General features: G+C 74.1%; 76 protein-coding genes and 3 pseudogenes. 36 read left to right on the top strand and 43 right to left on the bottom strand.

Going from position 1 to position 85941, the window contains the following annotated elements:
- Nucleotides 1–165: 165 nt before the first annotated feature.
- The 3 genes from ACIGAN_RS08465 to ACIGAN_RS08455 all read left to right on the top strand — a co-directional run bounded on the left by ACIGAN_RS08465 (nt 166) and on the right by ACIGAN_RS08455 (nt 2482).
- Nucleotides 166–1032 carry an ANTAR domain-containing protein gene (locus tag ACIGAN_RS08465; protein WP_399856109.1) on the top strand — a complete coding sequence of 289 codons (867 nt, stop codon included), beginning with the start codon at nt 166–168 and terminating at the stop codon, nt 1030–1032.
- Nucleotides 1033–1182: 150 nt separating this feature from the next.
- Complete coding sequence (locus tag ACIGAN_RS08460; RefSeq protein ID WP_399856106.1) at nt 1183–2019, top strand: DUF1206 domain-containing protein; 837 nt, start codon at nt 1183–1185, stop codon at nt 2017–2019.
- 28 nt (nt 2020–2047) lie between these two features.
- Nucleotides 2048–2482 (top strand): hypothetical protein, encoded by a 435-nt coding sequence (locus ACIGAN_RS08455; protein WP_365094241.1) that lies wholly within the window; start codon nt 2048–2050, stop codon nt 2480–2482.
- A gap of 30 nt (nt 2483–2512) precedes the next feature.
- On the opposite strand, the gene ACIGAN_RS08450 is transcribed toward ACIGAN_RS08455, so the two are convergent.
- The 9 genes and pseudogenes from ACIGAN_RS08450 to ACIGAN_RS08410 form a co-directional block, all read right to left on the bottom strand.
- On the bottom strand, nt 2513–4753 hold the full coding sequence (locus ACIGAN_RS08450; protein WP_399856103.1) for an FUSC family protein: 2241 nt from the start codon (nt 4751–4753) through the stop codon (nt 2513–2515).
- Nucleotides 4754–4841: 88 nt separating this feature from the next.
- Nucleotides 4842–6212, bottom strand: a complete 1371-nt coding sequence (locus ACIGAN_RS08445) for an NAD(P)/FAD-dependent oxidoreductase (RefSeq protein ID WP_365741724.1) — start codon at nt 6210–6212, stop codon at nt 4842–4844.
- Between the two features lie 216 nt (nt 6213–6428).
- On the bottom strand, nt 6429–8153 hold the full coding sequence (locus tag ACIGAN_RS08440; protein ID WP_399856100.1) for a PP2C family protein-serine/threonine phosphatase: 1725 nt from the start codon (nt 8151–8153) through the stop codon (nt 6429–6431).
- A pseudogene (locus ACIGAN_RS08435) lies at nt 8150–8875 on the bottom strand (PP2C family protein-serine/threonine phosphatase); the annotation flags it as partial. The pseudogene ACIGAN_RS08435 and the gene ACIGAN_RS08440, both read right to left, overlap by 4 nt.
- A 441-nt stretch (nt 8876–9316) precedes the next feature.
- Nucleotides 9317–9655: pseudogene (locus ACIGAN_RS08430) on the bottom strand (ATP-binding protein); the annotation flags it as partial.
- Entirely contained in the window at nt 9655–10095 is a 441-nt protein-coding gene (locus ACIGAN_RS08425; RefSeq protein WP_365094292.1) for an anti-sigma regulatory factor, read from the bottom strand. The gene ACIGAN_RS08425 and the pseudogene ACIGAN_RS08430, both read right to left, overlap by 1 nt.
- Nucleotides 10095–10514, bottom strand: coding sequence for an STAS domain-containing protein (locus ACIGAN_RS08420; RefSeq protein ID WP_399856096.1), 420 nt, complete (start codon nt 10512–10514; stop codon nt 10095–10097). The genes ACIGAN_RS08425 and ACIGAN_RS08420 overlap by 1 nt, the downstream gene beginning before the upstream one ends.
- A complete protein-coding gene (locus tag ACIGAN_RS08415; protein ID WP_365741719.1) occupies nt 10511–11398 on the bottom strand; it encodes an STAS domain-containing protein in 888 nt (295 codons plus the stop codon). The genes ACIGAN_RS08420 and ACIGAN_RS08415 overlap by 4 nt, the downstream gene beginning before the upstream one ends.
- Nucleotides 11399–11659: 261 nt before the next feature.
- Nucleotides 11660–12055: an STAS domain-containing protein gene (locus ACIGAN_RS08410; RefSeq protein ID WP_365094258.1), complete on the bottom strand. Its 396-nt coding sequence runs from the start codon at nt 12053–12055 to the stop codon at nt 11660–11662.
- A 340-nt stretch (nt 12056–12395) separates the two neighbouring features.
- On the opposite strand from ACIGAN_RS08410, the gene ACIGAN_RS08405 reads away from it, so the two are divergent.
- The gene (locus tag ACIGAN_RS08405; protein WP_399856093.1) at nt 12396–12767 is read left to right on the top strand and encodes a PRC-barrel domain containing protein; all 372 of its coding nucleotides are present in this window, start codon (nt 12396–12398) and stop codon (nt 12765–12767) included.
- A gap of 66 nt (nt 12768–12833) precedes the next feature.
- Here ACIGAN_RS08405 and ACIGAN_RS08400 read toward each other — a convergent pair whose 3' ends face one another.
- Nucleotides 12834–13268: an ATP-binding protein gene (locus ACIGAN_RS08400; protein ID WP_351367353.1), complete on the bottom strand. Its 435-nt coding sequence runs from the start codon at nt 13266–13268 to the stop codon at nt 12834–12836.
- Between the two features lie 116 nt (nt 13269–13384).
- Nucleotides 13385–15283, bottom strand: a complete 1899-nt coding sequence (locus ACIGAN_RS08395; RefSeq protein WP_399856089.1) for an AMP-dependent synthetase/ligase — start codon at nt 15281–15283, stop codon at nt 13385–13387.
- A 151-nt stretch (nt 15284–15434) separates the two neighbouring features.
- Here ACIGAN_RS08395 and ACIGAN_RS08390 point away from each other — a divergent pair, with 151 nt between their 5' ends.
- The gene (locus ACIGAN_RS08390; RefSeq protein ID WP_365094266.1) at nt 15435–15668 is read left to right on the top strand and encodes a DUF6480 family protein; all 234 of its coding nucleotides are present in this window, start codon (nt 15435–15437) and stop codon (nt 15666–15668) included.
- Between the two features lie 25 nt (nt 15669–15693).
- Here ACIGAN_RS08390 and ACIGAN_RS08385 read toward each other — a convergent pair whose 3' ends face one another.
- The 6 genes from ACIGAN_RS08385 to ACIGAN_RS08360 form a co-directional block, all read right to left on the bottom strand.
- Nucleotides 15694–16782: a glutamate--cysteine ligase 2 gene (locus ACIGAN_RS08385; RefSeq protein WP_365743610.1), complete on the bottom strand. Its 1089-nt coding sequence runs from the start codon at nt 16780–16782 to the stop codon at nt 15694–15696.
- A 110-nt stretch (nt 16783–16892) separates the two neighbouring features.
- Nucleotides 16893–19100: a 1,4-alpha-glucan branching protein GlgB gene (glgB, locus tag ACIGAN_RS08380; protein ID WP_399856085.1), complete on the bottom strand. Its 2208-nt coding sequence runs from the start codon at nt 19098–19100 to the stop codon at nt 16893–16895.
- 3 nt (nt 19101–19103) lie between these two features.
- Nucleotides 19104–20474, bottom strand: a complete 1371-nt coding sequence (locus ACIGAN_RS08375; RefSeq protein WP_365743614.1) for a maltokinase N-terminal cap-like domain-containing protein — start codon at nt 20472–20474, stop codon at nt 19104–19106.
- A gap of 28 nt (nt 20475–20502) precedes the next feature.
- Nucleotides 20503–22221, bottom strand: a complete 1719-nt coding sequence (gene treS / locus ACIGAN_RS08370) for a maltose alpha-D-glucosyltransferase (RefSeq protein WP_399856082.1) — start codon at nt 22219–22221, stop codon at nt 20503–20505.
- The gene (locus ACIGAN_RS08365; protein WP_399856079.1) at nt 22218–24215 is read right to left on the bottom strand and encodes an alpha-1,4-glucan--maltose-1-phosphate maltosyltransferase; all 1998 of its coding nucleotides are present in this window, start codon (nt 24213–24215) and stop codon (nt 22218–22220) included. Before ACIGAN_RS08365 ends, treS begins: the two co-directional genes overlap by 4 nt.
- Before the next feature lie 69 nt (nt 24216–24284).
- Nucleotides 24285–24605 carry a DUF5133 domain-containing protein gene (locus ACIGAN_RS08360; protein WP_365743620.1) on the bottom strand — a complete coding sequence of 107 codons (321 nt, stop codon included), beginning with the start codon at nt 24603–24605 and terminating at the stop codon, nt 24285–24287.
- A gap of 363 nt (nt 24606–24968) precedes the next feature.
- Between ACIGAN_RS08360 and ACIGAN_RS08355 the strand changes: the two genes are divergently transcribed.
- Together ACIGAN_RS08355 and glgX are read left to right on the top strand one after the other, a co-directional pair.
- Nucleotides 24969–25481 (top strand): pep a2, encoded by a 513-nt coding sequence (locus ACIGAN_RS08355; RefSeq protein WP_365096178.1) that lies wholly within the window; start codon nt 24969–24971, stop codon nt 25479–25481.
- Nucleotides 25478–27634, top strand: coding sequence for a glycogen debranching protein GlgX (gene glgX / locus ACIGAN_RS08350; RefSeq protein ID WP_399856074.1), 2157 nt, complete (start codon nt 25478–25480; stop codon nt 27632–27634). Before ACIGAN_RS08355 ends, glgX begins: the two co-directional genes overlap by 4 nt.
- 61 nt (nt 27635–27695) lie before the next feature.
- Here the strand turns inward: glgX and ACIGAN_RS08345 are convergent, their stop codons facing one another.
- Nucleotides 27696–28499 (bottom strand): VOC family protein, encoded by an 804-nt coding sequence (locus ACIGAN_RS08345; RefSeq protein ID WP_365096183.1) that lies wholly within the window; start codon nt 28497–28499, stop codon nt 27696–27698.
- A 251-nt stretch (nt 28500–28750) separates the two neighbouring features.
- Here ACIGAN_RS08345 and ACIGAN_RS08340 point away from each other — a divergent pair, with 251 nt between their 5' ends.
- Complete coding sequence (locus ACIGAN_RS08340; protein ID WP_365743624.1) at nt 28751–29071, top strand: ANTAR domain-containing protein; 321 nt, start codon at nt 28751–28753, stop codon at nt 29069–29071.
- Nucleotides 29072–29110: 39 nt separating this feature from the next.
- Here ACIGAN_RS08340 and ACIGAN_RS08335 read toward each other — a convergent pair whose 3' ends face one another.
- Entirely contained in the window at nt 29111–29902 is a 792-nt protein-coding gene (locus ACIGAN_RS08335) for an RNA polymerase sigma factor SigF (protein WP_365096187.1), read from the bottom strand.
- Between the two features lie 458 nt (nt 29903–30360).
- On the opposite strand from ACIGAN_RS08335, the gene ACIGAN_RS08330 reads away from it, so the two are divergent.
- Nucleotides 30361–30882, top strand: a complete 522-nt coding sequence (locus tag ACIGAN_RS08330) for a hypothetical protein (RefSeq protein WP_365096190.1) — start codon at nt 30361–30363, stop codon at nt 30880–30882.
- Nucleotides 30883–30912: 30 nt separating this feature from the next.
- Here ACIGAN_RS08330 and hemC read toward each other — a convergent pair whose 3' ends face one another.
- From hemC to ligD, 4 genes are all read right to left on the bottom strand, one after another.
- Nucleotides 30913–31848, bottom strand: a complete 936-nt coding sequence (gene hemC, locus ACIGAN_RS08325; RefSeq protein WP_365096193.1) for a hydroxymethylbilane synthase — start codon at nt 31846–31848, stop codon at nt 30913–30915.
- Nucleotides 31849–31916: 68 nt separating this feature from the next.
- The gene (locus ACIGAN_RS08320) at nt 31917–32936 is read right to left on the bottom strand and encodes a questin oxidase family protein (RefSeq protein ID WP_399856069.1); all 1020 of its coding nucleotides are present in this window, start codon (nt 32934–32936) and stop codon (nt 31917–31919) included.
- A gap of 98 nt (nt 32937–33034) precedes the next feature.
- A complete protein-coding gene (locus ACIGAN_RS08315; RefSeq protein WP_365096198.1) occupies nt 33035–33808 on the bottom strand; it encodes an NPP1 family protein in 774 nt (257 codons plus the stop codon).
- A 140-nt stretch (nt 33809–33948) separates the two neighbouring features.
- The gene (ligD, locus tag ACIGAN_RS08310) at nt 33949–34929 is read right to left on the bottom strand and encodes a non-homologous end-joining DNA ligase (protein WP_399856066.1); all 981 of its coding nucleotides are present in this window, start codon (nt 34927–34929) and stop codon (nt 33949–33951) included.
- 136 nt (nt 34930–35065) lie between these two features.
- Between ligD and ACIGAN_RS08305 the strand changes: the two genes are divergently transcribed.
- On the top strand, nt 35066–35584 hold the full coding sequence (locus ACIGAN_RS08305; RefSeq protein ID WP_365743634.1) for a MarR family winged helix-turn-helix transcriptional regulator: 519 nt from the start codon (nt 35066–35068) through the stop codon (nt 35582–35584).
- Between the two features lie 125 nt (nt 35585–35709).
- Here the strand turns inward: ACIGAN_RS08305 and ACIGAN_RS08300 are convergent, their stop codons facing one another.
- The gene (locus ACIGAN_RS08300) at nt 35710–36867 is read right to left on the bottom strand and encodes an MFS transporter (protein WP_399856253.1); all 1158 of its coding nucleotides are present in this window, start codon (nt 36865–36867) and stop codon (nt 35710–35712) included.
- A 126-nt stretch (nt 36868–36993) separates the two neighbouring features.
- Between ACIGAN_RS08300 and ACIGAN_RS08295 the strand changes: the two genes are divergently transcribed.
- The 4 genes from ACIGAN_RS08295 to ACIGAN_RS08280 all read left to right on the top strand — a co-directional run bounded on the left by ACIGAN_RS08295 (nt 36994) and on the right by ACIGAN_RS08280 (nt 41091).
- Nucleotides 36994–37755 carry an AraC family transcriptional regulator gene (locus ACIGAN_RS08295; protein WP_399856063.1) on the top strand — a complete coding sequence of 254 codons (762 nt, stop codon included), beginning with the start codon at nt 36994–36996 and terminating at the stop codon, nt 37753–37755.
- Nucleotides 37756–37805: 50 nt separating this feature from the next.
- A complete protein-coding gene (locus ACIGAN_RS08290; RefSeq protein ID WP_399856060.1) occupies nt 37806–38186 on the top strand; it encodes a DoxX family protein in 381 nt (126 codons plus the stop codon).
- Nucleotides 38183–38650, top strand: coding sequence for a peroxiredoxin (locus tag ACIGAN_RS08285; protein ID WP_365096209.1), 468 nt, complete (start codon nt 38183–38185; stop codon nt 38648–38650). The genes ACIGAN_RS08290 and ACIGAN_RS08285 overlap by 4 nt, the downstream gene beginning before the upstream one ends.
- Nucleotides 38651–38748: 98 nt before the next feature.
- A complete protein-coding gene (locus tag ACIGAN_RS08280; protein WP_399856056.1) occupies nt 38749–41091 on the top strand; it encodes a SpoIIE family protein phosphatase in 2343 nt (780 codons plus the stop codon).
- Between the two features lie 25 nt (nt 41092–41116).
- Here ACIGAN_RS08280 and ACIGAN_RS08275 read toward each other — a convergent pair.
- A pseudogene (locus ACIGAN_RS08275) lies at nt 41117–41419 on the bottom strand (3'-phosphoesterase); the annotation flags it as partial.
- A gap of 1 nt (nt 41420) precedes the next feature.
- The gene (locus tag ACIGAN_RS08270; RefSeq protein WP_399856053.1) at nt 41421–42251 is read right to left on the bottom strand and encodes an aldo/keto reductase; all 831 of its coding nucleotides are present in this window, start codon (nt 42249–42251) and stop codon (nt 41421–41423) included.
- A 96-nt stretch (nt 42252–42347) separates the two neighbouring features.
- Between ACIGAN_RS08270 and ACIGAN_RS08265 the strand changes: the two genes are divergently transcribed.
- Nucleotides 42348–43412: a LacI family DNA-binding transcriptional regulator gene (locus ACIGAN_RS08265; protein ID WP_399856050.1), complete on the top strand. Its 1065-nt coding sequence runs from the start codon at nt 42348–42350 to the stop codon at nt 43410–43412.
- Here ACIGAN_RS08265 and ACIGAN_RS08260 read toward each other — a convergent pair.
- Genes ACIGAN_RS08260 through ACIGAN_RS08245 form a run of 4 tightly spaced genes read right to left on the bottom strand, consistent with a single transcriptional unit; the run spans nt 43375 to nt 47985 of the window.
- Nucleotides 43375–44754: a glycoside hydrolase family 32 protein gene (locus ACIGAN_RS08260; RefSeq protein WP_399856047.1), complete on the bottom strand. Its 1380-nt coding sequence runs from the start codon at nt 44752–44754 to the stop codon at nt 43375–43377. The genes ACIGAN_RS08265 and ACIGAN_RS08260 overlap by 38 nt on opposite strands.
- Nucleotides 44751–45605 carry a carbohydrate ABC transporter permease gene (locus ACIGAN_RS08255; protein WP_365743644.1) on the bottom strand — a complete coding sequence of 285 codons (855 nt, stop codon included), beginning with the start codon at nt 45603–45605 and terminating at the stop codon, nt 44751–44753. Before ACIGAN_RS08255 ends, ACIGAN_RS08260 begins: the two co-directional genes overlap by 4 nt.
- Before the next feature lie 17 nt (nt 45606–45622).
- Complete coding sequence (locus ACIGAN_RS08250) at nt 45623–46579, bottom strand: carbohydrate ABC transporter permease (protein WP_399856045.1); 957 nt, start codon at nt 46577–46579, stop codon at nt 45623–45625.
- On the bottom strand, nt 46576–47985 hold the full coding sequence (locus ACIGAN_RS08245) for an extracellular solute-binding protein (protein ID WP_365743648.1): 1410 nt from the start codon (nt 47983–47985) through the stop codon (nt 46576–46578). Before ACIGAN_RS08245 ends, ACIGAN_RS08250 begins: the two co-directional genes overlap by 4 nt.
- Nucleotides 47986–48148: 163 nt before the next feature.
- On the opposite strand from ACIGAN_RS08245, the gene ACIGAN_RS08240 reads away from it, so the two are divergent.
- The gene (locus tag ACIGAN_RS08240; protein ID WP_399856042.1) at nt 48149–49690 is read left to right on the top strand and encodes a glycoside hydrolase family 32 protein; all 1542 of its coding nucleotides are present in this window, start codon (nt 48149–48151) and stop codon (nt 49688–49690) included.
- Between the two features lie 83 nt (nt 49691–49773).
- Entirely contained in the window at nt 49774–50748 is a 975-nt protein-coding gene (locus ACIGAN_RS08235) for a TauD/TfdA dioxygenase family protein (protein ID WP_399856040.1), read from the top strand.
- Between the two features lie 4 nt (nt 50749–50752).
- Here the strand turns inward: ACIGAN_RS08235 and ACIGAN_RS08230 are convergent, their stop codons facing one another.
- From ACIGAN_RS08230 to ACIGAN_RS08215, 4 genes are all read right to left on the bottom strand, one after another.
- Nucleotides 50753–51781, bottom strand: a complete 1029-nt coding sequence (locus ACIGAN_RS08230) for an LLM class flavin-dependent oxidoreductase (RefSeq protein ID WP_399856038.1) — start codon at nt 51779–51781, stop codon at nt 50753–50755.
- A gap of 80 nt (nt 51782–51861) precedes the next feature.
- Nucleotides 51862–53367, bottom strand: coding sequence for a metallophosphoesterase family protein (locus ACIGAN_RS08225; RefSeq protein WP_399856036.1), 1506 nt, complete (start codon nt 53365–53367; stop codon nt 51862–51864).
- 308 nt (nt 53368–53675) lie between these two features.
- Complete coding sequence (locus ACIGAN_RS08220) at nt 53676–54431, bottom strand: dienelactone hydrolase family protein (RefSeq protein ID WP_399856033.1); 756 nt, start codon at nt 54429–54431, stop codon at nt 53676–53678.
- A gap of 142 nt (nt 54432–54573) precedes the next feature.
- Nucleotides 54574–55194 (bottom strand): L-threonylcarbamoyladenylate synthase, encoded by a 621-nt coding sequence (locus tag ACIGAN_RS08215; protein WP_365096244.1) that lies wholly within the window; start codon nt 55192–55194, stop codon nt 54574–54576.
- A gap of 139 nt (nt 55195–55333) precedes the next feature.
- Here ACIGAN_RS08215 and ACIGAN_RS08210 point away from each other — a divergent pair, with 139 nt between their 5' ends.
- Together ACIGAN_RS08210 and ACIGAN_RS08205 are read left to right on the top strand one after the other, a co-directional pair.
- Nucleotides 55334–56827 (top strand): helix-turn-helix domain-containing protein, encoded by a 1494-nt coding sequence (locus ACIGAN_RS08210; protein WP_399856031.1) that lies wholly within the window; start codon nt 55334–55336, stop codon nt 56825–56827.
- A gap of 606 nt (nt 56828–57433) precedes the next feature.
- Nucleotides 57434–57670 (top strand): hypothetical protein, encoded by a 237-nt coding sequence (locus ACIGAN_RS08205; RefSeq protein ID WP_365743661.1) that lies wholly within the window; start codon nt 57434–57436, stop codon nt 57668–57670.
- Between the two features lie 62 nt (nt 57671–57732).
- On the opposite strand, the gene ACIGAN_RS08200 is transcribed toward ACIGAN_RS08205, so the two are convergent.
- The gene (locus ACIGAN_RS08200) at nt 57733–58182 is read right to left on the bottom strand and encodes a hypothetical protein (protein WP_399856029.1); all 450 of its coding nucleotides are present in this window, start codon (nt 58180–58182) and stop codon (nt 57733–57735) included.
- 105 nt (nt 58183–58287) lie between these two features.
- The gene (locus ACIGAN_RS08195) at nt 58288–58902 is read right to left on the bottom strand and encodes a hypothetical protein (RefSeq protein ID WP_399856028.1); all 615 of its coding nucleotides are present in this window, start codon (nt 58900–58902) and stop codon (nt 58288–58290) included.
- Nucleotides 58903–59009: 107 nt separating this feature from the next.
- Between ACIGAN_RS08195 and ACIGAN_RS08190 the strand changes: the two genes are divergently transcribed.
- On the top strand, nt 59010–60344 hold the full coding sequence (locus tag ACIGAN_RS08190) for a hypothetical protein (protein WP_399856026.1): 1335 nt from the start codon (nt 59010–59012) through the stop codon (nt 60342–60344).
- Nucleotides 60345–60680: 336 nt separating this feature from the next.
- Nucleotides 60681–62339, top strand: coding sequence for a catalase (locus ACIGAN_RS08185; protein WP_399856024.1), 1659 nt, complete (start codon nt 60681–60683; stop codon nt 62337–62339).
- Between the two features lie 4 nt (nt 62340–62343).
- On the opposite strand, the gene ACIGAN_RS08180 is transcribed toward ACIGAN_RS08185, so the two are convergent.
- Nucleotides 62344–63198, bottom strand: a complete 855-nt coding sequence (locus ACIGAN_RS08180; RefSeq protein ID WP_399856022.1) for a fructosamine kinase family protein — start codon at nt 63196–63198, stop codon at nt 62344–62346.
- 142 nt (nt 63199–63340) lie between these two features.
- On the opposite strand from ACIGAN_RS08180, the gene ACIGAN_RS08175 reads away from it, so the two are divergent.
- On the top strand, nt 63341–63664 hold the full coding sequence (locus tag ACIGAN_RS08175) for a hypothetical protein (RefSeq protein WP_365096264.1): 324 nt from the start codon (nt 63341–63343) through the stop codon (nt 63662–63664).
- Between the two features lie 87 nt (nt 63665–63751).
- On the opposite strand, the gene ACIGAN_RS08170 is transcribed toward ACIGAN_RS08175, so the two are convergent.
- Nucleotides 63752–64417: a hypothetical protein gene (locus ACIGAN_RS08170; protein WP_399856019.1), complete on the bottom strand. Its 666-nt coding sequence runs from the start codon at nt 64415–64417 to the stop codon at nt 63752–63754.
- A 294-nt stretch (nt 64418–64711) separates the two neighbouring features.
- On the opposite strand from ACIGAN_RS08170, the gene ACIGAN_RS08165 reads away from it, so the two are divergent.
- The 9 genes from ACIGAN_RS08165 (at nt 64712) to rfaE2 (ending at nt 75221) form a co-directional block, all read left to right on the top strand.
- Nucleotides 64712–65242 (top strand): hypothetical protein, encoded by a 531-nt coding sequence (locus ACIGAN_RS08165; protein ID WP_399856018.1) that lies wholly within the window; start codon nt 64712–64714, stop codon nt 65240–65242.
- A gap of 205 nt (nt 65243–65447) precedes the next feature.
- Complete coding sequence (locus ACIGAN_RS08160; RefSeq protein WP_399856016.1) at nt 65448–66413, top strand: NAD-dependent epimerase/dehydratase family protein; 966 nt, start codon at nt 65448–65450, stop codon at nt 66411–66413.
- A gap of 67 nt (nt 66414–66480) precedes the next feature.
- Entirely contained in the window at nt 66481–68169 is a 1689-nt protein-coding gene (locus ACIGAN_RS08155) for a carbamoyltransferase (protein WP_399856014.1), read from the top strand.
- Nucleotides 68166–69239, top strand: coding sequence for a glycosyltransferase family 2 protein (locus tag ACIGAN_RS08150; protein WP_399856013.1), 1074 nt, complete (start codon nt 68166–68168; stop codon nt 69237–69239). Before ACIGAN_RS08155 ends, ACIGAN_RS08150 begins: the two co-directional genes overlap by 4 nt.
- 49 nt (nt 69240–69288) lie before the next feature.
- Complete coding sequence (locus ACIGAN_RS08145) at nt 69289–70467, top strand: glycosyltransferase family 9 protein (protein WP_399856010.1); 1179 nt, start codon at nt 69289–69291, stop codon at nt 70465–70467.
- Nucleotides 70464–71429, top strand: coding sequence for a glycosyltransferase (locus ACIGAN_RS08140; RefSeq protein WP_365096283.1), 966 nt, complete (start codon nt 70464–70466; stop codon nt 71427–71429). Before ACIGAN_RS08145 ends, ACIGAN_RS08140 begins: the two co-directional genes overlap by 4 nt.
- On the top strand, nt 71426–72703 hold the full coding sequence (locus ACIGAN_RS08135) for a glycosyltransferase (RefSeq protein ID WP_399856007.1): 1278 nt from the start codon (nt 71426–71428) through the stop codon (nt 72701–72703). Before ACIGAN_RS08140 ends, ACIGAN_RS08135 begins: the two co-directional genes overlap by 4 nt.
- A gap of 479 nt (nt 72704–73182) precedes the next feature.
- Complete coding sequence (locus tag ACIGAN_RS08130; RefSeq protein WP_365096289.1) at nt 73183–73818, top strand: D-sedoheptulose-7-phosphate isomerase; 636 nt, start codon at nt 73183–73185, stop codon at nt 73816–73818.
- On the top strand, nt 73815–75221 hold the full coding sequence (gene rfaE2 / locus ACIGAN_RS08125; protein ID WP_399856004.1) for a D-glycero-beta-D-manno-heptose 1-phosphate adenylyltransferase: 1407 nt from the start codon (nt 73815–73817) through the stop codon (nt 75219–75221). Before ACIGAN_RS08130 ends, rfaE2 begins: the two co-directional genes overlap by 4 nt.
- 217 nt (nt 75222–75438) lie before the next feature.
- Here rfaE2 and ACIGAN_RS08120 read toward each other — a convergent pair whose 3' ends face one another.
- The 3 genes from ACIGAN_RS08120 to ACIGAN_RS08110 all read right to left on the bottom strand — a co-directional run bounded on the left by ACIGAN_RS08120 (nt 75439) and on the right by ACIGAN_RS08110 (nt 78284).
- Nucleotides 75439–76680, bottom strand: a complete 1242-nt coding sequence (locus ACIGAN_RS08120) for an MFS transporter (RefSeq protein WP_399856001.1) — start codon at nt 76678–76680, stop codon at nt 75439–75441.
- A gap of 431 nt (nt 76681–77111) precedes the next feature.
- Complete coding sequence (locus tag ACIGAN_RS08115) at nt 77112–77675, bottom strand: hemerythrin domain-containing protein (protein WP_399855999.1); 564 nt, start codon at nt 77673–77675, stop codon at nt 77112–77114.
- A 75-nt stretch (nt 77676–77750) separates the two neighbouring features.
- Nucleotides 77751–78284: a DoxX family protein gene (locus ACIGAN_RS08110; RefSeq protein WP_365096301.1), complete on the bottom strand. Its 534-nt coding sequence runs from the start codon at nt 78282–78284 to the stop codon at nt 77751–77753.
- A 275-nt stretch (nt 78285–78559) separates the two neighbouring features.
- On the opposite strand from ACIGAN_RS08110, the gene ACIGAN_RS08105 reads away from it, so the two are divergent.
- From ACIGAN_RS08105 to ACIGAN_RS08085, 5 genes are read left to right on the top strand one after another with little or no spacing between them, the layout of a single operon-like run.
- A complete protein-coding gene (locus ACIGAN_RS08105) occupies nt 78560–78748 on the top strand; it encodes a hypothetical protein (protein ID WP_365096303.1) in 189 nt (62 codons plus the stop codon).
- 19 nt (nt 78749–78767) lie between these two features.
- Nucleotides 78768–79472, top strand: coding sequence for a hypothetical protein (locus tag ACIGAN_RS08100; protein WP_399855997.1), 705 nt, complete (start codon nt 78768–78770; stop codon nt 79470–79472).
- Nucleotides 79469–80377, top strand: a complete 909-nt coding sequence (locus tag ACIGAN_RS08095; RefSeq protein ID WP_399855995.1) for a DUF6895 family protein — start codon at nt 79469–79471, stop codon at nt 80375–80377. Before ACIGAN_RS08100 ends, ACIGAN_RS08095 begins: the two co-directional genes overlap by 4 nt.
- On the top strand, nt 80374–81291 hold the full coding sequence (locus ACIGAN_RS08090) for a DUF6895 family protein (RefSeq protein WP_365096311.1): 918 nt from the start codon (nt 80374–80376) through the stop codon (nt 81289–81291). The genes ACIGAN_RS08095 and ACIGAN_RS08090 overlap by 4 nt, the downstream gene beginning before the upstream one ends.
- Nucleotides 81288–82460 (top strand): serine hydrolase domain-containing protein, encoded by a 1173-nt coding sequence (locus ACIGAN_RS08085; RefSeq protein WP_399855992.1) that lies wholly within the window; start codon nt 81288–81290, stop codon nt 82458–82460. The genes ACIGAN_RS08090 and ACIGAN_RS08085 overlap by 4 nt, the downstream gene beginning before the upstream one ends.
- 7 nt (nt 82461–82467) lie before the next feature.
- Here the strand turns inward: ACIGAN_RS08085 and ACIGAN_RS08080 are convergent, their stop codons facing one another.
- On the bottom strand, nt 82468–83835 hold the full coding sequence (locus tag ACIGAN_RS08080) for an alpha-lytic protease prodomain-containing protein (RefSeq protein WP_399855990.1): 1368 nt from the start codon (nt 83833–83835) through the stop codon (nt 82468–82470).
- Nucleotides 83836–83993: 158 nt separating this feature from the next.
- Nucleotides 83994–85658, bottom strand: coding sequence for an alkaline phosphatase D family protein (locus ACIGAN_RS08075; protein ID WP_399855988.1), 1665 nt, complete (start codon nt 85656–85658; stop codon nt 83994–83996).
- Nucleotides 85659–85941: the final 283 nt, after the last annotated feature.

Below are 85941 nucleotides of genomic sequence, written 5' to 3'. Positions count from 1 at the left end.
CCCCGCGCCCCCGGGGGCGGGGGGGGGCCCCCCCACCCGCACCGCCCCGCGCCCCCCGGGGGCGGGGTGGGGGGGGGCGCGCCCGGGGGGGGCGGGGGGGGGGGGGCCCCCCCCGCCCCGGACCCTCGCGTCCCCCCACACGCACGGAAGACACAAGGGAGCCCCATGTCCACGGCGGGGCGGCCGGCGGCCGCAGGCGACGACGATGACGACGAACTGGAGCGGCTGCGCGCCGAAGTGCGCCACCTGCGCGCCCGGGCGCGCGTGCGCCCCCTGATATCCCAGGCCCAGGGCATGCTGCAGGAGCGGTACGCGCTCGCCGACGGGGAGAGCGCCTTCGCGCTGATGCAACAGGCCTCCCAGCGCTACAACGTCAAACTGCGCACGCTGGCCGACGTCCTGGTCACCGCACCGCGCCCCGGCGACGGCGAGCCGCTGTGGTTCCCGCGCCGCGTCCGCCTGCCCCCGCCCGACCTGACCTTCACCACCGTCCCCGCGTCCGGGGCCCCCAGCCGCAGCGCCGTGCTGCGGGCCGTCCTGAACCACACGCTCACGGTGACGGACACCGGCATGGGCAACGTGCAGCTGCCCGACCGGGCCCGCGGCGGGCTGCGCATCGAGGAGCACACCGGGCTCACGCCGGACTTCGTCGACTTCTTCGCCCACGTCGGGGAGGACGGCACCTCCTGCGCACGGGCCGCCCGGGACGTCGCCCAGATCACCGTGCGGGACGTGGAGAGCGACCCGGTGTTCACCGGCCCGGCCCGGCGCGCCATCCTCGCGGCGGGCAGCAGGGCCTGCCACAGCGTCCCGCTGACGACCCCGTCCGGGCTGTGCGTCGGCATGGTCTCGGCCCACATGGACCGGCCCCTGCGCGGCCTGACGACGGCCCAGACCAAGGCCCTCGACGCCATGGGCGCCCAGGCGGGCCGCTGGCTGGCCTGGCACGACCGGACGGTGGTCCTGGACGCCCTGGAGCATCTGCACGCCCTCGGCCGGGCCCGCCGGGGCGCTCGGCTGCGCCGCTCCTGAGCGCGGAGCACGAGGGGCCCCCGCGCCGCCGGCCGCCGGGGCACGAGACACGGGCCGCAGGGCACGTGCGCACAACCGGAATCCCCTGGTCCAGGGGTGCTCCGGGTGTGCGACCGCCGACCCGGGGAATCCGCAGTCCGGGAGGTCGACATGAACACGAGTGCGATGGCACGGAGCGGTCGTTTCCGGGCCCGGCGGGCGGCGCGGGGCTCGGTGACCGAGGGGGCGGCCCGGGCCGGCTTCACCGCCCGGGGCGTGATCTATCTGCTCGTCGGGGCCCTGGCCCTGCAGATCGCCTTCGGCGGCACCGGCCGGCAGGCCGACCGCGGGGGAGCACTGCAGGAACTGGCGCACCAGCCCTTCGGCGCGGTGCTGCTGTGGGCCCTGGGCGTCGGGCTCGTCGGCATGGCCCTGTGGCGGCTGTCCGAGGTGGTCTTCGGCTCGGTCGGCAAGGACGGCCGCAGCCCGCGCAAGCGCCTCATGGCGGCGGCCCGCTGCGCCTTCTACGTCTTCGTCGCCTACTCGGTGCTGTCGTTCGCGGCCAGCCGCCACCAGAGCGGCGGCTCCAGCGACCAGCAGTCCCGCGACGCCACCGCCCGGGTCCTGGAGATCCCCGCCGGGCAGTGGCTGGTCGGCGCCGCCGGGCTCGCGATCGTCGGGGCCGGCGGCTGGATCGCCGTACGGGCGGTCCTGCGCAAGTACCACAACAAGCTCCGGCTCGGGGAGATGAGCCCGCGCACCCGGCGGCTGGTCGACGTCACCGGCATGGCCGGAGGCGCGGCCCGCGGACTGGTCTTCGCCGTCGCCGGTGTCTTCGCCGTGCGCGCCGCGATCGACTACGAACCCGACCGTGCCAAGGGCCTGGACGACACCCTGCGCAGCTTCGCCGAGACCCCGCTCGGCCCCTGGCTGCTGGCCTGCGTGGCGGCCGGACTCGTCCTGTTCGGAGTGTTCTCCTTCGCCATGGCCCGGTGGCGGCGCGTCTGAGCCGCCGCTGACGGGGAACACGGGACGGATGAGCGATCCCGAGATTCCGCATGGCGACGGCCGGCCCGTGGACATGTACCTGGACCTCCTGCGCATCCGGATGGAGACGGAGGACTACCGCCTCCTGATGCGCGTGGTGGAACCGGTCCTCGAGGCCATCGACGAGGAACGCCTGTCCAGCCTCGACTTCGCGCTCGACTCCGATGCCAACGCACACCTGCCGCAGGAGGTCCGTGACGAGGTCGCCCTCGTCATCGCCACGGCCGTCACGGGCCGCCTGGACAACGAGGTGATCGAACTCGATGTCGACGAGACCGGCCCGGTCCGGATCGTCACCGACGCGACCACCGCGTCCGACCCCGTCCGGCTCGGCGAGATAGCCGACTACATCAAGGAACGGCACCGGCAGACCGAGGAACTGCGGGGCATCGCCGAGGTGAGCGGACTGCCCACCGACTTCTGACCGGCCGCCCCGCCGGCCGCGGACGCCGCGTCAGCCCCGGGGCGTCGCCACCGGCACGCCCAGCGGCCGGGCGAGACCGACCACGGCCTCGTCCAGCCGCTCCAGGTGCCGCAGCACGCGATCGGTGACGCGGCCGTAGCGCGGTGTGCCGTCGGAACCCAGCAGGGAGGCGATGCTGGGGCCGGTCTCCACCCGCGCCTCGGCGTGCTCGTCGGCGACCCGGGCCGCGATGGCCTGGATGTTGCCCACGGTGCGCGCGGCCGCCCCGCGCAGCCGCGGATCGGCCGCGATCGACGGATGCGTGGGCAGCAGCTCGGCCGTGGCCGCCAGCGTCCGCGCGTGGTACGCGCACGTCTCCAGCAGCGCCACCACGTACCGGGCCGTGTCCCGCCGGGCCCGCAGCGGCGTGACCGGATGCGTCAGCGGCTGGGTGGCGGCCCGCAGATCGGCCAGCGCCTGGTCCAGGTCGCGCGCCTTGTCCAGCAGGTCGTCGGCGGGCCCGCCGCTGAGCTGGCCCACCGCGGCCTCGGCGACGCCGGCCAGCCGCTCCAGCACGGTTTCGAGCAGCTCGTTCGTCCGCCGGTCCGTCCGCACGGGCAGCACCAGCGCCGCCGCGACGACCCCGCAGACGGCGCCGATCGCCGTCTCCTCGATCCGCAGCACCAGCACGTCCAGGCTGTAGGTGTGCAGCAGCGTGTAGAGCAGCCCCAGCATCGCCGTGACGAAGAACGACATCAGCGTGTACGACAGCGGCGCCACGTAGAACATCGCGAAGATCAGCACCAGGACGAGCGCGAACGCCGTCACCGTGTGCTGCCCGACCAGCCCCGCCAGCACGATGCCGGCCACCACGCCGAAGACCGTGCCCAGCAGCCGCCGGTAGCCCTTGACCAGGATCTCGCCCGTCGAGGAGGTGTTGATGAAGACGATCCAGCACGTCAGCACCGCCCAGTACCAGCGCTGCGTGGACAGCAGCTCCCCGCCCGCGATGGCCAGGGAGGAACCGACCGCGACCTGCACGGCCGCGCGCGTGGTGGGGCGCCGCAGGCCGGTCCGCTCGTCCGGCGCCGGTTCCTCGGCGCTCCCGTCGAGCGCGGCCTCCTCGGCGTCCAGCTCCTCGCGGGAGCGGGACGTGGCGGGGGAGTCGTCCGACTCGTCCTGCGGGCCGTCCAGGGCGATCCGCAGCCCCAGCACCGCGCGGGCGGCCTCACCGATGCCCCGGAAGACGTCCTGGACGGCGGCGGAGGCGGGCGGCAGGTTCTCCTCGTCCCGGTAGCCGAGGAGACGGTTGCGCACATGCGCCAGCGCGGTGCCCGAGTCACCCTCGCCGGCCCGCAGCACCAGCGTGTGCAGCGCCCGCAGATCGCGCCGCAGCGTCGCGGTGGACTCGTCGGGCACGGCCGGCACCGCCACCGACGGGGCGGGCGCACCCGGCAGGTGCAGGGTGAGCGTGTCCGCCCGTTCGGCGCTGCGGGCCGACAGCAGCAGCAGGCCGAGCCGCTCGGCGGCGATCTCGGCGTCCGCGATGCGGCGCTGCACCAGCCGCGCCGCCGACTCGTCCCGGGTCCCCTCCTCCAGCCGCCCCTGGATCATCATCGCGGTCTCGTGCAGCCGCGCCGTGCCCTCGCGCACGGCCTCCAGCGCCTTGTCCATGTCGTCCTCGCCCGCGTCGAGGAGATCGAGCTGCGCGGAGACCAGCTGGGCCAGCCGGGCCCGGAAGGCCAGCCGCAGCCGCACCAGGATGCCCGCGGGCGTCGCCGGCACCACCGCGAAGCGCAGCACGGCACTGGAGCCGAAGGCCAGGGCGATCGCGCCGTACAGCGCGGGCAGCGCGGAGACGGTGGCACCGACGAACAGGGACAGGAAGTAGACCTGGAAGGCGATCAGCCCGAGCGCGGTGCCCCGCTCGCCGAACCGGCGGCCGTAGACCGCGCAGAAGATCAGCACGACGAAGAACGCGTCACCGACGACGCGGCGCTCGCCGAGCACCGCGCTCAGGCTGACGGAGGCCAGCGCCACCGGCAGTCCCAGGGCCAGCGTCACGGCCTGGGCGCCCGGTTGCTTCTCCCGGATGGCGAAGGTGGCGACCATGGCCGCCATGGCCCCCGCCACCAGGTGGGGGACGCCCGTGCCGAGCAGGGAGAGCACGGCCAGGGTGAGGGCGATCGCACCGACCGTCCGCAGCCCTGCCGTCAGCCGCAGCAGCCCCGGGTCGGACGCCGCGATCCGGTCCCGCAGCCGTGTCCGCACCGAGTGTCCCGCTGCCCTCACGCCGCCGCACTCTCTCCCGACTCACCCACCAAGATCCGCACCTCAGCATGTCATGCCGGGCGCGCCGGGCCCCGCCCGGGCCGGGGCGCTACTCCTGCCGTCCGGTGCCCTCCACGTGCGCCCGCACCTGGTCCGGCGTCAGATAGGCGTCGGTGTACTCGAAGTCCTTCAGCCGCGCCGGCTTGCGCGCCTGGAACCCGGTCCGCACGAAGTCGTCACCGGCGACCGCGTTGAGCAGCCAGTTCGTCATCACCCGCGTCTTGGCGACGTTGGTGCGCAGCGCCGACCAGTGGTAGCCGCGCGCGACGGCCTGCGCGGGCAGGCCGCGCAGCTCCACGCCCAGCGGCTTGGACACCGCGTCCGTACCGCCGAGGTCGACGACCAGCCCCAGGTCCTTGTGCACGTACGGCGTCATCGACTGCCCCCGCAGCGACGCGATGACGTTGTCGGCGACATGCCTGCCCTGGCGCAGCGCGTGCTGCGCGGTGGGCGGGCACATGGCCCCGTCGCCCTTGGCCAGGTCGGGCACGGCGGCCGAGTCGCCGAGCGCGAACACCCCGTCGCTGCCCGGCAGGTTCATCTCGGGGGCCACCGCGAGACGGCCCTTGACCGTCTCGGCGCCGAGCGTGGCGATCAGCGGGCTCGCGACGACACCGGCGGTCCAGATGAGCGTGCGGGTCGGGATCACCCGCCCGTCGGTGAAGGTGACCTCCTCGGGACCGGCCTTCGCGATGGAGGTGCCCAGGGAGATCTCGATGCCGCGCCGCTGCAGGATCTCCTGCGCGCTGCGGCCGAGCTTCTCGCCCAGCTCCGGCATGAGCTTCGGCGCGATGTCGATCAGGTGCCACTTGATCAGGCCCGGGTCCAGCCGCGGGTAGCGCTTGACGGCGGCGTGCGTCAGACGCTGCAGGCAGGCCGCGGTCTCGGTGCCCGCGTAGCCGCCGCCGACCACCACGAACTGCAGCCGTGAGGCCCGCTCCTGGGGGTCCTGGCTCGCGTCGGCCAGGTCCAGCTGGGAGATGACGTGGTCCCGGATGTACGCGGCCTCGGCGAGCGTCTTCATCCCGAACGCGTGGTCCGTCAGGCCCGGGATGTCGAAGGTGCGGGTGATGCTGCCGGGTGCCAGCACGATGTAGTCGTACGGCTCGTCGACGATCTCGTCGGTGATGGTGCGGATGACGCAGACCTTCGCCTTCAGGTCGACGCCGATGGCGCCGCCCGGGATGATCCGCGTGCGGTACTTCTTGCTGCGGCGCAGGGAGACGGCGATCGACTGCGGCGTCAGCACGCCGGAGGCGACCTGGGGGAGCAGCGGAAGATACAGCTGGTAGGCGAACGGCGTCACCAGGGTGACGTCGGCCTCGTCCGGGGAGAGTTTCCGTTCCAGACGGCGGACGCACTCCACGCCGGCGAAGCCTGCGCCAACCACCAGGATCCTGGGTCGTGTCACGGTGTTCATCCCTTTCTGCGGCTCCAGGCGGTCTGCCTCGAACGCCTTTCGCCTGCCCCTGGATCGCCCGTTCGCACCCTTTCGATCCCACCGCGTGTCCGGCCGGTGCGCCAGCCGGACGTGGCAGGCAGACGAACGCGCCGATCACCACCATGCCCGCCCGGTGGCCGAAAAGCACCGGGCGGGAGTGAAGAACGCGTGCGCACCGCCCCGGCGGCCGGCCGTTCAGGACGCGGCGTCGCTCCGGACGTGACACAGCAGCAGGCACACGTCGTCGTCGCGCTCGGAGTCGCTCAGCAGCGGGTGCAGGATCCGGTCCGCCGAGCCCTCCAGATCGGCGTCCAGCTCCGCCGAGTCGAAGCGGCCCAGCGCCGCGGCCAGCCGCTCGATCCCCGGGTCTATGCCCTGCGCGCGCCGCTCCACCAGCCCGTCCGTGTACAGCGCGAGCGTGGAGCCCGGCGACAGCTGCACCGTGTGGTCGTCGATCTCCTGGGTGAGGGGGATGCCGAGCATCGCACCGGGCTTGGCGTCCAGGGTGCGCACCGTGCCGTCGGCCAGGCGCAGCACCGGCGGCGGATGGCCCGCGGCGGCCCAGGTCAGCGTGGGCTCGTCGGGGTGGAACCGGGCGATGACGGCCGTGGCGTACAGGTCGGGCTGGAGGTGGTGCAGGAACCGGTGCAACCGGGTCAGCAGCCGGCCCGGGCTGTCGCCGTCGACCGCGTACGCCCGCAGCGCGGTGCGCAACTGGCTCATCATGACCGCCGCGTGCAGACCGTGCCCGGTCACGTCGCCGATGACGGTGATGAGCCCGCCGTCGCGCTGCGGGAACGCGTCGTACCAGTCGCCGCCGATGTTCAGCCCGTGCGTGGCCGGCAGGTACCGGGCGGCCAGGCTGAGCCCGGGCGTGGCCGGAAGGTCCGTGAGCAGGGCCCGCTGCAGCGTCTCGGCGATGTCGCGGTTGTGCTCGAAGCGGCGGGCGTTGTCGATGGCGATGCTGGCCCGCCGGGTGAGCTCGATCAGCATCACCGCGTCGTCCGGGTTCCAGCGCGCGCCGGGCGGCGACAGCGTCAGCACGCCCAGCGGAGCCCGCCGCGTCGGCAGCGGCACGCACAGCAGCGGCGTGGCGGGGTCCAGCGCCGACGCCGGCTGGTCGTCGACGCCGGGCAGGTTGCCCGGGTGGTCGGCCGCGTACTGGGGCCGGCCGGTCCGCGCGGCCAGCACGGCGGCGGCCGGATGCGGCGTGGACCGGTGCTTGTCGTCCTCGTCGAACAGCCAGACGTCGACGCTGCTCGCGTACTCGGGCACCAGCAGCTCCGGCAGCCGGCGCACGATCTCCTCGTGGTTCAGCGAGGCCGTCAGCACGGCGCTCGCGTCCGCGAGGAACGTCAGCCTGCGGCGGGCGCTCTCCGCCTCGTTGCGGGCGCTGCGCTCGGCGGCGAAGGCCTCGCGCTGGGCCCGGCCGGCCGCGTCCAGCTCGGCGTGCAGGGCCAGCACGCCCTGGTTGGTCTGGTGCAGCTCCTCCCGGTGGAAGGCGACCAGGTCCTCCTGCTCGGTGAGCTTGTCCAGGACCACGGCGGTGTCCTCGTCGGCGCCGAGCAGCGCCTCGGCGAGCGCCGCGGGGTCCTCGGCGACCGTGCCGGCCTCCGCCGCGCCGGCCGCCTCGGGGCAGGGGACCGTGACCTCCCACGGCGGCTCCCCGGCGGCACAGGCCTCCGGTGACGGGGCCACCACGGCGTGCAGCAGCCCCTCCTCGCCGGGCGAGCCGGCCAGGCGCAGGGTGAGCTGCCAGGTGCCGCCCTTGGTGAGGCACTGCCTCAAGTGGGCGCTGAGGTCGGCGGCGAGCCGGGTCCGTTCGAGGGTGGGCACACCGTGGGCGGCGGCCAGGCGCGCGAGGGCGATCCGGGCGCGCGCCGCGTCGGTGACGGTGGTGATCTGCCAAGTGCGCATCATGGGCGTTCCGGCGGGGTGGGAGTCAGCACGGCCACGGCGGTGTCGTCCCGCACCGGCCGGGCGGGACTGCTCGCGTCGCGTATCGTCACGGCGGCCGTCACGGCCGGGTCGGCCGCGGGCGCGCCGGCCTCGTCGGACGGCGGCGCCCAGCGGCTGGGCAGGCCGTCGGTGTGCAGGATGAGCAGCCGGTCGGCCGCCCAGCCGGCCTCCTCCTCGCGGAGGGTGGTGGGCCGGTGGACGCCGACGATGCCGGGCCGCGACAGCAGGGGCCGCCAGGTGCCGTCGGCGCGCAGCCGCGCCCCCACGTTCCCTATGCCGGCGAAGGTCAGCCGCCCGGCCCGCAGGTCGAGCTGGGCGACGGCGACGGCCGCGCCGCGGGTGCCCCGCAGCGCGTCGTGGAGGCGCCGCAGCGCCTCGGCGGGGGAGAGATGGGCCCACCGGTGCAGGGCCGTGACCGCGGCGGACGAGGCCCGCGCGGCCTCCGGGCCGTGTCCGAGCCCGTCCGCCAGCATCAGGGTGACCCGCTCCCCGGCCCGTACGCAGGTCCAGGCGTCACCCGAGTACTCGGCTCCGCCGTAGGGGATGTTCACACCGCCGGCCCGCACCCCGGGGAGCGGCCCGGGGCGTTTGCGTGCCGGCCCGTCCCGCACCACGCGGTCGTCCTCCGCCGCACCCGGAAGGTCCCGCGGACGTCCCACGGCACCGCTGCCGGTGCCTGCGCCGGGCGTGTCCCGCCGGTCCTGGCCGCCGAGGGGACCGCCGGGCGTGGCGACGGCCTCGGGGGAGCGGTCCGGCGTCGTACGGATCCCGGACGCCGCGGTGCAGCCGTCCGCCGCATCGCGCGCACGAGACGTCCGCGGGGCGGAGGCGTCCGGCCCGGCCGGGAGGACGGCAGCCGGGTGCCCCGTCGGGCCGCCGCATGCCACGGCCGCCAGGGAGGCCGGGGCGGGAGGCGGGGCGCCGTCCGGCGCGGAGCCGTCGGAGGTGGCCGGGTCGCCGGGTCCCGTCCACGGGTCCCCGTCCCGTGAGGTCCGGCCGGCCCGGGCGGAGGCCGTCGAAGCGGCGGGCACGCCTCCGCCGGGCGTGGAGGCGACGCGTGCGACCGCGACCGTGCCGCGGCCGGGCGTGCTGTGCAGGCCGAAGTCGTCCGCCAGGCGCACGCACGTGCCGAGGCCCGCGCCGAGCGAGCGGGCCGTGGAGAAACCGTCGCGCACGGCCGAGGGCACGTCGTGGATGCCCGGGCCGTGGTCGATCGCGGCGATCTGCACGACGCGGGACTCCCCACCGCCGTCCCGCTGCACCGGCGCGTCCACGATGTCGACGAGCACCTGCCCGCCCTCCGCGTGCTTGAGAAGGTTCGTGGCGAGTTCGGTCGCCACCAGCGCGGCCGCCGCCGTTCGGCGCTCGTCCAGCCCGGCCAGCGCCGCCGCCTGCTCCGCGGCGACCCGCGCGTCGCGCACGCGGGTCCAGTCGCGCACCGGGATGTCCCACACGCGCGGCATCAGGCCTCCTCGCGGGGCCGCGGCGGCTGGGCCACCCAGCACGTCACCCGCACCGTCGTGCCGGAGCCCGGCGTGGTGTCGATGTCGAAGTCGTGCACCAGCCGCCGGGCACCGCTCAGGCCCATGCCCAGCCCGCCGCCGGAGGTGTAGCCGTCGCTGAGCGCCAGGTCGAGGTCGGCGATGCCCGGACCCTCGTCGACGAAGGACAGCCGCAGCCCCTGCGCGGCTCCGGAGACGACCCGGGTCGCCTCCATCCGCCCGCCCCCGCCGTGCACGAGGGTGTTGCGGGCCAGCTCGCTGGCGGCGGTGACCAGCTTGGTCTGCTCCACCAGACCGAAGCCGAGCTGGGCAGCGGCCTGCCGAACGTGCTGTCGCACCCACACCAGGTCCATGTCGGACCGGATGGGCAGGCAGGCCTCGACGCCCGCGGCGGTGTGCATCACGGACTCTCCTGACGCGGGCCGCCGGCCCGGGCCGCCGGCGAGTGCTGCGAGAGCAGCTCCATGCCCGCCTCCGTGCTGAGCGCCGTGCTCAGACCCGGCAGCGTCAGGCCCAGCTCCACCAGGGTGATGGCGACCGCCGGGCGCATGCCCGCCACCACCGTCCGCGCGGCCAGCAGCTTGGCCTGCGCCGCGATCTCGGCCAGCACCCGGCCCAGGAAGGAGTCGACGATCTCCACGCCGGAGATGTCGATGAGGACTCCGCGGACCCCGGTGCGGGAGATGGTCTCGGCGAGGTCCTGCTGGAGCTGCTGCGCCGTGCTGTCGTGCAGATCGCCCTGGAGCGTGACCAGCAGCACGTCGCCGAGCCGGAGCACCGGCACGTGGCCCGGGACGGGACGGGGGTAGGCGTCGCTCACCGGTGACCCGTGCCCGGGTTGACGATGTCCGCGCCGAGCTGGTGCAGCGCGTACCCGAGCGCGTCCGACAGGCTCGCGCGGGTGAGGACGTCGAGGTCCAGCCCGAGGTGGACCATGGTCTGGGCGATGGCCGGCCGGATACCGGAGACGATGCACTCGGCGCCCATCAGCCGCGCCGCCGCCACCGTCTTCATCAGGTGCTGCGCCACCAGCGAGTCGACCGTCGGCACACCGGTGATGTCGAGGATCGCGAACCGGGCGTGCTGGTCGACGACGGCGTTCAGCAGCGTCTCCATCACCACCTGGCTGCGGGCGCTGTCGAGCGTGCCGATCAGCGGCACGGCCACGATGCCGTCCCACAGCCGGATGACCGGTGTGGCCACCTCCAGCAGCTGCATCCGCTGCCGGTCGCTGAGGGCCTGCCACTCGCTGAGCGCCGTCTGCATCGCCACCAGCCGCAGGGTGCCCATCAGCACCGTCAGCGCGGTCGAACACGCCCGCAGGTGCTCGGGCGGAGCCTGCTCCAGGTCGGCGGCCAGCAGGTTCTCCACGGGCGGCCGCAGGGCGGCCAGCTCGGTGGAGACCTGGGTGTTGGACAGCCCGGCGCGGGAACGGGCCGCGCCCATGCGGGCCAGCTGCTCGCGGACCCCGCTGAAGCCCGCGGCGTCCGGGTCCTCCACCTGGTCCGCATCGGCCACCCGGGCCAGCGCGTCGACGACGGCCTTGCCCGCCTCCACCGCCTCGTCGCGCGAGACGGTGAACACGGTGCGGAACAGGGGCTCGTCCGCCCACCGCTGGGCGATCTGCTCACGCCGTCGGTGCAGGAAGTCCCGCACCTCGTGCGTCGGCGTGGCGAGCTGTCCGTCCGCTTCGTGCTCCGGCACCTGGTTCTCTCCTCATCCGCGTTGCGTCGACCGAGCCCGCTTCTGGCAACGAGAACGGCGATGTGACACTTGCCGGGCGACAACTCTAACCATGCGCCGACCTCGTAGGACACCGGATCCGGCGCAAGCGATCCGGTTCCGGCGACGGTGGTCGCGCGCCGCCGGGGGAGGGCGGGCGAGGGGGGTGAACCACCGTGCGGGCAGGGCGGAGCGGGGCCCCGGCCGGTCCTCACCGGCGCCGGGCCCGGCACCGCCCGGGGCTCAGGCGCCTTCCGGCTCCTCGGGGATCACCGGCCCCGCGTCGACGCGGGCCAGGGCCTCCTCCACGCTCTCCGATATCGGCACCGTGATGCTCACACCGGTGAGATCGAGGATGCGCCGCACGGCGGGCGTCGGGCTGATCACATGCACGCTGCCGGCGTCGCCCCGGGTCTCCTGGTACACGCGCAGGATGATGTTCATCCCCGACGAGTCCATGAACGGGACGGACGACAGGTCGAGCAGGAAGTGACGTCGGCCGTGGTGGAGTTGGTTGGCCAGATGGGCCTGGAACTCGGTCGCGGTGTCGACGTCCAGGTAGCCGTCGACCGTGATCAGGGCCACGTCCTCCCGGGGCAGTTCGACTTCCACGGACAGCGGGTTCTGGGCGAGGGGCACGGGTACCTCCAACAAGTGCTACGGCCTGGGCTGGTCACCTCTGGGGATGACCGCGGTGCGGGGGGACGCCGGTCGCGTCGCGGGCTCGACTGCCGTCTGCCATGTGCCTCCCTTCGCTGCCGGGCTCCGATCTCACCGCGCCCCCGCGATTACCCCGGAAACCGCCCTCCATTCCCCCCGATCCGAATCCGCCCCCGATCGGCGTTCCCGCACGCTGGTACACGGGTACGCCGAATGCGTGTGCGGCAGAGGGGTAATTGCTGCTGTGGAGCAGCGCGGACGGCGATCCGTCCGCCGGGTCGAGAGCGATCCGCACACCGTCAGGGAGGGATGGAGCAGCGTGACCATCGAGAGAATCTGGTCGTACGCGCCGGACAGCGGTCACGTCGAGGGGCAGGACCTGACCGGTTTCGCCGTCGCCGCGGCCGACGGCACCATCGGGCACGTGGACCGGGAGGCCGATCCGCACGGTCTGCGGCACCTGGTCGTGGACACCGGCGTGTGGGTGTTCGGCCGCAGCGTCCTGGTGCCGGCGGGGGTCGTCACCGGCATCGATACCGAGGCCCGGAAGGTCACACTGGCCTGCACGAGGGCGGACGCCAAGGCGGCCCCCCGCTTCCAGACCGACAGCGAGACGCGGGACCAGGGGTATCTGCGGGCCGTGGGGGACTACTACGACAGGCTGCCCCCGCGCGAGGCCACCTCGGTCTGAGGCGGGCGCGGGCGCCAAAGCGCCCGCGCCCGCCTCAGACCCGGGAGAAGAGGGAAGGGAAAGGGGTCACCAGGGCAGGAAGACGTGTACGTCCTTGCCCTGGTCGTCGGTCACCACGCTCACCTGGTCGCACAGCGTGTGGATCAGGTGCCAGCCGATGCCGCCGCCCCCGCTGCGCGGATCGAAGGGGCGGGGGGCGGGTTCGGTGGTGCTGGTGTCGTGCAGGACCACGTGCACGCCGTCGAAGGTGCGGCGCATCCGCAGTGCGAAGGGCCCCGGTGCGTACTGGACCGCGTTGGCGGCCAGCTCCGTGACCACCAGCAGGATGTCGTCCCAGTACTCGGGGGCGGAGGGCGGAGAGGAGCGTGCCAGGTCACGCAGGAACTCCTCCGCGGCCAGCCGCGCACCCGTCACGTCATGCGGCTCACCCACGAAGCTGTTCGTGCGGCTCGGGATCTCCTCGGAGGTCAGGGCGTCGTCCCCACGCGGCTCGGTTGACATATCGCCTTTCCGGCCCGGGCGTCAGCGGCGGCTGTCGTCAGGGCTGTCGTCCTTTCTCTTGCGTCGCACTGTTGCGTGTTCCCGAGGGGGCGAGGCCTACGCGTCCGGGCGCGTGCTCAACGGAACACACTGTCGGATTCGTCCCCCTGTGCGGCTTGTTCCGGGGCGCCCGGCCGCCCGGGGCGCCTGCGGGAGGCGTACATGGCGTCGATCTCCCCGGCGTAGTGCCGCACGATCTCGTCCCGCCGCAGCTTCATCGACGGGGTCAGCAGCCCGTTGGTCACGTCGAACGGCTCCGGCAGCACCCGGAACACCCGGATCGACTCCGACCGCGACACGGAGCTGTTGGCCGCGGCCACGGCCCGGGCGACCTCCTCGCGCAGCGCGTTCTCCTCCCGGGCCTCGCGCATCTCGCCCTGCAGGGCCAGCGCGGCCCGCCAGTGCGCGAGGAACTCCGGGTCCAGCGTGATCAGGGCGCCCACACAGGGCCGGTTGTCGCCCACGACCACCGCCTGGTGGATGAGCGGATGCATCCGCAGCCGCTGCTCCAGCGCGGCCGGGGCGACGCTCTTGCCGCTGCTGGTGATGATGATGTCCTTCTTGCGGCCGGTGATCGTCAGATAGCCCTCCGAGTCCAGCTGCCCCAGGTCCCCGGTGGCCAGCCAGCCGCCGCGCAGCGCGGCCCGGGTGGCCGCCTCGTCGCCGACGTAGCCCTGGAAGACCGACGGCCCGCGCACCAGGATCTCGCCGTCCTCGGCGACCCGGATCTCCGTGCCCGGCAGCGCCTGCCCGACGGTCCCGGACTTCTCCCGGCCGAGCGGCTGCATCGTCACCCCGCCCGCGGTCTCCGTCAGGCCGTAGCCGTCGTGCACGTAGATGCCGATGCCCTCGTAGAACAGCGACAGGTCGCGGCTGAGCGGTGAGCCGCCGGACGTCGCCCGCTGCACCCGGCCGCCGAGCGCGGCGCGCAGCCGGCGGTAGACCGTGCGCTCATACAGGGCGTGCTGCAGCCGCAGGTCGAAGCCGGGGCCGCGGCCCCGGCCGAGCCGCTGGCGCTCCAGGGCGGCGGCGAAGTCCCGCGCGGTCTCGGCGGCCCGCTCGAAGAGCCCGCCGTGTCCGGCCTGCTGCGCGGTGCGCAGGAAGTTCTTGTAGATCTTCTCGAAGACCGACGGCACCGCGTAGAAGTAGGTGGGACGGAACGAGCGCAGCGCCTGCGACAGCGCCTCGCCGCCGAGATCGGCCTGGTGGCCCATGAGGAGCCCGCCGCGCACGCACAGGCCCTGGATCATCAGCCCGTACACATGGGAGAAGGGCAGGAACGCCAGCACCGAGCCCTGCTCCCCGCGCGGTGCGGCCGTGTGCCCCCAGCCGGCCAGCAGCGTGTCGCAGGTGACGGCCAGATTGCGGTGGCTCAGGGCGCAGCCCATGGCGTGTCCGGTCGTGCCGGAGGTGTAGGCGATGACGGCCGTGGAGTCCGGCAGCACGATGCGGCGCATCGAGTCGACCGTGGTGATCGGCACGTCCCGGCCGCGCGCCGCCAGCTCCTCCAGCGCGCCCGCGTCCAGCTGCCAGACGTGGCCCAGCACCGGCAGCGACGCGCACACCGAGCCGACGGTCATGACGCCTTGCTCGTCCTCCACCACCACCGCCACGCAGCCGGAGTCCCGCAGGATCCACTCGACCTGGTCGCGCGAGGACGTCGGGTAGATCGGCACGACCTCGGCCCCCACCGCCCACAGCGCGTAGCACAGGACCGTCCACTCGTAGCGGGTGCGGGCCATGACGGCCACGCGGTGGCCCGGCGCGATCCCGGCGGCGATCAGACCCTTGGCCACGTCCACCACCTGGTCGCGCAGCTCGACGGCCGTGACCTCCTCCCAGGCGGTGGAGGCCGGGTCGGCGCGCCGGGCGAGCACCGGCCGGGTCGGTTCCCGCTCCGCCGTCTCGAAGACGCTGTCGGCGAGCCCGCCGGTCAGGGGCGAGACGGCCGGTGGAGCGAGGGCGAGGTCGCGCATGCACTGCTCCTGACATGTACGGGGTGTCACGCAGCCGACGGGTACCGTCATCGGCGGTGCTCGAATGTAGTCGAGTCGGGACCCTTCGGGGTCGGGAAATACGGAAGTGGGTCCGCTGATGATCTCGCCGTGATCGGGGGACCCGGCAGACATGACTCACTACAGTCCGGATCCCGAGCCCGAGCGCAGCACCGGTCTCGAGCCCGGCGGCGGTGTGCCGCCGGGCGAGACCCCGCCCGCGGAGAGCAGCATGCCCGAGGCGCTGCCGCGGGAGCCCCACAGCCCGACCAAGGGCTGGGCCAAGGCGCCGATGGCCGTGATCATCGTCCTGACGGTGCTGATCGCGGCCTTCTTCCTGGCCTACGCCCTCGTCCTGATCCTCTGAGGAGGCGACGACACCCCGGGACGTCTCAGCCCTGCGTGTGGCGCACGCACTCGGTGACGACGTCCCGCAGGCTGCCCGTGCGCTCCAGCAGTTCGCGCTGCACCTGCGCGCCGTTGCCGTCGCGCAGCAGCTCCTCGCACGCCGTCCGGGCCTGCTCCAGGTCACCGGTGCCGTCGAGGGCCTTCTCGACGTGCTCCAGCAGGGCCCGCACGACGGACTCGGCGGGCATGCGCCGCATCGTCGCGGGGTGCAGCAGCTCGCCCGTCAGCCCGGAGCGGGCGGCCTGCCAGTCGGCCAGCCGCAGCAGGCTGACGCTGTGGTCCAGCGGCTCCCGGCCCTCGCGCCACTCGCGGGCGGCCGTCTCCACCAGCCCGCGCACGAGTGTGGCGATCAGCACGGCCGTCCCGGCGTGCAGACAGACGTCCGCCACCCGCAGCTCCACCGTCGGGTAGCGCGGGGACACCCGCGCGTCGAAGTAGATCATCCCCTCGTCGAGGAGGGCGCCGGTGGCGACCATGTCCGCGATCAGCCGGTGGTACCGCTCGGCCGAGCCGAAGATCTCCGTCGGGCCCGCCGACGGCCAGCGCAGCCACACCCGGCTGCGGTAGCTGCTGTACCCCGTGTCCTTGCCCTGCCAGAACGGCGAGTTGGCGCTGAGCGCCCGCAGCACCGGCAGCCACGGCCGCAGCCGGTCGATGACGGCGACCCCCTCCTCGTCCGACTCCACCGCCACGTGCACATGGCATCCCAGGACCAGTTGCTCCCGGGTCGCGATGCCGTACTGGTCCTCCATCCACTGGTACCGCCGGTTGAGTCCGACGGCCGGGCTCACCGGCAGCGGCGAGGTGGCCAGCGCCGCCACCGTGCAGCCGATCTCCCCGGCGTGCCGGGCGGCCTCCTTGCGGCAGCGGACGATCTCCGCGTGCAGCTCCTCCATGGACGACTGCGGATGCGTCGCGAACTCCAGCATCTGCTCGTGGAGTTCCTTCTCGAACACGTCCTGATCCGCGTCGTCCTGAGCCGCCCGGGCGAGAACCGCCGTGGACAGCGCCCGCGGCTCCCCGGTCTCCGGATCGACCAGGAGGAGTTCCTCCTCCACTCCGACGGTGCGCACCTGATGCCCGCCCTTCCCAAGACTCCGAAGCGTCGACCACCGGGTTTTCCCGGGGTAGACCCCCAGTGCCCCCTACAGGCCGGTCGGACACCTGGTGCGCCGGGCGGACTTCACCCCGCCGCGGGCATCAGCCACACCGTGGCCAGCGGAGGCAGCGTGATCCGGACCGTGCCGTCCTCCGGCTTGACCGGCTCCGGGTTGGTCACACCGCTGCCGCCGTAGCGCGTGTCGTCGGTGTTGAGCGTCTCCTGCCAGGCGACGACGTCACCCGGGACCCACAGGCCGTAGTCGGGCCGCACGACCGGGGAGAAGTTCGACACCGCCAGCAGCGGGTGGCCCTCGGCGTCGTAGCGCAGGAACGCGTAGACGTTGTCGTCGGCCGAGTCCACCGCCACCCAGCGGAAGCCCTCCGGCCGGGTGTCGCACTGCCACAGCGCCGGGGTCGCCAGATACGTCCGGTTCAGGTCACGGACCAGGTCGCGCACGCCGCGGTGGTCGCCCGCCGAGTGGTAGCCCTCGTCGAGCAGCCACCACTCCGGCCCGTGCTCCACCGACCACTCGGCGCCCTGCGCGAACTCCTGCCCCATGAACAGCAGCTGCTTGCCCGGATGGCCCCACATGTAGCCGAGATAGGCCCGCAGGTTCGCCCGCCGCTGCCACCAGTCGCCCGGCATCTTCGTCACCAGCGCCTGCTTGCCGTGCACGACCTCGTCGTGGGAGATCGGCAGGACGTAGTTCTCGCTGTAGGCGTACACCATCGAGAACGTCAGCTCGTGGTGGTGGTACTTGCGGTGCACCGGCTCGTGGGAGATGTACTCCAGCGAATCGTGCATCCACCCCATGTTCCACTTCAGCCCGAAGCCGAGCCCTCCGGTGTCGGTCGGCCGGGTCACCCCGCCCCAGGCGGTGGACTCCTCGGCGATCGTGACCACGCCCGGGGCGCGCCGATACACCGTTGCGTTCATCTCCTGCAGGAAGGCCATGGCCGCCAGGTCCTCCCGGCCGCCGTGCACGTTGGGCTCCCACTGGCCGTCCTCGCGCGAGTAGTCGAGGTAGAGCATCGAGGCGACGGCGTCCACGCGCAGGCCGTCGATGTGGAACTCCTCGCACCAGTACACGGCGTTGGCGACGAGGAAGTTGCGCACCTCGGTGCGGCCGAAGTCGAACTCGTAGGTGCCCCAGTCGGGATGCTCCGCGCGCCGGTCGTCGCCCGGCTCGTAGAGCGGCTCCCCGTCGAAGCGGGCCAGCGCCCAGTCGTCCTTGGGGAAGTGCGCCGGCACCCAGTCCATGATCACGCCGATCCCGGCGCGGTGGCAGGCGTCGACGAAGAACCGGAAGTCGTCGGGCGTGCCCAGCCGGGCCGTCGGCGCGTAGAAGCCGGTGACCTGGTAGCCCCAGGAGCCGCCGAAGGGGTGCTCGGCGACGGGCATCAGCTCGACGTGCGTGAAGCCCAGGTCCTTGACGTACTGCGGCAGTTCCTCGGCGAGTTCCCGGTAGGTCAGCCCCGGCCGCCAGGACGCCAGGTGCACCTCGTACACCGAGAACGGCGCCTCGTGCACCGGCCGGTCGGCGCGGTGCGCCATCCACTCGGCGTCGTTCCACTCGTAGTGCGACGCCGTCACGATGGACGCCGTGTCGGGGGGCTCCTCGGTGCGCCGGGCCATCGGGTCGGCCTTGAGGAAGCGGTGCCCGTACCGGGAGTGGATCTCGAACTTGTACGCGGTGCCCTCGCCGACGCCCGGCAGGAACAGCTCCCACACCCCGGACGCGCCCAGTGAGCGCATCGGGAACTGCGTCCCGTCCCAGTGCGTGAAGTCGGTGGCGACCCGCACGCCCTGCGCGTTCGGCGCCCACACCGTGAACCGGGTGCCGGACACGCCCTCGTGGGTCATGGGCTGCGCGCCGAGGGCCCGCCACAGCTGCTCGTGCCGGCCCTCGCGGATCAGGTGCAGGTCGAGCTCGCCGAGCGCGGGCAGGAAGCGGTACGGGTCGTGCGTCTCCTGCTCACCCTCCGGGTAGACGACGTGCAGGGTGTACGCGGGGATCTCCGCCAGCGGCAGCACCCCCGAGAAGAGGCCGTCGCCCTCCGAGACCAGGGCCGTGTGCCGCCCGTCGATCACCACGCTCACGGCGCGGGCGAAGGGACGCAGCGCCCGGAACAGCACTCCGCCGGCGACCGGGTGGGCGCCCAGCAGCGCGTGCGGATCGTGGTGGGCGCCCGCCAGCAGGCGCCCGCGGTCCTCCGGGCTCAGCGCGGGCGCGGTCGGGCTCGGGACCGGGCCGGACGGCTCCGGGATTGAGGTGTCTCGCAGGGCCACGGCTCAGTCTCCTCTCACGGCGAGGCGCTCGATCGCCGCCATCGGTACAGGCAGCCAGTCGGGGCGGTGCCGTGCCTCGTACAGCACCTCGTACACGGCCCGGTCCGTCTCGTAGGCCCGGAGCAGTCCGTGCTTCTTGCGGGGGTCCCAGCCGGCCCGGGCGGCATAGCCCGCGCAGTAGGCCTCGCGGCAGCGCCGCGCCCACTCCGGGCGCCAGGGGCGGCGCTGCCGGGCGGCGTAGTCGAAGGAGCGCAGCATCCCCGCGATGTCCCGCACGGGTGAGTGGGCGCTGCGCCGTTCGGAGAGCGGCCGGGACGGCTCGCCCTCGAAGTCGATGACGAACCAGTCGCGCCCGGCCCGCAGCACCTGACCGAGGTGCAGGTCGCCGTGGATGCGCTGGGCGGGCGGCCCGGCATCGCAGCCGGTCAGCGCCGCGAACGCGGAACGCAGACCCGGCACGTGCGGCTGCAGCGCGGGCACGCAGTGCGCGGCGGCGTCCAGCCGCTCGACCATGGCCGCCGCCGTGCGCCCGTTCTCCCCGGCGGCACCGACCGGGAAGGCCGAGGCCAGCGCGAGGTGCACCTCCGCCGTGGCCGCGCCCAGCGCCCGCGCCTGGACCGTGAAGTCGTCCCCGGAGGCCAGCGCCTGCAGCGCCAGCGTCCACCCGTCGGAGGCGTCCCGCAGATACGGCTGGAGCACACCGAGGGTGGCCTGGAACGGATGCTTGGTCCGGAACCAGGCGACCGGCGCCGGAACGCGGTGGCAGCCCTGCCGGGCCAGCGCCCCCGGCACCTCCAGGTCCGGGTTGACGCCGGGCTGGATGCGCCGGAACACCTTCAGGATGTACTCGTCGCCGTACACCAGCGAGGAGTTGGACTGCTCCGCGTCCAGCAGTCGCGGTACCAGCCCGCCGGGCACCCGCTGGTCCGGGTCGCACTCGAAGCGCAGGGGGCCCGCGGTGCCCGGGTGGCGCAGCCGGTCCAGCAGCAGCTGGGCCGAGCGCGGGTCGTGCAGCGCGTCGTACACGGTCAGGCCGGCCAGCGGGCCGTCCTGCACCTGTCCGATGAGCGCCCGGCCGAGCCGCGGCGACGGCTGCTCCCGCACGCCGAGCAGCAACTGGTAGCAGTCGCCGGCCTGGGGAGTCCCGCCGGGGGAGGGCACGCCCGTGTGGCCCGCGTGACCGGCGTGGATCAGCAGGTGCAGACAGCCCGGGAAGAGCTCGGTCATCGACAGCAGGCCGAGTTCCGTGACGGGCCGGTCCTTGCCGGCGAACCAGCGCTGGCGGGGCAGCCAGTCGCGCAGGAGCCCGCCGAGCGACTCCATGGGCTCGGCCAGGCGCGTGAGGCTCGGGCGGAGGGATGCGGTCTTCGGCATGGTCACGCCTCCTTTCGTCGGCGCATGCTCACAGTCGCCGGCCGATGCGCGAGGCGACTCGAGTGAGCCGGAACCAGTAGAAGCCGTGGCCCCCGAGGGTCAGCAGATACGGAAGTTCACCGATGGCGGGGAAACGGACCCCGCCGAACAGCTCCACTGGATGACGCCCGGCGAACTCGCGCAGGTCGAGTTCGGTCGGCTGGGCGAAGCGCGCGAAGTTGTTCACACACAGCACCAGGTCGTCCTCGTACTCGCGCAGGAAGGCCAGCACCGCCGGGTTGCTCGACGGCAACTCCGTGTACGAGCCGAGTCCGAAGGCGGGATTCTGCTTGCGGATCTCGATCATGCGGCGGGTCCAGTGCAGCAGCGACGACGGCGACGACATGGACGCCTCGACGTTGGTCACCTGGTGGCCGTAGACCGGGTCCATGATGGCCGGCAGGAAGAGCCGGCCCGGGTCGCAGGTGGAGAACCCGGCGTTGCGGTCCGGGGTCCACTGCATCGGGGTCCGGACGGCGTCGCGGTCACCGAGCCAGATGTTGTCGCCCATGCCGATCTCGTCGCCGTAGTACAGGATCGGCGAGCCGGGCAGGGCCAGCAGGAGCGCGGTGAACAGTTCGATCGTGTGCCGGTCGTTGTCGAGCAGGGGAGCCAGACGCCTGCGGATGCCGATGTTGGCGCGCATCCGCGGGTCCTTGGCGTACTCGGCCCACATGTAGTCGCGTTCCTCGTCGGTGACCATCTCCAGGGTCAGCTCGTCGTGGTTGCGCAGGAACATGCCCCACTGGCAGCCGGAGGGGATGGCCGGGGTCTTGGCGAGGATCTCGGAGACCGGGTAGCGGGACTCGCGGCGCACCGCCATGAAGATGCGCGGCATGACCGGGAAGTGGAACGCCATGTGGCACTCGTCGCCGCCGGCGGCGTAGTCCCCGAAGTAGTCGACGACGTCCTCGGGCCACTGGTTGGCCTCGGCCAGCAGCACCGTGTCCGGGTACTGCGCGTCGATCTCGCGGCGGACCCGCTTGAGGAAGGCGTGGGTGGCCGGGAGGTTCTCGCAGTTGGTGCCCTCGGCCGCGTAGAGATAGGGCACCGCGTCCAGCCGGAAGCCGTCGATGCCGAGGTCCAGCCAGAACTTCAGCGCGGCCAGGATCTCCTCCTGGACGCGCGGGTTCTCGTAGTTGAGGTCGGGCTGGTGCGAGAAGAAGCGGTGGAAGAAGTACTGGCCGCGCACCGGGTCGAACGTCCAGTTCGACGTCTCGGTGTCGACGAAGATGATCCGCGCGTCCGGGTAGCCCTTGTCGTCGTCGGCCCACATGTAGTAGTCGCCGTAGGGCCCGTCGGGGTCCTTTCTCGACTCCTGGAACCAGGGGTGCTGGTCGCTGGTGTGGTTCATGACGAAGTCGATGATCACGCGCATGCCGCGCTGGTGGGCGGCGTCGACGAACTCCACGAAGTCGGCGAGGTCGCCGAACTCGGGTAGTACGGCCGTGTAGTCGGAGACGTCGTAGCCGCCGTCGCGCAGCGGCGACTTGAAGAAGGGCGGCAGCCACAGGCAGTCGACGCCGAGCCACTGCAGGTAGTCGAGTTTGGCGGTCAGTCCCTTCAGGTCACCGACGCCGTCGCCGTTGCTGTCCTGGAAGGAGCGGACGAGTACCTCGTAGAAGACGGCGCGCTTGAACCACTCCGGGTCGCGGTCCCTGGCGGGTGTGTCCTCGAAGGTGTCCAGCACGGGCTCGTTCACGGTCATGACGTTCCTGCCCCTCCGTTCCCTTGCGCTGCGGGCGGCGACTGGACGTGGAACACGTGCGCCGGAGCCCGCCCCGGCTCCAGGCGCACGTAGTTGTGCCGGCCCCAGTGGTAGGTCTCGCCGGTCAGCTCGTCGCGCACCGGAACCGACTCGTGCCAGTCCAGGCCGAGTTGCGGCAGATCGAGCGAGACCGTGGCCTCCTGGGCGTGGTGCGGGTCGAGGTTGGCGACCACGAGGACGACGTCGGAACCGGTGCGCTTGCTGTACGCGATGAGCGCGTCGTTGTCGGTGTGGTGGAAGCGCAGGTTCCTGAGCCGGTGCAGCGCGGGGTGGGCGCGGCGGAGGGTGTTGAGCCGGGTGAGCAGGGGGGTGATGGTGCGTCCCTCGCGTTCGGCGGTGTCCCAGTCGCGGGGGCGGAGCTGGTACTTCTCGGAGTCGAGGTATTCCTCGCTGCCGTCGCGCAGCGGGGTGTTCTCGCACAGTTCGTAGCCGCTGTAGACGCCCCAGGAGGGGGAGAGGGTGGCGGCGAGGACGGCGCGGACCTCGAAGGCGGGCCGGCCGCCGTGCTGGAGGTAGGCGTGCAGGATGTCGGGGGTGTTGGGGAAGAAGTTGGGCCGCATGTAGCTCGCGGCCTCGCCCGACAGTTCCGTGAGGTATTCGGTGAGTTCTTCTTTGGTGTTGCGCCAGGTGAAGTAGGTGTAGGACTGCTGGAAGCCGATCTGGGCCAGGGTGTGCATCATCGCCGGGCGGGTGAACGCCTCGGCCAGGAAGATCACGTCGGGGTCGGTGCGGTTGATGTCCGCGATGACCCGCTCCCAGAACACGACCGGTTTGGTGTGGGGGTTGTCCACCCGGAAGATGCGCACCCCGCAGTCCATCCAGTGCCGCAGCACCCGGCAGGTCTCGGCGACCAGGCCGTCCATGTCCGCGTCGAAGGCGATGGGGTAGATGTCCTGGTACTTCTTGGGCGGGTTCTCCGCGTAGGCGATAGTGCCGTCGGGGCGGTGGTGGAACCACTCGGGGTGCTTGTGCACCCAGGGGTGGTCCGGGGAGCACTGCAGCGCGAAGTCCAGCGCGATCTCCATGCCCAGGCCGCGCGCCTGCTCCACGAACCAGGTGAAGTCCTCCAGCGTGCCCAGGGCGGGGTGGACGGCGTCGTGCCCGCCCTCGGGCGAGCCGATCGCCCACGGCACCCCCACATCGTCCGGGCCGGGGGAGAGGGTGTTGTTCTTCCCCTTGCGGAAGGTGGTGCCGATGGGGTGGATCGGCGGCAGGTACACCACGTCGAAACCCATCGCCGCGATCGCCGGCAGCCGCCGCGCGGCGGTGCGGAAGGTGCCGTGCGGCTGCTCGGGAGTGCCCTCGGAACGCGGGAAGAACTCGTACCACGACCCGTACAGCGCCCGTTCCCGCTCCACCAGCAGCGGCAACGGCTCACTGCTGGTGACCAGGTCCCGCAGCGGATGCCGGTGCAGCACCGCGTCCACCTCCGGCGTCAACGCCGCCGCCAGCCGCGTCTCGGGAGGCAGCGTGTCGTCGCGCAGGGTCCGCGCCGCGTCGAGCAGCACGGCGCGGCCGGCCTCCTTGGGCACGCCGGCCGCCGCCCGTTCGTGGAGGTCGGCGCCCTCCTCCAGCACCAGGCCCGGGTCGATGCCCGAAGGGACCTTGATGCGGGCCGTGTGGCGCCACGTGGCCACGGGGTCGCTCCAGGCCTCCACCCGGTACGTCCAGCGGCCCTCGGAGCCCGCGGTGACCTCGGCGCCCCAGCGGTCGCTGCCGGGGGCCAGCTCCCGCATCGGCGTCCACGGGCCGGGGCGGCCCTCGGGGTCCTTCAGGACGACGTTGGCGGCGACCGCGTCGTGCCCCTCCCGGAACACGGTGGCGGTGACCTGGAACGTCTCGCCCACGACCGCCTTGGCAGGCCGGTTGCCGTTCTCCACCGCAGGCCGGACGTCCCGTACCGGGATACGGCCGATGGGCCGGGTCGTGCTCATGGTCCTCACCTCCACCGTGCTCGTGAGCCGGGCCGGGGCCCGGCCGGGGGACAGATGTGCGGGAAGGCGCTACCTTCCCGCGGGGGTTCGTCGTCCGGCCGCCGGCGCGCGGTCGGCGACCGGGGCTCCGCGCCCGACCGCGGCGGCCGGACGGGGCCGCTCGACGTCCGGTTCCTCCGCACGGGCGACGGCGTGCGCGCGCAGAAACCGCTCGGCCGCGTCCGCCGCCTCGCGCGCACAGCGCTTGCCCATCAGCACGCAGAGGGTGTAGCCGGAGTCCTCGAACGTGGCCCGCACGGTGCGGTCGTTCGGTGCCGCGAGCATCACGCGTTCCCAGGCCCGGTAACGCCGCAACTGCCGGGCGACTTCGGCTTTGGCGGGTAGCAGCATGGCGCCGATCACCTTTCGGGCTCGAGGGGCACGGTCTCCCGACGGTCGGACGGCGTGCCGTGCGCACAGCGGCACGGACCCGTGACGGCGATCGAGTTCTTCACACATGGTGCACGCGTGACGACACAGCGTCTTGTTGGAGCTTCAACCAGTGGCGGTCCGGCTGCGCTGTTCGGACCACTCCCGCCCGCTCACATGTGTGGTCGGCGGCCTCAAAGGTGCGCTCGTGTTGCACGAACGGGCTAGCACCCTCAGGCTGAGGGTGACTCAGAAGCGATACGCGCTCACGTTCCGTGTTCGGGGCTCGTCCCGCAGGACCGCGGGAACGAGAAGGAGCTGAGCTTCGCGGTGAGGAGCCGACCGATGAAGACCGCAGTGCCCTGCTACTACCACCTCGACGTGGAAGTCAGCCCGGACCGGGTGGGACAGGTCAGCCGCATTCTGGCCGCTCACCTGAGGTTCTGGGATCTGGACAACCTGGTCCAGCCCGTCTGCGGCGGTGCCGAGATGCTGCTCAAGGCCATCGACGAACACGCCAAGGACAAGAACACGTCGATCGAGATGTGGTGGAACGGGCAGCACCTGATCACCGCCATCGGGGACAACGACCGGGCGCTGCGCCCGGACCAGGAGCTGCGCGGGTGCCTGGAGCACCTCGCGGCCGTGAGCGACGGCTGGGGCTGTTGCGCCACCGAGACCGGCAGCAAGGTCATCTGGTTCTCGCAGCGCGCCCGCGCCGGCGAGCGTGTCCCGCTGGTGCCGACCGCGCCCGCCCCGCAGGAGAGCGAAGGCCTCGAAGTGCCCCGAGAAGTGCGCGTGACACAGCTGGCCGGCCCGGCCGTCCTCCCGGACGAGCTCCTGGAGGAGGCCCGGTGACCCGGCGCCCGACACGGAAAGGGGTGTCCGCGTGGAGCGGGCGCCCCTACCCGCTGGGTGCGGCCTACGACGGGGAGGGCACCAACTTCGCGCTCTTCAGCGAGGTCGCCGAACGGGTGGAACTGATCCTCGTCGACGACGACGGCACCCACACCCCGGTACCGCTGAACGAGGTCGACGGCTTCGTCTGGCACGGCTACCTCCCCGGCGTCGGCCCCGGCCAGCGCTACGGCTACCGGGTGCACGGGCCGTGGGCCCCGGCGGCGGGCCACCGCTGCAACCCGGCCAAGCTGCTCCTGGACCCCTACGCCCGGGCGGTGGACGGGCAGATCGACAACCACCCCTCGCTCTACGAGCGCAACCCGGACGGCCCCGACCCGGCCGACAGCGCCGGGCACACCATGCTGGGCGTGGTGACCGACCCCGCCTTCGACTGGGGCGACGACACCCGGCCCGGCCGGGCGTACGCCGACACGGTGATCTACGAGGCACACGTCAAGGGCCTGACCCGCACCCACCCGGAGGTGCCCGAGGAACTGCGCGGCACCTACGCGGGGCTGGCCCACCCCGCCGTGGTCGAGCACCTCACCTCGCTGGGCGTCACGGCGGTGGAGCTGATGCCGGTGCACCAGTTCGTCCACGACGGCGTGCTGCACGACCGGGGCCTGGCGAACTACTGGGGCTACAACACCATCGGCTTCTTCGCGCCGCACAACGGCTACGCCGCCCACGGCACGCGCGGCCAGCAGGTCACCGAGTTCAAGCAGATGGTGAAGACCCTGCACGCGGCCGGGCTCGAGGTGATCCTCGACGTGGTCTACAACCACACCGCCGAGGGCAACGAGCTGGGCCCCACCCTGTCCTTCCGCGGCATCGACAACTGCTCGTACTACCGCCTGGTCGACGGCGACTGGGAGCACTACTACGACACCACCGGCACCGGCAACAGCCTGCTGATGCGCCACCCCTACGTGCTGCAGCTGATCATGGACTCGCTGCGGTACTGGGTCACCGAGATGCACGTCGACGGCTTCCGCTTCGACCTGGCGGCGACCTTGGCCCGGCAGTTCCACGAGGTGGACCGGCTGTCGGCGTTCTTCGACCTCATCCAGCAGGACCCGGTGATCAGCCGGGTCAAGCTGATCGCCGAGCCGTGGGACGTCGGCGAGGGCGGCTACCAGGTGGGCAACTTCCCGCCGCTGTGGTCGGAGTGGAACGGCATGTACCGCGACGCGGTGCGGGACTTCTGGCGCGGCGAGGACCACACCCTCGGCGAGTTCGCCTCCCGGCTGACCGGCTCCTCCGACCTGTACCAGCACAGCAGGCGCCGCCCGCGCGCCAGCGTCAACTTCGTCACCGCGCACGACGGCTTCACCCTGCGCGACCTCGTCTCGTACAACGACAAGCACAACGAGGACAACGGCGAGGACAACCAGGACGGCGAGAGCACCAACCGCTCCTGGAACTGCGGTGCCGAGGGCCCCACCCGCGACCCGGCCGTCCTCGAACTGCGCGGCCGCCAGCAGCGCAACTTCCTGGCCACCCTGCTGCTGTCCCAGGGCATCCCGATGCTCTGCCACGGCGACGAACTCGGGCGCACCCAGCGCGGCAACAACAACGCCTACTGCCAGGACAACGAGATCTCCTGGATCGACTGGCACCTCACCGACGAACAGCGCGACCTGCTGGAGTTCACCCGGTACGTCATCCGGCTGCGCACGGACCACCCCGTGCTGCGCCGGCGCCGCTTCTTCCTCGGCGAGACCCTGACCCGCGCCGACCAGCCGCTGCCCGACCTGGTGTGGCTGGCACCCGACGCCTCCGAGATGACCGACGACGACTGGCAGCGCGGCGACGCGCACTCCGTCGGCGTCTTCCTCAACGGCGACGCCATCGCCGAACCCGACGCGCGGGGGCGCCCGGTGGTCGACGACTCCTTCCTGCTGCTGCTCAACAGCCACTGGGAGCCGGTCGACTTCCGCCTCCCGGACGCCGCCTACGGCGAACGCTGGACGACCCTGATCGACACCGCCGACCCGGAGGGCACGCCCGACGAGTCGGAGCACAAGGCGGGCGCCGGCCTGACCGTCGGGGCCCGCGGCCTGGTCCTGCTGTCCCGGCCGTCCCGCGCCCCGGGCGGCACCGGCCACTGACCCGGCGGACGGACGAAAGGCCCCGCGGACCCTCCGGTCCGCGGGGCCTTCACCGGTGCGGTCAGCGGTCGCGGCGTGCCGTCACCGTGAACTGGGCGCCGTCGTGGTCGCGCAGCACCGCCTCGTCGCCGCCCTTGGACAGCACGCTGCCGCCGTGCAGTTCCGCGGCGCGGGCGCAGGCCTCCACGTCCTCGACGGTGAAGTGGACCTGCCAGTGCGGCCGGATCGTGGGATCGGGGGCCGCCTCCAGCGCGCCCGACTCGATCCGCGCCACCACGTCACCGCGGCTGCGCAGCACGACCTCGCCGCCCTCGTAGTGCACCTCGCAGCAGCCGGGACGCCCCGAGGCCCAGTCGAGGACCTCGCCGTAGAAGATCGCCGCGTCGAAGGCGTCCCGGGTGTGCAGCGTGATGAAGGCCGGCTGCGCGTTGCGCCAGGTCTCCCAGTCGGTGAACAGGTCGCCCTCCCAGATCCCGAAGGCCGCCCCGTCCCGGTCGGCGAGCAGGGCAGCCCGTCCCGGTGGCAGCGAGATCGGGCCGACGGCGGTGGTGCCCATGCGCTCCTGGACCCGCGCCACCGCCTCGTCCGCGCTGCGCACGGCGAAGTAGGGCGTCCACGCCACCGCCATCTGCCACATCGTCGCCACCCCGGCGATCCCGGCCACCGGCGAACCGTCCGCCAGCGCGATCCGGAACCGGTCGCCGAGCTTGGCGGGCCGCCACTGCCAGCCCAGGACGGCCCCGTAGAACTCCTCCGTCGCCTTGACGTCACGGCTGGTCAGGCTCACCCAGCAGGGGGCTCCGAACACGGAGTGCGAGGAGAGGACGTCCTTCGTTCCGGAGGAGGTGGGTGTGTCGTGGTTCATGGCAGTCGCGTCCTGATCTCGTCGGCCTGGCAGCCACCGGAGGGATGACACCAGTGTCCGACCGGAACCGCTGTGGGCGCCTGCCGAGTACCCCGGCGACGGTGCCGAAACGGTGCCCGGAACCGGCTGCTCCGCCCCGGTGGCACCGGGCGGGCCGAGTGACGACCATGGAGGGGTCGGACACTGCGTCAAGGCACTCAAGCACTCTGTGAGGCCATCGGGACAGCGGCGCACCGGACCCGGAGGTGACCATGCCCACGGACGGGGGCTCGGAGCGGATCCTCGCCCTTGAGGAGGAGGTCCGGCAGCTGAAGGAGGCCGTGGTCTCCCACGCCGTCGTGGACCAGGCGATCGGAATGGTCGTGGCGCTCGGCCGGATCTCGCCCGACCAGGGGTGGCAGGTGCTGAAGGAGGTCTCCCAGCACACCAACATCAAGCTGCGCAACGTCGCCGAGCTGATCCTGGTCTGGGGCCGTACCGGTCTGATGCCCGAGGAGATCCGGGCGGCGCTGGAGGACGCCCTGGACCGCGCCGGACCGACCCAGATCCCCGGAGCGCCGCCGGAGGCGTGACCCCTCCGGCGGCACGGCACCGGCCGCGTGCCCCACCGCTCACCGGTTCTCGGCGAGCAGTTCCTCACGCAGATGGGCGAAGCAGCTGCTGAGCAGCCGGGAGACGTGCATCTGCGAGATCCCGAGCTGCTCGGCGATGCGGCTCTGCGTCATGCCCTTGAAGAACCGCAGGTAGAGGATGACCCGCTCGCGCTCCGGCAGTGCCTGCAGGCAGGGCTTGACCGCCACGCGGTTGACGACGGTGTCGAAGGCCGGGTCGGGCCCGCCGATCGCGTCACCGAGGGCGTAGCCGTCGGTGCCGGGCATCTCCGCCTCCAGCGACAGCGCGGAGAAGCACTCAAGGGCCTCCATGCCGGTGCGCACCTCGCCCTCGGTGAGCTGGGCGTACTCGGCGATCTCGGCGACGGTGGGGGAGCGGCCGGAGGTGGTCTGCGACAGTTCCTTGACGGCGTGCCGCACCCGGTTGCGCAGGTCCTGGACCCGGCGCGGGACGTGCAGCGTCCACATGTGGTCACGGAAGTGGCGTTTGATCTCGCCGGTGACCGTCGGCACGGCGTAGGCCTCGAAGGCGTTGCCGCGCGCCGGGTCGTAGTGGTCGACGGCCTTGACGAGACCGAGGGCGGCCACCTGGTACAGGTCCTCCAGGGCCTCGCCGCGGCCGCGGAAGCGGACGGCGATCCGTTCCGCCATCGGCAGCCAGGCCTCGACCAGTTCGTCGCGCAGTGCCTTGCGCTCGGGCCCCTCGGGCAGCCGTACGAGGCGGGCGAACGCCTCGGCGGTGTCGGGGGCGTCGTCGTGGGGGTGCGTTCGGGTGCTGCCGGCGATACGCATGGTGCGCACCTCCCTGAGCAGGTGCGGAAGGGACGGTCACCATGGGAGGCGCGGACCGGACCTCACGGGGCACCCGGGGCCCGGCGGGCCGGCTCCCACGGACGTGCCTCCTGTCCGAAGCACTTCGCCGCCCATGCCCGGGCAGCGACATAAGGAAACAATTCCGACAATACGGCATTCGGGGCATCTTGGCGCCGCCACGGCGGCCGGAAACCTTCGCGCACCCCCTCGGCCCGGCCCGGCGGCCCGGGGTGCCCGGCCCGGTGATCTTCACTCCTGGAAGTGATGTGCGGCACGCCCGGGCAAGCGCTTTCTCGGCAGGTTCCCGGATAACCGCTGGGCACGGCTTGATCACCGATCAAATGGGATGAACTGCCTGGCCACAGCGCATTCTGCTCATTTGACAGTGCGCTGAGACCACAGATAGGAAGCAGCTTCCAGAGGTCGAGAGGTGCAGCGTGTACGAGCCGAACGTGGTCGGGGACTGGCAGGAGTACGACGAGCATGCCGGTCTGCGCGTCCGCGTCCACCGTCTGGAAGCGTCCGAGCCGCCCCGCGGCCGCGACGACGCCGCGGACGGGCTGACGTACTTCAGTCTGCGCGTGACCGTCGAGAACCGGGGCGGCCGGCACCTCGGCATCCACCTGGAGGACGGTCAGATCGACGTCCGCGTCGGCCCCGACGGCGAGAGCGCCTTCCTCGACTGGCGCAACTCCCAGTTCATCGAGGGCTTCGACGTCTACCCGCTGCGCCGGGCCACCGCCGTGCTGTACGCGGCCGGCCCCGAGGCGTCCCTGGGCCTGGTGGACGTCCAGGTGCAGTTGCGGGTCGACGAGGAGTGGACGGCGCGCCGGCTGTGGTCCGGGTCCATCGGCGCGCCCGGTCAGACCGCGGAGGCGCAGCAGGGCGCGGTGCGGGACAGCCTGGCGCACCAGGTGAGCGTGTTCCTGCGGGATCAGGCGGAGGAAGGCACCGCCTGATCCGGTCCCGGCGGCCGGGCGCCGCGCAGGTCAGTGCGGGATGCCGTCGATGATCTCGCGGGCGCCCTGGCGCAGCAGCGCCACGGCGACCGAGGTGCCGAGCGTGGCCGGATCGAGCCGTCCCGCCCACTCGTGGGCGTTCAGCCGGGTCTTGCCGTCCGGGGTGAACACGCAGGCCCGCAGGGACAGTTCACCGCTGCGGTCCACCTGCGCGAACCCGGCGATCGGGCTGTTGCAGTGCCCCTGCAGCACATGCAGGAACATGCGCTCGGCGGTGGTCTCCCGGTAGGTGTCCGGATCGCCCAGGCCGCTGACCGCGTCGATCAGGTCCGCGTCGTCCTCACGGCACTGGAGCGCCAGGACGCCCGCGCCGATGGGCGGCATCATCGTCTCGGTCGAGAGGATCTCGCTGATCACGTCCGTCCGGCCGATGCGCTCCAGCCCGGAGACGGCGAGCAGCAGGGCGTCGGCCTCGCCGGCCGCCAGCTTGGCCAGGCGCCGGTTGGCGTTGCCCCGGAACGGCACGCACTCCAGGTGCGGGTGCGTGGCGGCCAGTTGGGCGACCCGGCGCACCGAGGAGGTGCCGATCCGGGTTCCGGCCGGCAGCTCGTCCAGGGTGAGCCCGCCCGGGTGGATCAGGGCGTCGCGGATGTCGTCCCGCTTGAGGAACGCGGCGAACACCGTGCCCGCGGGGAGCGGGCGATCGGCGGGCACGTCCTTCACACAGTGCACGGCGAGGTCCGCCTCGCCGGCCAGCAGCGCCGCGTCGACCTCCTTGGTGAACGCGCCCTTGCCCTCCACCTGGGACAGATCGCCCATCCACTTGTCGCCGGTGGTCTTCACCGGGACGACCTCGGTGCGCACTCCGGGGTGGGCGGCGGCCAGCTCGGTCCGGACGCGCTCCACCTGGGCGAGGGCCATGGGGGAGTCGCGGGAGACGATGCGGATCAGTTCGGGGACGGCCATGCCGCCACGATAGACCCTCCCCGGGGCGCGTCCGTGCCGTACCTCCCCCGATCGCCCGGCGGCGTACGTCAGTTCGGGGCGAGCGGCTCGCTCAGCTCGACCGCTCGCAGGGCCGCGGCCAGCGCCCGTTCGTCGCCGACGTCGAGGGCGGTGTCGGTGAGCTTGATGACGTGCTCGTCGCCGTGGGCGAGGGCCCGCTCCAGCACCTCCGGCGCCGTGCGGCCGGGTGCGGCGACGGGGGCGGCCTCCGCGGGGGCGTACATGGCGGTGACCGCCGCGGACGCGGTCCACGCGGCGTGCAGACTCGGCGCCCACAGCGAACGCGGCAGCGAAGGAAGGGCGCGCAGCACGGCGTTGGGCGCCGTCGCCGCGTGCACGAGCATGGTTGCCTCGCCGTGGCCGTGGGTGGCGTACCGGTGGGTCGCGGCCCGGACCAGCTCTCTCAGGCGGTCCCGGGCCGCGTCCGGGTCGGTCACGTCGCCCGCCCACCGCGGCAGCCGCCGGACGGCCGCCAGCCGGTCGGGGAAGCCGCCCCGGGGGTCGCTGATCGGCTCCACGGCGTCCAGGGACCGCGCGGCGTCCGGCGGTGCGGGCGTGGGCGCGATGCCGGACACGGGGCGGTGCCGGGCCGCCCAGTAGCCCAGGCCGTGGGCGAGTTCGGCGAGCCGCGGCGCGTTCTCCCCGGCCCGCAGGGCCCGCACGGCGTGGCCGACGCGGATGACGGGGTGCGTGGAGCCGCCGTACAGGCCGGGCAGCAGGCGCGGCCACCACGCGGCCAGGACGTCCCGCCAGGGCCGTTCGGCCAGGGCGCGGGTGAAGTGGGCGATCCAGTCCGCCGCCCGGCCTGGATCGCCCAGTGCCTCGCCCCAGTCGGCGTCCGTGACGGGAGCGAAGGGCCGGGGGAAGTCCTCCAGCTTGGGCCGGTACAGGTCCAGCCAGCGGTGCACGGCGTCCGCCCGGCCGTGCGCGGCCAGCGCCTCCACGACCATGGGGGCGTGGTTGGTGAGCCTGCCGAGCCGCTCCGGACCCGAGGCGTGGAGGCGTTCGAGGGCCTCTTCGAGCGTCCCTGTCGTGTCGTACGTGTCCATGGCGGGACGCTACGCGGCCGCGCGGACGCGGCGGATCGGACGCGGGGCGGAGACCCCGCCCTGCCGGGGACCTAGGCCCCCGGCAGGGCCGGACGGCGTCACGCGTACGGGTCGAAGGGAAGGCCCGACGGCTTGGCCGAGGCCAGGTGGCTCGCGAAACTCGCGTCCTTGAGGCCGAAGTTGGCGCTGCCGAAGTTGTACGAGGTGAGCTTGTCGCGCACACCGGCCGGGTAGCCGTTCCAGCCGACCAGCGGCGGGTACTGCCAGGTGCCCTTGTGGTTCTCCGGCGGCTCGTCGTTGGAGTTGGCCAGGCGGAAGCAGTGCGTGCTGATGCCGTCCTTGTGGTAGACGATCTTCGGGTGCGTGCCGTCGAAGCGGACCGAGGACGCCGCGTGCACGGTGAACGAGCCGTGGTTGGACGTCGAGACGTACTTGACCTGGTTGTCCTGCACCCACACGGCGACGTGCTCGAAGTCGTGCCGGTGGCCGCCGATGCTGCTGCCGGGCAGGGCCTGGTCCTTCTCGAAGTAGAGGGCGTACAGGATCGCGCACCAGCCGTTGTTGCACTTGTAGCGCGAGTAGCCGTTGGTGTTGTCGAGGTCGGAGGCGTCCCGGCAGTTGCCGTTCAGGGCGCCGGTCGGGTTCAGCCCGCCGTTGACGGCGCCGTCCGGGCCGATGGCGGCCGAGGAGTAGCAGCCGTCGGTGTCGTAGTCGTAGGCGGGCTGGTACGTCCGCTCCAGCGCCTCCGCGTCGGCGGGCAGGGCCGGCGGCGGGGCGGCGAAGGCCGTGGCGGGGAAGGCGAGGACCAGGACGGCGGCACCGGCTGCCCCGGTGAGCCACCTCCTGCGCGATGCGAACGGGCGTGACGACACTGCGTCCTCCTCTTGGGCGCAGCCCAACGGCTGTGGGGGAAAGGGAGGTTCAGCTTCCAGGCTGAACGCGTCCATGCCAAGAGGGGTGGGAGGTCCCAACGGTTAATCACAGCCCAACAGTTGGCGCCCGCCGGGCCGATTCAGACCAGGTCGTCCGGGATGTCGGCCGCCGCCTCGTCCGGCGCGAGGTCCGGCCGCAGCCGCACCCAGGACGGCTGGCGCAGCAGACCCTCCCGGGTGCGGGTGCTGTAGCGGACCTCGCCGACCAGCCGGGGCACGACCCAGTGGGCGCCCGGAGCGCGCGGGGCCGGGTCGAAGGGGCAGGCGTCCGTCGCGGCGGCCGCCAGCAGCCCGGCCAGTTCCGTGCGCTCGGCCTCGCTCCAGCCGGTGCCCACGCTTCCGACGTACCGCAGCCTGCCCCCCGCGCGCTGGCCGACCAGGACCGCGCCCGGCAGCCCGGTGAGCCGCCCCCTGCCGGGCTGCCAGCCGCCGACCAGCACGTCCTCGGTGAGCATGTTGCGGATCTTGATCCAGGCCCGGGAGCGCACCCCCGGTTCGTACACCGAGTCCAGCCGCTTGCAGACCAGGCCCTCCAGGCCGTGCTCGCGGGTGGCGCGCAGGGCCTCGGCGCCGTGGCCGACCAGCGCGGCCGGGGTCGACCAGGAGGGGCCGCTCAGGCCGAGGTCCTCCAGCGCCGAGCGGCGGCGCGTGTAGGGCAGGCGCAGCAGGGACCGGCCCGCCAGGTGCATGACGTCGAACAGGATGAGGTGGGCCGGGACCTCCGCCGCCCGGCGCGCGGCCCGGGCGGGGGCGTGGGCGAGGCCCATGCGGGACTGCAGCAGCTGGAAGCTGGCGCGGCCCTGTGCGTCCAGGGCCAGGATCTCCCCGTCCAGCACGGCCGGGGTGGTCCCGAGGGCGGTGCCCAGCGGCCGCAGCTCGGGGTAGGCGGCCGTGATCTCGTCACCCGACCGGGCCCGCAGCAGGACGCTGCCGTCGCCGGGGAGGTAGACCACCACGCGCTGGCCGTCCTGCTTGGTCTCGTAGGCCCAGCGGGTGTCCTGCGCGGCGGGCGGCAGGGAACCGGACGTGGCGAGCATGGGCGGGATCAGCGGCAGGTCCACGGGTTGAGTTGTCGACGGGCCGGGGCGGGGTCACGCCCGGATGCCGTGGGTTTCCCCTGAACGGCGCTGACCTCCGGGGCCGGACGCCACCCGGCGATTTACTTGAGTTACGCAACGATATGGTAAAGTGGGGTGCATGGCCACACCACCGCTCCCCGGCGTCCCCTCGACGGAAGTCGCCGAGATCGAGCGCGCGCTCACCCGCATCACGTACCTGAGCACCCGTGCCCGTCAGCACGACCGGCTGATGGCCCTGGCGGGCGTGCCGCTCGACCGGGCCGCCGTCGCGCTGCTGCGGCAGATCGCCGACTCCGAGCCGCTCCGGCCGGGGGAGCTGGCGGCGCGGCTGGGGGTGGAGGCCTCGCACGTGACGCGCACGGTGCAGCAGTTGCAGAAGTCCGGGTACGTCACCCGCGTCCCCGACCCCGACGACCGCCGCGCCCAGCGCATCGAGCTCACGGAGGCCGGCCGGCAGGCCGTCACCAGGATCCGCGAGGCCGGGGTGCGCGGCATGCAGCTGGCGCTGTCCGACTGGTCGCCGGAGGAACTGCGGCAACTGGCCACGCTGTTCCACCGCATGGTGGACGACTTTCTGGCGCACGCCGTGGAGGAGGAGCCGGAAGGGCAGTCCGCCGGGGCGGCCGGGAAGGACTGAGCCGCGTCCGCTCGGGCGACGGCGGCGGGCCGGGCCGCAACGGGCGGAACGGGCGGGAACCGCGGTACAGCCGGGGTCACGGCACAGGCAGGGCGCCAGGGCTCCGTCCACGTGTCGGGGCGCCGTCAGCGTTCCGCCCGGTCCGGAGCGGTCGGCCGCTCGGCCGCCGTCGTCATCGGCGGTGCGGGGTCGCGCAGCCCGTGCAGCAGCAGTCGTCCCAGGGCGGGCAGGGCGATCAGAGGCAGCAGCGCCGTGCGCAGGGACGTCGCGTCGGCCAGCGCCCCGATCGCGGGAGCCGCGAGGCCGCCCACGCTCACCGCCAGGCCCAGCGTGACGCCGCTCGCGGTGCCCGTCCGCCGGGGCAGGAGGTCCTGGGCCAGGGTGAGGTGCAGCGAGAACGGCACGTACAGACCCGCCGACGTCAGCGCGGTGAACAGGTACACCGCCGGCCCGGGCACCAGGACCAGCCCGGCCACGGCCAGGACCGTCAGGGTGTACGACCGGCGTACCACGGCCAGCCGTCCGTACCGCTCGGCCAGCCGGCCCCCGGCCAGCGTCCCCACCGCACCCCCGGCGTACAGGACGAACAGCGCCGCCGTACCGGCCACCTCCCCGCCCCCGGTGCGCTGGCGCACGTACAGCGAGACGAACGCGCCGAGGCCGACGAACACCACCGACCGGCACACCACGGCGCCCGACAGGCGCAGGAAGGACGGCCAGTCGTCGAAGCCGGCCGCGGGCCGCGCGTCCGCGCCGCCGGTGCCCGGGCCGGCCGAGCGCACGGCCACCGCGCACAGCACGGCGCCCAGCACCGCCGGGACGGCCAGCAGGGGAGAGGCGCCCAGGCCGCCCACCCCCATGACGGCGAGGACCAGCAACGGCGCCAGGGCGAAACCGGCGTTGCCGCCGAAGGAGAACCAGCTCATCGCGGTGTGCCGGCCGGCCGCCACCGCCCGCGCCACCCGGGCGGCCTCCGGGTGGTAGGCGGCCACCCCCACACCCGACACGGCGACCACCGCCAGCGTTAGCCCGTAGGAGCCGGTCACCCCGCTCAGCGCGACGCCCGCCCCGGCCGCCAGCGCGCTCAGCGGCAGCAGCCACGGCATCGCCCACCGGTCGGTGAGCACCCCGAACAGCGGCTGCACCAGCGACGACAGCAGGGACGCCGCCAGGACGACACCCGACGCGGCGGCGTAGGAGTAGGCGCGCTCGGCGACGAAGTACGGCACCAGGGCGGCCACGGTCCCCTGGTAGACGTCCACGCAGGCGTGCCCCGTCGACATCCAGGCGACGGGGTGCCCCGGGCGTGGGGTCCGGCGCCGGTTCCGGTCGTGGTCGTGCGGTGAAGTGGTCACCCGGCGATCGTCGTCCGCCTCCCCGGTGGCCCGCTTCCGATAATCTGCCCGATTGTGCCGAACATCCGCCACACCCACACGGCGCCGACCCGGGCCCGGCGGCTCACCGCCGGCGACCGCATCGACGCGCACCGGCACGACGACCACCAGATCGTCTACGCGGGCTCCGGTGTCGTCGAGGTCACCACCGATGCCGGCACCTGGTTCGCTCCCGGCACCCGCGCGCTGTGGATCCCGGCCGGCACCGTCCACGCCCACCGGGCCCACGGCCGCCTGGACCTGCACCTCGTCGGCCTGCCCGCCGGTGACAACCCCGTCGGCCTGGACCACCCGGCCGTCCTCGCCGTCGATCCGCTGCTGCGCGAGCTGATCCTCGCCTACACCCGCGACCCCGGAGACGACGGGCCCGAGCGGCGGCGGCTGGGCGCCGTGCTGCGCGACCGGTTGCGCCTCTCGCCCCAGCAGCCGCTGCGCCTGCCCACCCCCACCGACCCCCGGCTGGCCGCCGTCTGCGCGCTCGTGCACGCCGACCCGGCCGACCCGCGCACCCTCGCCGCGCTGGGGGCCGCGACCGGGGTGGGGGAGCGGACCCTCAGCCGGCTGTTCCGGGCCGAGCTGGGCATGACCTTCCCGCAGTGGCGCACCCAGTCGCGGCTCTACCACGCCCTGCGCATGCTGGCCGACGGCATGCCCGTCACCACTGTCGCCCACCGCTGCGGCTGGTCCTCCGCCAGCGCGTTCATCGACGTCTTCCGCCGCTCGTTCGGCTACACGCCCGGTGCTCATGTCCGGCGCGCGCGGGGCCGGGAGAACTGACGCGGCTACCGTCCAGTAATATCCCGCGGCAGGCCCCCAGAGGAGGAACCGTGCCCCGGTCCGAACGCTCGCCCCTGCTGCTCGCCGGCCTGCTGGCCACCGCGGGCGTCGCCCACTTCGCCGCGCCCCGCCCCTTCGACGCGATCGTCCCGGACGCCCTGCCGGGCCGGCCGCGCGGCTGGACGTACGCCAGCGGCGCCGCCGAGCTGGCCCTGGCCGCCGGTCTCGCCCTGCCCCGCACCCGCAAGGCGGCCGCGCTCGCCACGGCCGCGTTCTTCGTCGGGGTGTTCCCCGCCAACGTGAAGATGGCCGCCGACTGGCGCCACCGCCCGGCCCCGCAGAAGGCCGCGGCCTTCGGCCGGCTGCCGCTGCAGGTGCCCCTCGTGCTGTGGGCGCGCGGAGTCGCACGGAACGCGCAGGGCCGGTCGTGACCGCGCGCGTGGAGAGGGGGGACACGGTCGAGGACTTCACCCTGCCCGACGAGACCGGCACCGAACGCAGTCTGTCCGCGCTGCTCGCCGAGGGACCGGCCGTGCTGTTCTTCTACCCGGCCGCCCTCAGCCCCGGCTGCACCGCCCAGGCCTGCCACTTCCGTGACCTCGCCGCCGAGTTCGCCGCCGTCGGCGCGCGGCCCGCCGGCATCAGCGGCGACGCCGTCGAGCGGCAGCAGGAGTTCGCCGGGCGGCACGCCCTCGGCATGCCGTTGCTGTCCGACGCCGACGGCACGGTCCGCGAGCGGTTCGGCGTGAAGCGCGGCTTCTCCCTGGCCCCCACCAAGCGCGCCACGTTCGTCATAGCGCAGGACTTCACCGTCCTGGACGTCGTCCGCAGCGAGCTGCGCATGAACACCCACGCCGACCGGGCGCTCGCCGCGCTGCGGTCCTCGCGGGGCTGAGCCGCCGGGACCGAGCCGACCGGCTTCAGGGGGTGTCCGCGGTCCCGCCTGCGGGACCGCGGTTGATACCGGGCGGCAATGGGATGATCCTGGACGACATGGAGGACGCCTCCGCCGCTGCGATCATCGACGCCCGCGGCATCGTGACGGGATGGAGCGAGGGAGCCCGGCAGCTGACCGGCTACCCGTCCGCACAAGCCGTGGGCCGGGCCGTACGGGAGCTGCTCGCCGAGGACGTGCCGCCCGAGGCGCTGTCGGAGCGGTCGGGCACCGTCATGGTGCGCCACCGCGACGGCTACCTGGTCGGCGTCCGGGTCAAGGCCTGCCCCGTGACCGGGCGGGACGGGGAACCCGACGGCTATGTGATCACCGCGGCGCCGCCCGGCCGCGCGGAGACCTCCCTCGCGGGCCGCGCGTTCCAGCAGGCGTCCATCTCGATGTCCGTCTTCGACACCAGCCAGCGCTACCTGCGGCTGAACGACGCCGCCTGCCATCTGATGGGCGTGTCCGAGGAGAGCCTGGTCGGCCGGCACTTCCCGGAGACGGTGGAGGAAGCGGAGCACAGCCGCGGCTTCGACTGGCACCTGCGCCAGGTCGCGGAGACGGGCCGGCCGCTGCGCTACGAGAGCTTCACCGGCGCACCGGCCCTGAACCGGGAGCACGCCTGGGTCACCGAGATGTGGCCCGTCCGGGACGCCGCCGGAGCCCTCGTCGGCACCGCGCTGGCCGCGTTCGACAGCACCGAGCAGTACTGGGCGCGGCAGCGGCTGGCCCTGCTGAACGAGGCCGCGGCCGCCATCGGCACCACCCTGGACGTGGTGCGCACCGCCGAGGAGCTGACCGGCGTCGTCGTGCCCCGGTTCGCCGACTTCGCGAGCGTCGACCTGTTCGACTGGGTCCTCGGCGCGGACGAGCCGCCGGCGGTGGCCGCCGAGGAGGTCGCCCTGCGCCGCGTCGCCCACGGCTCGGTCACCGGCGGAACCCCGGAGGCCGCCGTCCACCTCGGAGACGTCGACGTCTACCCCTCCTTCTCCCCCATCGCCCGCGCCATGCGGGAGGGCCGGGCCGTCATCAGCCAGGCCGGGGAGCCGTCCTTCATGTGCTGGGTCGCCGAACGCAACGCCCGCGCCCCCGGCGGCCGGCCCTACCGGCTGGGCGCGCACTCGATGATGGCGGTGCCGCTGCGGGCCCGGGGCACCACCCTCGGAGTCGCCGTCGCCGTGCGCATCCACCAGCCGGACGACTACGCCGAGGACGACGCCGTCTTCGCCGAGGAACTCGCCAGCCGGGCCGCCGTCTGCGTCGACAACGCCCGCCGCTTCGCCCGCGAACGCACCACCGCCCTGGCCCTCCAGCACAGCCTCCTGCCCAAGGGCCTGCCGGGCCAGGCGGCCGTCGAGGTCGCCCACCGCTATCTGCCCTCCGGCTCGGCGGCCGGCATCGGCGGCGACTGGTTCGACGTGATCCCGCTCTCCGGCAGCCGCGTGGCCCTGGTCGTCGGCGACGTCGTCGGCCACGGCATCCCCTCCTCGGCGACCATGGGCCGGCTGGTCACGGCCGTGCGCACCCTCGCCGACGTGGACCTGCCCCCCGACGAACTCCTCACCCACCTCGACGACCTGGTCACCCATCTCGCCTCCGACGACAAGGGCGAGGAGGTGCCGGAGCTGGGCGCGACCTGCCTCTACGCCGTCTACGACCCCGTCACGCGCCGGCTGAGCCTGTCCGCCGCCGGGCACCCCGCCCCCGCCCTGGTGCTGCCCGACGGCTCGGCCCGGCTGATCCCCATGAGCGCGGGACCCCCGCTGGGCGTGGGAGGGCTGCCGTTCGAGGCGACGGAACTCCAGCTGCCCGAGGGCTCCCTCGTCGCCCTCTACACCGACGGGCTCGTCGAGGACCGCGACCGCGACATCGACCACGCCACCGACGAGCTGTGCCGCGCCCTGACCGTCCCCGCCGACTCGCTCGACGCCCTCTGCGACGCCGTGCTGAAGTCCGTCCTGCCCGAGGTGCCCGGCGACGACGTGGCCCTGCTGCTGGCCCGCACCCGGGCGCTCGGCGCGGACCAGGTCGCCACCTGGGACGTGACACCGGACCCCGCGCAGGTGGCCGCCACCCGGCAGGCCGCGACCGAGCAGCTCACCGCGTGGGGCCTGGACGAGACGGCCTTCGTCACCGAACTCGTCGTCAGCGAACTGGTCACCAACGCCATCCGCCACGGCGCCCCGCCCGTCCAGCTCCGGCTGATCCGCGACCGGACGCTCATCTGCGAGGTCTCCGACGGCAGTTCGACCTCGCCGCACCTGCGGCGGGCCCACCAGGACGACGAGGGCGGACGGGGACTGCTGCTGGTCGCCCAGCTCACCCAGCGCTGGGGCAGCCGGCAGACCGCGCGGGGCAAGACCATCTGGTGCGAGCAACCGCTCACACCGGTGCTCTGACCGGGCCGCGGCCCGGCCGGGTACCTCACCGGCGCGCCGCGTCCGAGGCGACCTGGCCGAGGGTGCGGCCGGACCGCGCGGAACGGGCTCGGCGCGGATCCGGGGCGCCGGGCCCTCCGGTGCCGCCGGCCCGCCTCACCAGCAGCCACGCCTCCTCGCCCGCGCCCTGTCGAGCGCTGCGGAACCGGGTCAGGGCGTACCCGCGGCGCAGCTTCGCCCCGTGCAGCCGGAACGTGGCGTGCCCGTGCTCCGGCGACTGCGCGAAGTCCACGGGCCGCCCCGCGCGGTCGTGGCCGAGCGGCTCACAGGTGCCGTGGTCCCGGACGACGTCAGAACTCCTCGTGCACCTCCGGGTCACCGCCGACCCGTCGCCGCGCCCGGTCCGCGATCGCGGTCAGCTCGTCCTCGCTCAGCTCGAAGCCGAACACGTCGAGGTTGGCACGCTGCCGTTCGGGGCTCGCCGACTTCGGGACCGGCACCGCGCCGAGCTGGAGGTGCCAGCGCAGCACCACCTGCCCCGCACTCACCCCGTGCGCCTCGGCGATCCGCGCGATCGCCGGGTCCTCCAGCAGGAGCGTGCCCCGGCCCAGCGGGCTCCAGCTCTCGGTGACGATGCCCTTGGCCGCGTGGAAGGCACGCAGCTCCTCCTGCGGCCAGAGCGGGTGCAGCTCGATCTGGTTGACCGAGGGCAGCACCCCGGTCTCCTTCTCCAGCCGCTCGATGTGCCCGGCCGTGAAGTTCGAGACGCCGATCGACCGCACCAGCCCGTCCTCGCGCAGCTTGATCATGGCCTTCCAGGAGTCGACGTACCGGTCCACACGGGGCAGCGGCCAGTGGATGAGGTACAGGTCGACGTACTCCAGACCGAGGCGGGCCCGGGACTCCTCGAAGGAGGCGAGGGTCTCCGCGTAGCCGTGGTGGCGGCCCGGGAGCTTCGTCGTCACGACGATCTCCTCGCGCGGCACCACACCGGCGGCCACGGCCCGGCCGACCCCGGTCTCGTTGCGGTAGTTCGTCGCCGTGTCGACCAGGCGGTAGCCCGCCTCCAGGGCCGTGACCACCGCCGCCTGCGCCTCGTCGTCGCCGAGCGGCCAGGTGCCCAGGCCCAGGGCGGGGAGCGTCGTACCGTCGTTGAGCGTGTGCGTCGGGATGCTGATCACCGTGGGACCTTCCCGTTGACTGTGTCGTCCCTCCAGCGTCACGGATAGGGTGAGCAATGATCAACCGGACGGCTGGGGGACGAGGACGGCGGACGCATGGGCGGTGCCGAGGACAGGACGGCGGCGGGATCGGGACGACCCACCTCACGGGACGTCGCCCGCCTGGCCGGTGTGTCGCACACCGCGGTGTCGTTCGTGTTCAACGGCCGGGCCGACGGAAACCTCTCGCCCGCCACCCAGGAGCGCATCCGCCAGGCGGCCGCCCGGCTCGGCTACCGGCCCGACCCGGTGGCGCGCGGCCTGCGCAGCCGCCGTACGGCCGTGATAGGCCTGGTCACCGACGAGATCGCCTCCTCGCCCTTCGCGGGCCGGCTGCTGCGCGGCGCCATGGACACCGCCTGGGCCGGAGACCACTTGGTCCTCACCGTCGACTCCGGCGGCGACCCGGCCAAGGAGGACGCGGCCGTCGCCGAGCTGCTCGACCGGCGGGTCGACGGCATCATCTACGCGGCCATGTCCCTGCGCCGCGTCCGGGTCCCGGAGGGACTGCACCGGACCCACTCCGTGCTGGCCAACTGCCTGCCCGAGGACGGCTCGCTGCCCGCCGTGATCCCGGCCGAGCGGGCCGGTGGCCGTACGGCGGCCCGGCTGCTGCTCGAACAGGGACACCGGCGGGTCGCGCTGGTCGGCGGGCAGGACGACATCGCGTCCGTCGAGCGGCTGCGCGGCTTCCGGGACGCGCTGCGCGCCGAGGGCGTCACCGTGCCGAGGGACTGGGTGGTGCGCACCGGCGGGGAGATCTCCAGCGGTTACGAAGGCGCCGCCCGTCTGCTCGACGCCGTCCCGGGTGAGCGGCGGCCCACCGGGATCTTCGCGTACAACGACCGGGTCGCGGCGGGTGTCCTGCACGCCGCGACCCGGCTCGGGATCTCCGTCCCCGGTGACCTGTCGGTGGTGGGCTACGACGACCAGGAGCACATGGCCGCCCACCTCACGCCGCCGCTGACCACCGTGGCCCTGCCGCACCGGGCGATGGGCGAGACCGCCGCGCGGCTGTTGCTGGACGCGATAGCCACCGGCCGGACGCCGCCCGCCACCGTGCGGCGCCTGGCCTGCCCGGTGATCAGCCGCGCGTCGGTGGGACCAGCTCCCATCCGCTGACGGCCACGCCGGGCCCCGTGACGTCCAACTCCTGGATGTCGTCGGCCCGTTGATAGACGCGCTCGGTGATCGTCGCCCGGTCGCCTGCGAACAGCTCGTACAGCGAGCCGTCGACGAGGACCCGCACGGTGAGCTCCCCGCCCGGGGGCACCCGGGCGACGACGGGGGCCCCGGTCCCCGGGCGGGGCCAGCCGGCGCGGTCCAGGGTCACCGTGCCGGTGCCCGGATCCAGCCGGACCGTCAGCTCGGCGCCCGAGGCCGAGCGCAGCAGGCTCACGGTGGTGGCGCCGCGCGCGGTCACCGTCAGGTCGTACGCCGCCGGCAGGGCGGCCCGGCCCGGGGCGGTGACGAACGGTCCGGCGGCGCGCAGCCGGTCCAGTTCCGGCGCCGGGGTCACGCGCAGCGCCCCGTCGGGGTGGACGTCGACGACCCGGGGAGCGGTGAGGACACCGGCCCAGTCGGCGTCGCCCCGCTCCCGGGCCTCCCACGACCAGCCCCACAGCAGGGCGCGGCCGGGCTCCTGGAGCACGGCCGGGGCGTAGAAGTCGCGGCCGTGGTCGAGCCGGCCGCCGGTGTGCGCGACGAAGCGCGGGCCCGCGTCCAGCCGGCCCGTGAGGTATCCGGTGGTCCACGGGTGGCCGTCCCACAGCGACAGGACCAGCACCCACCGGCCGTCGCCCGTCGCGTACAGCTGGGGGCACTCCCAGCCGGTGGCCCGGTCCCCGAACGCCGCCCGGGCGACCGGGTCACGGCCGTCCAGGAGCACCCCGGCGAACCGCCAGTCGGTCAGGTCGTCGCAGTCGTAGAGCAGCACCGACGGGGTGCCGTCGGCGTGTCCCGCGCCGACCAGCGCCCGGCGCCGCCCCGCGTGCCGGAAGACGAACGGGTCGCGGAACATCACCACGTCCAGGCCCTCCGGCGGGCCCGCGACCACCGGCGCGGCCGACGGGACCCACGCGGTCAGCAGCGGGTCGTCCGGGTCGGCCGCCCGGGCCAGGCAGATCGTCCCCAGGCCGGTGTGGTGCCGGTCGACCCCGGTGTAGACGGCCGTCGGCACGCCCCCGTCGTCGACCGTGCAGCCCGACCAGCAGCCCGCCTCGTCCGGTCCGCCCGGGGTCGGGGTGAGCGCGATCGGGTGATGCTCCCAGTGCGCGAGGTCGGCGCTGGAGGCGTGGCCCCAGTGGACGTTGGCGTGCACCGGGGCGTCCGGGTTGTGCTGGTAGAAGAGGTGGTAGCGGCCGCGCCAGCGGAACGGCCCGTTGGGGTCGTTCATCCAGTGGGCGGGCGGGCGGACCCGGAAGCGCGGGGCGTGCGGGTCCTGCGGGGGAGCGGCGAGGCTCAACGGTTGACTCCAGCGGACGTGATGCCCTCGCGCAGAGGGCGCTGGCCGACGACGAACACGGCGACGGCGGGGATCATGGACAGGACGACACCGGCGAGGACGACGGAGACGGAGCCGGTGCCGAGGTTGCCCTGGAGGGAGACCAGGCCCAGCGGCAGTGTGTAGTTCTGGCCCGACGTCTCCAGGATCAGGGGCCGGAAGAACTCGTTCCAGTGGTAGTTGAAGGCCAGGACGCCGACGATCGCCAGGCCGGGCGAGGCCAGCGGGGCGTACACGGACCGGAAGGTCCGCCACGGTGAGGCGCCGTCCAGCATCGCCGCCTCGCCCAGGTCCTTGGGCATGCCCAGGAAGTACTGGCGCATCAGGAACGTGCCGAAGGCGGTCGGGAACGCCGGGACGATCAGCCCGAGCAGGGTGTCCGTCAGGCTCATCGACTTCAGCACGAGGAACACCGGCACGATGGTGACCTGCAGCGGCACCATCATCGTCGCCAGCACCAGGCCGAACAGCGGCTTCTTGAAGCGGAACTCCAGCCGGGCGAAGGCGTACCCGGCCAGGCCCGCGGTGATCATCTGGCCGAGCGCGATCAGGCCCGTGACCAGCGTGGAGTTCAGTGCGAGCAGCCAGACGTCGATCTGGTCGAACACCCCGCGGTAGGCCTCGGCGGAGGGGTTCGCGGGGATCAGCTGCGGCGGCAGGTCGAACGCCTCGGCCGGCGTGCGCAGCGAGGTGGAGACCGTCCACACCACCGGGCCGAGGGTGAGCAGCGCGCACACGGTCAGCCCGGCGATCCGCGCCCAGGGCGCCAGCGCGTGCCGCAGGCGGCCGGAGGACAGGGTTGCTTGGCTCATGACAGGACTCACCCGGCTCACTGGTAGTGGACGAAACGCCGGCTGAGCCGGAACTGGAGGGCGGTGACCGCCATGATCAGCACGAACAGCAGGACGCCCACCGCGGACGCCTCGCCGAAGCGCAGCTGCTCGAAGGCCGTCTCGTAGATCACCATGACGACCGTGCGGGTGGAGTCGCCGGGGCCGCCGTCGGTGAGGACGTAGGGCTGCTCGAAGACCTGGAGCGCGTTGATGATGCCGACGACGGAGGCGACCAGCAGGGTCGGCGACAGCAGCGGCAGGGTGACGCTGAGGTGCTTGCGCAGGCCGGTCGCGCCGTCCAGGGCGGCGGCCTCGTGGATCTCCTTCGGGATGTTGTTCAGGCCGCCGACGAACAGCAGGAACGAGAAGCCGAACTGCTGCCAGACGTAGACCAGGACCACGGTCGCCATGGCCGCGTGCTCCGAGGTCAGCCAGGGCACCGGGGCGATCCCGGCGAAGCCGAGCAGCCAGTTGATCACTCCGAAGTCCTGGTTGAACAGGTACTTCATCACCACCGAGATCGACGCCGCGGACAGCACCAGCGGGAAGAAGAACGCCGAGCGGAACACCGACCGCAGCCACACCGGCATGCGCCCGTCGACGGCGAGCGCCAGGGCGAGCGCGACGAGCAGTTGCAGCGCCACCGCGAGCACCATGAACACCAGCGTGTTGCGGAAGGACACCAGCACGGTCCCGTCGCCGAGCGCCTCGCGGTAGTTGGCCGCTCCGGCGTAGGAGGGGGAGTCGATCACATTCCAGTGGAAGAGGCTCAGCACCACCGAACCGGCGATCGGCACGACCGTGAAGACGACGATGCCGGCGATCGTCGGGGCCAGGAACAGGGTCGCGAGCAGCCGGGTGCCGCGTTCGCGGGCCGCCGGACGCGCGGGCGCCGGGGACGGGGGCGCCTCGGGGCGGGCGGCCCGGGCGGGCGGGGTCTGGGTGTTCGTCATACCTCACGCTCCATGGCCTTCTCCAGATCGCTCTGCATCCGGCGCAGCGCGGGTCGCACCGAGCGCGGCGAGGCCAGCGCCGTGCCCGTGTGCTTCAGCAGCACCTGCTCGACCTCGGCGACCTGCGGCGGCGCCGGGATCGGCCCGGTGTCCGGGAAGCGGTCGAGGGTGTCGTAGAAGACCGGCCAGCGCGCCGGGCCGGTCCTCTCGTAGCGTTCGGCGGTGAGCAGGGAGCGGCGGGCCGGGGTCGTCTGGTTCGTGGCGAACAGCCGCTCCAGGGTGTCCCGGCGGGCGGCGTACTTGATGAACTCCCAGGCCTCGTCCTGCCTCCGCGACGTGCGCAGCAGCGCGTAGCCCGCCGCGCCGTACTGCATCCGCTGGGCGCGCCAGCGCGGGAAGTACTGCACGTCGAAGCCGTCGCGGTCCAGTCCCGCCAGGTGCAGTCCGCCCGCCCAGAAGCCGCCCGCCGGGGTGACCCCGACCCGGCCCGTGGAGAACACGCCGATGAGGTTCTGGCCGTTGCCGCCCTCGGGGCGGGTGCACAGACCGTCCTGGACGAGGGAGGCCAGGTAGTCGTAGACCTCCTCCACCCGGTCGTGCGTGGCCTGCGGGGTCGTCCAGCGGAAGCCGCCGCCGCGGCCCGCGCGCTGCCCCGCCGGGTAGAAGGCGTCCCACAGCCACTGCCCGCCCGGTGCCTTGGACTCGGCGAGCAGGTTGGTGTCGTTGGCGAACAGCCAGGGCACCACGCCGCCCCACAGCCGGTTGGTCCAGAAGTACGGCGTGAAGCGCGCGCCGCTCGACCTCTTCATGTCCCGCAGCAGCGCCGTGAAGTCGTCGCGGGTCCAGTCCGCCGGCGGGAACGCGGCGTCCGCCCGCTGCAGCACCCGCCGGTTGAGGTACATGTCGGCCGCGTTGAACTCCACCGGCAGCTGGTACAGGCTGCCCTCGTACATCATCGACTCCACCAGCGAGGGGTGGACGTCCGCGAAGTACTCCTTCAGCTCGGCCGCGTCCCGCTTCACCCACCGGTCCAGGGCCACGCCGAGGCGCCGCGCGAACAGCTGCACGCCCTCGGTGGCGACGTAGACGAGGTCGGGGGCGGTACCGGCGGCGACCTGGGTGAGGATCTTCGCGAAGAAGTCCGACCAGTCGACGGCCTGGACTGTGTTGATCCGCAGCTTGATGTCGGGGTGCAGCTCGGCGAACCCCTGCTGGAGGGTGCGGATGGCCTCCGTCCCGTAGGCGGGGCCCAGGGTGGCGACGACGAGGGAGCCGTCGTCCCGGCCGGGGATGTCGGCTCCGGTGAGCCGGTCCCAGTTCGCGGCGGTGCCGGCCAGGGCGGCGGCCCCCGCGCCGTAGGCGCCGTACCGCAACAGGGCGCGGCGGGTGAGGTGCGAGTCGGTCATCGTGTCAGGGGCCTAACTCGTGTTAGCCGTGGGGTGATGCCCCAGATGATGTGAGCGCGGCGAGGCGCTGTCAAGGCGCGCGACCGCTTGACCTTTAACGAGTTAGGTCGGACAGTCCTGAACCCATGAGCCACCGTTTTCGACGAGAGGGACGAGGTCTGTGATGGGCGGGATCACCAGGAGAGCGCTGTTCGCCGGGTCGGCCGTGGGAGCCGCCGGGGCCCTGCTGCCCGCGGCGGGCCCGGCCGCGGCCGAGCCGCGCACGGCCGGGACCGGCTACCGCGCCGCGTACCACTTCACCGTCCCCGGCCAGTGGAAGAACGACCCCCAGCGCCCGGTGTGGATCGACGGGGAGTACCACTACTACTACCTCCACAACGCCGACTACCTCGCCGGTGAGGTCGGTACCGCGTGGCGGCTGGCCACCAGCCGTGACCTGGTCTCCTTCACCGACCGGGGCATCGCCGTGCCCAAGGACACGACACCGAACGGCGACGTCTGGTCGGGCTCGGCGGTGGTCGACAGCGGGAACACGGCGGGCTTCGGGGCGGGGGCGGTGGTCGTCCTGGCGACCATGTCCCCGCACGACGGCCCGGCCGACCAGGCCCAGTACCTGTACTACTCCACCGACGGCGGCCGCACCTTCGTCCCGCACGGCACCGCGCCCGTGCTGCCCAATCCCGGCGTGCGCGACTTCCGCGACCCGAAGGTGATCCGCGACGAGGAACGCGGCCGGTGGGTGATGGCCCTCGCCGAGAACGACAAGGTGGGCTTCTACCACTCCGCAGACCTCAGGTCCTGGACGTACGCGAGCGGTTTCGTGCGGCAGGGCATCGGCGTGCTGGAGTGCCCCGACCTGTTCCGCATCCGCGCCGCCGACGGCACGGCGAAGTGGGTGCTGGGCGTGAGCGCGAACGGCAAGGGCGCCGGGCTGCCGAACACCTACGCCTACTGGACGGGCTCCTTCGACGGCAGCGCCTTCACCGCCGACACGGCCGATCCGCAGTGGCTCGACCACGGCTGGGACTGGTACGGGGCGGTCACCTTCGCCCAGCACGCCGCCGACGGCACGGTCGACGAACGGACCCGGTACGCGATCGGCTGGCTGAACAACTGGGACTACGCCCACATCACGCCCACGATCGACAGCGACGGCTTCAACGGCACCGACTCGATCGTCCGCGAGGTGACCCTCGGGCGCGGCGGCGACGGCACGTACCACCTGGCGTCCCGGCCGGTCGCCGCGCTCGACCGGTACGTCACGCGCACGCTGCGGCTCGGCGACCTGGCGGTGGAGGGCACCCGGCTCCTCGACCACCGCGGCACCGCCTACGAGCTGACCTGCGAGATCACCTGGGACCAGGCGGCGGGCGCGGGCCTGCAGCTGCGGCGCTCCCCGGACGGGGTGCGGCACGTCGACGCCGGTGTCCACCGCGACTACGCGTTCCTCAACCGCCGCCCCAGCGTCTCCCCGGACATGTCCGGCCGGTGGCAGGAGAGCCGCAGCCCGTTCGACGAGGCCCGGCGCGCGGTGCGGTTGCGGATCCTCGTCGACCGGACCTCCGTGGAGATGTTCGTGGACGACGGCCGGTACACGCACTCGTCGGCGGTGTTCCCGTACCTGGTGGACACCGGGCTGGCGCTGTTCACCCTGGAGGGCAGGGCGGTGTTCCGGGACGTGGTGATCCGGGAGTTCGCCGTGTGAGGAACGCGGGGCGGTGTCGCCACCGGCCGGGATCACTGTCACGATCTCCGGGACGGACCCGGCCCACGACCAGCGGAGCGCTCATGACGACGGACAGCCGGACGACGGACGAGGCGGCGCGGGAGGCAGGGCTGGAGGTGAGGCCCGTCGCCGGGCACATCGGCGCCGAGATCCACGGCGTCGACCTGGCCGGCGAACTCGACGACACCGTCGTCGCCGCGATCAGGGCGGCGGTGCTGCGCTGGAAGGTCGTGTTCTTCCGGGAGCAGCGGCTGGACCACGCCGGGCACGTGGCGTTCGCGCGGCGGTTCGGGGAGCCGGTGGTGCTGCCTCGGCGCGGCAAGGCGTCACCGCCGGACTTCCCCGAGATCGAGACCACCGCCGACCGGCTGGAACTGGGCGGGAGGTACGGCATGGACCACGACGAGTGGCTGCGCCGGCGCCGCCACACCCTGCTGCGCGGCTGGCACTGCGACCACGGCGCCCGGGTCGACCCGCCCGCCGCGACGATCCTGCGCGCGCAGACCGTCCCGCCCTACGGCGGCGACACCACCTGGGCGAACCTGGCGGCGGCGTACGCCGGGCTGTCCGCGCCGCTCCGGAACTTCGTGGACGGGCTGCGGGCCGAGCACCGGCTCGGCGTCGGCTACCAGCCCCGGCCCGGCGACGACGCCTACGTCCGTCACCTGCTGGACCGCCAGGTCGCCTCGCTGCACCCCCTGGTGCGCGTCCACCCCGAGACGGGTGAGCGGATCCTGTACGTCAACGGCTACTACGTCGAGCAGATCGCCGGCCTGTCCCGCCCCGAGAGCAGCGCGATCCTGGAGATGCTGCTGGAGCAGGCGGTCCGGCCCGAGTACACGGTCCGCTTCCGCTGGGAGCCGGGCAGCGTGGCGTTCTGGGACAACCGCGCCACCATGCACCTGGCCCCCGGCGACACCGCCCACCTCGACCACCCGCGGATCATGCACCGGGTCATGCTCGCCGGGGACGTGCCGGCCGGGGTCGACGGCACGCCGTCGGAGGCGATCACCGGCAGCGAGCCCGGGCACTGGTGACGCCTCAGGCGGCGGGCCGCCGGCCCAGGGCCGGGCCGAGCTTCGTCGCCATGTCCGTGAGGATCTGCACGTAGTCCTCGTGCTCGAAGGTGAACGGCAGCGCGAACGCCACCTCGTCCACCTCCCGGAACGCGGCGTGCGCGTGCAGCCGCTCGGCGATCTCCGCCGAGGTGCCCACCAGGTCCGGCGCGAACAGCAGCCGCGCCGGGCCCTGCGGTGCCACCGTGCGCGGGGTGCGGCGGGCGGCGTACTCCGCGTACCGGGCGCGCTGTCCGGGAGAGGCGGAGTCCGTGGGGATCACCACCAGGCCCTGCGAGACCCGGGCGGCCTCCCCGTCGGGGTGGGCGGCCCGGAAGGCCCGGATCTGGGCCAGCTGGATCTCCGCGAAGTCGTACGGGCCCTCGGGGTCCTCGGCCTTCACCACGCTGCTGGTGAGGAGGTTCATGCCGTGCTCGCCCGCCCACCGGGCCGAGCGCAGGCTGCCGCCGCCGTACCACATGCGGCGGGCCAGGCCGGGGGAGTGCGGCTGCACCCGGTCCGAGAAGGTCTCGAAGCCCTCCACACCGCTGAAGTCCGTCACCGGCTCGCCCCGCACGAAGTCCAGCAGCCGCTGCACCCGCCCGTAGTCGAAGTCCTCCACCTCGGCCGTGTCCGGGTAGAGGGCGTCCTTCACCTGGTCGAAGTGCGTCGGCGGGCCCACGCTCACGCCGGGGTTGAGCCGGCCGCCGGACAGCAGGTCGACGGTGGCCAGGTCCTCCGCCAGCCGCAGCGGGTTCTCCCAGCCGAGCGGGATGACCGCCGTGCCGAGCTCGATACGGCGGGTGCGCTGCGCGGCGGCGGACAGCACGGCGACGGGGGAGGAGATGCCGAACTGGAGGTGGCGGTGGCGCACCCACGCGCTGTCGAAGCCGAGGCGCTCGCCCAGCTCGATGATCTCCAGCGTGGACTCGTGCCCCCGGCGCGGATCGGCCTCGTCGAACAGGCCGATGGTCAGGAAACCCAGCTTGCGCAGCGGTCGCGGAGTCGGTGGCACGGACCCTCCATCATTGAACGTTCAATGGCATATGGCTGTGCCAACCCGGCGGCGTCCCCCGCTGTTCCCGTCGCCCGGCGTCAGCGCAGCGGGATCGTCACCTCGTCCTCGACGGGTGGGTCGACCTCCTGGGCACGGTTGCCGGTGGCCGCGTAGCAGCGCAGCCGGACCGACTCCGGCGAGACGTCCAGCCGCAGGAAGCACTTGAAGAACGGCGGGCTGTACGTCGCCGAGCCCGGCGAGAACAACGACGTGTAGATCTTCCGCACGGGGAGCCGGAACCGTCTGACCCTGTCGGGACGGCGGCCGGTGCCGAGCAGCCCCGCGACCAGCCGGACCCGCCGGGTGACCCGGGCCGGCGTGCCCGGGGTGCGCGTGGGCCGGATGGCGAGCCGCTCGGCGATCACGGCCGCCGCCTCCGCCTCGGTGAGCGTGAAGAAGCGGCGCAGCCGCAGCCGGCGGCCGTAGAGCCGGCTGTAGAAGGCCAGCGAGTCGCCGCGCAGCGGGTAGCAGCGGAAGTCGTCCTCGGTGACGCCGGCGACGCCGACGCGGGGGATGGTGTGGGTGGCGTGCATGAACGCCCCGCCGCCGCCCGCGACGACGTACTGGAGGGTGCGCCCGTCGGGCAGCCGGACCGGGTAGCGCTGGTAGTTGTGGATGTCGCCGCCGATCGCCGCCACGTAGTGGTGGTCCGGGTCGCGCACGATGTCGTCGACGGTGCCGCCGCCCTCGATGGCGCACGGCTCGTGCCGGCCGTCCACGTACAGCGGCGAGCCGGTGACCAGGATCTTCGGACGGGGCCCGGCGGAGACCTCGCGCAGCCAGGCGCCCTGCTCGGCGTCGAGCGTGCCGAGCAGGCCGGTGTCGATGCCGACGATCCGCACCGGCCCGGCGTCGATCGCCCAGTAGGGGCCCGGCTGGACGGCCTGCTGGGCGGGGTCGGACCGCAACGCCCGGGCCGCCGCGAGGTGTTGTCCGTTGTCCGGGCGGGGCCGGTGCCACAGCAGCGACCGCAACCAGGCCCGGGTCAGCGGCCGGGGCCGGGGCCCGGGCGGCAGCGGCGGGGCGTCGCCGCAGAACACCCGCATGAAACCGCCGAGGTCCTCGTACCAGTCGTGGTTGCCGGGTATCGCGTAGATCGGCGCCGGGTAGTCCCGGTAGGGGCGGAAGAACTTGGGGCCGTAGTCGTCCGCGCTGCCCACCGGGTAGATCACGTCACTCGCGAGGACCGCGAACCGCGTGTCCCCACCGGCCGTCAGCAGACCCGGCACGACGGCGTACTGCGGGTCGTCGCCCTCGCCCGTGTCGCCGATGACCAGGAAGGAGAACCGGTCCGGGTCGGCGCGGCGGATCACCTTGTCCGCCGGTGCCCCGGCGGCCTCGCGCTGGGCCACCCACCGGCTCCGGGTCCGCCCGGTGGGGTCCCCCAACCAGGAGGCCAGCACACCGTTGCGGGCCGCCCACAGCATCCGGGGATCGAGCCAGGAGATCTTCTCGCTCCTCGGCGGCAACAGCCGCCGGTACGCGCCGACTTCGGCCAAGCCCCAGCCGGCGCCTTCGGGTGTGTCACGTGAGGAGTCGGGCACCGGTGCACCGTAACAACCGGTCCCGGCACCGCCGATGGCGGGTGTTCACCGCCCGCGCGAAGGCGCGGCCGTCCGGCACCGCGAACGGCGCGACGACGGTACGGGGTCCGCGACCGCAGCGTCGGGCCCGGACGCGGCCGGCCGTGCCCGGGGCGGCCGTGCCTGGGCGGCGCTCGTGCCGTCCATGCGCCGACTCCCCCCGGGGCGGAGGCCGCTGTCCCGCACGGCCCGCGCGCGGGCAGCGCCGGGAGCGAGCCCTGACCACCGGTCAGGGCGCCGAGTCCCGTGCGCACGGGCGGCGGACGGGGTCAGAAGGTGCGCTTCAGCAGATCCAGCAGCGCCGCCCAGTGCTGCCGGTCGCCCTCCTCGTGGTACGACGCGGTGTCGGCCTGGGTGAAGCCGTGGGGCGCTCCTGTGTACACCTCGCAGCGGTGGCGGACCCCGGCCGCGGCCAGGGCCTGGTCCAGACGCTCGATCTGCTCCGGCGGCAGGGACGGGTCCTGGTCGGCGTGGCCGAAGTACAACTCGGCGGTGACGTCGCCGGCCACCAGGTGCGGACTGTCGGGGGTGTCGGTCGCCAGCCGTCCGCCGTGGAAGCCGGCCGCGGCGGCGACCCGCTCCGGGTAGGTGCCGGCGGTGAGCAGCGACAGGCGGGCGCCCATGCAGTAGCCGGTCAGCGCCACCGGGCCGTCGGCCGCCAGGGGCGAGTCGGCCAGCCAGCGCAGATACGCCCCGGCGTCCCGCATCGCCAGGTCGTTCGTCAGGGCCCGCATGACCGGCGTGATCCGTTCGAACAGCTCCGGCCGCGCCCCGGGATCGATGAACTCGGGCAGGTCGAACAGCGGGGCGCGGCCGGCCCGGTGGAACAGGTTGGGCACCAGCACCGTGTACCCCTCGCCGGCCAGCCGGTCCGCCATGGACCGCAGCTGCGGGCGCAGACCGAAGGCGTCCATGAAGACCAGGACCGCCGGACGGGCGGCCCCGTCGGCCGGGTGGGCCAGATAGGCGTCGGCGGTGCCGTCCCCGGTGGGGATGTCGACGGCGGTGCCCTGTACGGCGGTCATGGCGGGGCCTTTCTACGGGGGTGGGGCCGGCAACCCGTCCGCGTGACCGGGCGGATCATGGTCATCGTGGCACGGCGTTCCCGGGGCATTTCGCCCACCCCCGGCCAGGTGGCCCCGCCGTGAACCGCCGTTGGGGCGGCCTTTACTCGAACCGTGCGGTGTCGCCCGCGCCCCGCCGCACGATCTCGGCCTCCCCGCCGGAGAAGTCGATGACCGTCGTCGGCTCGGTGCCGCACTCACCGGAGTCGACCACCGCGTCCAGGACGTGGTCGAGCTCGTCCTTGATCTCCCAGCCCTGCGTCATCGGCTCGTCCTCGCCGGGCAGCAGCAGGGTGCTGGACAGCAGCGGCTCGCCGAGTTCCGCGAGCAGGGCCTGGGTGACCACGTGGTCGGGGATCCGCACCCCGACCGTCTTCTTCTTGGGGTGCTGCAGCATGCGCGGCACCTCCCGTGTCGCCGGCAGGATGAACGTGTAGCTGCCGGGCGTCGACGCCTTGATCGCGCGGAACACGTCGTTGTCGATGCGCACGAACTGGCCGAGCTGCGCGAAGTCCTGGCACACCAGGGTGAAGTGGTGCCGGTCGTCCAGCTTGCGGATCGCGCGGATCCGGTCGATGCCGTCCCGGCTGCCCAGACGGCAGCCGAGTGCGTAACAGGAGTCCGTGGGGTAGGCGACAAGGGCGTCCGCGCGGATGCTGTCGGCGATCTGGCCGATGGTGCGCGGCTGGGGGTTGTCGGGGTGCACGTCGTAGTACTTCGCCATCCGCCGAGCTTAAGCCGCCCGGGCGGGCCGGTGACGCAGGGAGGGGTGCCCGGGCCCGCGGACGGCCGTCCGCGGGCGGCTGGGGTAACGTCCCCGCCGGTGCGCCGGAGGCGGTGCGAGAAGGGAGGGGGCGGCGCAGGTGGCTGGCCGAGAGGACGGGAACCGGCAGCGGCGGACGCGGGCCGAGGCGAGTCCGGCGTGGGCGCGGGAACTGCTCGAACACCTGCGGCCTGCCGGGCGGGACGTCGGCAGGGTCGTCGCGTGGCTCGCCGGCGCCGTGGACGGGTCGGTGGCCCTGCACGACGCCTCCGGGAACCTCCTCGCCGGAACCCGGGTCACCCTCGACGAGGACCTCGTCGCGGACATCACCGCCGGACGGATCGCCTCCGCCGCCTGGGAGAACCGCGAGCAGCACCTGCGCCTGGTCCGGGTGGAGCACCCCTCCCACGCCTGTGTCCTGGCCGTCTCCCGGTCCGGCCCCTTCGACCGGCGGGCCTCCGACATGGTCACGCACACCGCCCAGGTGATCGAGCTGCTGCTGACGGCCCGCGAGTCGACCGCCGCCGGGCACCGGCTCCGGCGCGCCACCTCCGACCTGCGCCTGGCCATCCTGCAACTGCTGATGGTCGAGGACACCGTCGCCGCCCGCCGGGTCGCCGCCGGACTCTGGCCCGGGCTCCTCGACGCCGACACCGCGTGCGTGTACGTGGTCGAGTCCGACCCCGCCGCCCGCGAGCGCATCCTCGAGGACTGCCTCGACCACACCAGGGAGAGCGCCCTGGTCGTACGGTGCCCGGCCATGGACGGGCACGTCATCGTCGTCGGTCCGCGCGAGACCACCGGCGAGGCCCTGAAGTCGCTGGTCGGACGGCACCGGGACACCTACCTGGGCGGCAGTGTCCGGCAGAGCCTCGCCCGGACCGCCACCGCCTACGGCCAGGCCGTCAGCGCCCTCGCCGTCGCGCACTTCCGGCCCGACAAGACGGCCGTGTACGCCGAGCGCACCCATCCCGAACGCCTGATGGACCCGGCGGCGCTGCGCGCCTGGACGGCCCGGCTGCTGCGCCCGCTGGACACCCTGCCGCACCACACCCGCGCCGAGCTGCTGGCCACCTGCCGCCTCGGTCTGGAGTTCACCGCGGTCGCCGCCGCCAAGGTCCTCGGCGTCAGCCGCAACACCGTCCGCGCCCGCATGGAACGCGTTGAGACCCTGCTCGGCACCGACTTCACCGACCTCACCGTCCGGGCCGTGGTCCTCCTGGCGCTCAACACGCAGATCGGCCTGGCCGACGCCCCCGGCGCGAGCGGCACCCGCGCCCCCGGACCGCACCTGGCCGACCTGCTGTCCGGGCCCGCCCTGCACGCCTGGGCCCGCGACCTGCTGGGCCGCCTGGACTCGGACGCCAGGAACCCGCGCCGGACGCTGCGCGCCTGGATCGCCGCCGGCGGCAACGCCGAACGGGCCGCGCAGACCCTCGGTGTGCACGCCCAGACCGTGCGCGAACACGTCCGCAGCGCCGAACCGCTGCTGGAGCGCCAGCTGCTGGCCGCGGGCAGCGACCTGTACGAAGTCGTGCTGGCGCACCTCGCCCTGGGCGACCTCGACCTGCCTCCTTTGCACCCCCGCCCCTGAGCGGTTTGCCTCCAGGGCAACCGGCTGACCTGGTTCCGGCGGGACGAAACGGGGCCATCCGGACTCAGCTGTGCACGGGTGAGCCCTGTTGAGCGCGCAACGGGCATCGACGCGGTTCCCAAGGCCTCCGACCTGGACGTAGGTTCGTCCCGTCGCGGGGGCCCGACCGGAACGGGGGACCGGTCGCGCTCCCGCGCGCTGCCCCCTCAGCTGGGCAACCGGACCGGGATCTCCGGCCGGGCGAAGGCGATCAACGGCGGCAGCCGCCGCCCGTCCTGCGGAGGGGGCGTCCGCCGGGCGACGGCCGGTCCACCCGCCGCGCCGCCCGATGCTCCGCCTTCGCCGCGAACACCCGTGAGCCGCCGCCGAATTGCGCCCGCGGCGCTTCGTGGATGTCTGCTGCCGGGCACGTCCGGAGACGGGAGCCGGTCCGTATGGAGACGGGAGCCGTCCCGTTGCGAGACGGGAGCCGGCGGTGCGCGCGGGGTGCCCGGGCGTTCGTGACCGGAAAACCACCCCCCGTGGTGACCACGGGCCGTGTGTCCCGCCGGAGGCCGGGTACCCGTCCGGCGCCGTAGAGGTCGCTCCACGGAGAAGGAGGTCCGAATGACCAGCGAGACGGAGACCGGTGGCGCCACCGGTACGCAGGACAAGGACTACAACCTGATCTGGTACGTCGAGGCGTGCCTGAGCAACGCCCTGCGCCTGGAGGGCTACATCCAGGACGCGGAGCGCGCCAAGGACACCGAGGTCGCGGACCTGTTCCGCAAGGCGCAGGCGGACAGCCGCAAGGGCGCCGAGCTGGGCAAGAAGCTGCTGCGCGCACGCCTCGGCGAGGGCTGAGCCCCTCGCGCGAGCGGCCCGGACCCCGCCGGGGTCCGGGCCGCTTTGCGTGCCGGGGCGGCTCAGCCGGCGTACACCCTGCCTTCCCGCACGGTGTAGTGCGCCGGTTCGGAGCAGCCCAGCGACGGCGTGAGCAGCAGGCTCACCGTCACCGGGGCGGGCTCGGTGCTCGCGGTGGCGAACTCGCAGACGGCGCCCTTGCCGGTGAGCGGGTACCAGAACCAGCCGTCGACCTCGCCCACGGTCACCCGGTCCGACTCCTTCCACGCGCCGCCGGACTGCGTGAAGACCTGCAGTCGTACGGAGGCGGCGTACTCGTCCTGCGGGGAACGCAGCGCGGTGAGCGTGATCCTGTAGTCGGATCCGAGGGTGGACGAGGCGATCTGCCGGGTCTGCGGCGCGGTGGTGCCGGCGCTCGACGCACCGGCGCCGGCGGCGCCCAGCGCGGCCGCCAAGGTGAGGGTGAGGGCCGCGGTCGCACCGCGGCGGGCCGGCTTGCGGGTCAGGCTCATGTGTTCCCCCGTTGGAACGAGTTGGAGGGGTCGGTCCCCACGCAGGAGAAGACACCTCATGCCCGGCGGGGGTTGTACGGGGAGCCCGGCGGGGGCTGTACCGGATCACCGCCCGAACACGGCGGCGACCCGCTCGGTGAGCGCGTCCTCGGTCAGCGTGCCGTCGACGGTGAGGGAGGGCAGCTCGAGCCGCGCCGTCTTCTCGCGCAGCCGCAGCGTGAACAGATCGTCCCGCGCGGCGAGGTTGTCCTCCGCCCGCCGCGGATCGCCGGTGCGCTGCAGGAAGCTCTGCCCGGTCGCCGCCCGGCTCCGGAACACGGTCCGGCGGAAGGCCGGTGTCGGAAGCAGCCAGACCGCGTGCCCCGGCGCCGGGAGCAGCGGTCGCACCAGGTGCGGCAGCAGGCGGAACCCCTCCACGACGACGCACGGCTCGCGCGGCATGCGCAGCAGGTCCTCCACGATCAGGCCGAACCCCTCGCCCCGGAACCAGTGGAACGTCTCCAGCATCTCCTCGGGGGAGCGGCGCACCCACCGCTCGTCCATGTCCATGGCCAGGAACGCGTGCAGCAGGGGAGCCTCCGCGGCGCCGGCGCGGCGCGCGTGGTCCGCCATGGCGTCGTCGGTCGAGTACAGACGCCAGCCGTACCGGCCGGCGAGGCGACGGGCGACCGTGGACTTGCCCGCGCCGCTGCCGCCCCCGATCCAGTAGACGTGCCGCACGCCCTCTCCTCCCCGTGGTTCGCGATCCGAGTGTCAGTGGCGGATGCCACGATGCCGCAGTCAAGCAGGCGTCACCATGGCGTCCGCGAACCCGGGAGGAGCCGATCGTGCGCAGGCCGGTCGAGGGGGAAGTCTTCGTGCACTACGGCCAGATCTACGTGGAGAGCGACCCGGACGACTTCGGACCGGGTCTCGGGGAGGCGTTCGCCGGCCAGTCCTCGGGGCTGTGCGGGGCGGCGGTCCCGGGCGCGTTGTGGCTGCGCACCGGGCTGCACACCGGGGACGTCGGCTTCACCGTCGAGGTCCACGACCAGGCACCGCCGCTGGATTCGGCCTGGGAGGACGTGGTGGAGGTGTCCTTCCGGCCCGTCTCGCCGGACAGCTCGCTGGTGGAGTGGGCGGGGCAGGCCTCGTGGCCGCTCGACCTGGCGGAGACCGATCACCGGGTGCGGTACTGCGCCCAGGGAATGGACCGGGCGCACCGGCAGGACACCCGGCTGGAGGAGGAGCCGAGGCTGGACCGCTACCTGCTCCAGTTCTGGCCCGCGCCGCCCGAGCCGGACCGTGTCCTGAGGCAGACCTCGGACCTCGCCGCCCACTGGCACTCCGTCGCCCGCGACCAGCCGCCCCCGCCCACCCCGGCCGAACGCGCCGAGGCCGAGCGCCGGGCACGGCTCGCCCAGGAGACGGCGGAACGGGAACAGCGGCTCGCTGTCGAACGGTGGGAGTGGGGCGGGCACACACCGAGCCCGGCCCTGCGCGAGCTCGGCGGCGCCGTGCGCGGTCTGCGCGACTTCGACCCCGCCCTCGTGATGGCCCTCGACGCGGCGGGGCCCGCCGTCCAGCGCGCGGTGGCCCTGCGCGCGGCGCGCCGGGCGTGCGAGGCGGCGGGGCTGGCCGGTCTCGACTGGGTCGCCGACGGGCTGACGGCCCTGGCGGACGGCCGTCCGCTGCCCCCGCCCTTCGACGACGACGCCCGCCTGTCGGAGACCCTGGCCCGCGACCCCCGAGTCCCGGACCGGACCGTCGGCAGGGCCGTCCCGCCGGAGCGGCCGCCCTTCGAGGGACCGTCGGCGGTCCCGGACGATCCGGCGCCGCGCCCCCAGCAGGTGGAAGCGGTCGTGGTCGGCCCGGCCCGCGCCCTCGTCCTGCCGCCGGCCGGTCCACCGGTCGGTCCCGGCCGGGAGCCCGCCGCCGCGCCGAGCCGTCCGTCGGCCCCGGGTGCCGCCCCGTACGCCCTGGCCGTCACCGTCGGCGCACCGGACCCGTCCCTGCGCATGTCCCAGCCGCATCTGGCGCTGCCCGCCGTGCCGGCGGCCGCCGGGCCCGACCCGCTGCGGGCGGCCGTCGACGCGGTCTACGCGGCGGTGGCGGCGTACGGCGAGCACCACCGTGTCCTCCTGGACGAGATCAGGGCGTTCGTGGAGGAAGGACAGCCGTGAAGGGCCGCGGCGACGCGTCCGTCGGCGCGCAGGCGAGGTGCCGCTCGGTGCCGGGCCGGACCCGGCCGTCGGGGCCGAGGGCGGCGACGGACTCCGGCGGACGGCGGGGCCGGGCCGTGTCGGCCCGCCGGACAGGGGCGTGGCCGGTCCGGACCCGGACACCGGGCCCGCGGGTTCGTGCGTCGCGGTTTCCGGTTCCCGACCGGAGTCCCGGCCCGGCTCGGGTGAGTGATCCCCTTCCGCGGGTACCCGGGCGTTCCGCCATGACCGGCCGGGCGGTCGCTCGCGGCGCCGACCCGGTCGGCCGCCGGCCCCGAGCCGAAGGAGTCCCTGCTTATGACGGACGTATCCGGCACCGGTCCCGCTCCGGGCGACGACCGCAAGGTCCTCACCAATCGCCAGGGCCATCCGGTCTACGACAACCAGAACCAGCGCACGGTCGGCGCCCGCGGCCCGGCCACGCTGGAGAACTACCAGTTCCTGGAGAAGATCAGCCATTTCGACCGGGAACGCATCCCCGAGCGCGTCGTGCACGCGCGCGGCGTCACCGCCTACGGCCACTTCGAGGCCTACGGCACCTGGGGCGACGAGCCCATCAGCCGCTACACCCGGGCCAAGCTGTTCCAGGAGCGCGGCAAACACACCGACGTGGCCGTCCGCTTCTCCACCGTCATCGGCGGCCGCGACTCCTCCGAGGCCGCCCGCGACCCGCGTGGTTTCGCCGTGAAGTTCTACACCGAGGACGGCAACTGGGACCTGGTCGGCAACAACCTCGGCGTCTTCTTCATCCGCGACGCCATCAAGTTCCCGGACGTCATCCACGCCCTGAAGCCGGACCCCGTCACGTTCGAGCAGCAGGCCAACCGGATCTTCGACTTCATGTCGCAGACGCCGGAGGCCATGCACATGCTGGTCAACCTGTTCAGTCCGCGCGGCATCCCCGCCGACTACCGCCACATGCAGGGCTTCGGCGTGAACACCTACAAGTGGGTCAACGCCCAGGGCGAGACCAAGCTCGTCAAGTACCACTGGATGCCCAAGCAGGGCGTGCGCAGCATGACCGAGGAGGATGCGGCCAACGTCCAGGCCGACACCCTGGGCCACGCCACGAAGGACCTGTACGAGGCGGTCGCCCGCGGTGACCACCCCGAGTGGGAGCTGCTCGTCCAGATGATGGACGACCACGACCACCCCGAGCTCGACTTCGACCCGCTGGACGACACCAAGACCTGGCCCGAGCAGGACTTCCCGCCGAAGCCGGTGGGCCGGATGGTGCTCGACCGCATGCCGGAGAACTTCTTCGCCGAGAACGAGCAGATCTCCTTCGGCACCGGCGTCCTCGTCGACGGCCTGGACTTCTCCGACGACAAGATGCTCGTCGGCCGGACCTTCTCCTACAGCGACACCCAGCGCTACCGGGTCGGCCCGAACTACCTCCAGCTCCCCGTCAACCAGGCGAAGAACGCCGAGGTGCGCACCAACCAGCGCGACGGGCAGATGGCCTACCACCAGGACGGCGGCGGGGAGAACCCGCAGGTCAACTACGAGCCGTCGATCCGGGGCGGCCTGCGCGAGGCCGAGTACCCGACCCACGACGAGCAGGGCCCCGAGATCACCGGCCGGCTCACCCGCAAGCGCATCCCCCGCACCAACGACTACCTCCAGGCCGGTCAGCGCTACCTGCTGATGGAGGACTGGGAGCGCGACGACCTGGTGAAGAACTTCATCGGTCAGCTGTCCCAGTGCGACCGGGCCATCCAGGAGCGCATGGTCTGGCACTTCCTGCTCGTCGAGAACGACCTCGGCCTGCGGGTGGGCGAGGGCCTCGGCATCGGCCCCGAGGACGTGGCCGGCCTGGAGCCGCTGGCGAGCCAGGACCTGACGGACGAGGACCGGGAGCGTCTGGCCAACCTGGGCAAGAACCCGCCGCGCGACGTGGAAGGCCTCACCATGACCCACTGCGTCCCCGACGAGCGCCACGTGGTGACGCGCTGACCGGTCAGCCCGTCAGCGCCGAGCGGGCCACGGACAGGGCCTGCTCGGCGTAGCCCCGGCCGAACAGCACGGCGTGCACCAGCAGCGGGAACAGCTGGTGCACGCCGACGCGCCGTGGCCAGCCGTCGGCGAGCGGGGCCACCTCCTGGTAGCCGTCCAGCACCGCCTCCAGGTGGGGGCAGCCGAACAGGCGCAGCATCGCCAGGTCGGTCTCGCGGTGCCCGCCGTGCGCGGCCGGGTCGATGAGCCGCACGTCCCCGTCCGCCGCCCACAGCACGTTGCCGCTCCACAGGTCGCCGTGCAGCCGGGCGGGCGGCTCGGGCGGGCCGGCCAGTTCCGGCAAGCGCTCGCACAGCCGTTCCACGACGGCCGCCTCGCCCGGCCGCACGGTGCCCCGGTCGACCGCCCGCCGCAGATACGGCAGCACGCGCTGCGCGGCGAACCAGCCCGGCCAGTCCGTGCCGGGCTCGTTGCGCATCGGGGCGAGCCCGATGGACGCGTCCGCCGGGCCGCCCGGCGGCGGTGCCCCGAAGGCGGGCGCCCCGGCGGCGTGCAGTGCGGCCAGGTCCCGCCCGAACCGCACCGCCGCCTCCCGGCTCGGCCGTCCCCGCGCCACCCGGTCGAGGACCAGCCAGGCCCCCTCGTCGCCGTGGACGACCGGCACCCGCACGGTTCCGGCCCCGGCCAGCCACCGCAGCCCGGCCGCCTCGGCCCGCGCCGCGCCCGGTCCCTCGCACCGCTTGACGACCACGACCCGCCCGTCGTCGAGCGTGACCTCGGTGAGGGCCCCGGACAGCGGCTTCTCCCCGCGCACCGACCGCCCGGTGAGCCGGGCCACGACATCCGGACGGGCGGTCATACGGTCTTCCTCTCCACGCCGCGCACGATCGGCCCTCAGGCTACGGCCACGCCCCGTGGCACCCGGCCCCCGCGTCACGCGGGACGGTGAAATACCGTCCCGGGCCGACAGAACCGGCCGCCGCCGGGGGAGCAGTCGGGTCATGACGACATCACCGTTCCAGCGCACCATCGCCCTGCCCGCGCCGGTGTGCGAGGAGGCCGCACAGCACCTGGAGCAGGCCGCGCACCGGGCCATCGACGGGGCCGCCGTCCCCCTGAAGGCGTTCCGCGCGGCCGCCGACAGCGACTTCGTCCTGCCGCTGTCCGTGGTGGAGCAGGCGGCGGCCTGCCTGCTCGTCCTGGCCACCGAGACGGCCCAGACCGTACGGCCCTCCGCGCTGCGCGCCACCATCACCGTCGCCCTGCGGCTGCGCGACGCCGTGGAACTGGCGCACCAGCCCGCCCTCAGCAGCCGCTTCTGGTGACCCGCCGCCGGGTCCGGCGCCCGGTCCGGACGGCGCCGGCCGTGCGCCCGCGACGCCCGCGGTCTCCGCTCGCCGCGTGCCGGTTCGTCACCACGGTGCGCCGGTCGTACTCCGGTCCTCCGCGAGGGCCACGCGGGTGGTGACGCGGGTGGTGACGCGGACGAGGCAGGGCCGGCGCGGGGTGGAGCCGGAGCCGAACCGCACGGGGGGCTCGACGAGGGCGAGGGCGCCGAGACCGCGGCCCTCGCGGGTGACCGTGGCCGAGGTGACCGGATGCAGGTCGCGGGCGCCGTACCACTGGTGCCGGCCGGACCGCACACTGCCGTGCGTGCCGGCGCCGAGCAGCAGCCGGGCGGGACGGTCCCACAGCGCGAGCCACCCCGGACTGGTGGCCAGCCGGCCGGGCACGGCCCGCAGCGCGCGACCGGGCCAGGTCCTCGGCCCGGTGCTGAACCGCAGGTCGAGCGGTGGGGCGGAGACCGCCCAGTGGCGGCGGCCGGTGATGCGCACCCGGACGGGTACGACCCGTACCTCGTCGAAGAGGTAGATGCCGGAGACGAAGTCCGCCGTCTCCCGCGACGGCGCCAGCAGCAGGCGGTGCCCGTCGGGCTCCTCGACCATCAGGTCGCTGAACGGGCCGAACGGCGAGACCGGCCAGTGCCCCAGCACGACACGGGTGCCGGAGGCCGTGCCGATCCCGGCGATCCAGCCGTCGAAGCGCAGGGCACGCGCCGGCGACCGCAACGCCGCCACGCGGGCCGTCCCGGCCCGTTTGCACCCTCGACGCGACACGCGGCCCGGGTGCCCGCCCGTCCCGACCACGAAACGGCTCCCGCGCCATCGCGGCAGCGACGGTGACCCGGGGCAGCGCACGCCCCACCGCCCGGGGCGTCCGCGGGGGTCCGGCGGCAGGTGCCCGGGGTTCGGTCCCAGCCGGGACGTGACCGAGGCCACGTCGGGGACGAGGTCCCGGTCACGTCCGGGTGTGACGACGGGCGGTTACCGTCTACGACCAGTCCCCGCCCCCTTCCCCCGGACGGTCCGGCAGTGCGCGCAGATCTCTCCCCGGTCATAGCGGCCACCGCCCAGTGGCTCACCCGTGCCTTCCCCGCCACCGGCGGCGCGCTGGCCGCCGCCCTGTGCGAGGTGCAGGCCCGGCAGGCCGTGACGGTGGCGGCGTGGCTGCGCTACCCCACGGAGACGGACGCCGCCCTGCTGGAACTGACCGGGCCCGGCGGATCCGCGCGGCTCGACTGGGTCACCGGCGCCGACGCGGCCCCGGCCGGCGACGACGAGGAGGCGCACGCCTGGCGCACCTGGGTGGACGAGGTCGTGGCGAGCTGGGCGGCCGTCCTGCTCGCCGACCCGGAGCTGGCCGCCCGGGCCGTGGCGGCGCTCGCCGGCAGCGGTCACGGCACCGGATCGCCGGCCGCGTTCCGCCGGCTCGTCGCGCCCGACGCCGGCGACCGGAGCGCCGCCGCGCTGCTGCGCCACCCCGACCTGCTCGCCCCCGTCGCGGAACTGCACCACCACCAGCTCCTCGCCCGCCTGAACCCCGGCCGCACCCTCATCGCCTGACCTGCGGGCATCCCCCTCGCGCACCCCCTCGGCCCGGTCGCTCACCCTGCGTGACTCACCGGTTTGCCGTAGGCGACCGTGCCCCGCCCCCCGCGTCGGCGGACGCTGAGCGTGGGCTCGACGGCCTCCGGCCACCTTCGGCGGCCCGGGATTCTCCACCACCGTCGTGCCGTGCCGTGACGCCGCTGACGGAGGAGAGACCGATATGACCACCGACTTCTCACGGAGCTGGGAGCACGCCGTCGTCACCGGCGGCGCCGGGTTCGTCGGCTCCCATCTGTGCACCGCCCTGCTGGACGCGGGCGCGGCCGTCACCTGCGTGGACGACTTCAGCACCGGCCGCCCGGAGAACATCGCGCCGCTGCTGGAGCGGCCCGGCTTCACGCTCGTGCAGGCCAACGTCGCCGAGGGACTGCGGATCAAGCGTCCGCCGGACCTCGTCCTGCACTTCGCCTCCCCGGCCTCCCCGGCGGACTACCTGCGCCTGCCGCTGCACACCATGGAGACGGGCAGCCTCGGCACCCGCAACGCCCTGGAACTCGCGCACTCCGCCCGGGCCCGCTTCGTCCTGGCCTCCACCTCGGAGGTCTACGGCGACCCGCAGCAGAACCCCCAGGACGAGCGCTACTGGGGCAACGTCAACCCGGTCGGGCCGCGCAGCGTCTACGACGAGGCCAAGCGCTTCGGCGAGGCCCTGACCACCGCCCACGCCGAGACCCACGGCACCGACACCTGCATCGTGCGGCTGTTCAACACCTACGGCCCCCGGATGCGCGGCCACGACGGACGCGCCGTGCCGACCTTCGTACGGCAGGCCCTGGACGGCGAACCCCTCACCGTCACCGGCGACGGCCGCCAGACCCGGTCGCTGTGCTACGTCGACGACACCGTCCGCGGCATCCTCGCCGCGGCCGCCCACGGCATGCGCGGACCGGTCAACATCGGCAACCCGGCGGAGATCACCATGCTCGACCTGGCCCGCCTGGTCGTCGAACTCGCCGGCTCCCCCTCGGACATCCGCTTCATCGAACGCCCGGTGGACGACCCGGCGGTGCGCTGCCCGGACATCACCCTGGCCCGCGACAAGCTCGGCTGGGAACCGCGGGTGCGCGCCGAGGAAGGGCTGCGGCGCACGATCGCCTGGTTCCGCGAGGACGGGACCGGCGACTGACCCGCCCCGGCCCCGCGCGCAGCGCCTCGCCCGGTCCCGTCCGCACCGCCGAAAGGCCCTCCATCCCATGCGCATCCTCGGAATCAACGCCCTCTTCCACGACCCCGCCGCCGCCCTCGTCGTCGACGGCCGGACCGTCGCCGCCGCCGAGGAGGAGCGGTTCTCCCGCCGCAAGCACGGCAAGCGGCCGCTGCCCTTCTCCGCCTGGGAACTGCCCGAGCAGGCCGCCGCCTGGTGCCTGAAGCGGGCCGGGCTGCGACCGCAGGACCTCGACGCGGTCACCTACTCCTTCGACCCGGCGCTCGCCCGGCCCGCCGACGCCATGGGCCTGGACGACCCGTGGGACCACCTGCGGCTCACCTACGCCCGGGAGGCGCCCGGCTTCCTGGCGACGACCCTGCCCGGCCTCGACCCGGCCCTGGTCCGGTTCGTGCCGCACCACATGGCCCACGCCGCCTCCGGCGCCTTCGCCGCACCGGACGCCGGCGACTCCTCCGTACTGGTCCTGGACGGCCGCGGCGAACGCGCCTCCCACCTGGCGGCCCGCCGCGTCGGGGACCGGCTGGAGGCGCTGCACACCCAGGACCTGCCGCACTCACTCGGCCTCGTCTACGAGGAACTCACCGCCCACCTGGGCTTCCTGCGCTCCTCCGACGAGTTCAAGGTGATGGCCCTCGCCTCCCACGGCACCCCGCGCATGCTCACCGAACTGCGCCGCCACGTGTACCCCACCGGCGACGGCGGCTTCCACGCCACCGCCGTGCCCTGGCACGAGCTGTGCGCGCCGCGCGGGGCCGACGAACCCTGGACGCAGGACCACGCCGACGTCGCCGCCAGCGCCCAGGCCGTACTGGAGGAGACCCTGCTCGACCTGGTGCGCTGGCTGCACGGACGCACCCGCGACAGCGTGCTGACCCTCGCCGGCGGCGTCGCCCTGAACTGCGTCGCCAACTCCCGCATCGCCCGCGAGGGCCCGTTCTCCCGGGTGTGGGTGCAGCCCGCCGCGGGCGACGCCGGCACCGCCCTGGGCGGCGCCCTGCTGCTGTCCGCGGCGGAGGGCGACCAGCCGGAACCCATGACCGGCGCCGACCTCGGCCGGGACTGGTCCGACGCCGAACTCGGCGCCTGGCTGAAAACCGCGGCCGTTCCCTTCGAACGGCCCCCGGACATCGCCGAGACCGTCGCCCGGGCCCTCGCGGACAACGCGATCGTCGCCTGGTTCCAGGGCCGTTCCGAGTACGGCCCGCGCGCCCTCGGCCACCGCTCGCTGCTGGCCCACCCCGGGCACGCGGGCAACCTGGAGCGGCTCAACGACGTCAAGGGACGCGAGCAGTTCCGGCCCGTCGCGCCCATGGTCCTCGCCGACCGCGCCGCCGGTATCTTCGACGGCCCGCTGCCCAGCCCGTACATGCTGTTCGTGCACGACGTGGCCCCCGCCTGGCGCGAGCGCATCCCCGCCGTGGTGCACGTCGACGGCACCGCCCGCATCCAGACCGTCGACCCGGGCCGCGAACCCCTGGTGGCCCGCATGCTCGGCGCGTTCGAGCGGCTCACGGGACTGCCCGTGGTGGTCAACACCAGCCTCAACACGGCCGGGCGGCCCATGGTCGACGACCCGCGCGACGCCCTGGAGTGCTTCGGCTCCTCACCCGTCGACCTGCTGGCCATCGGCCCGTACGCCATCCGCCGCAGCGACCTGTTCCGCACCGGCGGGGCCGACGGTCTGCGCTCCGACGCCGCGGGAGGCCCCCGATGACCGCCCCGGGCAGCCCGGCGCGCGACGCCGAGTACGCCGTCGTGATCCCGACCCTCGGCCGGCCCAGCCTGCGCGCCTGCCTGCACGCCCTGGCCGAGGCGACCGGACCCGGACCGGTCCGCGTGGTCCTGGTCGACGACCGGCCCGAGCCGGCCAGGACCGCCCTCACCGCCGACGTGCCGCCGGCGCTGCGCACCCGCACCGTCGTCGTACCGGGCGGGGCGCGCGGACCGGCCGCCGCACGCAACCTCGGCTGGCGCGCCGCGGGCGACGTCCCCTGGATCGTGTTCCTCGACGACGACGTCGTGCCCGGGCCCACCTGGGGCGACGACCTCACCCTCGATCTGGCCGCGGCCTCGGACCGGACGGCCGGCATCACCGCCCGCATCGAGGTGCCCCTGCCGCGCGACCGCCGCCCGACCGACTGGGAACGCAACACCGCCGGACTCGCCGGTGCCCACTGGATCACCGCCGACATGGCCTACCGCCGCGCGGCGCTCCTGGCCGTCGGCGGCTTCGACGAGCGTTTCCGGCGGGCCTTCCGGGAGGACGCGGACCTCGCCCTGCGCATGCTCGACGCAGGCTGGACGCTCACCGGGGGCCGGCGCACCACCACCCACCCCGTCCGGCCCGCCGGGCGCTGGGTCTCCGTACGGCTGCAGGCCGGCAACGCCGACGACGTCCTGATGACCCGGCTGCACGGCCGCCACTGGTGGCGCCGGGCCGGTGCGCCGCGCGGGCGGCTGCCCGTCCACCTCGCCGTCACCGGGGCCGGGGCGAGCGCCGTCGGCTGCGCGCTGCTCGGCCGGCACCGCCTCGCCGGGGCCTGCGCGGCCGCCTGGCTGGCCGGCACCGCCGAGTTCGCCCTGGCCCGGATCCTGCCGGGGCCGCGCACCCGCGACGAGGTGCTCACCATGGCCGTCACCAGCGCGCTCGTCCCGCCCGCCGCGACCTGGCACTGGCTGCGCGGCCGCCTGGCGCACCGCGCGGCCCGCCCGTACACCCCGCCCGGGACCACGGAGCCCGCGCCCGCGCCGCGCCCCGAGACCAGGGAACGGCTGCCGTCATGAACCCATGGCACCGCCCCGCGCACCGGCCGCCGCCGGCGGGAGGCCCGCGATGAGTCTCCTGCGCTCCCGCCGCCGCACGCCCCGCACCCTCGTCGTACGCCTCGACAGCGCCGGGGACGTCCTGCTGGCCGGCCCCGCCGTGCGAGCCGTCGCGGCCGGGTCCTCGCACACCGCGCTGCTGTGCGGCCCGCAGGGCGCGGCGGCCGGGCGCATGCTGCCCGGCGTGGACGAGGTGCTGACGTACGACGCGCCCTGGGTCGGACTGGAGCCCGCGCCGGTGACCCGGGCGGCCACCCGGCGGCTGATGGCGACGCTCACCGCGGGCCGCTTCGACCGGGCGCTGGTGCTCGTGTCGTACCACCAGAGCCCGCTGCCGGCCGCCCTGCTGCTCAAGCTGGCCGGAGTCGCCCGTATCGCCGCCGACAGCGAGGACTACCCGGGCGCGCTGCTGGACCTGCGGCACAGCAGGCGCCCGGACCGCCACGAGGCACTGGCCGCCCTCGACCTGGCCCGTGCCGCCGGCTTCGCCCTGCCGCCCGGCGACGACGGCCGGCTGCGCGTCACCCCACCGCCCCGCACGGCCCACCTCACCGGCCCCGGCCCGTACGTCGTCGTCCACCCGGGCGCTGCCGTGCCCGCCCGGGCCTGGAGTCCCGCCCGGGCGGCCCGGGCGGTGGCCGCGCTGTCCGCCGCGGGCTACCGGGTCGTCGTCACCGGCGCGCGTGCCGAACGCCGGCTGACCGCCCGCGTCGCCGGCCGGCACGCCCTCGACCTCGGCGGCGCCACCGACCTGCCCCATCTGGCCGGAGTCCTCGCCGGGGCCCGGGCGGTGGTGGCCGGCAACACCGGCCCGGCCCATCTCGCCGCCGCCGTCGGCACCCCCGTGGTCAGCCTCTTCGCCCCGGTCGTACCGGCCGAGCGGTGGGCCCCGCACGGCGTCCCGCACCTGCTGCTCGGCGACCCGCACGCGGCGTGCGCGGACACCAGGGCCCGGCACTGCCCCGTGCCGGGACACCCCTGCCTGGACGGCATCGGCGACGCCGAGGTGCTCGCCGCCGTGGCGGCCCTCAGCGGCGACCCGGCGGCGGCCCTCACCGGCGAACCGGCGGCCCGGGGCGAGCGGTCCGGACAGCGCGCACAGCGTGAGCCGCGTGAGCGGCGCGCACAGCTGGACCAGCGCGCACCGGGCGAACAGGGAGAACAGACGGAGCGAGGAGCGACCGTATGAACATCCTGCTGTGGCACGTGCACGGCTCCTGGACGACCGCCTTCGTCCAGGGACCCCACACCTACCTCGTCCCCGTCACCCCGGGCCGCGACCCGGACGGCCTCGGCCGGGCCCGCACGTTCTCCTGGCCCGCCTCGGTCCGCGAGGTCACACCGGAGGAGCTGCGCGACACGCCCGTCGACCTGGTGCTGCTGCAGCGTCCGCACGAGAGCGCACTGGCCGAGCGGTGGCTCGGCGGGCGCCGCCCCGGCCGGGACGTGCCCGCCGTGTACCTGGAGCACAACGCGCCCGACGGCGACGTACCGGACACCCGGCACCCGTGCGCCGACCGCGCCGATCTCACCCTCGTGCACGTCACGCACTTCAACCGGCTGTTCTGGGACTGCGGCACCACCCGGACCGCGGTGATCGAACACGGCATCGTCGACCCGGGCCACCGCTACACCGGACGGCTCGCCCGGGCCGCCGTCGTCGTCAACGAACCCGTGCGCCGCGCCCGGTACACCGGCACCGACCTGCTGCCCGTCCTGGCCGACGCGGTGCCGCTCGACGTGTTCGGCATGGGCACCGAAGGCCTGGCCGGGCACCTGGGGCTGCCGCCCGAGCGGTGCCGCACGGCCGACCTGCCGCAGAGCGAGCTGCACCCGGCCATGGCCGAACGCCGCCTCTACCTGCACCCGGTGCGCTGGACCTCCCTCGGCCTGTCCCTGCTGGAGGCCATGCACCTGGGAATGCCCGTGCTGGCGCTCGCCACCACCGAGGCGGTCGAGGCCGTCCCGCCGGGCGCGGGCACCCTCTCCACCCGCCCCGACGTCCTGGCCCGCGCGGCCCGCCGCTACCTGCACGAACCCGAGGCCGCGGCCGCGGACGGCGCCCGGGCCCGGCAGGCGGCCCTCGAACGCTACGGGCTCAAGCGCTTCCTGGCCGACTGGGAGCGCCTGATCACGGAGGTGTGCTCATGACCCCGTCCCTCAGCCCCTTCCCCGGCGGGCCGCTCGGCGGCGACCGGCGCCGGCCCGGCGTCCTCGACATCGCGCTCGTCTCCGAGCACGCGAGCCCGCTCGCCACCCTCGGCGGGGTCGACGCCGGCGGGCAGAACGTGCACGTGGCCTGCCTCGCCGGCGCCCTCGCCGACCGCGGCCACCGGGTCACCGTGTACACCCGGCGCGACGCGCCCGACCTGCCCGTCCGGGTCCCGCTGCGCGACGGCGTCGAGGTGCACCACGTGCCCGCCGGGCCGGCCGAGCCGCTGCCCAAGGACGCCCTGCTGCCGCACATGGGCGAGTTCGGCCGCTACCTCGCCCGGGCCTGGCGCACCCGGGCCCCCGACCTGGTCCACTCGCACTACTGGATGTCGGGCCTGGCCGCGCTGCACGCGACCCGCGCGCGGGGGCTGCCCCTGCTGCACACGTACCACGCCCTCGGCACGGTGAAGAAACGGCACCAGCGGCTCGCCGACACCAGCCCGCCCGAACGGATACCCGGCGAGATCGAGATCGGCCTGGGGTGCGACCGCGTCGTCGCCACCTGCCGGGACGAGGCCGTCGAACTGGCCCGCATGGGCATCCCCGCGCACAAGGTGGCCATCGTGCCCTGCGGCGTCGACCCCGACCGGTTCACCCCGCAGGGCCCGGCCGCGCCCCGCGGACCGTACCCGCACCGGCTGCTCCAGCTGGGCCGGCTCGTGCCGCGCAAGGGCGCGGCGGTCACCGTCACGGCCCTGGCCGCCCTGCCCGGCACCGAACTCGTCGTGGTCGGCGGGCCGCCCGCGGACCGGCTCGAGGACGACCCGGAGGTCCGCCGGCTGCGCGGCATCGCCCGGGACGCGGGCGTCGCCGACCGGGTCCGCTTCCTGGGCGCCCTGCCCAGCGAGGACGTCCCGGCGCTGCTGCGCTCCGCCGACGTGGTGGCGTGCCCCGCCGACTACGAGCCCTTCGGCATCGTCCCGCTGGAGGCCATGGCCTGCGGCGTGCCGGTCGTGGCCAGCGCCGTCGGCGGGCAGCTCGACACCGTCGCCGACCCCGGCACCGGGCGGCTGGTGCCGCCCCGCGACCCGCAGGCGCTGGCCCGTGCCGTCGCCGGGCTGCTCGCCGACCCGGCGGCCCGGGCGGCGTGCGGCGCCGCCGGCCGCCGCCGGGTGCTGAGCCGCTACGGCTGGGACCGGGTCGCCGCGGCCACGGAAGCGGCCTACTGCGAGGTCCTGGACGCCGAGCCCGCCGCGAGCGACACCGGGTGATCCCGTTCCCCGCCCGCGACCAGCACCGGCCGGTCCCGGCCCTCGGGCCGCGACCGGTACTGGCTGACCCCGCTTCCCGTCCGCGACCGGTACCCGCTGTCCCGGCCCTCGGGCGGCGACCGGTATCGGCTGACCTGTTCCCCGCCCGCCACCGGCACCGGCTGATTCCGGCCCTCGGGCCGCGACCGGTACTGGCTGACCCCGTTCCCCGTCCGCGACCGGTACCCGCTGTCCCGGCCCTCGGGCCGCGGCCGGTATCGGCTGACCTGTTCCCCGCCCGCCACCGGCACCGGCTGATTCCGGCCCTCGGGCCGCGGCCGGTATCGGCTGACCCGTTCCCCGCCCGCCACCTGCACCGGCACCGCCACCGGCAACCCCGGCCCCCGGGCGGCGACCGGCACCGCTGACCCCGTCCCCGCCCGCCCCGACTCCGAAGGAGGTGTGGGCCCGCCGCCCCCACGGCGGCACGCCCGATCCGCATGAGCGAACTCCCCGCGCACCCCGCCCTCGACGCCGCGCGTCTGCACTGCGAAGCACTGGAGGAGGCCCTCGGCCGGTTCCGCCGGCACCACCTCGACCGGATCGCGGACTGGGGCGCCCGGCTCGCCGATGTCCTCACCGACGGCGGCCGGCTGCTCGCCGCGGGCAACGGCGGCAGCGCCGCCCAGGCCCAGCACCTCACCGCCGAACTCGTCGGCCGCTACCGGCGCGAGCGCCGCGCCTACTCCGCACTCGCCCTGCACGCCGAGACCTCCAGCGTGACCGCCATCGGCAACGACTACGGCTTCGACCACGTCTACGCCCGGCAGGTCACCGCCCACGGCCGCCCCGGCGACGTCCTCGTGCTGCTGTCCACCTCCGGCCGCAGCGCCAACCTCGTCGCGGCCGCCGTCACCGCCCGGCAGGCCGGACTGCGCGTGTGGGCCCTCACCGGGCGCGGCCCCAACCCCCTGGCCGAGGCCGCCCACGAAGCTCTCTGCGTGGACGCGGACAGCGCCGCCACCGTCCAGGAGACCCATCTCGTCGCCGTCCACCTGCTGTGCGAGTGCTTCGACACGTCCGTGGCCACGCCCCTCGCACGACGTACCGTCCTCACCCGGGGGAGCGCCTCATGACCGGCCCGCGACCGATCGCCGTCGTCGGGGACGTCCTCCTCGACGAGGACATCGAAGGCGTCTCCACCCGGCTGGCGCCGGACGCCCCCGCCCCCGTCGTCGACGTCACCGCCGACCGGAGCCACCCCGGCGGAGCCGGACTGGCCGCCGCCCTCGCGGCCCGGGGCGGACGGGACGTGGTCCTGGTGACCGCGCTCGGCGACGACGAGGCCAGCGAGGCCGTACGGCGCGCCCTGCGCGGCCGGGTCCGGCTGCTGGAGATCCCGCTGAACGGCACCCTGCCCGTGAAGACCCGCGTCCTGGCCGGCGGCCGGCCCGTGGTGCGCATCGACCGGGGCGGCGGCACCCCCGGCGAACCCGACGACGAGGTCCGCCGGGCCCTCGCGGGCGCGCAGGCCGTCCTCGTGGCCGACTACGGGCGGCACACCGCGGGCGCCCTGCGGCCCTACCTGGAGGACGCCGCCCGGCGCACCCCGCTGGTGTGGGACCCGCACCCCCAGGGGGATCCCCCGGTGCCCGGGGCGCGGCTGGTCACACCCAACGCGGCGGAGGCGCGGGCCCTGCACCCGGGCGACGGGGAGACGTCCCTGGGCGCGTACGCCGAGCGGGCCGCGCGGCTCGCGGAGCGCTGGCGAGCGGCGGGCGTCGCGGTCACGCTCGGTGAGCGGGGGGTGCTGCTGGCCCGGCCCGGATCCGGCACGCCGATGCTGGTCCCGGTGCCCTACCGGGCCGCGGGGGACCCGTGCGGCGCGGGGGACTGCTTCGCGGCGACGACGACGGCCGCCCTCGCCGACGGCCTGCTGCCCGAGGAGGCGCTGCAGCGGGCCGTGGCCGAGGCGGCGGCGTTCGTGGCGGCGGGCGGCGCGGGCAACCCGGACCTGTGGCGGACCGAGCCGGCACCCGGGCCGGCGGACGACCCCGCGACCGACGGGTTCGCCCTCGCGGAGAGCGTCCGGGCCCGCGGCGGCACGGTGGTCGCCACCGGCGGCTGCTTCGACCTGGTGCACGCCGGTCACGTCGGGTTGCTGGAGAGCGCCCGGCGCATCGGCGACTGCCTCATCGTGTGCCTCAACTCCGACGCCTCGGTCACCCGCCGCAAGGGCCCGGGCCGCCCGCTCAACCCGGCTGCGGACCGCGCCCGGGTCCTCGCCGCGCTCGGCAGCGTGGACGCCGTGGTGGTCTTCGAGGAGGACACCCCCGAGGCGGTCCTGGCCCGGCTGCGGCCGGACGTCTGGGTCAAGGGCGGCGACTACTCCGTCCAGGACCTCCCGGAGGCGCAGACCCTGCGAGCCTGGGGCGGCCAGGCCGTGGTCCTGCCCTACCTGGACGGCCGCTCCACGACTTTGCTGACCCGCAGGGCGGCGAAGGCAGCGGTCGGAGCCCTGCGCCGCTCCGGTTCGTGACGGACGCGGGTTTGCCTGCCGGGCCGGGTACGAGCGTGGTCGCGGCCCGGAGCCGGGCATGTGCCGGTGGGCAGGGGCCCTCTCCGGCCGACGCTCCACCCGGCAGCCGCGGACACGGCCCGGCTCGGCCGGTTCAGGTCGCGGGGGTCGGCTGAGGCCGCCGTGCCCAGGTCGCGGGGTCGGGTCAGGCCGCCGTGCCCAGGTCGCGGGGGTCGGGTCAGGCCGCCGTGCTCAGGGCCGGCCGGGCCGGTCGTTCGCCCTCGCCCGTGCGGAGCAGGACCGGTGCCGGGACGCGGCGCCGGTGCAGCAGGTGGCCCGCTCCGATCGCACCCGCGATCAGCAGTCCGCCGATGACGAGGGCACCGCGCGCCCCGGCCGCCTCCATCAGCAGGCCGAGCGCGGGCGGGCCGCCCAGGCCCCACACCGTGCCGACGCTGCCCCACACCCCCAGCACCCGGCCCCGCAGGTGGGCGGGCGGGTCGGTCTGCAGGACGGCCGTACCGGCGGTGTCCGAGACGGATTCCACCACGGCCATCGGCAGCACCAGCGCGATCAGCACGACCAGCGACGGCGACAGGCCCGCCACCACCTGCAGCAGCCCCCCGGCCGCCGCCAGCGCGCCCACCAGCCGCACCGACGGACGGCGCAGCCGGGCACCGAGCACCGCGCCGAGGATGCCGCCCACCGCCAGGACGGTCGACACCGTGCCGAAGGAACCGGCGCCGCCCGCGAGCGGCCCGGTGACGAGCACGGCGAGGGTGAGCCCGTAGTTGCGCCCGAACACCGCGCTGATCCCGGTCACCCCGGCGAGCGCCATCAGCCGCGGCCGGCGGGCGAAGAAGGCCAGCCCTTCCCGGACGGTCATCCCCGAGCCGTCGCGCTCGTGTTTCGCCACCTCGTGCCGCACCGCTCCGGGCGCGGGCCGCAGGAACGGGACGACCGAGGCCACGAACAGGAACGACAGCCCGTTCGCGAAGTACGCGGCGGCCGTGCCGAGGAACCCGACGGCCACCCCGGCGAGGGCCGCCCCCACGAGCCGTCCCGCCTGGTGCACGAGTGCCCCGACCCCGATGGCCGAGGGCACGTCCTGTGCCGGGACGAGGTCGTTGCCCAGCAGCGCGCACGCCGGGTTGTCGACGGTTGCGACGACACCCGTGACGGCGGCCAGCACCAGCAGTGAGGTCATGTCGAGCCGGTCGAGCGCCACCAGGACCGCCGTCGTGAAGGCGATCGCACCGAGCAGTCCCTGGCTCACGGCGGCCGTCAGCTTGCGGGGCCACCGGTCGACGGCGGCCCCGCCCAGCACGCTCATCAGCAGGGCGGGCGCCGCCTGCACGGACATGGACAGCCCCGTCGCCGCCGCGGACCCGGTGATCTGCAGGACCAGCAGGTTCTGCACGGTCAGCTGCATCCACGTGCCGGCGTTCGACACGAAGTTGGCGACGGACCACCAGCGCATGCTGCGGTACCTCAGCGCGCGCCAGGGCGAGCGCGAGGCGGGCTGGGCAGGGGAGGGCGCGGAAGACACAGTGCTGGTACTCGCAAGACGACGTTCGAGTCGGACGACTCGGCTGGAGGGACGAGGAGAGCGAGAGGCACCGGGCTGCGCTGCGCGGTGGCTCCCCTCGCCGGGTCACGGCGCGGACCATCGTGACAGAGGGTCCGCGCGAGCCGGTTCTCCCCGCTTCCGCCGCACCGCCCCGGCCCCTGCCAACGTCCCGCGCGGGTGGGGGATTTGGCGCCGCGAGTGTGGTTGATCACAGCCGCCGGTCACGGGTTCGCGCGGGCCCGCCGCGGGTGACGGCGGCCACAGGAACCGTCACCGGGGACGCGGAAGGGCCCGTCGCCGGAGCGACGGGCCCTTCCCTCGCACGCGCGGCGCGGGCCGCGTCAGTCGAACCTGCCGCGTCCGGACAGCGCGTCGCGCAGCCGGTCCACCATGCCGGTGCCCGGAGCCAGCAGCTTGTTCGCCGGAGGTTTGTCGGGGGCCGCCGGATGCGGCCGGGTCGGGGCGGTCTTCTTCGCCTTGCCGACCTTGTCGCCGAGTTCGTTCAGCGTGTCCGCCGGACAGGCATGGCGCAGCCGCGGGAAGAGGTTGCCCTCCTCGTCGGCGATGTGCGAGCGGATCTCGCTCATCAGCATGCCCACCAGCCGGTCGAAGTCGGCGTCGCCCGCATCGCAGCCCTCCAGGTCCTTCATGATCTGCTCGGCGGTGGCGTGGTCCCGCAGTTCCTGGTCGGCGAGGGCGTCCCCGCCCGCCACGTGCTCGCGCACGGCCGGGTAGAGGTAGGCCTCCTCGGCCACCGAGTGCCGGACGAGCTCCATGGTGACCTGGTCGGCGTACACCTTGCGGTGCTGGTGACCGGACGGCAGCGCCTCGATCTTGCCGAACAGCTCTTCGACTTCGCGGTGATCGGTCACCAGCTCGTCGACGACGTTTCCTCCGTGTCCCATGTCCTTCACCTCCGGTCCCCGGGTCCCCCCGGCCGTGTGCGGGTAACGCGCGGTCGCAGCGGGCCCGGCCGCGGCTCAGGCGGGCAGCTTGGCGCGGACCCGTCCGGCCGCCGCGGCCGGACGCGCGGTGGCGCGGACGGAGCGCCGCACCAGGCCCGCGTCACGGCGCACCGTCCGGGCGGCGTGGGAGCCGCGCCACAGCAGCGAGGGCCGGGCGCCGGTGTCGTCGGCGGCGATCAGCAGACCGCCCAGCATGGACAGGTTCTTGAAGAAGTGGATGCGCTGCTCGGCCCGCTCCTCGGGGTCCTCCGCCTCCCAGAAGCGGTGTCCCGCGAGTGTCGTGGGCACCAGGGTGGCCGCGATGGCCAGCGCGGCCGGGCGCGGCATGCGTCCCGTGGCCAGCATCAGGCCCGCCGCGATCTGCACCGCGCCGCTGAGCCGCACGACCTGCTCGGTGCGGTCGGGCAGGGCCGGGACGCGTTCGGTGACGGGGCGGACGACAGGCTCGGCGGCGTCGGCGACCTGCTTCGGGTCGCGGACGGAGTTCATGCCGCCGGTGAGGAACATCGAGGCGAGCATGGGGCGGCCGAGCACACGCAACAGACTCATGGCCCTCTCCAGGTGTCGGTACGGTCGGGTGCCCGCCGGGTTCCCCGGCAGCGGCGGAACCAGTCACGCCGCCCGGTGCCGCGCCGACGTCCTCCCGGACCCCGGCTTCCGCCCGGAGGACCGGTGATCAGCCCCGGTCGGTGTGCGACGCGGCTCCTCAGGGATGAGAAGTTGAAAATGTTACTGAAGTGAATTCTGAGAAAGTTGGCATGCTTTGTCCGATTCCGGAGATCCGAAAGGTGAAGGTACTCGCTTCAGCTCAAGGAGATGGTGCTATGCCTTCCAAGGAAAAGGTCATCAAGGAACTCACGGGTGTTCCGAGCGTCGACATCGAGGCGGCACTCGACCCGGCCGAACTGGACGGCGTCTACCGCGACAGCCGCGAGTGCGCAGCACTGGCGCTGTCCTCGGGCAACACCAAGCTGCTGCTGTCGCCGCCGACCCCGCGTCCGAAGAAGGGCTAGCGATCGACGGGAGCAGTCAATGGAGCAGTCAGGCACTTCGACCCTCTTGCAGGGCGCGGTGCAGGACCTCGCCTCCAGTGTGGTCTCCGCCCTCCGGGGCGGAGACCACGCGCGAGTGTCCGCCCCCGGGGCGGTCGACTCGGACGCGGGAGCCGGCATCGCACTCGCGGCCGTACGCGTGCTCGGATCCGACGCGCTGCTGCCGTCCGTCCTGCTGGGCACCCCACCCGACCCCGACGAACTCGCCGTGTTCCGCAAGGCCGTGGAGTCCTTCCCGCCCCGCGCCGACGCGGCCCCCACCGTGCTGTGGAGCCACTGGGCCATGGCACGCACGCTACGGCGGCTCGACCCGTCCTCCGCCGTCGGCACCGCCGGTGAGACCGAACCCGGCGCCGACTGGCTGGACGGCGCGAGCTGGCAGACCCTGACCCACCAACTGGCCGTGCTCGCCCCCCTCGCCCTGCCCGGCGAGGAGTGCGCCGTGACCCGCGCGGCCGCGCGCCGTCCCGTGGACGTCGCCCGCGGATTCGTCCGTGCGGTGCGCCGCCGCGACTGGCGGCAGGCGGCCGGAGCGGGCCGCTGGCTCACCCTGCTCGACGGCGTCCCCGACACCCTGGGCCTCGATACGGGCCTGGACTTCGTGGAACTGATGGGCGGCCAGGACCCGCAGGTGGAGCTGCACGTGCGGGCGGCACGCCTGCTGCGCGCCGGAGCGCCGGTGTGAGCGCACAGGCCCGGGAGGTCCGCGCCCTGGCCCGGGCGGCGCTCGCCTGGGTGTCCGCCCACCGCGCGGACTTCGCGCTCGGCGAGGACGCGCTGGCCGCCGACGGCCAGGTCGACCGCAGCTGGAAGCCGCTCGGCGAACTGGCCCAGGTCTGCGCGACCGTCACCCGGCGCACACCCCCCGGCGACCCCCTGCACACCCGCGCCGCCGACCTGCTCGCCTTCGCCTGGCGGCAGACCGGCGAGGGCGACCTGTTCCTCCGGCTGCAACGGCTGGAGCCCTTCGCCACCTACCCGCTGGAGGTCTACGCCGCCCTGGCGGCGGCCGGCTACAGGCACCCCGGCTACGAGGCGGCCACCGCCACGGTCGCCCGCACCCGGGGCTGGCGGCACACCGAACAGGAACCGACCCGCCGCCTCGGCCTCCTCATGGCGGAGGGTCAGGGAGGCATCCACCGGGACGAACCACGGGAAGGGGCACTGCGCCGCACCTGGCTCGGCGGACTGCCCGAACCCTGGACCTTCGAGCGCTCCGCCGGCTACGCGCTCACCCACGTGGTCTTCCACCTCACCGACTGGGGCCGCGCCGACGGGGGAGTCCCCGGGGACCTCACCGACTACCTGGCCCACTGGCTGCCGCCCTGGATCGACACCTGCCTGGACGCACGGATGTGGGACCTCGCCTGCGAACTGCTCGCCGTGGCCGCGAGCGTGCCCGGACTGCCGGGCGGCACCGTCCCGGACGACGCCTGGGAGCGGATCGCCGCCGCCCGGGACCCGTCGGGCGCGCTCCCCGAGGAGGGCGAGGCGGGCGACCCGGGCGCCTGCTTCGCGCACCACTACCACTCCACCCTCATGGCGGCCTTCGCGGCGGCACTGACCGCCGGACAAGGAGTACCGGTATGACCGACACCCGCCTGATCCACACCGTCGGGGTGGGCGCCATCGAATGGCTGTGGGCCCACCGGGACGGCTTCCGCCTGCAACCCGACGTGGACCCCGAGATCGGCTTCCTGGAGCGCTTCAAGCCCGTCGGCGAACTGGCTTTGATCTGCAAGGTGCTGTTCCGCGAGGGCGTGGCCGGATCACGCCAGGCCGAGCTGGCCCGCAAACTGCTCGACCACGCCTGGCGCGAGACCCTCGACGGCGGCTCCATGCTCGTGCGCGGACAGCGCACGGAGCCGATATCGCCCATCCCCTTCGAGGTCTACCTGCCGTTCAAGGAACTCGGCTACAGCCACCCGGAGGTGGAGCGCGCCGCCGTGCTCAACCACCGCCTGGACAGCTGGGTCGCCTTCGAGGTCACCCCGACGCGCCGCCTGGGCCTGTCCGCGTTCCAGCGCCGCTTCGGCCTCACGCCCCGCCCGCCCGAGGCCGGCCTCGTGGGCGGCACCTGGCTGGCCCGCACCCCCGAGCCCTGGACCGTCGAGGGCCACATCGCCTACGACGTCACCCACACGGTGTTCCACCTCACCGACTGGGGCGAGAACCCGGGCGGTCTCCCGCCGGACATCGCCGACTACCTCGCCACCTGGCTGCCCGTCTGGATCGACGACTGGCTGGACCTGGAACGCTGGGACCTGCTCGGTGAGCTGCTCGTCGTCGACGCGTGCCTGCCCCGCCCCACCCTGGACGAACGCGCCTGGCGGGCGTTCGCCGCCGCGCAGCAGCCGGACGGAGCGATGCCGGCGATCCGCACCATGCCCGAGGGCGGGCCCGACGAGGTCTTCGACATCGTCTACCACCCCACCCTGGTCGCCGCGTTCGCCTCGGTCCTGGCCACCTCCCGGGCCCTGTCCGAACTGGCGGAGGCCTCATGACGGCACTCCCGCCCGCCCCGTGGCCGGGCACCCGGCCGGACGACGCGCACCGGCCCGTGCCCGCCACCGCGCCGGGAGGAGCCCCCCGGCCCGCCGGCGGGCCGGTCCTGCCGTCGGACGACGACCTGCTCGCCGACGCCGTCGCCGCCTCCGACGCGCCCGACGTCGTCTTCGCCCTCTCGCGCCACGGCCGCCGCACCCTGTGCACCGGCGGCACGGCCCCGGCCCCGCCGCTGCCCCGCGAGGACCTGCGCTACGAGATCGGCTCGGCCACCAAGACCTTCACCGGGCTGCTGCTGGCCGGTCTCATCCACGCCGGCGAGCTGACCGGCGGCGAACCGGCCGCCGCGCTCCTGGACGGGGGAAGGCCCGCCGGGGCGGCCCCCGTGACGCTCGCCCACCTGATCACGCACACCTCCGGACTGCCCGCCCTGCCGGCCGCGTTCCTCCTCCGGGGCCTGCCCGCCTGGCACACCAACCCCTACGCCCGCTTCCCGGCCGACCGAGTCGTCGCCGCCTTCCTGCGGCACCGGCCCCGCCGCCGCCCCGGCACCCGCTGGTGCTACTCCAACTACGGCGTCGCCGTGCTCGGCCACGCCCTGGCCGCCGCCACCGGCACCCCCTGGGAGGACCTGCTCGCCGAGCGGGTCCTGCGCCCGCTCGGCCTGACCGGCACGGCCCTGCGCCCGCACGAACCGGGCCACGACGCCCCCGGGCACGGCAAGGACGGCGTGTCACCGGTGCCCGCCTTCGACGCCGGCGGCTTCCAGGCCGCGGGCGCCGTACGCGCCACACCGCACGACCTGCTCACCTTCCTGGAAGCCCACCTGGACCCGGCCGCCGCACCCCCGGCCCTGGCCCCCGCCCTGCACGCGGTGCGCGTCCCCGTGCTGCGCCGCGGCCTCACCCACCGGCACGTGCACACCCTCGCCTGGTTCCGTCACCCCACCGACGGCGGACCGATGTACTTCCACAGCGGAGCGACCCTCGGCCAGCAGGCGTTCCTCGGCTTCCGCCCCGACACCGGCACGGCCCTGGCCGCCGTGTGCACCCGCCGCTTCCGCGCCCACGACCCGTTCGTCGCCGCCGCGTACGGGCTGCTCGCCGAGGAGCGGCCGGGCCCGCCCGGCGCCGACGGCACCCACCGCTCCGGCGCCGGACAGCCCTGACCCCTCGTCACACCCGGTGCCATAGGGCCGGTGTGCGGGTGGGCGCCCAGGGGCCCTGCGCCTGGTGCGTCTGCAGGCACTGGTAGCGGGCACCCGCGTGGACCACCGTGGCGCCGGCCTCGTACACCCGGCCCGCGGACCACGCCTGCGCCACGCTGCCCTGCGGCTGCGGGGCCTCGGCCTCCGCCGTCTTCAGCGTCAGCCCGAAGTCGCCGAGCAGCGGATTGATGGGCTGGTAGAAGGTCGTGCCGCCGTTCTTGCAGTCACCGGTGCCGCCGGACGTCACGCCCTGCGCCTGCACACCCGACACGTACGGCCCGCCCGAGTCGCCCGGCTCGGCGCACACCGTCGTCTGGGTCAGCCCGTCCACCTTGCCCTCGGCGTAGCTGACACTCGTGTCGTGCTGCTCGACCTTCCCGCAGTGCCACCCGGTGGTGGAACCGGAGCGGCACACGGCGGCCCCCACGAGCGCCTGGACCGAGCCGGTGATCTCCACCTTCTGCTCGCCCTCGCCCTTCACGTTCGGCGTGGCCGTCCACTTGTCGTTGACGGCGACCCAGGACATGTCCTTGGCGGGGAACGTGGACGCCTGGAAGGTGCCCTGCTCGGCCTTGTCGAACCCGGTCGTCTTCGCGCCCTGCTTGCCGCAGTGCCCCGCCGAGGCGAAGCCCTGCTGCTCGCCCTTGGTGACGGAGAAGCCGACGGAGCAGCGGGCCGTGCCCTCGATGTAGTAGGCGTCGCCGCCGGTGACGTCCGCCATGAGGCGCGGCCGGTTCGCCGTCACCTTCACCGCCACGTTCCTGGCGTCGAGCCCCGCCGCCTTGACCAGCGCGGCCCCCGCGGCCTTGGTCCCGGCCTCCACCACGACCCGGTTGGCGGGGATGTCGACGTACCACAGCGGCGTCTCGCGCGTGCTGACCTTCACGGCCGCGGCGTCCAGCTTCTCCTTCGCCGCCCGCAGGTCGCGCAGCGGCTTCTTCACCACGGCGGCCTTCGCGCCCTGGGCCTTGATCGCGGGTACGTCCGCGGCGTCCGTGGTCGCCACCACGAGCTCCTGCGACGTCGTGCCGCGCAGCCAGGCCCCCGCGAAGCGGTCGCCCAGGGCGTTGCGCAGCAGCCCCGCCCGGGTGCCCGCCTCCGCCTCGTTGACCAGCCGCCGCGACGCCTGGGCCCGGGTCAGCCCGAGATCGCGCTGCAGGGCGCGCAGCACCGGGGCCGACGGCCGGTCGGCGCCCAGGGTCTGCGCGGCCGTGGGCAGGGGACCGGCCGCGGGCGTCGGCTCGGCGGCCTGGGCGGCGGGGAGCCCGGTGGCGACGAGCGCGCCGAGCGCGGTGAGGGCCGCCCGGCGGCCGGTCAGGGCATGTCTGTGGACCATGCGTTGTGTCTCCTTCGGTCACGGTGTCCGGCAGGGAGGTCGATCAGGTGCGACTCCGGCACAGGCCTTGCCGCAACGGCCCGGCGTGATGTCCCCGGCCGTCCCGGTTCGCGCTTTGGTGCCGGGAAGGGCGCCATGTGCAGTACGGGCGCCGGGCGTCAGGCGGACTTCAGACCGGGCGAACCCACCTCCGTGACGAAGGACGCGGTCGTCGAGATGGTGCCGCCGGGCTTGGTGATGGCCGAGACCGTGCGGAAGTCGACCTGGGCGTTTTCCTGGCCGAGCTCGACCCGGACGTAACCGCGCCGGCCGTCGAAGTACTTCATGTGCGGGTTGGCCTTCATGTAGGTCTCCCAGTCGGACGGCCTCTCGGTGCCGTCACCGCCGCTGGCGATCGAGGTGCAGGTGAACTCCGTGCCCAGCGTCTTCGACGCCGGGTCGTCGAAGTTCTCCTTGATGTCGAAGGCGTACCCGACGTGGACGTCACCGGTGAGGACCATCCAGTTGGCGACGCCCGCCGCCTTGGCCCCCGCCATGACGCGATCGCGGGAGGCCCGGTAGCCGTCCCAGGCGTCCATGGACACCCGGGCGGGCGCGGTCAGGTCGAACTTGCGCTGCGAGAAGCACACCTGCTGGGGCATCACCTTCCACAGCGCGTTCGAGGACCGCCAGCCGTCCAGCAGCCAGCGCTCCTGCGCGTCGCCCGTGAGGGTGCGGGCCGGATCGTCGGACTCGGGGCCCGGGGCGTGCGGCCGGTCGTTGTAGGCCTGGTCGGTGCGGTACTGGCGGGTGTCGAGGATGTCGAACTGGGCGAGCGAGCCCCACGCCAGCCGGCGGTACAGCCGGGCGTCCGGCCCCTGCGGCAACTGCTCGGCGCGCAGTGGCTGGTTCTCCCAGTACGCCCGGTAGGCGGCCGCGCGGCGCACCAGGAACTGGTCCTGGGCACCCCCCTTCTCGTCGACGGCGCCCGCGTAGTTGTTCTCCACCTCGTGGTCGTCCCAGGTGACGACGAAGGGGTGTTGCGCGTGCGCCGCCTGCAGGTCGGGGTCCGTCTTGTAGAGCGCGTAGCGCAGTCGGTAGTCGGCCAGGGTGGCCGTCTCGCGGTTGAACACGTCGGGCAGCTTGCGGTCGGTGTAGCGGCGGGCCCCGCCGGCGGAGTCCACGGCGTACTCGTAGAGGTAGTCCCCGAGGTGGAAGACGACGTGCACGTCCTCCTGGGACAGGTGCCGGTAGGCGGTGTAGTAGCCGTCCTGGTAGGCCTGGCAGGCGACCGCGGCCAGCCGCATGCCGTCGGTGTCGCTGCCTGCCGCCGGTGCCGTCCTCGTCCGGCCCACGGGACTGATCCAGGCTCCCACCCGGAAGCGGTAGTAGTACTCGCTGTCCGGCATCAGGCCCTTGACGTCGACGTGCACGCTGTGCGCGTACTCCGGGTGGGCCGTGGCGACACCCTGGTGCTCCACGAAGGAGAACCACTCGTCGATCGCCACTTCCCAGAACACGACGACCCGTTGCTGGCCCAGACCGCCGTCCTCCGCGAAGGGCTGCGGGGCCAGCCGGGTCCACAGCAGCACCGAGTCGGGCAGCGGGTCCCCGGAGGCCACCCCCAGCGTGAACGGGTTGTCGGTGATCCGGGCCGCGTCCAGCTCCGGGGCGGCGGTGGCGCCGCGGGCGGGCCGGTTGGTGGAGAAGGCGAGCAGCGCGGCCGCCGCGGTGACGGTCAGGAAGCGACGGCGGGCGACGTGCGGGGCGGCGGAGCGCAGTACGGCGTCGTGCGGGGAGAAGGCATGGTCGGACGGTGGTCTTTGACGGCCCGTCAGCGCCATCTGAGGTCCTCTCGTACGGGGCAGTCGCGCCCCGGGCGGACGCGTGGGGACACCGCCGACGTGCGGAGCGCGGAGCTCGCATGCTAAGCAGACAAAATGCCTGAATCCGGCACGACGTGCGGGGGGTTCACACCACAGGCGGTACGAGAGGGCCGATCGCCCGCGGGCATGGAAAAGCGGCGCCGGCGGCGGCCGGCGGCGCGGGGGGGGGGGGGGGGGGGGGTGGGGCGGGGGGGGGGCGGGCCGGGGGGGCGCCCCCCCCCCCCCCCGCACGGGGTTGGCG

Origin of the sequence: Streptomyces sp. NPDC085931 (assembly GCF_044540565.1) — a bacterium.
Taxonomy (GTDB): Bacteria; Actinomycetota; Actinomycetes; order Streptomycetales; family Streptomycetaceae; genus Streptomyces.
Note: the sequence above shows the minus strand (reverse complement) of the source record. Positions and strands in the feature narration are given on the sequence as shown.

What these genes read in the sequence shown, in the direction of transcription:
- ACIGAN_RS08465 (WP_399856109.1), top strand. Translation starts at nt 166, where the DNA reads ATGTCCACGGCGGGGCGGCCGGCGGCCGCAGGCGACGACGATGACGAC.
- ACIGAN_RS08460 (WP_399856106.1), top strand. Translation starts at nt 1,183, where the DNA reads ATGAACACGAGTGCGATGGCACGGAGCGGTCGTTTCCGGGCCCGGCGG.
- ACIGAN_RS08455 (WP_365094241.1), top strand. Translation starts at nt 2,048, where the DNA reads ATGAGCGATCCCGAGATTCCGCATGGCGACGGCCGGCCCGTGGACATG.
- ACIGAN_RS08445 (WP_365741724.1), bottom strand. Translation starts at nt 6,212, where the DNA reads ATGAACACCGTGACACGACCCAGGATCCTGGTGGTTGGCGCAGGCTTC.
- ACIGAN_RS08440 (WP_399856100.1), bottom strand. Translation starts at nt 8,153, where the DNA reads ATGATGCGCACTTGGCAGATCACCACCGTCACCGACGCGGCGCGCGCC.
- ACIGAN_RS08425 (WP_365094292.1), bottom strand. Translation starts at nt 10,095, where the DNA reads ATGCACACCGCCGCGGGCGTCGAGGCCTGCCTGCCCATCCGGTCCGAC.
- ACIGAN_RS08400 (WP_351367353.1), bottom strand. Translation starts at nt 13,268, where the DNA reads ATGTCAACCGAGCCGCGTGGGGACGACGCCCTGACCTCCGAGGAGATC.
- ACIGAN_RS08395 (WP_399856089.1), bottom strand. Translation starts at nt 15,283, where the DNA reads ATGCGCGACCTCGCCCTCGCTCCACCGGCCGTCTCGCCCCTGACCGGC.
- ACIGAN_RS08390 (WP_365094266.1), top strand. Translation starts at nt 15,435, where the DNA reads ATGACTCACTACAGTCCGGATCCCGAGCCCGAGCGCAGCACCGGTCTC.
- ACIGAN_RS08375 (WP_365743614.1), bottom strand. Translation starts at nt 20,474, where the DNA reads ATGCCGAAGACCGCATCCCTCCGCCCGAGCCTCACGCGCCTGGCCGAG.
- treS (WP_399856082.1), bottom strand. Translation starts at nt 22,221, where the DNA reads ATGACCGTGAACGAGCCCGTGCTGGACACCTTCGAGGACACACCCGCC.
- ACIGAN_RS08365 (WP_399856079.1), bottom strand. Translation starts at nt 24,215, where the DNA reads ATGAGCACGACCCGGCCCATCGGCCGTATCCCGGTACGGGACGTCCGG.
- ACIGAN_RS08360 (WP_365743620.1), bottom strand. Translation starts at nt 24,605, where the DNA reads ATGCTGCTACCCGCCAAAGCCGAAGTCGCCCGGCAGTTGCGGCGTTAC.
- ACIGAN_RS08355 (WP_365096178.1), top strand. Translation starts at nt 24,969, where the DNA reads ATGAAGACCGCAGTGCCCTGCTACTACCACCTCGACGTGGAAGTCAGC.
- ACIGAN_RS08345 (WP_365096183.1), bottom strand. Translation starts at nt 28,499, where the DNA reads ATGAACCACGACACACCCACCTCCTCCGGAACGAAGGACGTCCTCTCC.
- ACIGAN_RS08340 (WP_365743624.1), top strand. Translation starts at nt 28,751, where the DNA reads ATGCCCACGGACGGGGGCTCGGAGCGGATCCTCGCCCTTGAGGAGGAG.
- ACIGAN_RS08335 (WP_365096187.1), bottom strand. Translation starts at nt 29,902, where the DNA reads ATGCGTATCGCCGGCAGCACCCGAACGCACCCCCACGACGACGCCCCC.
- hemC (WP_365096193.1), bottom strand. Translation starts at nt 31,848, where the DNA reads ATGGCCGTCCCCGAACTGATCCGCATCGTCTCCCGCGACTCCCCCATG.
- ACIGAN_RS08320 (WP_399856069.1), bottom strand. Translation starts at nt 32,936, where the DNA reads ATGGACACGTACGACACGACAGGGACGCTCGAAGAGGCCCTCGAACGC.
- ACIGAN_RS08305 (WP_365743634.1), top strand. Translation starts at nt 35,066, where the DNA reads ATGGCCACACCACCGCTCCCCGGCGTCCCCTCGACGGAAGTCGCCGAG.
- ACIGAN_RS08300 (WP_399856253.1), bottom strand. Translation starts at nt 36,867, where the DNA reads ATGTCGACGGGGCACGCCTGCGTGGACGTCTACCAGGGGACCGTGGCC.
- ACIGAN_RS08280 (WP_399856056.1), top strand. Translation starts at nt 38,749, where the DNA reads ATGGAGGACGCCTCCGCCGCTGCGATCATCGACGCCCGCGGCATCGTG.
- ACIGAN_RS08265 (WP_399856050.1), top strand. Translation starts at nt 42,348, where the DNA reads ATGGGCGGTGCCGAGGACAGGACGGCGGCGGGATCGGGACGACCCACC.
- ACIGAN_RS08255 (WP_365743644.1), bottom strand. Translation starts at nt 45,605, where the DNA reads ATGAGCCAAGCAACCCTGTCCTCCGGCCGCCTGCGGCACGCGCTGGCG.
- ACIGAN_RS08250 (WP_399856045.1), bottom strand. Translation starts at nt 46,579, where the DNA reads ATGACGAACACCCAGACCCCGCCCGCCCGGGCCGCCCGCCCCGAGGCG.
- ACIGAN_RS08245 (WP_365743648.1), bottom strand. Translation starts at nt 47,985, where the DNA reads ATGACCGACTCGCACCTCACCCGCCGCGCCCTGTTGCGGTACGGCGCC.
- ACIGAN_RS08240 (WP_399856042.1), top strand. Translation starts at nt 48,149, where the DNA reads ATGGGCGGGATCACCAGGAGAGCGCTGTTCGCCGGGTCGGCCGTGGGA.
- ACIGAN_RS08235 (WP_399856040.1), top strand. Translation starts at nt 49,774, where the DNA reads ATGACGACGGACAGCCGGACGACGGACGAGGCGGCGCGGGAGGCAGGG.
- ACIGAN_RS08220 (WP_399856033.1), bottom strand. Translation starts at nt 54,431, where the DNA reads ATGACCGCCGTACAGGGCACCGCCGTCGACATCCCCACCGGGGACGGC.
- ACIGAN_RS08215 (WP_365096244.1), bottom strand. Translation starts at nt 55,194, where the DNA reads ATGGCGAAGTACTACGACGTGCACCCCGACAACCCCCAGCCGCGCACC.
- ACIGAN_RS08205 (WP_365743661.1), top strand. Translation starts at nt 57,434, where the DNA reads ATGACCAGCGAGACGGAGACCGGTGGCGCCACCGGTACGCAGGACAAG.
- ACIGAN_RS08200 (WP_399856029.1), bottom strand. Translation starts at nt 58,182, where the DNA reads ATGAGCCTGACCCGCAAGCCGGCCCGCCGCGGTGCGACCGCGGCCCTC.
- ACIGAN_RS08185 (WP_399856024.1), top strand. Translation starts at nt 60,681, where the DNA reads ATGACGGACGTATCCGGCACCGGTCCCGCTCCGGGCGACGACCGCAAG.
- ACIGAN_RS08180 (WP_399856022.1), bottom strand. Translation starts at nt 63,198, where the DNA reads ATGACCGCCCGTCCGGATGTCGTGGCCCGGCTCACCGGGCGGTCGGTG.
- ACIGAN_RS08175 (WP_365096264.1), top strand. Translation starts at nt 63,341, where the DNA reads ATGACGACATCACCGTTCCAGCGCACCATCGCCCTGCCCGCGCCGGTG.
- ACIGAN_RS08160 (WP_399856016.1), top strand. Translation starts at nt 65,448, where the DNA reads ATGACCACCGACTTCTCACGGAGCTGGGAGCACGCCGTCGTCACCGGC.
- ACIGAN_RS08155 (WP_399856014.1), top strand. Translation starts at nt 66,481, where the DNA reads ATGCGCATCCTCGGAATCAACGCCCTCTTCCACGACCCCGCCGCCGCC.
- ACIGAN_RS08150 (WP_399856013.1), top strand. Translation starts at nt 68,166, where the DNA reads ATGACCGCCCCGGGCAGCCCGGCGCGCGACGCCGAGTACGCCGTCGTG.
- ACIGAN_RS08145 (WP_399856010.1), top strand. Translation starts at nt 69,289, where the DNA reads ATGAGTCTCCTGCGCTCCCGCCGCCGCACGCCCCGCACCCTCGTCGTA.
- ACIGAN_RS08140 (WP_365096283.1), top strand. Translation starts at nt 70,464, where the DNA reads ATGAACATCCTGCTGTGGCACGTGCACGGCTCCTGGACGACCGCCTTC.
- ACIGAN_RS08135 (WP_399856007.1), top strand. Translation starts at nt 71,426, where the DNA reads ATGACCCCGTCCCTCAGCCCCTTCCCCGGCGGGCCGCTCGGCGGCGAC.
- ACIGAN_RS08130 (WP_365096289.1), top strand. Translation starts at nt 73,183, where the DNA reads ATGAGCGAACTCCCCGCGCACCCCGCCCTCGACGCCGCGCGTCTGCAC.
- rfaE2 (WP_399856004.1), top strand. Translation starts at nt 73,815, where the DNA reads ATGACCGGCCCGCGACCGATCGCCGTCGTCGGGGACGTCCTCCTCGAC.
- ACIGAN_RS08120 (WP_399856001.1), bottom strand. Translation starts at nt 76,680, where the DNA reads ATGCGCTGGTGGTCCGTCGCCAACTTCGTGTCGAACGCCGGCACGTGG.
- ACIGAN_RS08115 (WP_399855999.1), bottom strand. Translation starts at nt 77,675, where the DNA reads ATGGGACACGGAGGAAACGTCGTCGACGAGCTGGTGACCGATCACCGC.
- ACIGAN_RS08110 (WP_365096301.1), bottom strand. Translation starts at nt 78,284, where the DNA reads ATGAGTCTGTTGCGTGTGCTCGGCCGCCCCATGCTCGCCTCGATGTTC.
- ACIGAN_RS08105 (WP_365096303.1), top strand. Translation starts at nt 78,560, where the DNA reads ATGCCTTCCAAGGAAAAGGTCATCAAGGAACTCACGGGTGTTCCGAGC.
- ACIGAN_RS08100 (WP_399855997.1), top strand. Translation starts at nt 78,768, where the DNA reads ATGGAGCAGTCAGGCACTTCGACCCTCTTGCAGGGCGCGGTGCAGGAC.
- ACIGAN_RS08090 (WP_365096311.1), top strand. Translation starts at nt 80,374, where the DNA reads ATGACCGACACCCGCCTGATCCACACCGTCGGGGTGGGCGCCATCGAA.
- ACIGAN_RS08085 (WP_399855992.1), top strand. Translation starts at nt 81,288, where the DNA reads ATGACGGCACTCCCGCCCGCCCCGTGGCCGGGCACCCGGCCGGACGAC.
- ACIGAN_RS08080 (WP_399855990.1), bottom strand. Translation starts at nt 83,835, where the DNA reads ATGGTCCACAGACATGCCCTGACCGGCCGCCGGGCGGCCCTCACCGCG.
- ACIGAN_RS08075 (WP_399855988.1), bottom strand. Translation starts at nt 85,658, where the DNA reads ATGGCGCTGACGGGCCGTCAAAGACCACCGTCCGACCATGCCTTCTCC.